The following is a 115,343-nucleotide window of genomic DNA, read 5'->3' as shown; positions in this document are numbered from 1 at the left end:
TGCACGCAACTACCGCGCCAGTGGCATCAACACCCACGACGCTACAAGATGTCTTGCCCAGATCAACTCCAAGGATCACAACAGTCATGGGCTCGTTTCTTCCTTCTTCACACACGACAGCATCCTAACAGACGCTGGGGAAAGGGGCGGGCCATTCCATAAAGACCGCACATGCACTGGAGCAGAAGCAGCCAGACCTAATGAGCAGGCGTGAGGAGTGGTTTGAAAGTCAGCTTGAGCTTGATCCTGAAAGGCCGGTTTTCATTAACGAAACAGGAGTGCGTACGAAGATGGCGCATTGCTGAATTGCCAAGGAGAGGCTCATCATGTTCGAAGATCAGAAAATTGGGGTTGCTTGCCCTAAATGCGGACACAAGGCCGAGAAGACCATCGCTTGGCTTAAAACTCACGACAAGCTCAGCTGCGCCGGATGCGGGTCTGATGTCGTCATCGACAGTGAACAGCTTTTCGCTGGAATTAAGGAAGTTAAGAAGGCGGTCACCAAATTCACGAAATTTATTCGCGGCCTCGGTAAGCGGCGATAGCATTACAGACAGGCTATCTCCATTCAGGGAGATTCTCAGGTCACAAGTTGCCATTATTCTCCCCAAACAGAAAACCCCCACTAAGCGGGGCTGGATGGTACGATTTAATAACCGAAATTAAGATGGACTCGCACTGAAAAAGACACCCAAAACAATAACTTGATACCCGATTTGATGCCATTTTCGTCCAGTGGACCCGCGACACCACCTCAAGCCATTAAAATAACGGTGCTTTAGCCGTTTTTAGCACGTTTCTAGCACGTTTTAAGCACCATCTGCATACACAGCGGCCTACCACTATACGGATAAACTGCGTCGCCCTCTTGGGATCGAACCAAGACACACGCATTCAAAGTGCGTTGCCCTAACGTTAGGCTAAGGGCGAATGCTGCTGGTATTTTTGAAGAGACTTTTACTAAGTCTTCCGAACCAATACACCTTCAAGAAAAAGAAGACAAAAGATTGCCGTAATTTAGGAAAAAACTAAAACTGTTCTAAACCGGAGAAGTCTAATGGCCCGCTCCTCTTACACACCTATCCAAAAGTTTCTTCACTGGTCAGTTTTCTTACTAGTAATTTTTGCCTATCTCGTAACGTTCGGGGAAGACTTTTTTCCTCGGGGGTCTACTGAGCGCAGCAATGTGTGGTGGCTGCATATTTCAATCGGGCTACTGTTGTTGGCGTTCGTAATCTGGCGAATAATTGTTAGAGTTTTCTCTAGCACGCCAGTAATGCCCGATACGATGTCACCACTTGAAAAGAAGGCAGCAAAATTTGCACATCACTTGCTTTATACTCTTCTGGTCTTGATCCCTGTACTCGGCATTTGGCTTGCCCCGCTCAGAGGTAACGAGCTTTCTTTCTTTGGAATATTCTCCATTCCTCAATTCATAACTCCAAACAGAGATTTGTCAGGAACAGTGAAAGAAATTCACGGTTTCCTCGCAAATCTCATTCTTATCGTTGTGGCAATACATTCTCTTGCCGCACTTTGGCATCAGTTTTACAAAAAGGATAATATCTTGAAAAGGATGCTTCCTTAGATCAAAAACTTTGGGAGGATTTGCACCTCCCGGCAATCAGGTGGACATTTGGATGCTAACTAGTGAAATCGAAGATCACTGCTCCACCCAAATAATGGTCGATGGATCAACACCAAGTGCCTTAGCAACTTTCGAAGCCTCAGATTTTAGTGCGCTCGTCAACTTTGGCTGACGAGACAGTACCCAAAAATATTTCTTAGGATTATCCCCCGCAACAATCGACCATTGATAATTACGGTCAAGAGCCACGATATTATAAGCGCCGTAAAACGGGCCAAAGAAGGAAACTTTCAACGCACCAACGTTTGATGCCTCAGCAAACTTTGCCTTGCCGGTGGAGCTTCTGAATTTGCCTTTTGCCGGATCGTAACCAGCATTAACGACTTTTATCGAACCGTCCTCGTTTAGCGAGTATTGGGCCGTGGTTTGGTTCATTCCTTTTTCAAAGCGGTTTTCAATACGACCGAGTTCATACCATTTCCCTAAATATCGATCTGAATCAAAATTTTGAACTGGAGCCAAAGCCAAATCGTGCCGTGTGGTTTTGCAAGCGGTCAAGATCGCAAGACCAGCCAATGCAGTTATAACACCCCAATGTTTCAACTTCATCTCACCACCTCATTTGCTTCTAGCAGTGTAGATATAACGCCAAGGGTATGTTTCAAGCGCTTTTAATTTTATATGTGTGGCGCACCGTATTGGCCCATAAAAGGGGTGTAATTTGCACGAGAATTTTCATTCTTTTCGCCCACCCGTTATGCTTCGGCTCTAACCTACAAATAAAAACCGCCCAGATTTCTCCGAGCGGTTTAGTTAAACTGGAGGTCAACAGTTATTAGAATTTGTATGCCACGCCGAGACGGACTTCATTGGTCTTAAACTTGTTGCGGGTGTCTACACCGTCAACGTCAAAGTTCTTGTGACCGTAATCGGTATAACGATATTCGAGACGAAGGATTACGTTGTCGGTTGCAGCGTAATCAACACCAGCACCTGCTGTCCAGCCGGTGTGGGTCTTGCTGGAAGAGAAATTGTCTTCAAAGCCGTCAACGATTGAGGTTGCAGAGTTCTTGACCTGACCGAAAGCTACACCACCAGCGATGTAAGGCAGGAAGCGGTCAACTGCGTAACCTGCACGTGCACGTACAGCACCCGACCAACGCAATTTGCTTTCTAAGCTAGCGAAATCACCGTCAATATCTGTTTCTGAGAAACGCTTCTTGAGGTTATTGTAGGTTACGTCACCGTCAATACCAAGTACAACGCTGTTGCCGAGGTCAAAGTTGTAACCTGCATATAGACCACCGAGGAAGCCATCTGGCTTGAGGCGACCGCCTTCTCCATCGGCATCGCTAAACGTTGACTTGCCCCAGCCGTAGCCAATCTGGCCACCAAGATATGCACCGTTCCATGTGAACGATGGCGCAGCAACTACTGGAGCTGGCTCTTCATAAACAATGGCGTCAGCTGCGTTTGCTGCCGAGATGCCTGCAAAAATAGCTGCCGAAGCAAACAAGATCGCTTTGATTTTCATCTAAATCTCTCCAAGCCCTTTAAAAAACTCTAGAAATTAAAATAAGGCATCCTGTTCAAAAGTCTGTAGTAAATAAGACACACCTAACTCAATAGGGACTTTTAACAGAGTAGCGTTTTATTATAATTAATAAATAATAAACAAAAAAACGTCGCAGAGCTAATAACATCTAATCATCTCCACTCTAATTTAGGCAAACACAATGTCGCATATCATCAAAGATGAAATTGAACACATCAAAGCCAAGATCGAAGAAATCAAGGCTAAACTCCATGCGCGTTCCGGACAATCTGACCATGAACGAGAAGAAGAAGATGCTGAATTACGCATCCAGCTAAATGATATGATTACCCAAATTAATGCGATACTTCCGCATTAATGACAAATAAGACGCGTCCCGAGAACCGCTCGTATTCTTGCTCATCTGCTATGCAGCGGATTTGGCAGCGGGCGCCTTACAAGCCGCCTCCTCGAACGACATCGCATAGGCCGTTCTGTTAGGAACTGAAATAAACTGACTACGTTATCGCTGCATCAATAATGGGAGCGGTACAATGGAGCAGTTTCAATCAGCCCTTCATCAAGCTTTAAGTGCTGACAATTTCAATGTTTGGCCGCACATTATTACCTTGGCAGCAGCTTATATATTAGCTCTGCCTATCGGGTGGCACCGTGAGATCGAAGAACGTAGTGCAGGACTGAGAACTTTCCCGCTGGTTGCCGTTGCTAGCTGCGGCTTCGTTAAGGCGACAGAAGGATTGACCGCAGATAACCCCGAAGCGTTAGCCCGTATTATCGAAGGCGTCATCACCGGCATGGGCTTTATTGGTGGTGGTGCTATTCTTCGCCTGAGTTCGTCTGTTAAAGGAACGGCTACAGCTGCGAGCCTTTGGGCTACAGGTGCAATCGGAATAGCCTGCGCACTTAACGCCTTCGACGTAGCAATCATCATTATGGTATTCGCATTGATAACGCTTGCGCTATTCTCTCATGGTAAAGACGACATCAAAACACTAGCCAAGCCTGTCAATGAACCCAAGTCAGGCGACGCAGACCCAGCGGGATAGATTTATTAAATCCCTCAGATGTTTTCATTATTTGAAGATACGGCATCGGCCTTCCCACATTGTCTTCATCCAACATGCCGACCTTTGATAATAGTCACACCTGCAATAAGCACGGTAATGGCGAAATACGCGAACTTGTTTAAGGTCGGCATTTTGATCGTTGCACCGTCATAAAAAAGGAAGGCAGATAACAATGGTCAAGGCTCTCAGGAAATGCCGAAACCCCACTTTGCTGCATTGGTATTAAAACAGCGGCCCGAAGACCGCTTGCAAATCACGGGGCGCACAACTGAACTAAGTCCGAATCACGCCAACCCATGTGCACATGTCAAGTATATGAGAAAGCGCCCCATAGAGCGCTCTGTTATGCTGCTTCGATGTATCTAAGCGCCGAACGCAAAGCATTCGCAGCCGTGCAATCAATCACACTGCCTTCTTCCAAGGTCAAACGAATAAGGCACAGGCTCTAAGTTGATGGCAATCAACCGCAATATTTCAGCGAGAATTGATGCTCGGAAGCTTGGTGTAGCTTCACCATTGCTTTCCAAAGACGCTTCCACCACGCAGCGCCTCCAACTAAAACGGAGACTACACTGCCCTTTGCGTTCGGAGATTTTTTCTCCAGAACAACTATGCCCCCGTTATCGAGATACATTTCAGCCTTGTCTGGGTCGAAAAGGCGAGCTTTTGTCAGTCCCATTTCAGCGCAAACATTATCAGGCGCGCGGCACCCGAAAACCGAAAGACGGTTCCAAAACCATACAGATAAGCCCTTGACCCCGTCATAGCCAGCCATTTTCAGGATTTGGCCCGCTGTCTTGCCTGCCGCATGATGATCGGCTGCCCTGGCTGAACGGTGGAAGAGATCAGCGTGATGACCTTTTCCATTTCTGTAACGTTATGGGCCAGCATACGGGATATACCATCTGTGCGACGAATGTATTCTGCAATCTTTGGTAGCAGGTCGGCTTACGAGACTGACTTTCCTTCCATCCGCTCACTAACAACCTGAATGCACCACATATGGAAAGCCGGAAACAGGTATTTTGCGTACGCTAGCGCGACCTGCCAATGAGCTACTGTCTCGTCGCAGGCCGAACCGCCTTTCTTTACTGTCACAAGCCCGAAGCGGGATTTCCGCGTTTCGGAAATACCCATTGTCTCCGCTAGGAAATGCAGGAAGCGATTTTCTCCTTATTGGCTCAACCATTCCGAAGGGGAACGGCTGGGATCAGAGCCGTCTGCCTTCCACATATAAGTAAGTGAGAGAGTTTCGGATCCAACCGTGTTTGCATGTCCTTTATAGACACGTGGCGTAGGATTCTGGATAATATGCATATTCATCGCGGTTCCTCATTAACCGTTATTGATAGACGCACCGCCCGCCAAGGCAGTGTTGTTGCTTAAAGCGACGGGAGCTAAGTTTCTAAGGCCCTCTCCCGTCGCAACGTTCATCCGTTCATTAAGGATGAAAAATATTTCAGCAGTCATTGACCGCATATTTTTCTAGTCCTATCTCGTATCCATTCTTTTGTCTGTGTTGGAATACGCAGGCGGAAATGCTCATCTATCCTAGCCATGATCTCCTCTCATGCCGCATCCTGCGTCATATGTGCGTCATGGCTAAAGATGACCTACTTTTTCGGTTGAGAATCCCCGAAGAGATTAAACAGCAAATTGAAGTAGCTGCGGCTGAAAACTGCCGTTCAATCAATGCTGAAATCATCCATCGACTTCAGACAACGCTGGAGTTTGATGAAGATGTCGGATCAGAAAACACTCATGCTGACGAGCGTTCCTCTGACCGGAATGCTGATAGTCGAATAGGATTGGACACCAACGGCATTCCTTTGAGTGTTCAGAAAGCCCTGTTGCACCTGAATAATCTGGTCCATAAATCCAACCTCGAAGACATCTCGATTGAAATGGATATCGGGATGCTGAAAAATTCACGCACTCCCGAGCAACGCGAAGACGACTTTCGCCGTATTCTCAGCACATATCAAGCCATGCGAGAGGTTGAAGACGAATGACCCTGATCCGCAACGAACAAAACCTCTCCAAGATATGACCATGCGGTTCGCGGAAAAATATAAGCGTTTAAAAAATGGGTTCGCCTTTGGTCAGATGGGGAATTCAAGGTTAAGAATAGTGAGGACGTAATTCCTTTTTAACGCGAACGTTCATCTTGGGCGAGCCGTATCGAAAACGCATTTCACTGGCTGGACAAAAATATTTGGAATGTTATTTTTCTCATCATTGGCATTATCGGACTTCGGCTCGCCTTGTAGTCCTCAACTTCCGGTCGCATCTCAACTTGATTGTTCTCCTGTGCCGGGTGACGCTGAGGGGGATTCATGAATTATGTAACGGCTCTTTTAATTGGTGCTGCGCTCGGCATTATCCAATTTGCTATATCGCGGCTGAAAAAGCCAATCTTCGGCGGACATCCAATCCAAGCTATGGTGTTTATGATATTTGTGGGCGGCCTAGTTTATGGAACTGTTATCTGGCTGGTAGCGAAGCTGTTCTGATTGCTTTCGGCAGCAGGACGGACTAAGCTGCTCACCCTCTTATTTTTGCGTTTGAATACCCCCACCGGACAGCCAGAACTTTTACGCAACCTCGCAGTCTATCGGTGGCGTGGTCTCGGCGTCTACGTTCTTTGCTTTCTTTGCCTGCTATGTCTTCAATAGTCATTCCCATACCTGCTGTACGGACTACCAGCTCGGATCTGAGCCGCGCTTAGATGACCACGTGCAGCCATGCTGGAAATTGCGATTTCCTTCGCATTCAAAGCAGCCTAATCTTTTTCGGGTTGTCCGTGCTTACCATGTGCGCCCGGCTATACAATGGATTATCGATGTCGATAAATACGATTTCCTCTTTCGGCTGCCACTGCTTGGCTTTTGCCTAAGCGTCTTCCAGCAACTTCAACTTCCGACACTCTGTTTTGGTCTTCGCCGCCATAGTATTTCCTCATCGCCTGAGGTAATGCTGCTGGTGTTTTTGTTAGTGGGAACGAGGGTGCCGGGCTGATCCTCTTGGAGTTTTGATCAAGCCAACCGAACCTTTGCGAGGATGGGGCGAAGTACCAGCCAAGGGGGACATTTTCCCTCCCACATAGAACAATTATCTCCGTCATGTTCTTGAGTGCAGTTTCAATTGATTGCCAGTCCATCGCCCTCTCCTATGCCGCTTTCCAAATTGCGATTGCTTCGTTTGCGGAAATGCCCGCAGCGAAGCACTTGCGAACCAAGGCACGTTCGCATGAAAGTTTCGGCTGAACTAAAGGCAACGCTAGATAGCGTAAAGCGTGGCAATGCTGTGACCATTCTAACAACAGCGCAAGGCAAGCCGTGGGCACAGGCTTTAAGTCATCATGGCAAAAGCTGTCGCAGCAGCAGGGATAAAGGGGAAAACATTCCACGACGTGAGAGGAACATCTATCACGCTTGCTTATCGGAATGGGGCGTCGATTAAACACATCGCGGAAGTGTCAGGGCATTCGGAAAAGGATGCTGAAACGATCATCAGGAAGCACTATTTGGTATCAAGTGCGGCTGTGGAAAAGATCGAAAGCAGAACGACTGCTGTAAACCAATCTAAAATCTGTAAACCAAATAAGTGACTTATGAGGGCTAAGCCATTGATTTAATGGTCGGAGCGGCGGGATTCGAACCCACGACCCCTTGACCCCCAGTCAAGTGCGCTACCGGGCTGCGCTACGCTCCGGACCATGAAAAAACCCCTAAGATATAAAGACTTAAACCGCAAGCCCTAAACATCTTAAATTGGAACAAAATGAACACAGATGAGCAGATCGCCACGGAAACCAGAGCGAACATTTGTTCTGAAAATCGGCAATTTCTTGTGGTTGCTGACATCCTCTTTTTTTGACCTGATTGGGGTCTGCGTGGGAAAACTCCGCGCCATGGGCTGTCGTTCGCATAATATCAAATATTAAAATCGTCGAGCACTTGAAAAATATGTCACATCACAAAGCGAAAATACTGGTTTGAATCCTTTAAAGCGTCTAGCGATTTCAAAAGATTGCAGATAATCCCTTCTCGATAAACATCTCAAGAGGGGGCTATGTCTTATTTCCCGAAATGGCGTCTAGCCAACGACAGCACCGTATTGCCCGACGAGCGTCTTCCAACCGCGGCAGCGGTTCCGATGGGCATTCAGCATTTGCTGGCTATGTCCGGTTCCACAATCGTTGCACCGCTGCTCATGGGTTTTGACCCAAATGTAGCAGTCTTCTTTTCCGGCATCGGAACACTATTATTCTTCGTGATGACCGGCGGGCGTGTTCCAAGCTATCTCGGTTCTTCCTTTGCATTCATCGCTGTGGTTATTACAGTCACCGGCTATGCTGGCAGTGGCCCGAATCCAAATATCGCACTGGCACTTGGCGGCATCATCGCCTGCGGAGCGCTTTACGCGGTGATTGGTCTGATCGTTATGGCTGTTGGCACAGGCTGGGTGGAAAAACTCATGCCTCCGGCGGTTACTGGCGCGATTGGCGTTGCCATTGGTCTGAACCTCGCACCTGTGGCTGTTGGCCAACTTAAAGGTTCAGGCGCACATATGACAATTGCGTTGCTGACCGTGCTTTGCATGGCGATGATTTCCGCCTATGGATCGCTCGCAACCAAGCGCATCGCCGTATTGCTGGCGCTGTTGTTTGGCTATTGCCTTGTGCTGATTTTTGGTAACGGGTTTGGCTTTGTTCCGGGCATTGATTTCTCGGCTGTTGCCACTGCACCCTGGTTTGGCCTCCCAGCTTTTACGGCACCTGTTTTTACATGGCCTGCAGTCACGCTGATCGCGCCTATTGCCATCGTTCTTGTTGCTGAAAATCTCGGCCATATCAAAGCACTTGGCTCAATTACCGGCCAAAACATGGATCGTTATATCGGTCGCGGTTTTCTCGGTGATGGTATTGCCACCATGATTTCAGGTTCCGGCGGCGGCACAGGCGTGACCACCTATGCGGAAAACATTGGCGTCATGGCAATGACGAAAGTCTATTCGACACTGATCTTTGTGATCGCCGCGATTGTGGCCATTGCACTTGGGATGTCACCAAAGTTTGGCGCAATCCTGCAAACCATTCCCGCGCCTGTTCTTGCCGGTCTTGCCGTATCGGTATTTGGTCTTATTGCTTCGGCAATGGCCCGTATCTGGGTGGTCAACAAGGTCAATTTTGCTGATCCACGCAATCTTTTTACCGTTGGCGTTGCGCTAATTTTTGGCGCAGGTGACTTCACAGTTAACATCGGAAGCTTTGCACTTGGTGGTATTGGTACATCAACCTTTGCCGCTCTTATTATGTATCAGTTGCTGAGCATTGGGCGTAAAAGCGACGACGTACAATAAAAAATGTCGCGCAAAACCACGAAGGTTTTGCGCGACACGCCCCCACCCGCACCCAGCCGCCTTACTTTTTCTTAAGCGCGGCGGGTCCCAGATGATACGATATCGAGATATACGGCCAGCACCAAAATGCTGCCCTTGATAATCTGCTGCCAGAATGTATCGACGCCCAGCATCGACATGCCATTGTCGAGGCTCGACATGATGAGCGCGCCGACCAGTGCACCGATCACCGAGCCGACACCGCCACGCATCGACGTTCCACCAATAAAGCAAGACGCGATAGCATCAAGTTCGCCACCAAAACCCGCTGACGGCGTACCCGCTGCAAGACGCGCTGTGGTGGTAAGGCCAGCCACAGCCGCCATCAGCCCCATCAGCGCAAACACAGCCATCTTGACGAAGTTAACATTGACGCCCGAAAACCGCGTTGCTTCCAGATTGGAGCCGACCGCATAAATGTGGCGCCCAAAGACTGTCTGCCGTGAGATAATGGTGAAAACACCAAGGATAACAAGCAACACGAGAACCGGAAATGGAACGCCCTGATAGCTGTTCAGGACGAGAATAAAGCCGAGAATGAGTATGCCCGTTCCAACCAAACGCGCAATTTCCATAGCTGGCGAAAGCATTTGCAGATTGTGCTTGCGCTTGCTGGCGCGCGTGCGCAGCGTGATCAATATGAGCACAGCGAACAAGGCCATAGCGCAGACATTGCCAAACCATTCTGGTAAATAGCCCTGCCCCAGATATTTAAAGTCTGACGATATTGGCGCGATGGTAACGCCGCCCATAATGCCAAGCACGATCCCGCGGAAAACCAGCTGTCCGCCCAGTGTGACGATAAAGGATGGAATGCCAAGATAGGCCGTCAGCCAACCGTTAAAGCCACCCAAAATCACGCCTAGAACAAGCACAGTGCTGATTGTCGCCCATAAAGGCCAGCCATAGATGACATCGAGCACCGCCGCGACGCCTCCCAGAAGGCCGAGCAAAGCCCCGACAGACAAGTCGATTTCACCCGCCACGATGACGAACACCATGGCTGAGGCCAACATGCCGGTAATCGCCATCTGACGCAGAAGATTTGAGAAGTTACGCGCCGTCAAAAACTGCGACCGACCCATTTCTGGATCATAAGTCATGACCGCAAAGAATGCCCAGATCAAAGCGACGACAATGAGCAGCGCCACGATCTTATATTCTGATAAAAATTTTCTGAGGCTTTTGCCTGTCAACGTCATGTCATGCACCGGTTAGATTAGTTGCGGTTCAATGTTCAAAAAACTAGGCCGCATTGGTTGCAGGCTTGCCAATTGCTGCGGCAAGAACCCTCTCTTGGGTGAGATTTTCATTTGGGAAATCACCCCGCAATTTGCCCTCGCCAATGACGAGAACACGATCACTAATGCCAAGCACCTCTGGCATTTCCGACGACACCATCAAAATTGCCACGCCTTGCTTTGCGAGTGCGAATATCAGCTTGTAGATTTCATACTTTGCACCGACATCGACGCCGCGTGTCGGCTCATCAAGAATAAGCACCTTCGGATCAGGCAGCATCATTTTAGAGAGAACTGCCTTTTGCTGATTGCCGCCCGATAGAGACGCAATTGCCAGCATCGGATCGGCGGTCTTCACTTTCAGACGCAGAATTTCGCGCTGAATCGTTGCAAGTTCCGCTTCCTTGTCGATGAGACCACGCAGTGAGAAGCGATCAAGCACGGAAATCGTCATATTATGACCGACCGGCATGATCGGCAAAATGCCGTCGCGTTTGCGGTCTTCCGGCACCATACAAATGCCCTGCTGCACCGCGTCACGCGGCGTGCGGATTTTGATTTCTTTGCCTTCCAGAAAAATCTGCCCCTGATGCACACCGGGCCAGACGCCAAATAGACTCGAGACAAGTTCCGTACGCCCTGCGCCCACAAGACCTGCGATGCCAAGAATTTCACCGCGCCTTAATTCGAAAGAAACATCATCGACCACTTTGCGATCGGGGTTTGTAACACCCCAGCAGCTTACATTGCGCGCTTCAAAAACCACTTCGCCAATGTCATGCGGCTCACGCGGGAAAAGGTTTTTCATTTCACGACCGACCATCATCGTGATGATATCCGGTGTCTTGAGTTCTGCCATCGGGCGCGTCGCAATATGTGCGCCATCGCGAATAACAGTCACCGTGTCAGAAATTTCGGCCACTTCATCAAGCTTGTGCGAGATGTAGACACAAGCCATGCCTTGCGCTTTAAAATCCTTGATCAGATCAAGCAGAATGCGCGTTTCGGATGAAGTCAGCGCCGAAGTCGGCTCATCCAGAATGAGAAGCTTGGCATTTTTATTGATTGCTTTTGCAATTTCGATCAGCTGCTGCTTACCACCCGTATAGTGATAAACTGGCAGCGCGACATTGATGTCGAAGATCTTGAGGCGTGCGAGCAACTCAGTCGCCCGTGCATTCATCTGGTCATAATCAATGAAGCCGCCCGTTGTCGGCTCAGAACCCAAGAAGATGTTTTCTGCGACCGACAAATGTGGCACCATCATCAATTCCTGATGGATAATGACGATGCCAGCTTCTTCCGTATCGCGAATGCCGTTGGCTTTTAGTTCCTTGCCTTCCCAGAAAATCTCGCCCGTCCAGGTCCCATAGGGATAAACACCCGAAAGCACTTTCATAAGTGTCGATTTGCCCGCGCCGTTTTCACCGCAGAGCCCGACACATTCTCCCGTACGAACTTTCAGGTAAATTCCATCCAACGCCTTCACGCCGTTGAAATCCTTACTGATGTTTCGCATTTCCAAAAGATATTCGGACATAAATTAACGACCTTGCAGTATTTCGGGGCAGTATTTCGGACAGCAGTTTCACAACGCGAATTGACCATAGACAACGCTGTCATAGACTGGCCAACCAAGATTTGCTGAAGATCAGACGCCAAAAAGAAAAATGCCCAGCGTCTGATCTATCAACTTATTCCAAGTTCAACGAAAAGAAGCTTACTTCCCTTCGATCTGTTCCTTCGTGTAGAAGCCGTCTTTGACATAAATGTCGACATTGTCCTTCGTCACAGCAGTCGGCGTGAGAAGCAATGTATCAACTTCCTTCGAACCATTGTCGATCTTGCCGTTGAATTCGGGCTTTTCGTCCCGAACCAGCTGAACCGTCAACTTTGCAGCTTCTTCAGCAATCAGCTTGAGCGGCTTGTAAACAGTCACTGTCTGCGTGCCATCAACCAGACGTTTTACAGCGGCGAGATCGCTATCCTGGCCGGAAACTGCTGTTTTGCCCGCAAGACCCTGAGCAGCCAAAGCCTGAATTGCACCACCAGCTGTACCGTCGTTGGAAGCAACAACAGCGTCAATCTTGTTCTGGTTTGCAGTCAGTGCATTTTCCATGATCGAAAGCGCTTCAGTCGGGCTCCATTCCTTGACCCACTGCGAGCCAACAATCTTGACCTTGCCGGAATCAACCGCTTCTTTCAGCGCCTTTTCCTGACCAGCACGAAGCAACTTCGCATTGTTGTCGGTTGGAGAACCGCCCAGCAGGTAATAATTGCCTTCTGGCTTTTCCTTCAGCACGGCTTCCGCCTGCATGAAACCAACGCGTTCATTATCGAATGAAATATAAGCATCAATGTCTGCATTGAGGATCAGGCGGTCATAGGACAAAACCTTGATGCCAGAAGCCTTCGCATCGGCCACAACAGCGTCAAAAACCTTGGAATTCATAGGTACGATCACGATGGCATCAACGCCCTGCGAGATCAGATTTTCAACCTGCTTGACCTGCTTTTCTTCGTTGCCGTCAGCCGACTGAACGTTGACCTTGGCGCCCAGCTTTTCCGCTGCTGCGATGAAATAATCGCGGTCACGCGCCCAACGCTCTACTCGAAGATCATCAATAGAAAAGCCGATAACCGGATTTTCCGGCGATGCGAATGCTGGTGCAGCCCCCATTGCACCAATGCCCAAAGCTGCGGCAACCAACGCACCTGTCAAAAAATTACGACGTTTCATGCACGTTCCTCCAAACACCACCGACGCCATGTCGGCTGATACAAGACCTCGCCCCGAACGAAACCGCCCCCGGAGTTTGGTACGACAAAGCAGCCTCTATCGAGACAACTTATTTCCTATATCCGGCTGATCCTCCCAGTGGCGCTAAACGCCCAGATCACTCCAGTCGAGCCTTGCGCATCGCGCACGGCCTCTATCCTCGGCAGCAATTGATACGCAAACAAAAATGAATAGCAAGCATTTTTCTGATTTACGTACCTCATTTTTACTCCTATGTTCCGCAGCGAGGAGCGAGCATGAAACCTACCGTCCACGATATAGCCAGAACTGCGGGTGTTAGCCTCGCCACGGTTGACCGTGTGCTCAATGATCGCCCCGGTGTAAGGGACAAGACTCGCGAACGCGTTACAGAAGCGATGAATGCACTTGGCTATGTACGAGATGTAAGTGCTGCTAATCTCGCACGCGGAAGGTTGTATCAGTTCGATTTCATTTTGCCGGATAATGAAAACACCTTCATGCTAAGCCTTCGGGCAGAAATTGAGGCTGCAAAAGAACGCGGTCCGTCCGAGCGTGTCTTAATCAACCTGATTCCTGTTCCAGCATTTGACGAGGCTGCACTTGTAAAGGCCCTCAATGAAAGCGCTATCCGTAAACCTGATGGGGTCGCATTTGTAGCGGTAAACACCAATCCGGTTCGTAGCGCTTGCGCGAAATTAACAGAACTTGGCATTCATGTGGTGACGCTCGTTTCTGATCTGGGTGACTCGTCACGCGCGCATTATGTCGGCATAGATAACGGCGCTGCGGGGCGCACTGCGGCGCGTCTGCTTGGGCTTTTTGCCAGCGGAACCGATGGCGCTATTGCCGTCATTGCAGGTTCGCTGAAAGTGCGTGACCATCAGGAGCGCTTTGAAGGTTTCAAACACTCTATGGAAACTGACTTTCCGGGTCGGGAAATTTTACCCGTTCTTGAAGGCTTTGACGAAAGCGCACGCGTCGAAAAACTGGTCCGTGAGCTGCTCAATAAGCGCAGTGACATTGCCGGTATTTATAGCCTCGGCGCGGGTAATAATGGCCTGGTACAGGCACTCGATGCCCATCGCGGCCCTCGCCCTCTCGTTGTTGCCCATGAGCGGGACGACGTGACATCACAGGCGCTGGAAGAAGGCCTTATCCATGCCGTTCTGGCACAAGATGCAGGGCATGAAATTCGCAGTGCCATCCGTGTTCTCAAAGCGACAGCGGACCGCCTTTCCATCGTGCCGGGACAGGAACACATTCGCATCGAAATCTTTCTTAAAGACAACCTGCCCCAGCCCTATTGAGGCTTGGGGCATAGCGCAATTCGACTGGAGCAAACATGTATCTCGGGCTTGATCTTGGAACATCAGGCGTCAAAGCGCTGCTGATTGATGACAATCAGGCCGTCATAGGCTCTGCCCATGGCGAACTTGACGTCTCTCGCCCACATCCTGGGTGGAGCGAACAGGATCCCGCACAATGGATCAAGGCTTGCGAAACAGCCATTGATGGTCTTCGGGCTGCACATCCAAAAGAGTTTGCAGCCGTAGCAGGGATTGGTCTTTCAGGCCAGATGCATGGCGCAACTTTGCTCGATGAAAAGGATCAGGTGCTACGCCCATGTATTCTTTGGAACGATACGCGTAGCTATAAAGAAGCCGCCGAACTCGACGCTGATCCAGCGTTCCGTGCAATCACCGGTAACATCGTTTTCCCCGGCTTTACGGCGCCTAAACTCGTTTGGGTCGCGCGCAATGAACCGGATATTTTCGCACGCACGCGCAAAGTGCTTTTGCCAAAGGATTATCTGCGTCTCTGGCTTACCGGCGAATATGTATCCGATATGTCGGATTCGGCTGGCACGAGCTGGCTCGACACCGGTGCACGTAAATGGTCGCAGGAACTGCTCGCCAAGACTGGCCTCGCTGAAAGTCACATGCCAGCGCTTGCGGAAGGCAGCGACGCAACCGGAAATTTGCGTGCTGAACTGACGGCTCATTGGGGGCTCTCAACCGCTCCGGTTGTTGCAGGCGGAGCGGGGGACAATGCTGCATCCGCTTGCGGCATGGGAACAGTGCAGCCCGGTCATGCCTTCGTGTCGCTGGGCACATCGGGCGTCTTGTTTGCTGCCAATGGTGCTTATCAGCCAAAGCCTGAAAGTGCCGTCCACGCCTTCTGCCATGCACTTCCCGATACATGGCATCAGATGGGTGTGATCCTGTCGGCTGCGAGTGCGCTCGATTGGTTCTCGCGTATCACTGGCACCAGCGCACATCAACTGGATGCAGAACTTGGCAGCACACTCAATGCCCCGGGAAGCACGACCTTCCTGCCTTATCTTTCCGGCGAGCGCACACCTTATAATGACGCTAAAATTCGTGGTGTCTTCAGCGGTCTCGACCATGAGACCGATCGCAAAGCAATGACGCAGGCAGTCCTTGAAGGTGTGGCTTTTGCCATCCGCGATAATCTTGTGGCACTGCAATCAGCTGGAACTGAGATCAAATCGCTGATCGCGGTCGGTGGCGGTTCAAGGTCTGCCTATTGGCTCAAATCCATAGCAACAGCATTGAATGTCCCAATTTCACTGCCTGAAGAAGGAGACTTTGGCGCAGCTTTTGGGGCCGCACGTCTCGGGCTGATTGCTGCAAGCGGTGCTGATCCTTTTGCGATCTGCACCCCCCCGCGCACGGCCCTCACCATCGAACCTGAACAGGCGCTGCTTTCATCTTATGACGAAGCTTATCAGCGCTATCACGCACTTTATCCCGCGTTGCGCCCTCTCGCATAAGAGCGCGCGCATTTTATCCATCATCTTAATCGGAGGAATATGATGAGCACCGGATTTTTCGGAGACATCCAGAAAATACGTTACGAAGGCCCAGACAGCGATAATCCACTGGCGTTCCGCCACTATAACCCAGACGAAATCGTCATGGGCAAGCGTCTGGAAGATCATCTGCGTTTCGCTGTCGCCTATTGGCACAGCTTTGCATGGGAAGGCGGAGACCCGTTCGGCGGACGCACTTTCGACCGCCCTTGGTACAAGGATGGTCTTGAAGCTGCAAAGCTAAAAGCCGATGTTGCGTTTGAATTTTTCTCGCTGCTCGGCGCGCCATTTTATTGCTTCCATGATGCCGATGTTCGTCCGGAGGGCGACAACTTCGCTGAGAACACAAAGAACCTCGAAGCCATCGTCGACATTTTCGAGCGGAAGCAGGCTGAAACCGGCATCAAGCTTTTGTGGGGCACGGCGAACCTCTTCTCACATCGCCGTTATATGTCCGGTGCTGCGACCAATCCTGATCCGGAAGTCTTTGCTTTTGCAGCCGCCACCGTCAAAACCTGTCTTGACGCTACGAAACGTCTTGGTGGCGACAATTACGTGCTTTGGGGCGGCCGTGAAGGTTATGAAACTCTTCTCAACACCGACCTGACACGCGAACTCGACAATATGGGACGCTTCCTCAACCTCGTGGTCGAATACAAGCACAAGATCGGCTTCAAGGGAACAATCCTGATCGAACCAAAACCCCAGGAGCCAACAAAGCATCAATACGATTATGATGTTGCCACGGTTTATGGCTTCCTCAAGCGCTATGGTCTTGAGAATGAGGTGAAGGTCAATATCGAACAGGGCCACGCAATTCTCGCCGGTCATTCGTTCGAGCATGAACTGGCACTGGCCCGCAGCCTCGGCATTCTTGGCTCCATCGACATGAACCGCAATGATTATCAATCTGGCTGGGACACAGACCAATTCCCGAACAATGTACCAGAAATGGCGCTTGCCTATTATCAGGTTCTGCTCGACGGTGGCTTCAAAAATGGCGGCACTAATTTTGATGCCAAACTACGTCGTCAGTCACTTGATCCGCAGGATCTGCTGATCGGCCATATTGGCGGTATGGATTGCTGTGCACGTGGCCTCAAGGCTGCTGCTCGCATGATTGAAGACGGCGCGCTGACCAAGCCATTGGATGAACGCTACGCTGGCTGGTCTGGCGATTTCGGCAAAAAGCTCGCCACCAGCCTTTCGTTGGAGCAAATCGCGTCAGAAGTCGAAACAAAAAATATCAACCCGCAGCCAAAATCTGGCCGTCAGGAGTATCTGGAAAACGTCGTTAACCGCTACGTTTGATAAGCCCAGTAAAAAAACCCCGCTCACCGAGCGGGGTTTTTATTTCTAGTTTAATGCAACATCATGCGGCTTTCGGCAGGCTGCAAACCGATCAAGATTCTGATCATAGGCGGATGTTTTAACCGCCATCATGCCAAGTACCGTATGAAATAAATTGTCATGTGAAGACGGCTCAGCAGTTGTTTTGCGCAAGCAATCAAGATTCAACCCCGTATCGGCGGCATAATCCGGCGAAAACCACGTGATAAACGGAATATGGGTCTGCTGCGATGGCGCAATAAAATAGGGTGCCGCGTGAAGATAGAGACCATTTTCACCGAGCGATTCGCCGTGATCAGACATATAAATCATCGAAGATGCAAATTTGTCCTGATGTGCTTTCAGGAGATCGATAACTTCAGACAAAATATGATCCGTGTAAAGAATGGAGTTGTCGTAGGCGTTTACGATTTCCTCATGCGAGCATTTGGCAAAGTCATTTGAGCGACAGTCTGGCTGAAAACCCGCATAGTCCGCCGTGTAACGACGATAATAGGCTGGGCCATGGCTACCCGTCATATGCAAAACAATAGTCGCATTGTCTGTTGTTTCATTCAGTTGTTTCGACAGATTATCGATCAAAATCTGATCAAGACATTCACCGCCCTCGCAATAGCGCTTGTCGTGTGAAGCCTGCAACTCAACCAGCTTGATGCGCTCGGCAACGCCCTTACTGCCAGTATTATTCTCATACCAACTCGTTTGCACGCCCGCATGTTTGAGAACGTCCATCAGGTTTTCTGAGCCGCGGAACTTCGTGTTGGAATAATCCTCACGCGTGAAAGGCGAAAACATGCACGGCACCGAAACGGAGGTTTCGGTGCCACAGCTTGATGTATCTGTAAAAGCAATAACATCGCGCTTCTTCAATTCTGGATTGGTTTCACGCGCATATCCATTCAGGCTGAAATTCTCGGCACGCGCTGTTTCGCCGACCACGACAACGGTCACCAGCTTTTTGCCTGCTGGCAGCTGCGTAAGCGTCTGCTTGGCATCCAAACCCAATGGCTCCATTACGATATCGCGATTTTTATATACGTGTGAAACATACTGAATTGTGCTCGCGATAGGTGTGCTTGGCATTATCTTCTGCATAATATCAGTGCCGTGTTCGCGGAACATGGAGGAATAGGCCGCATAATTCGAACCGATTATCACAACAGATACGATCACACAGCTTAGGATAACGCCGGTATTCACAAGCAACTTGGAGAGTATCGGGCGATGTTTTACCCGTACCCAAGCGATCAGCAGCGAAGGCACAATACCAAATAATGTCATATGCCAGAGATAGCTTGAGGTAAGCAGCGCACCAGATTCTGCCTGCGTCGTCGTAAGCGCCGCCTCGACAACGTATTTGTCAATAATCGTACCAAACGTGTCTGTGAAATAGGAGCCACCCGCTGCAATCATCACAAAAAAGATCAGCATTGGCTTGATGATATATTTTGCTGAAAAAAGAACAAATAATGCAACATAAAGCAAAAGCAGAACGACAGCGATCCCCGCAAGTCTAAACGGGGCATCAGCATAATAAGTGCTGATCGCATACCAAAATGAGGTATTTGTAAAGATAAGAACATAGAGCGCCGTTAAAAGACACAATGGTCCGCTGGCGATTGTGGGACGAAACTTCTGCATGGCACGCTTTCGAAATTTTTGAACACGCACGCCTAAGAAGAGCAACCAGCAACGAGGGTCGGCTTTTTTTCAGGCCCGTTTGCGCCAGACATGAAATCAAGATGGCTTTTCTGCGGCGAAACAATTTGAAAGGTAAGAGGAACTAAACACCCAAACAAAAACGCCGCCGAAGACGGCGACGCTTCTAGTTTAATCTCTCACGGTATCAGAGACTAACCCATCCTCCGTTTTTATTGGACGAACGCACACAAGCATCGATAAATGATACGCCCCTCACCCCGTCATCAACGGTTGGATAAATGACCGCACTATCAACCTTCGCATTGTCACGTCGCGCCTGAATTGCATTCGCAGCTTCCGTATAGATCGTTGCAAAAGCTTCGAGATAACCCTCCGGGTGCCCAGCCGGGATTCGTGTAACACGCGCTGCCGCATCGCCCGCGCCTGCTCCACCGCGAGTGATAAGACGTTTCTGATCACCAAATGGCGTAAACCACAGTCGGTTCGGGTCTTCCTGAGCCCATTCAATCCCGCCCTTGGTGCCATAGACGCGCAAACGCAGTGCGTTTTCATTACCCGGCGCGACTTGACTGCACCAGAGCATACCCTTGGCACCACCAGCGAAACGCAGCATCACATGCGCATTGTCATCAAGACGGCGTCCCGGAACAAAGCTGTCAAGATCAGCTGCTAAGCTTTCAAGTGTGAGGTCAGTCACAAAGGATGCAAGGTTAAAGGCATGGGTGCCAATATCACCCGTTGCTCCGCCAAGACCCGATTGTGCCGGATCAGTACGCCAGACAGCGCCCTTGGCGCCAGTTTCTTCAACCGCTTCCGTAAGCCAGTCTTGCGCATATTCGACCTGCACCACACGCAGATCGCCAAGCTCGCCATTGGCGATCATTTCGCGCGCCTGTCGCACCATCGGATAGCCAGTGTAATTATGGGTGAGCACAAACAATGCGCCACTCTCATCAGCGACTTTCTTAAGCTTCTTCGCATCAGCTAAGGTCGAAGTCAGTGGCTTATCACAGATCACATGAATGCCACGGCGCAGAAACTCCTTCGCGGCATCATAATGCACATGGTTCGGCGTCACGATGGCCACCGCTTCAATGCCACTTTTAAGACGCGCTTCGCGGATCGCCATTTCTTTATAGCTCGAATAAATGCGGTCTTCCGCAAGTCCCAGCTCACGCCCCGAAGCCTGCGCTTTTTCCGCAGAAGACGAAAGCGCACCTGCCACCAGTTCAAAACGGTTGTCGAGCCGCGACGCCATGCGATGGACGCCACCGATGAAAGCGCCCGCTCCGCCACCAACCATACCCAAACGGATACGCGGATTGGCTGTTTCTTTGGTCTTTGCTTCAATGCTCATCGTGGTTCCTCCGAGCGCACTCGATCTAGTTTCCTCAGATCGGCGCTCTCACTTGTTATTTTATCGCGTATCTCGTCCGAAAATCGCTAGGCACGTTTCGGGATACGCCTTACAATCCCAGCATACGTCGATTGGCAGCATCATCTGTGCCGCCGGCAGCGAAATCGTCAAACGCCTTTTCGGTCACACGAATGATATGGTGCTTCACAAACTCGGCACCCTCACGCGCACCGTCTTCGGGGTGTTTCAACGCGCATTCCCATTCGACAACAGCCCAGCCGTCAAAGTCATTGGCTGCCATTTTCGAGAACACAGCACCAAAATCGACCTGACCATCACCAAGTGAGCGGAAGCGACCCGCGCGATTAACCCAGCCTTGATAACCGCCATAAACGCCCTGACGCCCGGTCGGGTTAAACTCGGCATCCTTGACGTGGAACATCTTGATACGGTCTTTGTAGATGTCGATATTGTCGAGGTAATCCAGACATTGCAGCACGTAATGCGATGGATCATAGAGCATGTTTGCGCGCGGATGGTTCTTAACCCGCTCCAGAAACATCTCATACGTCACGCCATCATGCAGGTCCTCGCCCGGATGGATTTCGTAGCAGATATCCACGCCGTGCTCATCCGCATGATCAAGAATTGGTAACCAGCGACGCGCCAGTTCATCAAAAGCCGTTTCAACAAGGCCGGCGGGACGCTGCGGCCACGGATAGATGAACGGCCAAGCCAACGCGCCTGAGAAGGTTGCATGCGCGCCAATGCCAAGATTGCGCGAAGCGCGGATTGCCATTTTGACCTGCTCAACCGCCCATGCCTGACGCGCTCTGGGATTGCCGCGCACTTCTGGCACCGCAAAACCATCAAACGCCTCGTCATAAGCCGGGTGCACGGCGACAAGCTGGCCTTGCAAATGCGTCGAAAGCTCGGTGACTTCAACGCCGTTTTCACGCGCAACACCGGCGAATTCATCACAATAATCTTTAGATTCGGCGGCTTTTTTCAGATCGATCAACTGGCTTGCCCATGTCGGCACCTGCACACCGGCATAGCCCTTCTCTGCAGCCCATTTGGTAATGCCGTCCCATGTATTGAATGGCGCTTCATCGCCTGCAAACTGCCCGAGAAAAATCCCGGGGCCTTTGATCGTTTTCATCAAAAGTCCTCCAATTAAAACTCAAACTCATATCGGGATAATGCAAATACGCGCCCGACAAAGCGGGCGCGTATTCAGATATCAGAACGGAGAATCCGGGAAGTAGAACTGCTCAGCATTGTCCTTTGTGATCAGTGTTGCGTCGAGGATATATTCGCCGCTGACGGGGATCTGATCATAGAAGTGGCCAGCAGCCAGTTCCATCGCAGTTGAAACCATTGCAGGTGGATAAAGCACATCAACCGGCATCAGCTTGTCGCCATCCATGACCTTCTTGATCATGTCCTTTGAACCAGCGCCACCGATAACATACTGAATGTCGTCGCGATTGGCCTGTTTGATGGCTTCGAGAACACCAACAGCCATATCGTCATCCTGACACCAGACGACATCTATCTTCGGATACTTGGTCAGGAAATCCTGCATCACGCGGAAAGCATCATCCCGGTTCCAGTTGCCATACTGGCGATCAAGAACCTTGACGTTTGAGCCTGCGATACCTTTGTCAAAACCATCCTGACGCTGCTGGTCAATGGGAATAGGCATACCGCGAATAACAACGACCTGAGCATCTGGTGTGTTCTTGGCGATGTATTCACCAGCCACCTGACCAAGAGCCGGATTGTTACCAGCAATATAAAGATCGCGGATCGAGTTATCATTGTTGCTTGGAGCGCGATCAACAAGCGCTACAAAAGTACCCTTATCCTTGATCTCCTTGATCGCGTTAACAAGCGGATCAGGATCGGTCGGCAATACGACCAGTCCATCAAGTCCCTGGACGGCCAAATCCTGCAAAGCGTTCGCCTGGCTGGCGGCATCGGGCGATGTCTTGACGATCACATTGAGGCCCGGATGCTCCTGCATCAGAAGCTTCGCAACACGTTCGGCATGATAGACGACGCCGGCTGTCCAGCCATGGTCAGCAGCCGGGATCGATACGCCGATTGTCACCTTTTTATCCTGCGCGCTTGCCGCGCCGGTAAATGCCAAAGCGCCAGCCGCCAAAGCAGCAAAGGCAAACCCTAAGAATTTTCCTCGCATTAATTCCTCCCAAGTGTTCGGGGGCTTTATCCTCACGTGACCGGACCGCCCCATCAATCCCGTCAAACCCGTTATTCCAAGCCGTTAGACACCCCTCTTCATCGTCGTGAGAGTGAGCGCTGTACCAGCATGGCAATGATAATGATGGCACCCTGAATAGCGCCGATCAGATATTCGCTGATGAAGTTGGAAAGCAGCATGATATTGCCAACGATTTCGAGAATGAAGGCACCACATATTGTGCCCCAGACGCGCCCCACGCCGCCGCGCAACGCCGTACCACCAACCACAACCGCCGTAATTGCCTGCAACTCCCACAACATGCCGGTTGTTGCTGAGGTCGAGCCAAGTCGCGGCACATAAAGCAGTACGGCGACAGCCACGCAAAGCCCTTGCACGATATAGGCAATTGTGCGAACGCGCTTGACCGAGATGCCCGAATAACGCGCCACATCTTCGCTGGAGCCAACAGCGATCACATGACGTCCATAACGCGTACGATAGAGTACGAAAGCCGCAATTGCTGCCGTGACAAAAATCGCAATGACCGGAATTGGCACGCCAAACACGTCACCAAAATAGGCAGGGCGATAAAGAGCCTGAATTTCAGGATTGCGCAGCGTAATTGCGCCACCTTGCGACAGCCATGTCGTCAGGCCGCGATAAATACCCATGGTTCCGAGTGTCGCAATAAACGGCTCTATACCACCCATTGTCGTGATCAACCCGTTGGTCAAGCCGCAAAGCGCACCAACGACCACAGCCAGCAACACAGCCGCGATCAACATCATCACCGGATCAGCGATCACGCCACTGTTCATAAACATAATCATGATGCTGCCGACAAAAGCAGCCATCGCGCCAACGGATAGATCAAGCCCACCCGACGAGATCACATAGGTCGCGCCCAGTGCGATAATCGCAATAAAAGCACTGCGTGTCGCAACGTTCAGCAAATTATCGATGCTGATAAAATTTGGATTGGCAATTGTTCCAAGAACAAGCAGCAAAAGCAGCGCAATAAAAGGGGCGATCGCCCTCAGATCCCAGTCTTTAGACGTTTTTGGCGCTTTGCTCTTGTCATTCACTACGTCAGTCATTGACACCCCTATTTATAATTATGCCGCTTCTGTGCTGACGCCCGTTGCTAGAACAACAATGTCATGCTCTGTCATGCGTTCACCTGTCACCTCACCCGCAATACAGCCTTCCCGCATGACAACGATGCGATCACATATCCCGATAAGCTCTGGCATCTCTGACGACACAACAATGATCGATTTTCCTTCATCGGCAAGATTGGCGATGAACTGATAAATCTGTTCTTTGGTACCCACATCAATGCCGCGTGTTGGCTCGTCTATGATGACGATAGACGGATTCAGCAGCATCATTTTTGCCAGCAGGAGCTTTTGCTGATTTCCACCTGAAAGTTGGCCAGCGAGAATATCTTTGCGTCCGGTGCGAATATCAAATTCCTTAATCGCATCATCCAGCGCCACGCGCTCTTTATTCCGGTCGATCTGCAAGCCCCGGACAAATTTGCTGATCGATGCAAGTGTCAGATTGATGCCAAGATCTTTACCAAGCAAAAGACCTTTGCCTTTGCGATCTTCACTGAGATAAGCGATCCCGGCAGACAGGCTTTCATGCGCATTATGGAAATTGACGGATTTACCATTGTGCCGAACCTGTCCCTTGCCGGGACGAAGGCCAACCACACCTTCCATGAGCTCTGTACGGCCCGCACCGACCAAGCCTGCAAATCCCAGGATTTCGCCCTTGCGCAAAGCAAAGCTCGCTGTTTTGACATAGCCAGGAACTGTGAAGTCTTGCACTTCAAGCACTGTCTCATCCGACCGTTCCGATGCGCGATCCGGATAAAGCTTGGCCACGTCACGACCAACCATCAGCCGGGCCATATCATTGGGCTGAAGCTCTGAAGTCATGTGCGCAGCGACAAGTGTTCCATCACGCAAAACTGTGATGCGATCCGAAATTTCTTTTACTTCCGGCAGGCGATGCGAAATATAGAGAACGGCCACGCCCTTGGCGCGGATATCACAAATTACTTTCAAGAGTGCTTCGGTTTCAACCGGTGTTAGCGACGCTGTGGGTTCGTCGAAAATGACAACGCGGTGAGGCACCAGCAGCACGCGGGCAATTTGCACAAGCTGGCGCTGCGCTATTGAAAGGCTGCCCACAATCGCATCGGGATCAATGTCGGCGCCAAGATCGCGAACTGCTTTACGCGCACCTTCACGCATCGACTTATCATCGACAACAAGCCCGTTTGAAAGCTCACGTCCAAGATAAATATTCTGGGCAACAGTCAGATCAGGCGCGAGCAAAATCTCCTGATGCACAAGCACAATGCCTTGCGCTTCAGCCTCAACAGGCCCTGAAAATGCAATTGGCTTGCCATCAATCCGAATCTCACCGCTTGTCGGGCGTTCATTGCCAGCGAGCAGCTTCATCAATGTCGATTTACCGGCACCATTTTCGCCGATAATCGCATGAACTTCGCCGCCATAGATGCTAAGATTGATCCCTTTGAGAACCTGGACGGGACCAAAAGACTTGGACAACGACACAGCTTCAAGAAGCGGAATACGCGTTTCTTTGGAAAGCGAAATCATGCGTTAATACCAAAGACAGCGTTGTCGTAAGACATTACGCAAAAGAATTTCGACGCAAGAATATCAGCGATAATATCTGGATGCACGTGAACTCCTCCCAAAGTCTCGCAACCCAACCTTAGCGTTCGCTTTGAGGTACGTAAAGCAAAATTATTTGCAGGAAGGTGAAATGAGCTCGCTTGCATCCAAAGATTATTAATAATCAGCGTTATAAAATAGTCAGAATTATAACTTGATGATCTTAACAACGCCGTGGTTCGACGGTATTAAAATGATAAGTATTTGTGGCGATAGCATTTGAAAACCTCACCTCCAACCAACAACAAAACGTTGCTCGGCTGCCATCGGATTTTGACCACTCCGCTGACTTGGATATTTGTTACAATCACTTTAACGGTTCTATTTTTAACCTTTCCATTGGTTGCGCCGATCGGCCCAATGTATTGGGACACCTATATTTACCTCGATGCAGCCCAACGGATAAATATCGGGCAAATACCGTCGGTTGACTTCTTCACCCCAGCAGGTCCTCTTGAGTACTATCTGTTCACCTGGGGTTTGAACGTCTTTTCTCACGCTCAGCCAGTGCTGCTAGCACAATGGTCGACGCTCATAATCGCAGCACCATTAATGGCTATCGTCCTTTGTGATGTTGACCGTGAAAGCCGATCCACAGCTTTTGCATTGCTAATCCCATTTTTGATTTTCGCTATCTCTCCGGCAAATGCCCAACTTGAAACATCATATCCGGGTCTCGACGGATTTGGCATTTATAATCGACACGTGTGTTTGTTGCTTTATGTGCTGGTCGCCGGGCTTATTTTCATGCCCAACAGCAGAAAACTGGCGCTGTTTTGTGCCGCGACAATGCTTTGCCTGTTTCTGACGAAGGTCACTGGTTTTCTCGTTGGAGGACTCTTCGGATTTACAGCCCTTCTTGCCGGGCGTATCTCCTTAAGCAATGTTCTGATCGCTATTATCGCAGCCCTCGTGTTGCTCGCCGGATTGGAACTCAATGGCCATATGATATCCGCCTATCTCGCAGATATCAGCCAATTGCTTATGCTAAACCAAGCAGCGTTGCTGCCACGCTTTCTCACAGTCATATCCGGCAAGCTCGATGTTATTTTGCCAGCAAGCGCTCTGGCTGTTGTGTTGTTCTGGCACGAAACACGCCATAATATTACGCCAACCCGCTTTTTCGATCGCAGCTCAGTTTGGCTCGCAATCACCGTTGCCGGCGGGATTTTTGTCGAAACACAAAACACAGGCAGTCAGGAGTTCATTTTTCTGTGGCCGGTTTTGCTGATGATCTGGCAACGCATCAAACCGTTGAACGACAATAAAATCAAGATGACTGTGCTGATCCTTACAGCCTTCGTCGCAGTCCCTACGGTTAGCAAAGTTGGTCATAAGGTGTTGCGCGCAATTGCAGTCGCCCCAACCTATGTTCAGCCGCCCGTTACCGAGCTGAAAAACATGGCTCAGATTTCCACCCGAACCGACATGATGGAACGGGCCAAACTCTTGCCGCAGCACTATGCAGATTATTCAACGCCTTATGAAGCACTGGCACAACAAGGACAATTGCCAAGCTGGCGGCTGTATTCCGAGCTCGACTATCAAATTTACTGGCTTATCTCGGTTGACGAAGCGGTCAAGGCGCTCAAAAAATTCGAGAAAGAAAACAGCATCCAATTAAAGTCGTTGATGACACTCGACTTCACCGATCCGTTTCCGTGGCTACTTGATCGCAATGCCGCCCGTAAAATCCAGATCGGCGCTGATCCATTTCGCACCGTTCCCCCCATGTCGCCTGAAACCAGAGCTGCAGTTCAAGCAACGGATGGCGTGTTGCGCCCGAAATGTCCGATGACGACATCCCGGCTTGCCTTACAGGAAATCTATGCCGATGCACTCAAAGATCGCGATGTGATTGCTCTCGACCCGTGCTGGGATTTGCTGCTACGTCCCGGCATTCTGCAAAAATAAAAGCCGGTTGAAATCACCCGGCTTTTCAGACTGCTGACAAACCCCTGGCGCGAGCTGGGGGGTATGATTCATTGGGCCATGTTGAAGAAACCCGCTCCCGAACAGACGGCTCTCGAGATGGTGACACTAGATAGCCTGGTGCCGAAGGATCACCTGCTTCGCAAGATCGACGCGGTGATCGACTTCTCCTTCATTCATGATCGCGTCGCGAGGCTCTACTGCGCCGACAACGGTCGGCCGCCGCTCGATCCGACGCTGATGTTCAAGGCGCTGTTCATCGGCTACCTGTTCGGTGTGCGCTCGGAGCGTCAGTTGGTGCGCGAGATCGAGGTGAATGTCGCCTATCGGTGGTTCTTGCGCATGAAGCTGACGGACCCGGTCTTCGAGGCCTCGACGCTTTCCCAGAACCGTCGCCGCCGCTTCAACGACACGTCCGTGGCGCAGGACATCTTCGATGCGATCGTGGAGCAGGCGATCCGCCATGGCCTGGTGGATGGCACGGTGCTCTATACGGATTCGACCCATCTGAAGGCCAATGCCAACAAGGGCAAGTACGATCTGGTGATGCTGAAGAAGTCGCGAGCCGACTACTGGGCCGATCTCGACCGGGCGATTGAGGCCGAGCGTGTGGCGCACGGCCAGAAGCCGTTGAAGGACAAGGAACGCGAAGCTGAGGTGAAGGAAACCAAGGTCAGTCGTACCGATCCCGATAGCGGTTACATGGTCCGCGACGGTAAGCCTAAGGGTTTCTTTTATCTCGATCACCGCACGGTCGATGGCCGCCATGCCATAATCACTGATACCTATGTGACGCCAGCCAATGTGCATGACTCCATCGTCTATCTCGAACGATTGGACCGGCAGCGTGAACGCTTCGAATTCACTGTCGGCGCAGTCGGTCTGGATGCCGGCTATGCCACGGCAGGCATTGCCAGGGGTTTGGAGGGGCCAGGGGTCTGGAGGGCAGGCAAATCCTCGGCGTGACCGGCTATCGCAGGCCGACCCCGCCCAAAGAGGGGATGGTCGCCAAATCGAAATTCGTCTACGAGCCCGAGGCGGACGGTTATCGCTGCCCTCAAGGCCAGTTACTCAGCTACGCCACCACCGACCGCAACGGCTACAAGCACTACCGCTCGGACCCGTCAGTGTGCTGCGACTGCCCGCTTCTGGCATCGTGCACCGCAAACGCCAAGGCGGAGCGGACCATTACCCGGCATGTCTGGGCTGATGCCCGAGAGCGCACCGACATGAACCGCAAGACGACGTGGGGCAAGGCGATCTACAAGCGGCGCAAAGAGACGGTCGAACGCTCGTTTGCCGATGCCAAACAGCTACACGGGCACCGCTATGCCCGCTTTCGCGGTCTCAACAAGGTCAGATGGCAATGCCTGCTTGCAGCGAGCGCCCAGAATATCCAAAAGATCGCAATGGCGATGACGAAAACCCCAAAACCAGCCTGGGGATGAGGGCTCTCAAGCCCACTTCAAACTCCGCCCACCCAGCCCCGAAAACACCATCTGAACACGCACTCCCAAAACACCAAAAACCCGCCAAAAAAATCGACGGGTTTGTCAGCAGTCTGAGCCGGAGTAATCTCCGGCTTTTTTCTTTACTTGATCTGCGCTTTTACGAAGTCCTTGACGATACCAACAATGCCGCGTCCAAGAATTTCATCAAGCGCTGTGATGAATTCATCAACATGCGCACGATCACAAATCAGCGGCGGTTCAAGGCGGATCACATTGCGATTATACTCAGTGAAAGCCACCAACACGCCGTGATCACGCAGCAGATGACTACCAATGAAGCCTGGCAACGAGCCTTTCAGCTTGTCATCAAGCATAGCCAATACAGGGCGAAGTACCATTGGCATTGCGTTGGAGAAGTCATGGAACTCCAGCCCCACCATCATACCCTTGCCGCGTACTTCTTTGATGATCTTCGGATAGCGCGCGTGCAATTCTTTAAGACGTTCGAGCAGATAATCGCCGGTTTCCGCCGAATTATCGATAAGATGCTCGTCGTAAAGCACATTGATCGTTTCGATCGAGGTGATGCAGGCTTCACCAATGCCGCCGAACGTTGCCATGGCATGGATCATCGCCGTTTTTGGCGTACCATAGGCTTTCATATAGACATCGCGCTTGGCAATCATCGCGGCCATCGCCGTTTTGCCGCCGCCTAATGACTTGGCTAGTGCTGTGACATCGGGAATGACGCCGTAATGTTCAAAGGCATAGAACTTTCCGGTACGGCCAAAGCCGCACTGCACTTCGTCGGCGACCCAGATCACACCATACTGATCACAGAGCTGGCGCAGCTTCTGCCAGAATGACGCATCGGCCTGAATAATGCCTCCACCGCCCTGAATGGTTTCAAGAACGATGACGCCAATTTCCGGGTCCGCGCGGAACGCGTTTTCAATGGCATCGATATCGCCGAACGGTACGCGCACCGTATTGTCGACCAACTTGAACTCACCACGATAAAGCCCGCCATCGGTGATCGACAGCACACCCTTGGTTTTGCCATGAAAAGAATTTTCGGCATAAACGATCTTCGGCTTCTTCGGCCCTGCAGCACGTTCTGCAACCTTGATGGCAGCTTCCATAGCTTCCGAACCGGACGAGCCTAAGAACACCATATCAAGATCGCCCGGCGAACAGGCAGCAATGTCGTAAGCAAGGGCCGCCGCATATTGCGACATGAAGGCGATAGCGATTTCGTGCCGCATTTCCTCCTGAAACTTGCGGCGCGCTTCAAGAATACGCGGGTGATTATGACCGAGTGCCAGCGAACCGAAACCACCGAAGAAATCGAGGATCTTACGGCCGTTCTGATCGTAATAATACATGCCTTCGGCACGCTCGATTTTCACCTTGTGAAAGCCGAGCAGCTTCATGAAATGCAGCTGTCCCGGATTAAGGTGTCCAGTGAAAAGCTCTGTCATGCGTGGCAGGTCAAGCGCTTTGGCGTCTTCAACCGTCAGAAGCTTCGGCTTGGGCGTGGTATTCGTTATAACTTGATTGGTCATGGCCTGTCCTCACGCTGCCTTCGATGCAAGCTTTTTGTGATATTCGCTATAGGCTGCGATCAGCATGTCTTCATCGCGATATTGCGGCACCCAGCCAAGTTCCCGTTCACCTTTCGACACATCGAGAACGCACATTTCATCAGCAATCAAATATTGCTCCGGGTCCATCAAAGGCTTGTTGAGCCAGTCGAGGAAATCCAGCGTGCGTTTGACCGCCCAGGCTGGTGTCGGCACCAGGATGGACTTCGAGCCTGCGTGCTTGACCAGATCGCCGAGCAACTTACGCACTGGTGGCGGGTTGAGCGAGCCGAGATTATAAACCTCATTCGGCACGCCTGCCTTGAAAGCGGCATAGCAAGCAGAGGCACAGTCGAACACGGAAATGAACTGATAAGGATTTTTGCCAGAGCCGATCATCGGCACCGGCAGGTTGTTATCGATCAGCTTGAACAGCTTTTCCAGAATGCCAAGGCGTCCGGGTCCGATAATCAGGCGCGGACGGAACAGCGAAATATTCATCCCTTTCTTGCGCCACTCAGCGGCCAGTTCCTCGGTCTTTAGCTTCGACAGGCCATATTCGCCCAGCGGATTGCAGGGGTGATCTTCCTTCTGTGGCCAGACATACGTGTGGCCATAAACCATATCGGTGGTGAAATGCACGAGGCGCTTTGCACCAGCCTCGTCCATTGCCTTGATGATGTTTTCCGTACCGTAATAGTTGACTGGAAAGAAGAAATCGTGACGCTTGGCCCGTACTTGAAGCGGCGAAAGCATCTTGGCCGAGAGATTATAGACCATATCGTCGGCGCGAAGCCCAAGCTTGCGGATTGCTTCCGGGTCGGTCACATCGGTATGCACGAAAGTCGCCTGCGCATAATGCGCGAGATCGCTTTTCACGATGTCTGCGACGATCACTTCATGGCCGTCAGCAACAAGCAAGGGAGCCAGATAACGCCCCACAAAGCCGTCGCCACCGAAAATAATATGTCTCATAATCCTGCCCCAACCTTAAATTTATGATGCCGAACGGTCTTGAACCGCCGCGTTCTGTTCGGCATCCGGCGTCTTGCCGCTTTGCGCGATCAGCACTGTTCCAATGCAAATGAAGGCGATGCCCGCAATCTTATAGGCGCCCAGTTCTTCCTTGAACAAAAGCCACGCAAAGACTGCCACGGCGACATAGGCAAGGCTCAAAAAAGGATAGGCAAAAGACAAATCGACTTTTGAGAGCACATACATATGAGATGCCATTGAAATGACGAACATGGTCAGACCAGCGAAAACCCACGGATTAAAGACAATCTGAAAGATCCGGTAAATCAGCGTATCCGCTGTATAGCTGGCATTGCTGAAGGTCATCATGCCATATTTGAGCAGTAGCTGTGCTGCCGCATTGGTCATGACAGTAAAGAGAATGAATGGGATATATTTCATCGTCTGTCCCGTGGTTTAATTTTTTAATGCGGTACGCCGCCAGAAATCGGAGCAGAACCGCGCATCGCGCATGTCTTCAAGCTGCTGCCACTCTGGAAAGCCCGCCTTAAACGTTTCAGCACTCATACGTTGATCCTTGTAAGGATTAACGCGCCCGCCAGCCTCAACGGTCATTTTGTCAAGCTGGTCCAGCAGATCGCGCGTCTTGCGCCCGCGATTGGGAAAATCCATCGTCAGCGTATAACCGGGCTTTGGAAATGACAGCAGCCCCGGAGAATGCAGATCGCCGAAGCGCTTGAGAACTGTCAGGAAAGAGGACTGTCCGGCATCGCGACTTGCTGTCAGCATTGCCGGGATGGTCTTCTCAGCTGCCTCGAAAGGTATCAGGCTCTGATGCTGATATAGCCCGGCCGGGCCGTAAAAGCGGTTCCAATTGCGTAAACCATCCAGCGGATAGAAGAAGCCCGCAAAGCCTGTCAGATGCGGCTCCTGCTTGCGGCGTTTTGCATGAAAATAGAGAGTGTTGAAAGCCGTCAGGCTCAGCTTATTGAGCATCGAAAATGGCAGATCAAAGGGCACACCGAGCCGCGCTTCAGCGCTTTTGACGGTGCGATTGCCGTTGAGAGCATGATTTCCCGTTATCAGCACACCGCGTCCCTCCGCGTGACCACGTGCCAACTGGTCCACCCAAGCCACCGCATATTCATTGTCGCGGTCGGCTTCTTCCGCAATTGCGAAATACTCAGACAGGCATTTAAACGGCGTGATGCGTTCTTCGACATCCAGCGACCCAACCGGCATCAGACGGATGCGCGCATTGAGGATGAGCCCCGTCAGGCCCATACCACCAATCGTTGACGCGAAGAGCTCAGCGTTTTCAGCGCTTGAGCAAAGGTAATGCACTCCGTCAGAACGAAGCAGCTCCAGACTCTCAACATGGCTTCCGAATGTTCCCCGCAAATGGTGGTTCTTGCCGTGCACATCATTGGCGATTGCACCGCCAAGCGTCACGGAACGCGTCCCGGGCGTCACCGGCAGAAAATAGCCATATCTGACAACTGCCTGAATAATTTCGCTCAACAGCGCGCCGGATTCCGCTTCAAGAATTCCCGTGTGAGGGTCAAAACTCACAATGCGGTTATGCGATCGCATCGGCACAAGCAAACCCGTATCATTATGACAGCTGTCGCCATAAGAGCGTCCATTGCCGAAAGCCAGCAGCGTTTCCGGGCCTTCCAGTTTGGAAAACACATCATCGAACGCAATCGCGTTGCGCTTGTGGCGATCAATACGTCCAAAACTGTCGAAAGACTTATTCATCAGGGCTTTCCGGCGATAAACAGCAGAACCGCGCCTATCGCGATGACCACCTGACTACGCCAGTCAGTGGCGAGAAAGACGACGGGATCGTCGTCCATTTCCTTGCGATGGGCCAGAATCCACACGCGGATAATGATGTAGAGGACAATTGGAACAAGCGGCCAGATCAACCATGGATAAGTATAGAGCTGCTGGACTGCGGCACTGTTGATATAAAGTGCCAAAACCACGACGGCTGTAAAGCCGGAGGCCACGCCACTTTGCCCCACAATATCAATGTCCTCCGGTCGATATCCACGCCCGGCAATGCGGTCTTTTTCTGTCACGGTCGAATTCTGCAACTCGACATAACGTTTGACCAGCGCCAGCGACAGGAAGAAGAACATCGCAAATGCCATCAGCCAGAATGACTGCGGAATTTCTGTCGCCGCAGTGCCACCCAAAAGCCGAAGCGTATAAAGTGCTGCAAGACAAATAACATCAACAAGAAGAGCACGTTTCAAAACAAGCGAATAGGCTGTCGTTGCGACAAGGTAAGTGCCGATGACCAGACTGAACGCCAATGGCAGGAAAAAACAGGTCACTGTCGCAATCAAAAGCAGCAGAAATGAAACTTTCAAGCCAAAAGGGATGCTGAGCGCACCACTGGCAAAAGGACGCAGTCGCTTTCTGGCATGTTGTCTATCGAGCGGTAAATCAATGATATCATTGATGATATAGATTGCCGAAGCTGCCGCCGAAAAAGCGATGAAAGCTAAAATGGAAGCAATGAAGTCCTCTGCAAGAAAGATAGTATGTGCCAGAATAGCAGGCACAAAAACCAACAGATTTTTAAGCCATTGATGCACGCGCAGCATCTTGAGATATGGCTTTATGCCAGTCACCGGTTTTTCAAACAGTTGGCTATCATTGACTTTTTGAAACCGCGAGGCCAGACGATCGGGTGCAACGACGACTGCTTCACGCGCTGCTGCAAAAACTGCAAGATCAGCACGGTCATTACCAGCGTAATCAAAGCCCTTTGCTCCATACTGATCGGTCAGCGCCTTCGCTTTACGATGCGAAGACAAATTGGTCGTACCTGAAGTCGCAAAAACCGCTTCAAAAATTCCCAGCTCTTCCGCGACAGCCTCCGCCAAGGGTTCCGCTGCTGCTGTTGCGAGCACCAATCTGCGCCCGCTTGCATGTTGATGCTGAAGATACTCGAGAAAATCCTGCCGATATGGCAGCAAAGTAACATCAAACGAAATACGACTGGCGATCTGCTGTTTCAAATTGGCTTTGCCGGAAAACAACCAGACAGGCAGCAAAAGCAAATATAGCGGATTTCGTTTGAGTAGAACGAAGATGCTTTCCCACAGCAGGTCAGTCGCGATCAGCGTTCCGTCCAGATCAACGGCCAAAGGCACTTCATGGCTTTTGAGCCGTTCATCCATATTAAGTGATCCCCGTAGTGCATGCCAGCAAGGCACATCTCGTCCGCTTTCATTGGCAGTTCATAGGACGAGAAAACAAATGAATTATAAAAATTCCCCATACAATCGATAATTGTTATCGGGTCAGATGTCTCTACCAATCTGATTATTCCCTACCCCATTATAGTTTTGGTTAATAAACCTTCGGCTATATAAACACTGGTTAATTATTATTCTCCATCATATAAGGCATTTTCGGTGTGGCATCTGATACACACTGACTACCGTTTCGCTTTTGTCGAAGAGCCTGATCATGAATATGGAATTCGCATTGACTGATGGTGCCAATGTCTTCGAACTAGCACCAATTTCTCTTTGGCTCGAAGATTACAGCGGATTGCGAAAGCAGTTCGAGCAGTGGCGCAAAATCGGCATTACAGACCTGAGAGCATTTCTGAAAGAGGATACCAACCGCTTGCGCATCTGCACAAGCCACATCCGTGTTCTCAAGGTTAATCGTAAAACGCTGTCGCTTTATGAAGCGGAGAACATCAATCATCTGATTGAAAATCTGGAGCGCGTTTTCCGTGACGACATGCTCGACCCACATATCGAAGAAATGGTTCAGCTCTGGAATGGCGACAACGCGTTTATGAGCGATACCATCAATTATTCGCTCAATGGTAAGCGCCTTGATATTCAGCTTAAAGGCGTAATTCTCCCCGGCCATGAAGAAACGTGGGATCGTGTTCTTTTATCCATTGAAGATGTGACGGCACGGGAAGAAGCGCGGCGCGAGCAAAGCAAACACAAACAGCATGCCGAAGGCCTGTTTGAACATTCACCTGTTTCGCTTTGGGTTGAAGATTTCAGCCGCATCAAGCAGTTGATGGATGACATCCGCGAGCGTGGGATTGAGGATTTCCGCGTCTTTACCGATGTGCATCCAGAATTTGTACGCCAGTGCATGAGCGAAATTCGTGTTCTCGACATCAATCGCGAAACGCTCGATTTATTCGCGGCACCCGACAAAGAGACACTTCTTAAAAATCTGCCACAGGTCTTTAAAGGCGATATGGAGACGAATTTTCGTGAACAACTGATCGATCTCTGGAATGGCGTCTATTTTCAACGTCGTGAAGTCATCAACTATGCACTTGATGGCACGGAGCGACATCTATTGTTGCAGTTCTCAGTACTTCCGGGCCATGAAGCCGATTGGTCACTGGTGCAGGTTGCCCTTGCGGACATTACAGCTCGCAAAAAAGCGGAAGCCTATCTCGAATATCTCGGCAAACACGATGTTCTGACCAAGTTGCACAACCGTGCCTTCTATGTTGATGAGCTCAATCGCCTTGAGCGTAAAAATCATGAACCGGTATCGATCATCATTATCGATCTCAACGGCCTCAAAACTGCCAATGATCAGCTTGGTCATGCCAGCGGCGACGGCTTGCTGCGCCGGGTAGGCGAAGTGCTGAACGAAGCAGTTAAACTACCCGGTCACGCAGCGCGCATCGGCGGCGATGAGTTTGCAGTCGTGCTGCCCTATGTGGACGAGCGCGGCACGGATGCGGTTATGGAAGATATTCGTCGGCTGATCGACATCAACAATCAGTATTACTCCCACCTCAAGATTGAACTTTCGATGGGCGCGGCCACGAGCATGCCGGGCGAAAAATTGGAAACGGTTGCCAAGCGCGCTGATCTTCTAATGTATGCGGATAAGCGCAAACATTATTCAGCGGAAGCATTGCGCAAATCGCAGCTTTCGTGATTACTCATCAAACTCGATGATCGTTTTTCCACGCGTAAGATCAGTAACAAGCTGTGCCAGCTCACTTTGAACAGCGAGCGGCATCGCGCCAGTAATTTCAACGCCCGTTGCTGTGAAATTCTCATGCGCAATCGTCACATGCTCGACGGCCGTAAGCCGCGCTTTCAGAAGTGCATGATCTGAAAAATCACAGGCGAGCGCAAAGCCAATGACGGGGATCACCTCTGTCTTTTCAGCTTGTCGCAAACACATAGCTGCCGTGCCACCATAGGCACGCATCAATCCGCCACTGCCTAGCAGAATACCCCCGAACCAGCGCGTAACAACCACAACAATGTTATCGAGCTGTTGGCCGTCTATCGCCTGCAAAATTGGCTTGCCTGCCGTGCCGCTCGGCTCACCGTCATCGCTGAAGCGATAGTTCTGCCCCATCCGCCATGCCCAGCAATTATGGGTCGCAGCAATATCTGAATATTCAACGAGAAAGTCCTTTGCAGCCTGTTCATTGGCGACAGGAGCGGCAATAGCCAGAAACCGACTTTTCTTTATCTCTTGTGTGATGGTTTCAATGCGACTGATGGTGAACATGACTATCCTGCAAACGGTATTTGGCGGGCCTAGCATTTTACGTTGCGGATGACGACCCCTTTAGGATGCGTTAGCATTGCACACGCGCAAACTTGGGTATAAGGCAATGAAAAATGAGCCAGCGTCCCGCCCGCCGCTCACCCTGCCAAAATATGAAAGGTCCGCCGATGTTCGATTTGATTGTGAGAAACGCCAATCTTCCCGACGGACGTGAAAAGCAGGACATTCTGGTCAAAGACGGCAAAATTGCCGATATTGGGCCATCGAAAGGCGAACATCAGGCAGCGAAAGAAATAGACGCCTCCAATCGTCTGGTCACACCGCCTTTCGTTGATCCGCATTTCCATATGGACGCGACACTGTCGCTCGGCCTGCCCCGCCTCAACCGCTCTGGCACGCTGCTGGAAGGCATTGCGCTCTGGGGCGAACTGAAGCCCATGCTAAGCGTTGAAGCCATGGTTGAGCGCGCTCTACGCTATTGTGATCTCGCCGTCAGTCAGGGCCTCCTTGCCATTCGCAGCCATGTCGATGTGAGTGACCCACGCCTGTTCACTGCTGAGGCGATGATCGAAGTGCGCGAAAAGGTTAAGCCTTATATCGACCTTCAGCTCGTGGCTTTCCCGCAGGACGGCTATTATCGTTCGCCTGGCGCTGTCGAACTTGTCAATCGTTCGCTCGATATGGGCCTCGATGTGGTCGGTGGTATTCCGCATTTTGAGCGCACCATGTCAGACGGTGCTGCCTCGCTGGAAGCACTCTGCCGCATTGCTGCGGAGCGTGGACTGCCGGTCGATATCCACTGCGACGAGACCGACGATCCAATGTCACGCCATGTTGAGACGCTGGCAGCACAAACAATGCGTTTTGGTCTGCAAGGCCGCGTGTCTGGCTCGCATCTCACATCCATGCACTCCATGGACAATTATTATGTGTCCAAGCTGATCCCGCTGATTGCGGAAGCGCAGATGAACGCCATTCCAAACCCGCTCATCAACATCACCCTGCAGGGCCGCGCCGATACCTATCCGAAGCGCCGTGGCATGACCCGTGTGCCGGAACTGATGGCTGCTGGCGTTAACGTTGCCTTCGGCCACGATTGCGTGATGGACCCATGGTACTCGATGGGTTCAGGCGACATGTTGGAAGTCGGCCATATGGCTGTGCATGTGGCACAAATGACATCACTTGAAGGCAAGAAGCAGGTCTTCAACTCACTCACTGTTAATTCCGCTAAGGCACTTGGTCTCGAAGGTTACGGCCTTGAAAAAGGCTGTAATGCAGATTTTGTGGTGCTTCAGGCACGCGATCCGCTGGAAGCGTTGCGTCTCAAGGCCAACCGTTTGACAGTCGTCAAGCGTGGTAAAATTATTGCTGAAACGCCGCAGCGCATCAGCAATTTGAACCTCGCAGGGCGGCCTTCAACCGTTGATGGCGCGGATTACGCGCCACGCGGATAATACCCACAGAAATGCGACGGAAAACTAATGCCTGTTTTTCAATCGTCTGATAAAAGCGCTTGAATTAACGGCAGATTCGTCTGAAATACGTGACATTGCTCATAAGCCTCAACAAAAGAGGCAGAGCAAAAAGTCGCGCATAATTGCACGTCTAACGCGCGTCCCGAAAAGTGTGAAACGGTTTTCGGAACAAGACGCGCGTAAAAACAAATAGATAGAGAATTTCTAATGATACAATCTCATCTGGAAATTCTCTAGAAGTCACCCAAGAGGGGTTCCTATGACCACAACATCCAAATTCACACGCCGCAGCGTTCTCGTCATGTCGGCAGCACTCGGCGTAACTGCCCTGTCCAGCGGCGCGTTTGCAGCAGAAGAAAAGCTGAAAGTTGCAGGTATCCATGCATCGCCTGTCGAAAATGCATGGAACTCGCGCCTTCATGAAGCGCTCAAGCAAGCCAATGACGAAGGCGTCATTGAATATGTCTTCTCGGAAGGCGTTTCGGCCAGCGACTACCCACGCGCCATGCGCGAATATGCCGAACAAGGTATCAAGCTGATCGTTGGTGAATCCTACGCGGTTGAACGCGAAGCGCGTCAGGTCGCAGCCGATTATCCGCAGACGACCTTTATCATGGGATCCTCCGGCAAGGAACAGGGCGACAATTTCGGCGTGTTCGGCACCTGGAATTTTGAGGCGGCTTATCTGGCAGGTATGCTCGCAGGCGGCATGAGCAAGACCGGCACATTCGGCTCAGTCGGTGCTATTCCAATCCCAGAAGTCAACATGCTGATTAATGCGTTTCAGGAAGGCGTGAAAGAAACCCGCCCTGATGCGAAGTTCAATGCGTCCTTTATCGGTACGTTCTTCGATCCGCCAAAGGCACGCGAAGCTGGTCTCGCGCAGATCGACGCTGGTGCCGACATTCTGTTTGGTGAGCGCATCGGCACAGCAGATGCTGCCAAGGAACGCGGTGTAAAGGCAATCGGTTCGCTGATCGATTACACGCCGCGCTACCCTGACACCGTTTTCGCCAATGCAATATGGAACTTCCGTCCGATCCTCAATGCAGCCATTGCTGACGTCAAGGCTGGCAATCCGACTGGCAAGGATTACACCCCTTTCAGCCTGATGAAGGAAGGCGGTAACGACATCGTTTACGTCAAGGGCTCAGCACCGGCAGACGTCGAAGCAAAGATGGAAGCGCGCCGCGCTGAGATTAAGGCTGGTACATTCAAGGTCGAGCCAAACCCGGCAGAGCCTAAGTAAGAAATTTCAGGGCAGCAGACGTGGCACTCGATATGAAGCAACAGGATGCAACAGCACTCGCACATGCGTTTGCGAAAGGCGTTTTGACCGCAAGAGAGGCTATGGATGCCGCAATTGAAGCAGCAGAAAAATGGCGCCCTCTGGGCGCCATTGCATATCTCGACGCAGAACTGGGGCGTAAGAATGCGGAAGCTTTTGATCATAAAGCTCCTTTCGCCGGAGTGCCGTCGCTTTTCAAAGATCTCGGCGGCCCATGCGCTGGACTGCCGATCCGGCTTGGATCGCGCGCTTGCGCAGATGCACCGCGACACCTTGATTCAGAACTCGCTGCACGTTTACGCAAAGCTGGGCTTAACTTTTTCGGCACGACAACTGTTCCTGAATTCGGGATGGCGCTTGCAAGTGAGCCAATAAACGGGCCCCCCGCCCGCCACCCCTTCGATGAAAAGCTTTCACCTGCAGGCTCATCCGGTGGTGCCGCTGCAGCCATTGCAGCAGGCATTGTATCGATAGCGCACGCAACTGATGCAGGCGGCTCGATCCGCGTTCCGGCTGCAACTTGCGGGCTGATCGGCCTAAAGCCAAGCCGTGGTACTATGCCCGCTGGTCCGCATTTCGGTAACTACCTCGCGGGTATTGCAAGCGAATTTGCGCTTTGCCGCTCAATCCGCGATGCAAAAACTCTGTTCCCGCTCGTTGCAGGCAACACTGAGAGCTTTCTGCCTGACGTCTCATTTCGATCAGATATCAAGCCGTCAAAACTGCGTATCGGTGTAGTTGCAGGAGATTTGCCAAGATATCCAGTGACGGACGAGCGCCAACAAGTGATTGACGATGCAGCCCGCTTTCTACAAACGCGGGGCCACACAATCCATACAATCGACGCGGGAACGCTTGCACCTCTCGTTGATGCGAGTGCCACTGCGTTTGATCGGATCATATCGGCAAATCTGGCCTCGGCAGTTGATGCATTTTCCATTGATGAAGCAAAGCTCGAAAGACTGACACAGGCCGTGGCATCACGCGGGCGCAAGATGAGCGCCGTCGAACTCTACGACGCTATGAATGGTGGTGTGATGACTGCCTATCAGCTCTGGCAGATTTTCCACGATCTTGATGTGCTGATTACGCCGATGCTCGCGTGCGGGCCGCAGCCAGTCGGATCATACCCGATGGATCATGACGATGTGGACGCCCACTGGCATAAGATGAATGCCTTTGCGCCTTATGCGGCATTGGCCAATATTTCCGGCTTTCCGGCACTTTCGATGCCTTTTGGCGAGGACACGAATGGCATGCCACTTGCAATTCAGTTGATTGCTCCGATGGGAGGGGACAATCTGCTTTTAGAGCTTGGCGAGCTGATGGAAGAGGACCATCGCTGGCAGCACAAATTTGGCGTTGCGGGGTTGAACGCATGACCACCACAGTTCTTGAACTGCAAAACATCACAAAACGCTTTGGCACACTGACCGCCAATGACGATATTTCGTTGAAGCTTGAGCGCGGCGAAATCCTCGCCTTTTTGGGCGAAAACGGCGCGGGCAAAACCACGCTGATGAATATCCTCTTCGGCCATTATGTGCCCGATGTTGGGCGCGTTTTCGTCAAGGGCACTGAAATCCCGCAGGGCAAGCCACGCGCCGCAATCGATGCAGGCGTTGGCATGGTGCATCAGCATTTTACGCTGGCTCCCAATCTTACGGTTCTGGAAAACATCATCACCGGGACACAAAGCCTGTGGAAGCTGAAGTCAGCCCATGGTGCTGCTCATGCCAAGATCGCCGAAATTGCCAAGCGCTTTGGCCTGCAGGTCGATCCCGATGCACGGCTTGGTGATCTTTCGGTCGGCGAGCAACAGCGCGTGGAAATTCTTAAAGCGCTGTATAATGACGCGGACATCCTCATCCTCGATGAGCCGACTGCCGTTCTGACCACCCAGGAAGCCGAAAGCCTGTTCGCGACATTAAAAGAGATGGCGCGTCAGGGCCTGTCGCTCATTTTCATTTCACACAAACTACACGAAGTCATGTCGGCAGCTGACCGCGTTGTGGTCTTGCGCGGCGGCAAGCTTGTCGCTGAGCGTAAAGCGTCCGAAACATCGAAGGAAGAGCTCGCCGAGCTCATGGTCGGTCGCCGTGTTTCTCGCCCTTCACGTGCAGCTGCGACGCCCGGTGAGACTTTGCTTGAGGCAAAGAACGTGACCGTGATAGAGGAAGGCACAACACGCCTGACAGATCTCGATTTTCATCTGCGTGCAGGCGAGACACTGGGCATCATCGGTGTTTCAGGCAATGGTCAGGCAGCGCTGGGTCGTCTTGTTTCGGGGCTTAGCCAGCCTGCCAATGGTTCACTCGCCCTATTCGGACAAGCGGTGACGAAATTTGATCCGCGTGAGTTTGTGGCCATGGGTGTTGGCCGCATCCCGGAAGATCGCAATGCGGAAGGTGCAATTGGCGATCTAACGCTTTGGGAAAATGCCGTGCTCGAACGCGTGCGTGATCCGCAGTTTTCCAATGGTATTCTGGTCAATCGAACGGCAGCGCGTGAATTTACGGATCGCATTATTAAAGATTTCGATGTCCGCGGTGGAACGCCCGACAGCCGCATTCGCCTGCTCTCGGGCGGCAATATGCAAAAGCTAATTCTTGGCCGCAATCTTGAAACGGCGCCCCGCATTCTGATTGCAGCGCAGCCAACACGCGGCCTCGACGAAGGTGCGGTTGCTGCCATTCACGCCCGCATTTTGGAAGCGCGCTCCAAAGGAGCAGCAGTGCTGCTCATCTCGGAAGATCTTGATGAGATTATCGGTCTAGCTGATCGCGTTCAGGCCATCGTCAAGGGTAAGCTGTCACCGCCAATTGATGCCGATGAAGCCAATGCGCAAAGACTGGGCCTGATGATGGCCGGTGAATGGCAGACACAGACCACAAAGGGGCTGAACTGATGCGTATTGAACGACGCGAAACTCGCCCCATGGTTTTGGTAGCAACGGCTCCAATTATTGCAGTGGTTGCTGCCTTTGTTCTTGCTGGACTGCTGATCGCCGCCGCCGGTGCGCCAGTGTTTGAATCTTTCAAACAGATTGCAATTGGTGCTTTTGGAACCAGGCTTTCAATCACCGAAACGCTGACACGCGCAGCCCCTTTAATGCTGACTGGTCTTGCGGCAGCTGTCGCGTTTCGCTCCAAGCTCTGGAACATTGGCGCAGAAGGTCAATTCTATATGGGCGCGCTTGCAGTTGTCGCCTTCGGTACGCAATTAGCCCTCCCCGCAGCCCTGCTTATTCCACTTCTGCTGATCGTCGGCGCTATTGCCGGGATGATCTTCCTTTTGATCCCGCTTGGCCTGCGTTTGCGCTTTGGTGTTGATGAAGTCGTGACCACATTGCTGCTCAATTTCGTCGCGGTTCTCTTCGTTTCGATGATGATAGAAGGCCCGATGAAAGACCCGCTGGCTTTTGGCTGGCCGCAGTCAGAGCCAATACCGGATGCAGCTGTGCTGCCAAAAATCATGTCGGGCATGCGGCTCCATATTGGCATCGTGATTGCCATCGTCCTCGCCCTCATCATTGCCTACGTGCAAAAGCGTACAGTGTTTGGCCTTGAAACCAAGGCTGCGGGGCTTAATCCGAAAGCCGCACGTTTCGCAGGTGTTCCGCTTGGCAAAACACTGGTGAAAGTTGCGTGCATTTCCGGTGGTCTGGCTGGTCTTGCCGGTGCCATACAAGTCATGGGCGTGAAAGGCTATGTCACGACCGACCTTTCGCCGGGCTTTGGTTATTCCGGCATCATCGTTGCCATGCTCGCCAATCTGAACCCCATCGGCGCTATTTTCTCGGCGCTCTTTGCAGCCGCCATGTTCGTGGGTGCAGACGGCATGAGCCGCGCTATTGGCATTCCAAGCTTCATCGCCGATGTGACTGTGGCGCTCTCACTGCTCACCATGTTGGTTGCACTCTTCTTCACCCAATACAGGATCGCCCGATGAACGAGCTGATGGATATTCTGCTTTCCGCTGGCCTCTGGGTCTCGGTCCTGCGCATCGCAACTCCGCTGATTTTCGGCACGCTCGGCGCGCTTTATTGCGAACGTGCGGGCGTACTCAATCTCGGCATCGAAGGTATCATGACCTTTGGCGCAATGATCGGCTGGTTGACTGTCTTTAACGGCGCTGACCTCTGGGTGGGCGTGCTGGCAGCGGCAGCATCGGGTGCCGTGTTTGGCTTGTTGCATGCAGCACTGACCGTGCCGCTGGGGCTCTCGCAACATGTTGTCGGCCTTGGCATAACGCTCATTGCCTCGAGCCTCAGCTACTTCCTGTTTCGCCTTCTGGTGCCACTATCCTCAACGCCACCATCGATTACGCCGTTCCAGCCAGTTAATCCATCGTGGCTCACCGATATTCCATTTATCGGGCAGGTACTTGGCACTCAGACGGCATTGACATGGCTTGCCATTCCGCTGGCACTTCTGCTGGGTTATGTTCTTTTCCGCACACCGCTTGGCCTCGCCATCCGCATGACCGGCGAAAACCCGCATGCCGCGGAAGCGCAAGGCATCAATCCTATCCGTGTGCGTATTTTCACGATCATGTTCGGCAGTGCGCTGATGGCTGTCGGCGGTTCGTTTCTCACGCTCTCTGCGTTCAACTCGTTCTTCCCGACCATGATGCAGGGACGCGGCTGGGTCTGCATCGCACTTGTCGTATTCGCCTCATGGAAACCTGCACGCGCACTTTTGGGCGCCCTGCTCTTTGCGCTCTTTGATGCTTTCCAGCTGCGCTTGCAGACGGTCTATGGGAAGCTGGTGCCTTATCAACTTTTCCTGATGATCCCTTACATCATGTCAATTGTAGCTCTTGTCGTCATGGCGCGCCGTGCACGCGTACCACAGGCACTGATGCAGCCTTATCGCCGCGGCGAGCGATAAAATAAAACATAATAAAAAACGGCGCCTTACGGCGCCGTTTTTATATCGTCAGAGAAATCAAGCTGCGCTCGACTTGCTCTTTTCAAAGCGCTTGCGCTCATTTGGATCGAGGTAAAGCTTGCGCAGACGGATCGACTTTGGCGTCACTTCGACCAGTTCGTCGTCCTGAATCCACGACAGAGCGCGTTCCAGCGTCATACGGATCGGAGGCGTCAGCTTCACGGCTTCATCCTTACCGGCGGCACGGATGTTGGTGAGCTTCTTGCCCTTCAATACGTTGACTTCCAGATCGTTATCGCGCGAGTGAATACCGATCAGCATGCCCTGATAGACCTTGACGCCAGCATCGATGATCATCGGACCACGATCTTCGAGATTGAACAGCGCATAAGCAACCGCTTCACCCTGATCGTTGGAAATCAGAACGCCATTGTTACGACCCGAAATTTCACCCTTAAATGGCTGATAATCATGGAACAGACGGTTCATGATCGCCGTGCCGCGTGTATCGGTCAGAAGTTCCGACTGATAGCCGATCAGACCGCGGGTCGGTGCATAAAACACCATACGAACGCGGTTGCCGCCCGAAGGACGCAGTTCGACCATTTCGGCCTTACGTTCAGACATTTTCTGAACAACAGTACCCGAATATTCTTCATCGACGTCGATGACCACTTCTTCGATAGGCTCAAGCTTTTCGCCGTTTTCACCGTCTTTCATGACGACGCGTGGACGCGAAACGCCAAGCTCGAAGCCTTCACGGCGCATGTTTTCGATCAGAACTGCAAGTTGCAATTCGCCACGACCCGAAACGAAGAACGAATCTTTTTCGTTTGATTCTTCGATCTTAAGCGCAACGTTGCCTTCTGCTTCCTTGAACAGACGGTCACGAATAACGCGGCTCGTCACCTTATCGCCTTCAGTACCAGCATAAGGGCTGTCATTGACGATAAAGGACATGGTCACAGTTGGCGGATCGATTGGCTGTGCTTCCAACGGAATGCTAACTGAAGGATCGCAGAATGTGTCAGCAACGGTGCCCTTGGAAAGACCGGCAATAGCAACGATGTCGCCTGCCTGTGCTTCCTCAATTGGCTGACGCTCAATGCCGCGGAACGCGAGAATCTTCGAGATACGGCCATTTTCGAGCAGCGAACCATCCTGACCGAGAACCTTGACAGCCTGGTTAGCCTTGATGGAACCGGAGTGAATACGACCTGTGATGATACGTCCAAGGAACGGATCAGCTTCAAGAATCGTACCGATCATGCGGAACGGACCTTCAGCAACCTTTGGCGCTGGAACGTGCTTGAGAACCAGATCGAACAGTGGTGCCAGACCTTCGTCCTGAGGGCCTTCCGGGTTCAGTGCCATCCAGCCGTTACGGCCTGAACCGTAAAGAACTGGAAAGTCGAGCTGTTCGTCGGTCGCATCAAGATTGGCGAAGAGGTCGAAAACTTCATTGATGACTTCTTCATGGCGACCATCTGGACGGTCAATCTTATTGATCGCAACGATCGGACGAAGGCCAACCTTGAGTGCCTTACCAACAACGAACTTCGTCTGTGGCATTGGGCCTTCAGCAGCATCAACGAGCACGATAGCGCCGTCCACCATCGAAAGAATACGCTCAACTTCACCGCCAAAATCGGCGTGACCTGGCGTATCAACGATGTTGATGCGTGTGTTCTTCCAAACAACCGAAGTGGCTTTCGCGAGAATGGTAATCCCACGTTCCTTTTCGATGTCGTTCGAATCCATCATGCGTTCTGCGACGCGCTGATTGTCGCGGAAAGAACCGGACTGCTTCAGCAGTTCGTCAACCAGCGTGGTTTTGCCATGGTCAACGTGTGCGATAATAGCGATATTACGCAATTCCATATAGAGATCACTTCTGTATGAGTTGGGAGCCGCGCCAAGATGGATGCACGGAAAATCAATGGGCCGCTCTTACAGGTTTTTTTATGTTTTAGAAAGGGGCAGCGCGAAACTGCCCCTAAATTAACCCGGAAAGCCCGGATTTAGGTGTTTGTTTACAGGCCGATTGTGACAGTTTTGCCGTGCAACCTACAGCAAAGTGCCTGAAAGAATGACCAGTGCCACACTGAAATAAATGACAAGACCTGTCACATCGACGAGCGTTGCAACAAAAGGTGCCGATGCACTCGCTGGATCGAAGCCCAGTCTGCGAAGGATAAACGGCAGCATTGACCCCGTTACCGAACCAAAAGTTACGATACAGACAAGTGCCATACCCACCGTGGCTGCAACCAGCATCCAATGCTCACCATAATCATAGATGCCGAGATTCTGCCAAATAGCGATGCGAACAATGCCGATGAAGCCAAGGAACGAGCCCAGAGCCAGTCCTGTCGGTATTTCGCGAATTGCCACCCGCCACCAGTCTTTAAGTGTCAGCTCCTGCAATGCCAGTGCACGAATGATGAGCGATGTGGCCTGCGAACCCGAATTACCACCCGAAGACATGATGAGCGGAATGAACAAGGTCAGAACCAGTGCCTTTTCCAGCTCCAGCTCAAAATGCTGCATCGCACTGGCTGTGAGCATTTCGCCGAGAAACAGAATACCCAGCCAGCCACCGCGCTTTTTGAGCATTTCACCGAAACCAATGCGCATGTATGGCTTGTCGAGTGCTTCCATACCACCGAAACGATAGGCGTCTTCGCTCGCATCCTCGGTCATGGCATCCAACACATCATCGACAGTCACAATGCCGATGATGTGACGGCTGTCATCAACGACGGGAACCGCCAGAAGATCGTGCTTGCGGAAAAGGCGCGCAACGTCTTCACGATCTGCGTTTGGTGAAATGGTAATAGGATCATCGTCGCGTGCGAGCGAAAGGATCGGCTCATCCAGCTCGCGGATAATCAGCCGGCGCAAACTAACCACACCCAGCAGAACACGTGTCTGCGGATCGACCACATAGATTGCGTAAACAGTCTCGCGTGTGCGCTCCACCTTTCGGATGTGCTCAAGCGTTTGCCCGACATTCCAGTTTGACGGGACAGTGATGAACTCGATTGTCATGAGGCTACCCGCAGTATTTGTGGGATAGCCCATAAGCTTTTTCAGCGCGGCCTTTGTTTCTGGCGCAAGAATGGGAAATAAGCGTGCCCGATCCGCATCTTCCATCGACTGGAAGACGTCCGTCGCACGGTCAGCGGACATCCCGTCCAGCAATTCACTGGAAATATTGGGCGGAAGAATCGTCAGGATTTCAGTTGCGCGTTCAAGCTCCGGCTGATCAAGCAGACGAATGGCGTCTTCTTGCGAGAGTTGTGCGATAACTGCGACTGCATCATCTGCGTCGAGTTCGTTGACGATCTCAACTGCGTCGCCGGTGCGAATATCGGCGATGCGGCTGGCGATTGCTGCAGCAGGTAGGTCGGCAACATTGAATACTTCGGAGGAGAAGTTGTTGTCGGTCATAGGCTTGCCTTTCTGTCGATCCGCCGTCGAAGACAGACCGTGCAAGCTGACCGCAAACGATCAGATCACGAACTGCCTTGACGGCTGAAACAATCGACTGTGACTGTCGCTTGGCATAAGAGAATAAGACTCCGGTTGAAATGCAGCCAAAGAGTTGGGGCTGCGTGGCTGATTTGCGCCCGGCTGCCTCGAAAGTCAACCCCCGCCTCTCAATCATGAAGGCTTTTTCATAATCCCGTGGCACCCTTGTCTCGCCCGTTGCAAAATCCTAAGTCTGATACATATCGAATTCATTTTATCTGGAGTCTCTGATGTCCGAAAAGCAGCCCTACAATCACGCATTGACCCAATGGAATGGACCGCTTGGTTTGCCGGACTTCACAGCATTTAAGGACGATGATTTCGCCGCCACTTTCGACGTAGCTTTGGCCGAAGATCTCGCGGAAGTTGAAGCGATCATCAATGATGATGCTGAACCAACAATTGAAAATACGCTAAAAGCTTTACAGCTTACCGGCCAATCGCTTGATCGCGTTTCGTCCATTTTCTGGCTTCGCGCTGGTGCTCACACCAACGAGACCATTCAGGCGCTGGAGCGGGAAATCGCGCCCAAGATGTCGCGTCATTATTCGCGCATCATGATGGACCCAAAGCTGTTTGCCCGCATTGATGCGCTTTATGAAAATCGCAGTCACCTTGATCTCGACATTGAGACAAAGCGGGTATTGGAAAAGACATGGAAAGGCTTTGTCCGTTCCGGCGCAAAGCTCGATGAAGCAGGCAAACAGGAGCTCGCTGGCATCAATGAAAAGCTCGCTGGTCTGGGTGCACGCTTCGGCCAGAATGTACTCAAGGATGAAGCAAGCTGGTTCCTATTGATCACCGATGAAGCTGACCTTGCAGGACTGCCCGATTTTCTGAAAAATGCCATGCAAAGTGCCGCTGCAGAACGCGGTCAGCCGGATGCGTGGGCAATTACGCTGTCTCGTTCGATCGTTGAGCCGTTCCTGACATTCTCGAAAAACCGCGAACTGCGCGAACAAGCGTTCAATGCCTGGGGCAAGCGCGGCGAAAACGGTGGCGAGACTGACAATCGCGAGATCGTGCGCGAAACGGTCGAACTGCGCGAACGCAAAGCGCATCTGCTCGGCTACACCAACTTTGCCGCATACAAACTCGACGACACCATGGCCAAGACACCAAAAGCCGTGATGGATCTGTTAGAGCCAGTCTGGGACAAGGCACGCGCCAAAGCGAGCGACGAAGAAGCAGAACTCGAACGGCTGATCGCAGCTGATGGTCATAATCACAAAGTCGCGCCGTGGGACTGGCGTTTTTATGCCGAGAAGCTTCGTGCCGAGCGATTTGCGTTCGATGAAGCAGAGCTGAAGCCATATCTGCAGCTCGAAAAAATCATCGAAGCGAGCTTCGATGTAGCCACCCGTCTTTTCGGCATTCGCTTCGAAGAGAAAAAAGGCATCCCGACATGGCACCCTGATGTGCGCGTGTTTCAAGTTCTCAATGCAGATGGCAGCGAGCGTGGCTTATTCCTTGGCGACTACTTTGCCCGCACATCAAAGCGCTCAGGCGCGTGGATGAGTTCACTGCAATCAAGTCATAAACTCGATGCAGGGCAAAAGCCGTTCATCTACAATGTTATGAATTTCGCGAAGCCCAAGGCTGGCGAACCTGCCCTGCTCTCGCTTGATGATGCCCGCACGTTGTTCCACGAGTTTGGCCATGCGCTGCATGGGCTTCTTTCGGATGTGGCGTGGCCTGCCATTTCCGGCACTGCTGTTTCGCGAGACTTCGTTGAACTGCCGTCCCAGCTTTATGAGCATTGGCTAACGGTGCCTGAAGTGCTTGAAAAATATGCCGTTCACTATCGCACCGGTGAGGCCATGCCAAAGGCGCTTCTCGACAAGGTGCTTGCTGCGCGTTCATTTAATGCAGGCTTCAACACGGTCGAGTTCACCTCGTCCGCACTTGTCGATATGGCATTCCATACAGGCACGGAAAAAATCACTGACCCATTGGCTTTTGAAGCAGAAACGCTGAAAAAACTTTCAATGCCTGACGCAATCATCATGCGTCACCGCACGCCGCACTTCACCCATGTATTCTCCGGCGACGGCTATTCGGCGGGCTACTATTCCTACATGTGGTCTGAGGTGCTGGATGCCGATGCATTCTCGGCCTTTGAAGAAACAGGCGATGCTTTCAATCCGGAACTGGCAGCAAAGCTGAAGCAATATATCTATGCAGCTGGTGGCAGCCGCGACCCGGAAGAGCTTTACAAAGCCTTCCGTGGTAAGATGCCAACGCCGGATGCAATGATTGAAAAGCGTGGATTGAATTAACAGCATGTCTCCCAAAAGTGGGAACCGGTTTTGGGACAAAGACATGCGCAGAAAAAGTAAAGGCCGGGAACCCGGCCTTTTTGTTGTCTTCTCAATATTCGCCGAGCTTGATATCAGGCGTATATTCGACACCCTCAACTTCCTTGATAACCGGCTGACCGCAATGCAACACGCCTGTTGCTGCATTGAACGCATAGGTTGGCGAACCATGCAGCTGCCAGCCCTTGTTCAAAGCTGCAGTGACACGGTGACAGAATGCGGAATCATCTGGGCCAGTGATGAAACGATAGAGCTTCATAGTTTTTCTTCCTTTAAGTTTTTACGAGATTGATTTAGCCAGCAGGCGCTCGGCCATTTTCAGGTGCAGGCGTTCGACCATCTGGCCGTTCAGCGATACGACGCCTTTGTCAGCATTTTCTGGCTGCGCAAATGCAGCGACCACCGCACGGGCATTTGCCACATCTTCGTCTGAAGGGGAGAAGGCGCGATTGGCTACCTCAATCTGCGAGGGATGAATGAGGGTTTTGCCATCAAAGCCCATCAGAGCGCCCTGCATGCATTCCGCTTCAAAGCCTGCAGTGTCGCGAAAATCGTTATAGACGCCGTCCAACACATCGATGCCACCAGCACGCGCGGCCAGTAATATCTGCATCAGCCATGGGACGAGATAAGGCCGCCCAGATTGCGGACGCACACCGGTTGCCAGCGCAATATCATTCGGCCCGACGACAAAACAGCTAAGCCGTGCGGCAGAGCGATGGCCCAGTACGGCAATCTCATCCGCATTGAGAATTCCGCGAGGGGTTTCGATCATCGCCCAGACGCACATTTGAGGATCCGCATCCTGACGATCAAGCAGGCTCGCCGCATCAATCACGTCCTGCGGACGCTCAACCTTCGGCAACAAAACCGCGTCCGCGCCAATCTCTGCCGCGGCATTAAGATCAGCCTTATTCCATTGCGTATCGGCGGCGTTCACGCGCACAACGCGCTCAAAGCCGACGTTTGGATGCTCAGAAAAATAAGAAATCAATGCATCGCGCGCTGCAAGTTTTGCTTCCGGCGCAACAGAGTCTTCCAAATCATAAATGACGCAATCGGCTCCAAGCGTCAGCGATTTTTCAACCGCACGGCTATTGGAAGCTGGTACAAACAAAACGGAACGGCGCGGACGAGCAATTGTTTTCATACGCAATTTGTGCACCGAACAGCGTTCATTCGCAAGCACTTAACCCGCATATTCTAAGACACTTGAAATCTGCATTGTGACTGCTTAATTTGCATCCACGGTTGGAATGCACCTGCCGCTCGCAGCCTCAAGGCCATGGTAAAGCATTCTGAATTCACGTTCCTGTTCCGGTGACGGCAGAAACGGCAATGCGGGTGCCCGTTCACGAAAATGCTGCTCACATTCAGGAGCGATATTATGACCACAGCAATCCTTGCTGGGAACACGACAACCGACTTCAAACATCAGGCTCGCCGTTTAAGGCAGGCTTTAGGCGAAGAAGGCATTAACATTAGCCACGGAAAAGCGCTTGATCTCGTTGCACGCCAATCTGGCACACGCGACTGGAATACGCTTGCAGCCAACAGCACGAATATTGAAACTCCAAAGGTTGAAGAAGATAAAGCACCTTACCGCGTCAGTCAGCGCGTTTCGGGCATGTTCCATTCAACAGCATTTGAAGCCCGCATCATCGGCGTGGAAGAAACGATCAAGCCTGATCTCTGGCGGATCACTCTGCAATTTGATCCCGCAATTAATGTCGCAGTTTCACCCAACCTGTCGATGCTGCGCAGGCGATTCACGTTCGTTGTTGGTGCAGACGGTAAGTCACGCCGATTGACCGGCAGTGAGAGTGGCGGAATTACATTAAACATACAATAATTTCGCCAATAAGAGCACCAGCGCATGATTCTGAGTTTGTTAGCAAAACCTCAGAAATATTCATGCGCAAAGCTTAAAGAGTCCCTTCCAGCGTACCTTTGCATATGCCGGAAGGGCAATTTTTGTCTTGAGGGTTGCGACCTATTGGGCACTTGCGGCCAGAAAGATTGACTCTCTGCCATGCTGATGTAAAGCAGACTGCAAATTTAAAATACCCAACCGACAGGTCAGGAACATGGATAAGTTCACCAAGCTCACGGGCGTTGCAGCCCCCCTGCCGATCGTCAATATCGATACGGACATGATCATCCCGAAGGATTATCTGAAGACGATCAAGCGCACGGGTCTGAGCAAGGGGCTTTTTGCCGAAATGCGCTTTAACGAAGATGGAACCGAAAATCCAGATTTCGTGCTCAACAAGCCGGGCTATCGCAACGCGCAGATTCTGGTTGCCGGCGACAATTTTGGTTGCGGTTCTTCGCGTGAGCATGCGCCTTGGGCACTGCTTGATTTTGGTATTCGCTGTGTGATCTCGACTTCGTTCGCCGACATCTTCTACAACAACTGCTTCAAGAACGGCATTCTGCCAATCAGAGTCAGCCAGGAAGATCTCGATAAGCTGATGGACGATGCATCACGCGGTGCCAATGCAACGCTGACTGTTGATCTTGAAGCCAAAGAGATCCACGGTCCTGATGGCGGTTCGATTGCCTTTGACCTTGACGACTTCAAGCGTCATTGTCTGCTCAATGGTCTTGATGATATCGGTCTGACCATGGAAAAGGTAAGTAACATTGATACGTTCGAGGCGAAAAACGCTCAACAGCGTCCCTGGGCATAATGGTAGCTTCGTTATGCGCCTTTGGTCGATGTGCGGTGGCCTGAATCATTGAATAGGACACGGTTGGCTGAAATGGCCAGAGAAGATCAAAGCGGTGACTGGGCGGGACGTCTCTCGCCCTCGCTAGACGAAATTGAATCTATTGCGATTGAAGCGCTTGCGCATCTTCCGCAGGAATTTCGTGCGCTTTGTGGTGACATCATCATCCAGATTGCAGACTTCCCTGAAGAACAGATCGTTGAAGATATGGGCTTAGAGACGCCCTTTGATCTTCTTGGTCTGTTTGAAGGCATGGGGATAGGCGAACGTTTCAGCCTTCAAACCGGCGACACGCCCAACCGCATCACGCTCTTTCGCCGCGCAATTCTCGACTATTGGTCAGAGAATGAAGAGACACTTGGCGATATTATTACCCATGTTCTCATTCATGAAATTGGCCATCATTTTGGCCTTACCGATGATGATATGGAAGCTCTGGAAGCACATGCTGACTAAAGCAACACATTATCGCGGTGCTTTAGTAGGCTATCAGTTCTAACCAAAATTGAGACAATTTTGGCCGTTTTTAATACAATCCAATCAAGATATCGGACGCAGAGAATGCTATAAATCTGCTCAGTTCAATCTGAGTGATGATCATGAGCCTTTCGCCCGCCGCCTATCAGCTTCTCCTTGTTTACACGACCTATGTTATTGCTGCCGGAAGCCCCGGCCCAAGCAATATGCGCATCATGGGCGTTTCCATGCATCAAGGCCGCAAAGCCGGACTGATGTTTGCATCAGGTGTTGTGACCGGCTCTATATTCTGGGGCCTGATGGCGGCAACAGGGGTATCTGCAATCCTTACACGGTTTGCCGAAGCGCTGATTATTCTCAAGATTTTCGGTGGTCTTTATCTGCTCTACCTCGCGTTCAAAGCAGCACGTGCTGCTATGACATCAGATGAGCAAATCGCAGCACGCAACATAAATGGTGATGCATTCCTTTCAGGCGGCGAACTATATCGTCGTGGCCTGCTTTTGCACCTTTCCAATCCAAAATCGATACTATCATGGATAGCACTCGTCACGCTTGGCCTTGGCACAAATTCGTCTTGGCAACAGATGGCGGCATTCCTCGGTGGCTGCATTACGCTTAGCATTACGATCTTCTGCGGCTATGCGATTGTGTTCTCTACTGCACCCATGGTGCGGTTATATCGTGGGGCACGGCGCTGGATCGAAGGGGTTCTGTCCACGGTGTTTGCCCTCGCTGGCATTCGCCTCCTTCTGTCACGCTAGAACCATTTGAGAAATGAGTCTCGTAATGAAGATGTTCCATGGTCTATCCGCCTTTCCGCTCACGCCGATGGATACCGAAGGCAATTTGATAGAGGACGCGCTAGAGGCTTTTCTTACGCGCATCCATGACGCAGGAGCAGATTCGATTGGCCTATTAGGAAGCACAGGTGGATATGCTTTTCTCACACGTGAACAACGTCAGCATACAGTGAAAACTGCCGTCAAACACATTGGCGGTAAAATACCACTGATTGTTGGCGTTGGAGCGTTGCGTACTGATGAAGCGCAGGCACTTGCAAGAGATGCCGCAGACACTGGCGCTGATGCTTTATTACTTGCGCCCGTTTCCTACACGCCGCTGACCCAAGAAGAAGTCTATCAGCATTTCAAGGCTGTCGCGCGGGCCACTGATTTGCCGCTTTGCATTTATAACAACCCTGGGACCACGCGATTTGTTTTCAGTGATGAACTGATTGCTCGACTTGCAAATATCGATAATATCTGCGCGATCAAGATGCCCCTGCCCGCCGACGAAAACTATGCGGCAGAAATTGGGAAGTTGCGTGCTTCAACACCCGATGACTTCGCCATCGGTTATAGTGGCGATTGGGGCGCAAAAGATGCACTTCTTGCGGGGGCCGACACTTTCTACAGTGTCGCTGCGGGTCTTCTACCAAAACAATTTTCAGCACTTGTACGCGCGTCGCAAAGCGGCCACCAGACTGAGGCGGAACGCATCAATGCAGCATTTGAGCCGCTCTGGAGCCTGTTCAAAACCCATGGCAGCTTCCGCGTAATGTATGTCATCGCCGATCTACTGGGTCTTGCGAAAATAGAACCGCCTCGGCCCATATTGCCGTTAACGACAGAGGTCCGTGAGCAGATTGAGGATGCTTTGCAGGTTTTGGAAGAACTATCCTCATAAACAAAAAAGGCGCTCAACCGAGCGCCTTTTGCTTGTCTAATTTATGCTACGCTTAGGCGGACATCGATATTGCCACGTGTTGCATGGGAATAAGGACAGACGATGTGCGCAGCATTGACCAGCTCCTGCGCTTTGGCTTTTTCAACTCCAGGCAAAGCGACTTCCAGAGCCACATCCAGTCCAAAACCAGTGCCATCTTCACGCGGACCAATACCAACAGTGGCTGTGACCGTGCTATCAGCAGAAATAGAAACCTTTTCTTTCGCTGCGACGAATTTCAATGCGCCGAGGAAACAAGCTGCATAACCGGATGCAAACAACTGCTCAGGATTAGTGCCTTCGCCACCCGAACCGCCAAGTTCCTTTGGCGTATCAAGAACAACACTAAGGCGACCGTCTGCCGTCTTGGCGCTGCCTGTGCGGCCGCCGGTTGCGGTGGATTGGGTGGTGTAAAGAATAGTCATTTAAATGTCTCCGTTGGTATCGTTGAATTATCTCCACAACCAAACTGGCAGATTTTTATATTGTACACAATCTAATTTTGCAAAATTTATTTACACAAATATGTGATGCGCAATTCAATTGCGCCTCATGTATAATCCTGTCATGGAGCCTGGGCTATGAAAGACGACAACCAAGAATCTCATCTCAATCTGTCGGATATGGTTTGTTTCGCGATCTATTCCACTGCGAATGCGTTAACGCGCGCATACCAGCCAATTTTGAGTAAACTGGAACTTACTTATCCTCAGTTTCTGGTGATGGTTATTTTATGGGAACAGGATAATTGCACGGTTTCGGAAATTGGTGCGAAACTCAATCTCGATTCTGGCACCCTCACCCCGCTTTTAAAACGGCTTGAAGCAGCCGGTCATCTCGCGCGCCGCAGAGATCCAGAAGATGAGCGGCAGGTCCGCATTACGCTGACCGATGAAGGGCGTGCTTTGCGGATAAAAGCTGCCGATATTCCTGAGAAGGTCTTCTGCGCGCTTGGTGAGCCTCTGAATGACTTGCAGGATTTGCGTGAAAGATTGCTTAAAGTCCGCAATAATCTCAAAGACAGCATTTCAAGGTAATAAAAAAAGCGCCGGTTGCCCGGCGCTTTTGTTTTGTAATCTGTAAGATCGATTAAGCAGCAAGTGCCTTTGGCGTAATCAGGCCACGCGCAACAAGCAGTTCTGCGATCTGGATTGTATTAAGAGCAGCGCCCTTACGCAGATTGTCGGAAACAACCCACATCGACAGGCCGTTTTCAACCGTGATGTCTTCACGGATACGGCTGATGTAAGTTGCGTCTTCACCTGCCGATTCATATGGCGTGATATAACCGCCATTTTCGTGCTTATCGACAACCTGACAGCCTGGTGCTTCACGCAGAATTTCACGTGCTTCGCCAGCCGAAATCGGGTTTTCGAACTCAATGTTAACGGCTTCAGAGTGGCCAATGAAGACAGGAACGCGCACAGCCGTTGCGGTGAGCTTGATCTTCGGATCAAGCATCTTCTTGGTTTCAGCCATCACCTTCCATTCTTCCTTGGTGTAGCCGTCTTCCATAAACTGATCTATGTGCGGGATCACATTGAACGCAATACGCTTCGTAAATTTCTGCGCCGTGACAGGGTCGGCAACAAAAACCGCACGCGACTGCTGAAACAGCTCGTCCATGCCTTCCTTGCCAGCGCCCGAAACGGACTGGTAGGTGGCGACAACAACCCGCTTGATCTTGGCTGCGTCGTGAAGCGGCTTCAGAGCGACAACAAGCTGCGCAGTCGAGCAATTCGGATTGGCAATGATATTGCGCTTGCGGAAGTCTTCAATCGCGTCTGGGTTCACTTCCGGAACGATCAGCGGCACATTGGCATCATAGCGCCATGCGGATGAATTATCGATGACAACACAACCCTGCGCACCGATCTTTGGCGACCATTCTTTGGAAATATTGCCACCAGCAGACATAAGGCAAATGTCAGTATCCGAAAAATCGTACTGGTCGAGCGCCTTAACCTTCAGCGTCTTATCGCCATAAGATACTTCCGTACCCTGACTGCGACGCGAAGCGAGTGCTACGACTTCATCAGCCGGAAAACCGCGTTCTTCGAGGATATTGAGCATTTCGCGACCGACATTCCCGGTAGCGCCGACGACTGCAACTTTAAAACCCATTTACCTGTCTCCTGTCCTCTCCGCTTCCATAAAAACCCGCGACCAGCGGGCCTTTTCCCTGGGCCGGACCCGGGGAGAGAGGGCGAGCAGGCCAAGGGGTCAGACCGTTTTGGTGGTCGTTTTAATGCAAGTGGCCGTGGTAGTTTTGGAAACGGACGCCATAGCGGCACCGATGGCGTTGAGGCCATTCAGTCCGTACAAGCTATGTGATGCGCAGGAAGCGTTCACGGGATTTCTCCTTTTCCGATTGCGCTTTTAAGCCCTTTGAGAAAAGAGTCAATGTGTTTGCAAAGACAAGCGCAACAAAACTGCTCGAATATGCAGGAACAATGCCGCTTATTACCCTGACAGGCGCAATGAAAAAGCCCGCGCAGCGAATGCGGCGCGGACCTTACTCAAAATTGCGACGAATTAATACAGCAAGCGCGTGCGGATGGTGCCCGGAATTTCGCGCATCGCCTGAAGTACGTCCTCAGCGTGTTCCTCCATCGCGTCGCCTTCAATCACCACATAGCCAACTTCACCATCGGTCTGCAAAAACTGGCTGATGATGTTGATATTGTGTGACGAGAAAATATTGACGAGACTGTTAAGGATGCCCGGACGGTTTTCGTGCACATGCATGAAACGCGTGCCGTTCGGACGTGCTGGCAACTGCACCTGAGGGAAGTTGACAGCACCCAGCGTCGAGCCAACATCGGAATATTCAACAAGCTTGCGGGTGACTTCCATGCCGATGCGCTCTTGCGCTTCTGCGGTCGAACCACCGATATGTGGGGTCAGAATGACGTTTTCCAGTCCCTGCAATGACGAAGTAAATGGATCTTTGTTCGAAGCCGGCTCAACTGGGAATACGTCAATTGCGGCACCTGCGAGATGCCCTTCTTTAAGCACTGTAGCCAGCGCTTCCAAATCAACCACATTTCCGCGCGCATTGTTGATGAGGAAGGCACCCTTCTTCATCTTACGCAGCTTGGCTTCGGTGATCATCTTGGCCGTCGACTTGTTTGACGGTACATGCAAGCTGATTACGTCGGAAATTTCGAGCAGTTCGTCGAGCGTCTCGGTCGGGATAACATTGCCATATTGCAACTTGTCGGTCATGTCGAAATAGCGAACCGTCATGCCGAGGCTTTCAGCAAGGTTGCCGACCTGCGAACCAATGTTGCCGTAGCCAACAATACCCAGCGTTTTGCCACGCACTTCACGGCTACCCGTCGCGCTTTTGTCCCAGCCGCCCGCATGCGCAGAGTTTGAACGCGGGAAAATGCGGCGCATCAGCATGATGATTTCGCCAATCACCAGCTCGGCCACTGAACGTGTATTGGAGAACGGTGCGTTGAAAACAGGGATACCGCGTTTGCGGGCCGCCTTCAAATCAACCTGATTGGTGCCGACCGAAAAACAACCGACTGCGATCAGACGCTGCGCAGCTTCAAACACTTCATCGGTCAGCTGGGTGCGCGAACGGATGCCTATAATATGCGCCGACGCAATCGCCTCGATCAGCTCAGCTTTGTCCAATGCCTTTGGCAGATGGACAACATTTGTATAGCCAGACGATTTGAAATAATCGACAGCGGACTGATTGATGCCTTCGAGAAGAAGAACATTGATACGCTCACGCGCAAATGAAAGACGTGCGGTCATTTTTGGGGCTTTCAGGCTCTGGGCTCGGTACTCGCTCGGCGACATAAATCAATCTGCAAATGTCGTCACTGCGATATTTTGGGGCATGCGGATGAATTGAACTCTGAGGATTTGTCGGCATTTATCGCGAGAGCGACTTAGCACTCCATGACCGAGAAAAAAACCAAATTCGACGGAAAATGGCCAACGACAGTCGTATTTGGATAATCATTTCAACTTCACAACACATACGCGCCTGAGATTGCATGAATCATAGGCCTTCATGCGCCCAAAAAAGATGAATGGCGCCGGATTACCGCTCTGTTACGCAACTTTAGAATTCACTCATCATCGCGAGTCGTCTCGGTGCGATCGCGCTCATAGTGACTGCTCAGCGGAAATTCTGGCAACCACGCTTCGCGACGGATAGTCCAGAGCTCGTAAGTTGGCTTGAGTTGATCAGGCGCATCCAGCGATCCGAGGTTGATTTCAACTTCATCGCCTGACTTTGAAAATACGGACGATCCGCAGTTAAGGCAAAAAAACCGGCCCGCATAGCTGTTCGTTTCTCCTTCAATGATTACAGCATTCTCCGGGAAAATTGCAGATGCATGAAACAATGCACCATGATGCTTGCGGCAATCGAGGCAATGGCAGACACCGACCCTGTAAGGATTTCCAGAAGCTTCCAGTCTGACGCGACCACACAAGCAACCACCTGTAAACTGTTTCATCTCTGCCTTTCGTCCGCGAACCGGTTATCGGCTTTTATCATACTAAAAGATAATAACCGTTTGAAACGATTCAGTTCATCATGACCAGGTGGAGACGTGTGCGGAAGTTGGAGGAGAACATCCGCACATATCAGCAAAAATGCTGTTGGGAGGAACCCTATGTCAGTGCAATCGAGCGCCAAGGCAGGCGCGCCTAAAATGACGCGTGAAGAAAAGAAGGTTATTTTCGCCTCTTCACTCGGCACCGTATTTGAATGGTATGATTTTTATCTATACGGAACACTTGCTGCCTTTATTGGCGCCGCGTTCTTCAATGAATATCCAGAAACAACCCGTAATATTTTCGTTCTGCTCGCGTTTGCGGCAGGCTTTCTTGTGCGCCCGTTTGGAGCGCTCGTGTTCGGACGCATCGGCGATCTCGTCGGGCGTAAATATACATTCCTTGTCACGATCGTCATCATGGGTGCCTCGACCTTTCTGGTCGGCATTCTGCCGGGATCGGCAACAATTGGCATCATAGCGCCTACAATCCTGATCATCCTGCGCATGTTGCAGGGTCTGGCCCTGGGCGGCGAATATGGTGGTGCTGCAACCTATGTGGCTGAGCACGCGCCAAACGGTCGTCGCGGTTTCTACACATCGTGGATTCAGACAACCGCAACGCTTGGACTGTTCCTTTCTCTGATGGTCATTTTGAGCATTCAGAACGTCATGACCACAGAATCCTTCGCCTCGTGGGGCTGGCGTATTCCTTTCCTTGTTTCGATTGTTCTTTTGGGCATTTCCGTCTGGATTCGCTTGCAGATGAGTGAATCGCCTGCCTTCAAGAAGATGAAAGAAGAAGGTAAGACATCAAAGGCACCACTTTCCGAAGCTTTCGGCCAGTGGAAAAATGCGAAGATTGCCCTGATCGCTCTGTTCGGCCTCACAATGGGTCAGGCTGTCGTCTGGTATAGTGGCCAGTTCTACGCTCTGTTCTTCCTGCAGAACGTACTGAAAGTCGAAAATCAGTCCGCCAATATTATGGTTGCATCGGCGCTGGTTATCGGCACCGGATTCTTTGTTGTGTTTGGCTGGTTATCAGACAAGATTGGCCGCAAGCCGATCATCATGGCTGGATTGCTTTTGGCAGCAGTCACCTATTTCCCGCTGTTTAAAGCGCTCACGCAAGCTGCAAATCCGGCGCTTGCTCATGCAGAACAGACCATCCGTGCAACCGTTACCGCTGCGCCGGGTGACTGTAACTTCCAGTTCAACGCTACAGGAACGTCGAAATTCACCAGTTCCTGCGATATTGCCACGAGCTTCCTGTCGCGTAGCGCCGTGCCTTACGATGTGGTAACAGGTCCTGCCGGACAGCCTGCAACCGTCAAAATCGGCGATGCGACCATCACGTCCTTTGATGCAAACGCAGCGGGTGCGGATGCAAAAGCCAAACAGGCGACACTGACACACGACATCAACCTTGCTCTGCAAAAGGCTGGCTGGCCACTGGTACGCAGCCCTGCAAAGGTTGCCGATTCAAAGCTTGATGCCTTTGTTGCGGCAAACCCAGAGCTTGCTCTGAATGCAGAGGCCGTGCGCGCAGGTGAGAGCACCACAATGACCAATGCGGAATTGGTCAAAGCAAACATCGTCACGCAGATCGAAGCAGATGCGGCAGGTGAACCAAGTCAGGCTGTTTACACCATCCCGAACGCAGGCGCGTTCAAGATGGTTGCAGATCCGGCACAGATCAACTGGACAATGACAATCGCAATCCTAACCGTTCTGGTCATCTACGTAACCATGGTTTACGGCCCGATTGCCGCTATCCTCGTTGAGATGTTCCCAACACGCATCCGTTATACTGGTATGTCACTACCATACCACATCGGTAACGGCTGGTTCGGTGGTCTTCTTCCAGCAACCGTGTTTGCAATGAGTGCTGCCAAGGGCGATATTTATTATGGTCTTTGGTATCCGATCATCATCGCGACGATTACGCTCGTCATCGGCATCCTGTTCGTCAAGGAAACCAAAGACGTCGATCTCAACAAGGTCGAATAATAGTCACCACCAATGAAATAAAAACGCCGCCTCTTTGGGCGGCGTTTTCATTTGTTGACCTATCTCAGCGATATTGTGCTTCAATCTCAATCAGCTTTTGTTTACGCCAAAGCCCGCCGCCATAACCAGTCAGAGAACCGTCAGCACCAATTACCCGATGGCACGGAATGAGGATGGCAATCTGATTGGGTCCATTGGCACGTGCAACAGCGCGAACCGCCAGCGGCTTGTCGACCGCTCTTGCTATCTCGCTATAGCTGCGCGTCTGCCCCGCACGTATATTTTGCAATTCGCGCCAGACATCGCGTGTAAATTCACTTCCATGCAACACAAGCGGCATATCAAACCTTGCAGAGCAACCGGCAAAGAAAGCGTTAAGCTGTAGTTCCAGCACATCATGTGACGGATACCGACCGATACCAATCAAACCGTGACACGCCTTATAAAGCTTCTTCAACTCCTGTGGCAAAGCTTTGCGATCCGCAAACTCCAGCAAATGCAGCGCCGACCGGTCACAGACAGCAATCATCGTGCCGAGCGGTGTTTTGATCCAGTCAGCGCGCAACAAGCCATCCTTCCGCAATTGTGCCGGTGGCATTCCAAGAAAACGTGCAAAAGCAGTGCGAAATGCGTCAGGTGATTCAAAACCCGCATCGACTTGCGCATCGATAACACGCTCTCCCTGCGCAAGAGTTTGAAATCCTTGTCGTAGGCGTTCCTGCCGCGCCATTTCAAGAAACGTAATTCCAAAGTGTCGTCTGAAGCTACGCCTCACCGTTGACGGATCGAAGCCCATGCCGGCAACATCATCTTCACTCCAACGACGCTGCGGCTCAGCTTCAAGTGCTTTCAACAAACGCTCAACCGAGGCATCCGCATCAGCTGCAGGCTGTAACGGGTGGCATCGTTTGCAAGCGCGAAATCCATCCGCAATACATTCTGGGATAGACGCAAAAAAGCGGCAGTTCTCTTTGAGAGGCTTTCTTGCCGGACAGGTCAGCCGACAGAAAATGCCCGTCGACAGCACGCCGACATAGGCCCTGCCTTCATAGGCCACATCACGAGCAAGCAGCGCATCATACAAGGTATTTAAATCTGGGAGTGTGTTCAACATGGCGACAACTGTTAGTGCATCAGAGCGAAACTGCAGCCGGAAATCGGGCGTATATTTTTCGGCGCGACATATTGCTATGCGAATTTATTACTTTGACACTGTGTGAAAACACGACATATCTATAGAATAAATATTCAACAGCAACTCTTTGCAAACATCAATACGGGTGAACATTGCCTTCTGGAGTTGACACCGCGATCAGTGCTGCTGATGCTTTCTCGCACATGCGTATCATTAATGGCATGGGCATCAGTCTTTGCCTCTCACGATTGCTTATCTTTGCATCCAGATTTGTGCAGCATCCTAACAAGCATAAAATCTCCTATATGCATATCGGCTGGGTAATTGTTGTTTTTCTCTGGATAATTCAGTTCTGGTGGGACTATCTTTTTGAAAGCAGCACAAAGGCCTACAACGTCTATACCTATGTTTTAGATTTACTTTATGTATTCGGTCTTTTTTTCATGTGCGTCACTCTAACTCCAGACGATATCAAAGAGTATGGAGATTATGAAAAATATTTCCTTTCACGAAAAATATGGCTGTTATCGCTTTTGATATTGCTCAATCTTATTGAGCTATTGCGCAGTGCTGGCCCCAGTATTTCAATCAATAACGAGGAATCTCCGCTAGGTGATTTCATTTTCTTTGCAATCGAAACAGCGGTGATACTGCTAGCTATGAAGATCAAGAAAAGAGGCTTTCAGTATTTCTTTATTGCACTGCTTATAGTAGCGGTGTTTGCAGACTTCACAATTCAACTCGACTGAAACTAAAAAAGCCGCTGTGCGATCTTCACACAGCGACTTTCAACGCATATTCGATCAGTGATTAAGCTGACAGCGCCTTGAACTTGGCAAGGATAGCATCGCCCATTTCTGTCGTTCCGACCTTATTCGTGCCTTCCGACCAGATATCGGCAGTGCGCAGACCGTCATCCAGAACGCCAGCAATCGCAGCTTCCAGACGATCAGCTTCATCGATCAGGTTGAACGAATAACGCAAACACATGGCAAGCGACGCGATCATTGCGATCGGATTGGCAACGCCCTGACCAGCAATATCCGGCGCCGAACCGTGTACGGGCTCATAAAGCGCCTTGCGCTTGCCAGTCACGCCATCGGCCGCACCGAGCGAAGCAGACGGAAGCATACCGAGCGAACCGGTCAGCATCGCAGCAACGTCGGAAAGCATGTCACCAAAAAGATTGTCAGTGACGATCACGTCGAACTGCTTCGGCCATCGAACGAGCTGCATACCACCCGCATCAGCCAGCATATGCTCAAGTTCAACGTCCGAATGCTTTTCTTTGTGACGTGCTGTGACGACTTGATTCCACAGAACGCCCGACTTCATCACATTGCGCTTTTCCATCGACGTCACTTTGTTGCGACGGGTGCGTGCAAGCTCAAAAGCGACATCAGCAATGCGTTCGATTTCGTAAGTGTCATAAACCTGCGTATCGATACCGCGCTTCTGACCATTACCCAGATCGATAATTTCCTTCGGTTCACCGAAGTAGACGCCACCGGTCAGTTCGCGCAGAATCAGAATGTCGAGACCTTCAATCACTTCCGGCTTGAGCGACGATGAATGTGCGAGTGCTGGATAGCAGATTGCCGGGCGCAGATTAGCATAAAGGGCCAAATCTTTACGCAGGCGCAGAAGACCTGCTTCTGGACGCACTTCGTAAGGTACGCTGTCCCACTTAGGACCGCCAACAGCACCGAAAAGTACGGCATCGGCTGCAAGCGCTTTTTCCATATCCGCATCGGAAATCGCCTGACCGCACGCATCATATGCAGAACCACCAACAAGACCTTCATCGGTCTCAAAACCGAGATTGAGGCCTGTGTTCAGGTAATCAATAATCTTGCGGACCTCAGCCATTGCTTCGGGACCGATGCCGTCGCCGGGCAGGAGAAGAAGTTTTCTGGATGCCATAATGCCAAGCCTCTGTTTTTTATCGCACAATAGGAGCAGGAAAATTTTATCCCACTATCGCGCTTTCAAGTTCCGCGAGGGTTATAGAACCCCGCCGCGCGGCAGGCAACAACCGGCGGCGTGAAATTTATGAAAAAGAACAGAGGATATACAGAAATTATATAACAGTCGTATCAAGTCAACCTGTGTTACGCTCATGTGAGCCGCAGAAGCCAGAAAAACTAGTCAGTTGGACGTGCTTCCGAGGGCAGCATAATCGGAATACCACCTCGAATTGGATAAGCAAGTTTGGCTTTTTCCGAAATCAGCTCGCTATTCTGTGCATCATAACGAAGCAGGCCTTTGGTCAGCGGGCACACAAGCAACTCAAGCAGTTTTACGTCGAGCTGGCTGTCATTTTCATTTGTCATCATTAAACTCTTCCCGGCACCTACTGCAAACGCGAACCATAATCATCCCTGGCTTTCGCCAACACCATTTCCGTGATCGCAATCAAAGTTGCGGCACGCGTTTTCAAATCTGCTGCTTCCAACAATGCTTGCTTTTCTGCAGGACCAAAAGGCGACATAATTGAGAGCGCATTGACGAGCGTATCATTGGCTGCCCGCGAAATACTATCCCAATCAGCTTCCAAATTATGCACTTCCAGATAGTCTTTAAAAGCGCGCAACAAAGCTTCGCGGTCGATGTCTCCAACATCATTCGCAGCTTCGAGATCAGTCAAAAATGGCGCTATCTTGCATTGGCGATAAGGCTTGCGAGAATGCACCTCCTCGAGAACTCGGAACCGGCAAATGCCTTGCAATGTGATCAACACACGACCGTCGCCGGTTTCTGAATAGGTGGTGATGCGTCCAAGACAGCCAACCTGGCTCAATTCAGGTTTCTGTGTCTCGTCGAAATCATCACTATCATCTTCTTCCTCGACATCATGAATGCGAGGCTGGATCATTGCAATGATCCGCTTACCCGACAGTGCGTCTTCGACCATCTCAAGATAGCGAGGCTCGAATATGTTTAACGGCAGCTGACCACCCGGCAGCAAAAGTGCGCCTTTAAGGGGAAACACCGGAACAAGCTCCGGTATATCCGAAGCTATCCGATAACGGGCATTGCCCACTTGCATAACTATCTCCTTTAAGAAAACAGAAGCGACGAAAGCTTGCGGCGCGCACCTAAAGTTGCCGGGTCTGCATTGCCCCACGCTTCAAAGAATTGCAGAAGCTGCTTACGTGCACCGTCATCGTTCCAACTGCGGTCCGCCTTCATGATTGCCAGCAATTCATCAGCGGCTTCCACGCGCCTTCCCTGCGCATTGCGTACCTGCGCGAGATCAAACCGGGCCTGATAATCACTCGGGTCCGTCTGAACGCGGCGCTCCAGCTCTACTGGATCACCGATAAGTTTCACCTGATCGGCAAGGGCAAGCTTCGCTTCAAGCGCACGAACAGGGGCGGCATCCTGCTTATCGGCAGGCAAGCTTGCCAGCATTTCCCGTGCTTTGTCAGCATCGCCAGATTCCAGCAAACACGTGGCCAAGCCGACAATTGCATCCACATTATCAGGTGCTACTTGCAGAATTGATGAGAAAATCTGTGCCGCCTGCACAAAATCACCCGCGTCAACCAACTCTTTTGCTGCTGTCGCGGCTTCAGCAATTGCTGCTTCCTGATCACTTGGACCGCTGATCTTCGCGATAAATTCCTTCACCTTGGATTCAGGCAAAGCCCCCATAAAGCCATCGGCAGGCTGACCATTGACAAAGGCAATGACAGCCGGGATCGACTGGATACCAAGCTGACCAGCGATTGATGGATGATCGTCAATGTTCATCTTAACAAGCTTAACCGCACCGCCTGCTTCACGAACTGCCTTTTCGATAATGGGCGTGAGTTGTTTGCAAGGCCCGCACCACGGCGCCCAAAAATCAACGAGAACAGGCTGCTTACGCGATTCCGCAATGACATCAGTCTGAAAAGTGGCTGTCGTCGTATCCCTGATCAGATCGTTGCTACCTGTTGCTGGCGCAACCCCAAACGAAACGTTCCCAGTCATTTGTCCAGTGGCTGTTGAATAAGGATTGTTCTGGCTCGTCATTGGATATTCCTTATATCTTCCAGCTTGCATATAGGGCGGAAGCAGGCCGGTTTCGATAGATCAATTTGTATTGGCAGCCTCTAATTTCAAGTTCTACACGCTAGCAAAATGCTTAGACCTGTTGTGTAGCCTTGGTATCATCCGAAACTGCAAGAATGCGTGGCTCATGTCCTGTTGCTGCCAAAAAGCGTAACAGATCGTCACGTCGGATCGATGTCGTTGCTTCATTGGTTAGAGGATGACCATTGACGATGTCATTTTTCATCAGATTTGCATCGAGGATAATCTGAACATTGTGTTCAGTATCATTGACCGCACCAAATACCGTCACGCCGCCCGGAACAACCCCCAGATATTCCATCAGCTTTTCTGGCTTGCCAAACGAAACCCGGCTGGCGGCGCCAATGATCTGATGAATTGTCTTGAGATCAACGACAGCATCCTCGTCTACTGTCACCAAAAAGAAATTGTCTTTCTTGTCTTTCAGGAAAAGGTTCTTGGTATGGCCTCCAGCGATTTCACCACGAAGACTTTGCGAGTCCGCTACCGTAAACAAAGGTGGATGTTCCACCGTCTTAACCTCAATGCCAAGGTTTTTCAGATAGTCGTGAAGTTCGGCTGGCGTAAGAGGCATAAAATTGGGTTCCCTAAATGCATGATCTTGTCGCAAGACCATTATACGAAGCGCAGAGGTACACTTACTCAACCCATCTGCAGACGCAATACCAGTCACTCCACGTCTGCAAAACCTTTCCGCTCAGCCCTTCTGGAAAAGCCAATGTAAATCATAATAAATCAGCTGATTCACATCGATTCCATACGATTAGAAGCGTCACTCCGTAAAACCAGCACCATATCCACAGCCAACCCAAAAATATTTATATAATTAAATCAATTGCTTAATTGTATAAATCAGTTTATTTTCAGGAAAATCTCTTTTCTCTGTTGCAATATTAAAAGCTGTGAGCGATATAGCGCTTGCCTAACGGAAACGACTTCTCTCTCAGAGAAGACTGGCGCGAGCGGGTGTAGCTCAGGGGTAGAGCACAACCTTGCCAAGGTTGGGGTCGAGGGTTCGAATCCCTTCGCCCGCTCCAGTTTTTCCGAGGCTTTCATGAGCATGATAGAAATAAATATATGCTCTCAGATAACTCATTCCATTTAAAAATTTGCATTCAGGCATGACTGATGATTCGTAGTGTTCTTTTGTTAATCGTCGGCGTCGGCGCATTTTTTCAAGGGCTTATGCGAATCGGTCAACCTGCTCAGGACGTCGAGAAATCTGGCTGGCTATATCAGCAGTTTGGCGACCAAGGCATTGCTTACGGAATGATGGCGCTTGGATTGGTTGCTCTCGTGATAGGTGCGTTCATGTTCAACAACACCTGGATTAAAGCCATTCGCATGCGCAGGCAGAAATGAACCACATTGTTCATTTAGCATTCTCTCACATAACAGATATGCTTTATTATTCATTGTATGAGCGCCACTTAGGCAGCATATACACGTCCAACGTCAAAGGACGATAAACTCCATGAAGCCTGAAACTGTTTTTAACGCTGTTATAGCGTTATGCCTAATATTTTTAACTTGGGCTGTCGGTTTGCGCATCTTCAATGAGTTCGAACGCAGCAATCAAAATATGCAAAGAAAACAGGTGCCTACACTTTCCCTGCCTCGCCGAACAGATGAGAGCGGAAATAATTTTTAGGTATTAAAAGACGGCATCCTGATTTTCATCAACAAGGCCGTCTCGCATTAAATTTGTCACCAAACCAGCATGATAGCGCTATTTATTTTTGAAGTGTTTCGTCCATGTGCTTCAATACCAGTTCAGAAACCTCGTCGTGAATATCTGAACGGCTTTTTGATGTTTCATTACATATGGGATCAATTTCCCCAATTGATTTTAGAAAATCTGCAGCGCCTGAATGGCAGACTGGCAAAAAGCTGAAATGATCCGCTCCGCTCACCGTTTCATAATTGGCGCCTGAAACCTGACTAGACACTTTATCGGCAATCACGGCAAACGGGATTTCATTACCCGCACCAAAATTGATAAATGAGCTTGGAACACTGATGTCTTTCAGGCTCTGCGAAACATAAGCATGAACCAATCCCGGATCGATAAGCACTGCTGATTTGATGCGCGCATCAAGGTTGGATTGCTCAAACAGCTTCTTATCGATGGTGCGCAAATTGACCTTTTCGACCTTAACAGCCTCGCCATCGGCATACCCCACGCCACCTTGATACCACGCACAGTCCCATTTATCGTATTGATCACAGTAAGTTGCAAAAGCTTCAAGATTTGCGCGGGCACCAATCAGTTCAAGTGCAGTCGCACCACCCAATGAAAATCCCACAACACCCATTTGATCGGCCTTAAGATGTGGCGACCATTCCGCATCGCTCGTCAAGTAACTTGCCACATCAGAGATATCGTGCGTTCTTTGCCATAGCTTTGGGGTTTCCGCAGGCAACGAATTGCCGGACGTTGTTCCAGGGTGATTAGGGCCAGCAACCACAAACCCTGCTTCGGCCAATTTCGCCGCCAGCCAGCCAGCCGTTTCCACCCGCCCACCTGAACCGTGAGAAAGCAAAATCACAGGAAACTTTCCGGCAGCCAAAGGCGCATTCAAATAAGCCTCCGTGCCTTTGAACACTTTGTTCTCACCGAACGAAATCGCCTCGCCTCCTTTTTGTGCTGGATACCAAATCGCAACAGAAAGATCGGTTTTCCTTTCCGCAGAAGGCACCTTTATTTCACGCACCCCAACCTCATAGGCATAAGCGTTCGGCGCTATGATCATCAGCTTAACAGTGATAAAAGCGGCAAGCAAAAAAGGTCGTTTCATTCAAGTCTCCAGAGTTTGAGTTATGTCTGGAGAATTGCGGTGAACCTTTCTCATTTTCGTCCTAAATCGCGATTCAGGTCGTACACAATCGCGATTTAGGCCAAACAGTGAGCGTGCTTCCCTCAAATAGAGTCTCAGCGTGATCTTTGTTCCCTTGCCCTTTGTCGTCGCTCTGCTTTTGACAATCCTGTTTTTTACGATGTGGCGGAATAGAACTTCCGAGCAGCATAATTGGCCATTTCAACTCCTCGTCGCACTTTGCATTGCGCAATCTGTGGCCGTGGGTTTGCGATGGGGATATGACCTTACTGAAGTTCGCTATGTGCTTCCAATAATTGCCAGCGCGCTACCGCCATTGCTTTATGCAAGCTTTCGGACCTTGATCGGCTCTGAAACGGGGCGAAATACCGACAACCTCTGGCTTACAGCAATTTTTCCGATCACGATTATGGGCCTGCTATTTGTCGCGCCAATTCTGATTGATGGCGCTCTGATCCTGCTTTTTATGGGTTATGCAATCGCCTTGCTATATCTTGGTCGGCGCGGTCCGGATTCTTTAAGTGATGCTCGGTTTGAGACAGCAATTTCAGCGCATCGCGCACTTCTTATCGCAGCAGCGTCTCTTTTCATGTCGGCATTTTTTGATATCGCAATCCTTTTTGATTTCGAGTGGACCAACGGTAACAATGCGGCTCTGATGGTAAGCAATGCCAATCTGCTTGGGCTGTTCTTTCTTGGCCTCACGGCAATCGTAGCGGGCAAAGCGCAACCATCAGTGCCTAGCCATGAAGACAGAAACCAAAGCATTTCAGATAGAGAACAACATCAAGCAGTATTGGCGCATGTCGAAGAGTTTCTGTCAGCAAAGAAGCTGTATCTCGACGAGAATTTAACGCTGGTTCGTCTTGGAAAAAAAGTCGGTCTACCCGCACGTCAAATTTCAAATGCTGTGAACCATTTGACTGCAAAAAATGTTTCGCAATTCATCAATGATTATCGAATAGCTGAAGCTTGCAAGTTACTAATCGAGACAGATACATCCGTGACCGTGATCATGCTCGATTCAGGCTTCACAACGAAGTCAAACTTCAACCGAGAATTCCGCCGCGTGACGGGATTAAGCCCGCTGGAATGGCGCAAACAGAAAAACACTCAAACCAGAGTTTAAGCGGATGAACGTAAAATCAGCTGGCTTGCGAGATGACTGATTTCCGCAGCAACCGCAGTACCGCTTTTCTGCGCGTTTATGCGTGAAAACAACATATCGAGCCCAAGCTGAGCAATTGTGCGATAATCCTGCGCAACTGTTGTCAGTGGCGGACACGTAAATCGACTAAGCGGATGATCGTCATGGCCTGCCACGCGAAAATCGCATCCCTCTTCTCGCCCAACGTGACGTCGCCTCTCATAAGCCGCTGAAATCACGCCAAAAGCAATACGGTCATTGGCACACAAGACAGTGCGCGTCGGAAAACCGCCCCGATCAAGAATGCGCCCTGCTTCCTCATAACCAAGCTCTTCGAAGTTCCACTTCTTCGGTGTCAACGGCAAGACAATCGGCTCAATGCGCAGACGTTCCATTGCAGAGATATAAGCAGCCCGGCGCTCAATAGCATTCTGATTAACGGCGGGCATTTCCATGAAACAAGGGTGTTCACCCGTGCGGCAGAGATATTCGACAATATTGCCAATGCTCTGGCGATTATCTGTCCCAACAAAAGGCTGATCATCACTAATACGGCTATCCAGAAAAACGACTGGCATAGAGGCCGACAAGCTTGAAAGGAGCTTGGCATCAGTTTCAAAACCAAGCGGCGCCATTAGCACACCCGATATGTTGAGCGACATGAGCGTGCGCATAGCGCGCGCTTCAAGCTTGCGATCACCATGAGAAGACAGAACAATCGTCCAATAGCCCTCAGCCAGACAACGCATTTCAATCTGGCGAATGATTTCGGCGTAAAATGGATCTGAAATATGTGGAACAATCACGCCAATATTCTTGGGCTTTTTGCGGTTCATGCTCACAGCAAAAATATTGGGCTGATAATTATGGTCTTTCAGCGCCTTCTCAATGCGTGCACGCGTCGATGGTTTAACACTCTCAGGATTGTCGAAATATTTCGAAACAGTCGGACGCGATAAACCGCTTGCGACAGCGAATTCTTCCATTGTCCTGATTTTGTTGTCGGCCATTGCCGCTCCTCCCATCCCGTGTTGCGAGCATCTCTAGACGGGTCAATTATTTTCTATGCGTAAAATTATTTCTTATCAGAAGCAACTCTAATTTGCGCTGATATGCAACGTATCCTTGATTTACAATGTAAAATAGACCTCAACCTGCGTTAAAACCCCGACTTTAAATCGTTATAATTTTTACACGTGATAAATTTTATATTGACTCATCGAGCGGGCTCCATCATGTCTAATAAAGGCTCTAAGGCGGGCTTAGGAAGGAACCTGCCCTTCCGGGAGGTTAAGGTCAGCAACGGCCTTTAACCCAGCAGGAAATGTTTATGTGTCCCTAATCAGAAGGACGACCCGGCAGATGCCGGTTCTAGTCGGAGGAAATTATGTTTCGTAAATCGCTTGGTCGTATTCTTTTTTCTGGCGTAGCTCTTGCCATGATGACAGGCATTGCTTCCGCTGAAGGCATTGGTGCATCGCTTCTCACACAGCAGCATCCTTTCTATATCTCGCTCGCAGAAGCGATGAAAAAGGAAGCGCAGGCCGAAAACGTGCCGCTCGAAGTGTCCATTGCCAATCAGGATCTCAGCAAACAGCTCGCTGACGTTGAAGATTTCATCACCAAGGGCGTTGATGTCATCATCATTTCACCTGTTGATAGCAAGGGCGTTCGCTCGGCTATAACCAAAGCTCAGAAAGCGGGCATCAAGGTCATCACCGTTGACGTTCCAGCCAATAATATCGACGTGACTTCCTTTGTTGGCACAGACAACTTTGCCGGCGGCGAAAAGGCTGGCGAGCTGATGGCAAAGTCCATTGGCGACAAGGGTAATGTTGCGGTCATCGAATACCCGACGGTTCAGTCCGTTGTTGATCGCGTCGAAGGCTTCAAGAAGGCCATCGCAAACCATCCTGACATCAAGATTGTTTCTATCCAGCCAGGCATCACGCGTTCAGAAGCGCTTGCTGCTGCTCAGAACATCATTCAGGCCAATCCTGACATCGTCGGCATCTTCGGCTTTGGTGATGACGCAGCGCTGGCTGCAGCTTCGGCTGTAAAAGCTGCAAAGCTCGAAAATCAGGTCAAGGTTATCGGCTTTGATGGCATGGAAGAAGCCCGTAACGCAGTTAAGAACGACCCGATCATGGTCGGCGTGATTGCGCAGTATCCCGACCAAATGGGAAAAACTGCCGTTGAAACCGCAGTGAAAGTGATCAAGGGCGAAGAGGTTCCTGCAAAGCAGCCAATCGTACCTGGTGTTGTCACCAAGGACGGCGAAACCAAGTAAAACCGCGTGAAACGACGGCAACTCCTCCCAACCGTCGTTTCTCTTTAGTGCGCGGCGGCACGACGATCACCACGCGTCAGTGCCGCCGCAGCACATTATCGATACAAGGTTGTAGTTAGCGCATTTTCAGGCGTGTTAAATACAGACCTCTTATGGAGAGCGGAGACTCCCAATGACCGCTATCAATTCTGCGACCAATACCACTCAGGATATTGTGCTTGAGATCAGCAATGTGGCCAAAACATTTGGGTCTGTTGTTGCACTCAAACGCATGAACCTGACTGTTCGCGGTGGGCGTGTGCATACATTGCTCGGCGAAAACGGTGCTGGCAAATCCACACTAATGAAAATCCTTGCCGGGGTCTTCAAACCCACATCAGGCACGATAGTGCTCAAGGGCGCCCCTTATGCTCCCAAGAACCCGCGCGACGCACGCAGCAGCGGCATTTCAATCGTATTTCAAGAGCTTAGCCTGTCTCGAAACCTATCGGTTGCCGAGAACATTCTGGCGAACAATGAACCGAGCCGCTTTGGTTTTATCCGCGAACGGGAGCTCATCGCTGAAGCCAGCAAGCTCATTGCAGAACTTGGCCTGCCGGTTGATGCACGCGCCAAAGTCGGCGACTTATCGATCGCGCAGCGCCAGTTGGTTGAGATCGCCAAGGGGCTTAGCCAACCGGCTGATGTTGTGATCCTGGACGAGCCAACATCATCGCTGTCTGACAGTGAAGCCGAGATTCTGTTCTCAATTATTGAACGTCTCAAAGCGCGCGGTACGGCCGTCATCTACATTTCGCACCGGATGGAAGAAATCATGCGCCTGTCCGACGACATTACGGTCGTGCGCGACGGCGAATATGTCACAACGACTGAAAAAAACCAGACCAGCATTGAAGAGCTAATCGCCTTGATGGTCGGCCGTGAGATGAACGACATCTACCCCCCGCGTGAGGCCCCTCGCCCATCAGCAACGGTTCCCGCTATTTTAGAAACAAAGAACCTTTCGGTTCCGGGCAAATTCAACGATGTATCCATTGATGTAAAACCCGGCGAAGTGCTTGGTTTGTTTGGCCTCGTCGGCTCCGGTCGTTCGGATGTGATGAAAGCGCTCTTTGGCATGCTGCATCCAACCGGCGACATAAAACTCGACGGACAATCCATTACTCTCGCCTCGCCAACACAGGCGATTGCTCACGGCATCGCTTTTGTGACTGAGAACCGCAAGGAAGAAGGTCTCGTTCTGCCGCAGAGCGTCGAGCGCAACATCAATATGGTTGCTCTCGGACAACTTGCCGGACCTTTTGGCATGATGCGCTCATCCGCTGAACGTGCCAGCGCAAAAGCTGAAGTGCTGCGACTGGCAATCAAGACCGCATCGCTTGACACGATTGCCGGCTCTCTCAGCGGCGGTAATCAGCAGAAAATCGTTTTAGCAAAGTGGCTTCAGATGAAGCCAAAAGTGCTCATCCTCGATGAGCCAACCCGCGGCGTCGATGTGGGCGCAAAATTTGAAATCTATCGCATCATCCGTGAACTTGCCGCCCATGGCGCGGCAATCCTGATGGTTTCGTCCGAGTTGCCAGAAGTTCTGGGGCTGAGTGATCGCGTTGTCGTCATGCATTCCAAGCATGTCGCCGCAACACTCGACGCAGATGGCCTCACCCCAGAAACCGTCATGAGCTACGCAGCAGGAATGCATCAATGAGCAACGCACAAGACATTGAGAAAAAAGCCGCAAACGCAGAAGTTCGTCGTTCGCTTTTCTCTTCTCCGATGATCCGTCAATATGGCGGCATTGTCATATCGCTGGCCGTTCTCTGCATTGTTTTTGCAGTGCTGAACCCGCGCTTCCTTGCATTCAACAACTTCATGAACATCATGCAGCAGGTGGCCGTGATTGCGGTTGCGGCCTACGGCATGACCTACGTGATCCTGCTGGGTGAAATTGATCTTTCCATCGGTTCAATCATTGCAGTTGCTGGCATGGTGGCGGCGCAAGCGTTTTCCATGGGCTTCGGCTTTGCGCCGACCGTCATCTTCACACTGGCTGCCGGTGCGATTATGGGCGGGCTGAATGGTGTGCTCTCAGCGAAACTTATGCTTCCGTCCTTCATTGTGACAGTTGCCACAATGGGCATTTATCGCGGCATGGTCAGCCTGCCGACCAATGGCGCGCCCGAAATTATCGAGAATGAAACCTGGCTGGCAATCGGTTCAGAAAGCTGGCTCGGCTTACCAATCATCATCTGGATCGTCGGTGTTCTGTTTCTCGTCAATTATGTTCTGTTGTCCAAAACAGTTTTTGGCCGCCGCATTTATCTCGCAGGTGGCAACAAGGAGGCGGCCGTTTATTCCGGTATTCGTGTCGATCGTATTAAGATCATCGTCTTCATGCTTTCAGGCGTTATGGCTGCAATCAGTGGCATTTTGCTCTCATCGCGCCTGTCCTCGGCACAAACCAATGCAGGCATGGGGTACGAACTCGACGCCATTGCAGCCGTTGTTCTGGGTGGCACATCGCTCGCCGGTGGTGTCGGCACGATGGTCGGTACAATCCTTGGCGCGTTGATTATCGGCGTCATCAACAACGGCATGAACATGCTGTCGGTGCCGTATTTCTATCAGCTCATCGTCAAGGGCGTCGTCATTCTCGTCGCCGTTTGGCTCGATGTCCGCTCGAAATCAGTCAGGACATAACTTGGTGCATCGCATGAAAAAGATCATCACAATCGGCGAAATCGTCGTTGAGATCATGGCTATTGAAACAGGCAATGGTTTTAAAAGCGCCATTCCGCTGATTGGCCCTTTTGCTTCCGGCGCACCGGCAATCTTCATTGATCAGGCAGCCAAGATGGGCCAGCCTTGCGGTATGGTCAGTGCGGTAGGCAATGACGACTTTGGCACTCTCAACATCGAACGTTTGCAAAAAGACGGCGTGGATGTGTCAGCAATCAGTGTGCATCCAACAGCCGCCACAGGCAGCGCGTTCGTGCGTTATCGTCCAGATGGTAATCGCGATTTCATCTTCAACATCAAGCACAGTGCATGCAGCGCAATTGGGCTGACACCTGAGGCGGAAAAGCTAATCGAGACTGCCGACCATCTGCATATTATGGGTTCAGCACTCTTTTCTGATGGAATTGTTGACGCTATCCACGAAGCAACGCTGCGCATCAAAGCTAAAGGCGGCACGGTCTCATTTGATCCGAATATCCGCAAGGAAATGCTTGATCTGCCGGGTATGCGCGAGGCACTCGTCCATGCGCTTGAACATACCGATTTGTTCATGCCAAGTGGGCCTGAAATCTTCCTATTCACCAAGGCGACGGAAGAAAAAGCCGCCATTGAAGAATTGCTCGCTCGTGGCATCAAGGCAATTGTGATTAAGCGTGGCGCTGAAGGTGCAAGCTACTTCGACCAGTCTGGCGAAGTCACAGCCCCCGCATTCAAAGTCAATGAGATCGATCCAACAGGCGCAGGTGACAGCTTTGGCGCGGCCTTCGTCACCTGCTGGTTGCGCGGCCTCGCACCAAAAGAAGCATTGACCATAGCCAACGCGACAGGCGCGCGCGCCGTTGGCGTCAAAGGCCCAATGGAAGGCACATCAACGATGGATGAAATCAACGCATTCATCGCCAAAAACGGAGTCCCGTCATGAGCAGCACTCAGACCTTGAGCAAACTTCCCACGCGTTATGCAAGCGGTGCGCGGGGAGGCATCACCTCGATCTGCTCGGCTCATCCTCTGGTTATCGAAGCAGCCCTTCTTGAAGGCATTGCAACCAAGACCGACGTTCTGATCGAGGCCACCTGCAATCAGGTCAATCAGGATGGTGGCTATACCGGCATGACACCGGCTGATTTCCGCCGTTTTGTCGAAGACATCGCAGCGCGTCTCGGCTTTGATACCAAGCACCTTATTCTGGGTGGTGATCACCTCGGCCCCAATCCGTGGAAGCATTTGTCAGCTGAAGAAGCCATGGCCAAATCCGAAGTGATGATGGATGGCTTTGTGCGTGCAGGCTTTACCAAAATCCACCTCGACACCTCCATGGGTTGCGCTGGTGAACCTGTTGCACTGCCTGATGCTGTGACTGCTGAACGTGCAGCGCGTCTTGCAAAAGTTGCAGAAAAAGCAGCCGCTGAGTCCGGCTTTGATCTGCCTGTCTATATTGTCGGCACGGAAGTTCCGATCCCGGGCGGCGCGATGGAAGAGATCGAAGATCTGGAGCTGACCAAACCAGATGCGGCGCTTGAAACCATCGCCATTCACCGCAAGGCTTTTGCAGCCCTTGGCCTTGAAGATGCCTTCTCGCGCGCCATCGGCGTTGTGGTGCAACCGGGCGTGGAATTCGGCAATGAAAATGTTGTCTATTACGATAGCGAAAAAGCGACCGCTCTCAGCGGCGTTCTCAATGAGGTCCCGCAGTTTGTCTTTGAAGCCCATTCAACCGACTATCAGCCGGTTGAGGCGCTGTCGGCTCTGGTTCATGATGGCTTTGCCATTCTGAAAGTTGGACCGGGTCTGACGTTTGCGCTGCGTGAAGCACTCTATGGTCTTGATCAGATTGCAGCTTTCCTCGACAAACTGCCTGAAGAAGAGACCGTTCGTGGCAAGCTTGAGAAGCTGCTTCTCAACGAACCCAAGAACTGGGAGAAATATTATCATGGCGATGCGGAAGAACTGCGTCTTCAGCGCCATTTCTCCTATAGCGACCGCATTCGTTATTACTGGCCACATCCGGAAGCCACAGCTGCCGTCAATGACCTACTCAAGCGCCTTGAAGGTCGCAAAATTCCTGAAACGCTGATCAGCCAGTATCTTGGCACGCTTTATCCGGCTGTTGCAGCCGGCAAGGTTGAAGCCACACCGCATGCCCTGATGGTCGAAGCCGTCAGAAATGTCATCCGGGTTTACGGCAAAGCAGTCGGTACGCATTAATAAACTAACAAAAAAGGGCGGAATTTCCGCCCTTTTTTATTATCGTCAAATGGAGCTCGAAGTTTAATTCGAGAAGTCGCCCTGTCTTGTAAAGGCAATGCCATTCTGATCGAACAAATGGCATGATTGTGCATCAAAACTTGCCTTGATCGAAGCATCACCAGAGATCGGTGCTGTGCCCGGCGTAATGATGCAGAACGTCTCGCTCATGCCTTCCGGAGTGCTGTAAACGATTGTCTGCTGACCAAGGCGCTCAACAACAGATGGCTGCACCGTGATTGCAACTTCACCGTCACCGATTTCGACATGCTCAGGACGAATGCCCAGTGTAAGCGTCTGGCCGACGTCTGGACGCGCGGCTTCTTCGCAAAGAACCGGCAGAACCAATTCGTTGTTTCCGAGCTTAACACGCGCATAGCCGTTGCTCTCAAAACCAGCAAAGGTGACCGGCAGCATATTCATACGCGGGTTACCGATAAAGCCTGCAACGAAGCTGTTACGCGGCTTGTTGTAAAGTTCGAGCGGCGTACCAACCTGCGAGATGTTGCCACCTTCAAGCACCACGATGCGATCAGCCATGGTCATGGCTTCAACCTGATCATGCGTCACATAAATCATGGTTGCGCCAAGCTGCTTGTGCAGCTTGGTCAGCTCGATACGCATGTCGGCACGAAGCGCTGCATCGAGGTTGGAAAGCGGTTCATCGAACAGGAAAATCTTCGGCTCACGAACAATCGCACGGCCAATCGCCACGCGCTGACGCTGGCCACCGGACAACATGCCGGGCTTTTGTTCAAGGCGCTGATCGAGATGCAGGATTGAGGCCGCATGTTCTACTTTGCGCTTGATGGTCGCGTTATCAGCACCTTCGACGCGCAGCGGGAATGCGATATTTTCGTAAACGCTCATATGCGGATAGAGCGCATAGCTCTGGAACACCATCGCGATGCCGCGCTTGACCGGAGGCAGGTCATTGACGCGCTTCTCATCGATGACAATATCGCCAGACGTCGTATCCTCAAGGCCTGCGATCATGCGCAGAAGCGTGGACTTGCCGCAGCCCGATGGTCCGACAAAGACCATGAACTCGCCTTCGTTCACTTCAAGGGATACGTTCTTGACGACGTCAAACTGGCCGAAGCTCTTGACAATATTCTTGAGGGATAATTTTCCCACGCTGCTCTCCTGCGGCCGAAAACTCGTTGTCGTACCGCCCTGCTGAATGATCCGGCAGGGCGGTTCTATCTCAGTTTTATTTAAGGTTCTTCAGCTCTTGATCGGCCTTCTTTAGCGCGTCTTCAGGCTTTGCATCGCCTGTGACAACGGACTGAACCATAGCGATCATGACATTCTGGAAACCGCGCCAATCAGTGAAAAGCGGCTCTGCACCACCATACTGAATGCCTTCGATTAGCGGACGCCAGTAAGGAATATCAACCATGACCTTATCAACCGCTGGTGACGGACGCATTGGCGTCAGGCCTTCATCGGTTGCCAGTTCATACTCTTCCTGAATTGCAGGTGACGTGATGTATTTGGCAAACTCGGCTGCCTTTTCTTCAACGCCGGAATCCTTGAACACGGCAAGACTGTCAGTGATGACGAGCGTGCCCGGACCTTTTGAATCAGGACCAACGGGGAGTGTTGCAATGCCCCAATTGAACTTGGAATCCTGCAAACGAACAGCAGCACCCGAACCGCCCTGAATCATACCAACTTTGCCGTCGAGGAAGATCGCGCGCACTTCGTTCTGTTCGTAGGCGGTTGGACCTTCCTGCGAATAGGACTTGATGTCGTTATAGGCATTGAGTGCTGCAAGAACCTGCGGGTTGTCGATGACGACTTCGCCCTTATCGTTCACGATCTTGCCGTCATTGGTGTAAACCCAATGCAGGAACTGGTGAACGGTGTTGTCGAAGGTCTTAGCAGACAGGCCATAGCCCGGAATGCCGGTCTTTTCTTTGATGACCTTGGCGAATTCGATTTCTTCAGCCCATGTGCGTGGTGGCTGTTCTGGATCAAGACCAGCCTGCTTGAACAGGTCCTTGTTCCAGTAAAGAACCTTGGTCGAAAGCGCGATTGGTACGCCCCACTGGGTGCCGTCATAGGTAACGGTTTCAACCACATGTGGGAAATAAGCGCTTTTTTCTTCGTCCGTCATCGGAACAGACACGATCATGTCGTTGTCAGCAAATTCCTTGAGCGTGCGCGAGCCGACGTAAGCGATTGCTGGCGGCGTACCTGCGGCTGCAAGCGTCGTTGCCTTGTCCTGGCACTGTGCCCAGCCGACAACTTCAACAGCGATCTTCCAATCCGGGTTCTTTTCTTCCCAGGCCTTGATGTATTTGTCGTGTGTCTTGTCGAGCTTGTCGCCGCAATAGATCCACGAGATCTCCTGCTGTGCTGCCGATGCACCGAGCGTGCCAAGCATCGTGCTGCCTGCGAGAACGAGCGCCGCAGCTCCCATTTTAAATATCGTCGTCACCTCTGAAAACTCCCTTATGATGATAGATCTTTAGACGGATTGTTATTGCTTCACAGCACCTGCGGTCAGTCCTCCGACCAGATAGCGCTGTAGTAAGAAGATGATGATCATCGCTGGTGCGATGCCCACAAAAGACGCCGCCATCAGCTCATTCCAGACGACTTCCTGCTTGCCGAAGAAGGCAAAGAGGCCTACCGGCAGCGGCATGTATTCCGCCTTGGAATTGAACGTCAGCGCGAAGATAAACTGCTGCGCATAGGCCCCGATGAAGGTGGTGATCGCCACAACGATGATACCCGGCATGGCGATCGGCAGGATAACCCGGCGCAATGTGTAGAAGTGACTTGCGCCATCCATATAGGCAGCTTCATTCAACTCACGCGGAATACGCATCATATAAGTGCGCAGCAGCCAGATCGCCGCCGGAATAAGGAAGGCAACGCCCGGCACGATCATCGCGGCATAGGTGTTGAGAAGCTGAAAACTGCGCATCAGGCGGAACAGCGGGATCAGCAGAACCGCGCCTGAAAACATATTGATTGCCAGAAAACCGCCAAGGATCAGCCCTGCCCCACGAAACTCAAAACGTGAGAAGGCGTAAGCCGCAGGCACCACCAGAAGCAGCACAATGATTGTGACCACTGACGAGATAAAGAACGAGTTGAAGATGTAGCGTCCGAATTGCGGAACGCTCTTCCACATCGAAAAATAGGCATCAAAACTGCCATTTTCCGGCCAGAACCGATAGGGCGAAGAGAACAGCTGGTTTAATGGCTTCAATGAAACCAGAAACCCTTCAAAGAATGGTGCGAGCAGGAAGATCATAAAGATCGCAATGCCTACATAAGCACCAATTTTTTCAATCCACGTATAGCGGTCGATAAGCGGTGTATTTTGCGGTTGGCTCATTATGTTTCCCCTTACGCAAGTTTTTCGGGGTTGATGCGCCGCGTGACACGGAAATAGGCAAGGCAGAACAGCGACAGGAATATGCAGATGGTGACGGCACGCGCCGCACCTTCGCCATAACGCTTCGAGCCAATAGCCGTCTGATAGGTGTCGATAATCATCGTGGTGGTCGAACCGTTCGGGCCGCCCTGCGTCAAAATCCAGATGATGTCGAACGAGTTGAATGTCGCAATGGTCGAGAGCATCGACATGGTGATGATGGCTGGCAGCATCAGCGGCAGCGTCACCCGGCGGAAGCGATACATGCGACCTGCGCCATCAGTCCAAGCGGCTTCATAGAGATCTTTCGGGATCGCCTGAAGGGCCGCCAAGAAATAGAGCGTCACCATCGGCACACCGATCCAGACGTCCGTGACAATCGTTGCCCAGAAAGCCGTGTTGCCATAAGCGAGGAATGCAACCGGTCCATCGACCAGCCCAAAGCGCTGAAGCATGCCCGAAATCATGCCGAACTGGCCATTATACATCCAGCTCCACATGAAAATGCCGATAGCCATTGGCACGATCCACGGTGGCATAATCATCAGGCGGAACAATGCACGCCCCGGCAAAGCCATATTGAGAAGCACCGCTCCAAACATGCCAATCGTGATCTTCATCAACACCGAAAAGAACGTCCAGACGAATGTCCGGCCAATAACAGCCATAAACTGCGCATTGGCGATCTTGTCGTAGTTAGCCCAGCCGACCCAATTGGTCGTGCGACGCAGCGATGCGTCGGTGAAGGACAGGATGAAAGTGTCGATCAGCGGATAGGCGACGATTGCCAGCACATAGATAAGTGCCGGTGCAAGCATGACCCAAGCAAAGATGACTTTGGAGCGTTGCATTCCCATGTATCAGGTCAAACTTTCTGAAGTGCTGTGTCGAAGCGATCCCAGACGGGACGCAGATCGATGACCGTGCGCTTTTCACGCGCTTCATCCATTGCCATGGCAAGAATGCCCGCTTCCATCGCATCAAGCGGCGAAACAGGCAGTGGTCCGCCATGCATGACATGGGCGATCACTTCTTCCGCCATTTTCTCATCCGCACCGTAATGCTGCGAAAGCTCGGTGCGTGTCGCATATTCCTTGTGAATAGTGCGCTTTTCGTTCAGCACTTCATGCACATCGAAATAACCGCGAATGAAGTCGCCCTCAGCCTGACCGCGCGTTCCGAAAATCGCAAAACGGCGGAACTGGTCCGGCGCATTCAGATTGGTGTGGAAGTTCATGCCGACACCATTGGCATATTCAATGATCGCAACCTGATGATCGATGATGTCACCATCGGAATCAAAAACCTTGTCCGAACCTTCCCAGCCGGTCGGCTTGCGATGGAACAGTGACATGTCGTTGATGCCTTCACGGCGTGGATCATTTTCCGGAATGAAGGTCTTGCGGCCACCAAAGCTTGCAACACGCTCAGGGCGCGAGCCGATCACGCTGTTGTAGAGATCGAGATCGTGACAGCACTTCTCAAGAAGGAAGCTGCCCGACCACTTTGAATAGCGGCGCCAGTCGCGCATGAAGAATGCGCCGTGATATGGATAGATGTGCTCTGCGGCTTCAACCGAAACGATATTGCCCAGCAAACCGTCGGTCTTGGCCTGCATCAAATCGCGATACATCGGCGCATAGCGCAGCACGAGACCGACCAGCAAACGCTCCTGACCGTGTTTGGCAAGAAGCTCAGCCAGCGCATAAGTCTGCTCAATAGACGACACAATCGGCTTTTCGGTGAAAACGGTAAGACCTGCTTCAAGACCCACACGAATATGATCAAGATGCATATGGTTTGGAGAGCCGATCATCAGAAGATCGAACGTTTCATTAGCGATCAGCTCTTCCGGCGTCGCATATTGCTTGCCAGCCGAAATGCCATGCTCATCCAGCTCTGCCATGCCCGCAGGCGCAGGGTCTACATAGCCGACAATCTCGAACTCGGGATCAAGTGCATTGAAGACAAAACCCAAATAACCCAGACGATAGCCCAGTCCTACAATGCCGACTTTCACGATAAACTCCCAATCGATTTTTTAGTAAGATGAAAATTATCACCACAAAATGTCAAGAAAAAACACAAGGAATTTAGCAAAACCAAAACTTTTCACACAGACTTGATGAGGTCCAGAAATAGCATTCCGGCCATCTGCCTTAAAAGAAATCAAATTGCTCGAAATCTGTTCAATATGTACAAATTGCAATCATTCCGCATTAAGATTGCAATTTTAATAAATAAAAACAGGAATTTAATGGATTTACGATTTCGCAATAAGCAGATCGGACTGACAAGAAATGATGTACTTTTGTTATAAATTCTGGCTGCACGAAGCGCATGACGTCATGCAGAATTCGCAACAAAGGAATTTAATAACCATTAAATTACAAACGGCTAAATTTTAGGATGGACAAAATCCATTGAAGACGATGATATAGTTGCTAACAAGGCCAAGGCCTCTATCCCGCATGATTTGTGGCCAAGCCGACGAAGACTCAGCGGGATCTCACTTATCTAAAACGCGCTCACCGAAAACAGGTTTATCTTTCGGAATGCGCACAAATCTGCTGGTGGAGAATTGCATGCCTAGCCTATTCCGACTTGAAAATTCGTGGAACGCAAATCCCGCACCAGCCGGAACCATGACAATCGAAGTGTTTAACCTGTCGGATGAAACACTGACCAATTTCTCACTTTGCTACACCAGCATCACCCGCATTGTTGGAGAGCCACAGATCACGAACGGACATTTTGTCCTGCATGATGGCAGCTTCAACGAAATAGCTGCGCCCAAAGGCTTCACATTGAAGCCGGGCGAAACATGGACGGTGAGCGTCGCACCACTTAATCGCTCACCATTTCATGTTAATGACGGAGCGAAGACGGCTTATCTCAAATGTGCCGATGGCCGTTTAATCCACATTGAGACCGGCGAACTTGCACTTTCGGGTCAGAACCTCCCTCTGCCCGGCCCGCGTCTGCCAGAAGGCCGTCTTACGCTTCCGTTTGCCCTACTACCATGGCCCGTGAAGTTCGAGGCTGAGGCAGGCAGCACACCAATTGCTCTGCATCCCGCAGAGGGCACCGACCTTTCAGGTCTGCGTGCGCTTTCGCTGGTTGAGGAGCTTCATGCACGACTGTTCCCGCAGGCACGTCAGGTCTTTTCGCTGAAAGCAGTTGAAGGCGGCCGCGCTGTTGCGATCAGAACCGACACGGGCATCAAGAAAAGCGGCTTCAGCATCGATTTCACGGCTGAGCTAATCACGGTTACTGCCTCTGATGCCGATGGCACGCGCCATGGTCTTATCGCTCTGGCACAAATTCTTGATGGTGCAAAGCAGGAGGCAGAACGCTTCAAATTTCCCGTTTCTGGCCGCATTGAAGATGCGCCACGCCATGATTGGCGCGGCTGCCTTCTGGACGTTTCGCGTCACTTCTGGACTCATGATGAAGTTAAGCGCTTCCTCGACATCATGGCCTGGTATCGCCTCAACACCTTCCATTGGCATCTGACCGACGATGAAGCATGGCGCATTGAAATTCCGGAACTGCCGGAACTGACAAGGATTGGCGCAACCCGCGCTCCGAACAGTGCGATGTTGCCGCAGCTTGGCGATACGACTGAACCGTCGCACGGCTTTTATACCCAGGAACAAATCCGCTTAGTGGTTGCACATGCGCAATCACTTGGCATCGAAGTGGTACCGGAAGTCGACATGCCCGGCCATTGCAAGGCAGTACTAACCGCTCTGCCGTATCTTCAGGATCGCAATGAAGCCAATGAGTCTTACAAAACCGTTCAGGGCTTCACGAATAATGCGCTCAACCCAGCCATGCCAGCGACATGGGAATTTGTGAAGACAATCCTTGACAATATCGTCGCTCTCTTCCCGGGGCGCTATATCCATATCGGCGGCGACGAAGTGGCCGACAATTCGTGGATTGGCTCACCGCTTGCATGCGAATTGATGGAACGCGAAGGGCTTGAAGGCACCTTTGAACTGCAATCATGGTTCATGCGCAAGCTCAAGATCATGCTGGAACAGCGCGGTCGTGTTCTCGCTGGCTGGAACGAAGTCGCGCATGGCGGCGGCGTACAGCCGGAAGGCACTTTGCTGATGGCATGGCAGGCACCAGAAATCGGCATTGAGCTAGCAAAGCAGGGTTATGACGTCGTCATGACGCCGGGTCAGGCCTATTATCTTGATATGGCGCAGTCGCATAACTGGTGGGAACCGGGCGCTGGCTGGGCGGGCGCTTCCACGCCAGAAGAAAGCTATGCCTACGAAGCTGCTGGTGATTTCCCGCCGGAACTGGCGCAGCATCTCAAAGGCGTTCAGGCATGTATCTGGTGTGAACATTTCACCACGCATGCCTATTTCAATGACCTCACCTTCCCGCGCCTTTTGGCGGTCGCGGAAGCTGCATGGACCCCAGCATCGGAAAAGGATTGGCTGCGCTTTGCTGTGCAGGCACGCCGTCATCCGCTATTCTGATCCTCATGTCCTGCACGGTTATAGCCGTGCAGGACAAGGCCTATTGTGAAAATAGTGGCGCACTGAATGTCGACCTCGAGCCTCGATCTTGTCCGGCAATATCCGATCGTGCGAGCCAGCACGATCGCGATCCTGTTTTTTGGCTTCGCAGGGGCGGCCACAACACCATATCAGCCGATCGTGGGCATCCGCGTCATCGGCTTAAGCGACTTTACCTATTCGGTTGTGGCCTTCTGCGCCGTTGTCGCCAATCTCGCGGCAAGCATTGCCATCGGACTGGTTTCTGACCGCATCGGGCGTTATCGCGCGCCGATGGTGATTGTGACGGCCCTTGGCATTGCGGGTTTCGGCCTGATCTGGCTGTTCCCATCGCCATGGATCTTTGCGCTCGCAACCATCGGACCAATCGCGCTTTTTAACGTCGTCAGCACACTACTTTTTGCCAATATCCGCAATCACTCGGCTGGAATGACGCCGATTGAACTCGGTGATTCTATAACAATCGTTCGCATGGCGATTTCTATTGCTTGGATTCTTGTGCCCGGACTTGTCGGTGCTGTGCTGGCCGGAACCGGCTCGCCTCTGACCGCCTATTCCTTTGCAACGCTGCTTTCACTGGGTTGCTTTCTGTCGATCATGACGCTGATGCCCCATGATCATAAGCCGGACACAAACGCGCAAAGCACAAAGCCATCAAGCCTTGCCGATCTTCAGCGCCTGATTTCACCCGGCATTTTCATCCGGTTGATCGGAACCGCGCTTATAACCTCGGTTCTGCATGTGAATGCCATTGCACTTCCGCTCATCATTACAGGGCGCGGTGGTGGATCAGTCGAAGATGTTGGCATGGTCATGGGCTTCGTGGCAGGGCTTGAAGCAATTCTCATGCTGGTCTGGGCGCGCATTGGCCGTCGCAAAAGCCAGATCAGCATCTTCTTTGTCGCATCATTGCTTTACGCAATCTATTTGATCTGGCTTGCATTCCTCACCACACGATGGGAGATTTACGCCGCATCGGCGATTGGGGGGATTGGTGCAGCAGCAATCGTGAGCCAGCCAATAAGCTATCTGCTTGGCATCATTCACGATCGGCCCGGCCTGTCGGCCTCCCTGATCGCAATCAACATGTTTGTCGGCGGTGGCATCGGCACAGCGCTTTTTGCGATTGGCACAAGCTTTGCTGGCTATGGAACTGTCACCATCATGGGGGCTATCGCAGGACTGGCCGGTGTCGCGATACTGGCAAAGATAGAATACAAGAAAAACTGAGGGGATTGCTTTGAGCCGGATATTACTGGAAGTCTGCGTCGATGATGCAGAAGGGCTGGACGCCGCAATCAAAGGCGGTGCAGATCGAATTGAGCTTTGCGCAGCACTCGCAATTGGCGGGCTGACGCCTTCCATCGGTCTCATGCAGCTTTCAGCCAAAGCGCCAATTCCTATCATGGTGATGATACGGCCACGCGCTGGCAGCTTTGTCTGGACCGAAGATGAATTGCAGATCATGGAAGCCGAAATTGCAGCAACACGCACCCTTGGCCTCGCAGGTGTTGTGATTGGCGCCAATCTGCCCGATGGAAGGCTTGATAGACCTGCATTGGAGCGACTGGTCAATGCAGCCGATGGTCTTGAGATCGCACTGCATCGCTCAATCGATCTTACCCCTGACGCGGCAGAAGCCGTACAAATAGCTATCGAGCTTGGCATCAACCGGATTTTGAGTTCAGGCGGTGCCTTGAAAGCCGTATCCGGCCTCGAACGCCTTGCGGAAATGCAGAGTGCTGCCAAAAACAAAATCACCATCATGCCAGGTTCGGGCGTGAATATGGGAACACTTGCCGAGATCGCTGCAGCATTGCCTGATCTCACTGAAATTCATGCATCCTGCAGTGCGCCAATCGATGCGGATGAGATTTTGCTGAATTTCGGCTTCGCCGTGCCGGGTGCAACAAGAACTACGGCAGCCAAAGTTGCCGAACTGCGTGAAGCCCTCAAGGCAATTGCCGATGGCAGGCAGCCGCCTTCCTGATTTAAACAGCCATCCGTGCTCAGGAATGGCTGACATGCAAACGGAGCAAAACAAAATTTGTGTTAAAATAAACAACTGACATTAGAAATTTGTGTTGAAGTAAAATTCTCTTTTCAATAGAAAATTACAACACAAGGAAAGGGCCGGAGTTGCAACCGACAGAAGACCTCTATCAGACTGTGCAAGCAGCAGTGCCGGAGCTCACTCCGAAGCTGCGTGGCATATGCCTGTTGATCGAAAACGATCCGGTAGGCTTCATTCGCTCAACAGCACGCGAATTGTGCAACCAGCTTGGTACTTCAGAACCAACGCTCATCCGCTTCTGCCAGCGCTTTGGCTATGCAGGTCTTGCCGATTTCCGCATCGATCTTGCTTTGTCGCTTGCCCAGCGCCCCGGCCTCGTCCCCACTGGCGTGGAAGCCAATCCGGTTGATCGTCGCGCCGTCAATTATGACGCCAAGGATGCAATCGGACGCAAGGCGGTCAGTCTCCTGGAAGGCGATACAGCTGTGCTGTTCGATAACGGCTCCAGCATAGAGCGCTTCGCAGCGCATCTGGGCAATCTTGCACCGCTTATCGTGATGACCCGCAGTCTCGACGTTGCCCAGACCGTGCTTCGCCATAAACAGCATCAGGTGATGCTGACCGGCGGCAGCATTCGCCGTGAAACCATGTCCGTCTCCGGACGACTGGTCGATACGGCTCTTTCCCAGATGCGTTTCGATACTTTCGTGATGGGGGCAGACAGCATTGAGCCAGAAACGGGCGTCAGCACTTTTCTGGAAGACGAGGCCCACGAAAACCGCGCGATGATCGAGGCTTCTGGCCGTGTCATCGTTCTGGCCGACAAGACCAAATTCAGCAAACCACGGCTGCATCGTATCTGCGCAATGGATCGGATTACGGCGATCATAACCGATCTTGAACCCAATCACGAAATAGCCAACCGCATCCGCGAACGCGGTGTGCGTGTCATCAGTACTCAAGAGGACGGCGTTAATGACTAAACTGGAAACGAGTCACACCTGGCAGGAAATTCATGCACAGCCGGGCATCTGGCAGGCATGGGCAGCACCTCTTGCCACCCAGTCGGCTGAAATCCGTGAATGGATAGCCGCCAAGGGTATCAAGCATATCGTTTTCAGCGGCGCAGGGACCTCGGCTTTCATCGGTCAAGCTCTTGCATCGGTCAAGGCTGGCGCAATTTCGCTTAACGCCATTCCGACCACCGACATTGTTTCCAATCCGTCTGAAACGCTGTCTGATGATGGCGAACTGCTCGTCGTGCAATTTGGCCGCAGCGGCAACAGCTCGGAAACCGTCGCAACGCTCGACCTGTTGGATGAGCATTTCCCGAAGGCACACCGCCTCAACATCACCTGCAATGGCGAAAGTACACTGGCCGTTCGGGCAGCGAAAGGCCCTGGCGAACAGCGCGTGATCGTTCTGCCAGCAGCAACGCACGATCAGGCTTTTGCAATGACGTCGAGCTACACGACAATGCTTTTGTCGGCGCTCGCCTGCATTGATAGCAATGTTGATGTCGCCGACAAACTTAACAAGCTCTCGGCTGCGGGTACTAAGGCACTTGCACAGCTCGACGCAACGCCTGCGCCCCATCCAGACCGCGCAATCTTTCTGGGCTCCGGCGCACTGACCGGCGTTTCGCGCGAAAGCGCACTCAAGGTTCTGGAGCTGACCGCGGGTCAAGTCATGACAAATTGGGATAGCACGCTCGGCTTCCGTCATGGCCCAAAAGCTTCGGTTGTCGGCAACACCCGCGTTGTGGTCTTCATTCACCCGGATCAGCATACCGCGCGTTATGATCACGACATCGCAGTTGAAATTGCTCAGCAGTTCCCGACAGCGACTGTTACGACCGTTGGTGGCGAAGGCTGTGATCTTACGCTTGATCTTACCGGCGACAGCCGCTGGGATGCCGTACTTTACGTGCTTCTGGCGCAAATCTGGTCCGCCCGCTGGTCGGCAGAACTCAATCTCAACATCGACAATCCATTTATTGATCAGGGCAACCTGACACGCGTTGTTTCCGGGGTTAAGATTTACCCCTTTGCAGCATGAAACACGAGGTCAGCATGATCTGCGGCGCCATTGATCTGGGCGGCACCAAAATTGAGGGCCGCCTGTTCGACGCAAATATGGAAACAGTTCTGACACGGCGTATTCCAACGCCCGTCAGCGACTTTGAGGCCTTTATCGATGGGCTTTCGGCGCAGATTGAATGGCTGACCGAGACGGCGGGCAATCCAAATCTGCCCGTCGGCATCAGCCTACCGGGCTGGATTGATCCAGCCACCGGCCACGGCTTTGCATCCAATATTCCTATCACCGGTCGTGATGTAGGTACAGCGCTGACCACACGTTTCGGGCGCAGCTTTCCGCTGATGAATGACTGTATGGCTTTTGCTTATTCGGAAGCGCATGGCGGTGCAGCCGAAGGCAGCGAAGCAATGATTGGCCTGATCGTCGGCACCGGCATGGGCGCTGGTGTGGTCATCAATGGCGAAATTCCACCGCGCTATAATGGTCTTGCACTGGAAATCGGTCACACGGGTATGCCTGCACGCGTTCTGAGCGAGCAGAACCTGCCATTGATTCCTTGCGGCTGCGGCAAGACAGGTTGCATGGAACGCTATGTTTCCGGCACGGGCCTTGCCGATATTTCCAAGATCAAGCTCAATGAGACCATCTCCAATCAGGAACTGACATTGCGCGCGTCCAATGGCGATGCGAACGCAGAAAAGATTCTCGATGACTGGGCTGATCTGATGGCGGAATCGCTTCTGACCATGCAGCTTGTCGTCGATCCGGATTGTTTCGTTCTTGGCGGCGGTCTTTCCAATATGGATGGTGTAGCTGAACGCGTCTCAAAGGCATTTGAAAAGCGCAAGCTCGGACCCACACGCATACCCGCCATCAGAACGGCACGTTTTGGTGATAGTTCGGGTGCACGCGGCGTTGCGCTCTACGCGCTTAATCATTCTGGAGAAAGCCAATGACCCGTCTTGTTGCCCCCGATTATGTGTTTCTAAATGGGCGACTTCAGACTGGTCTCGTGGCCGAGATCGGCCAGCATGGCATCATCCGTCTTCGCCCGCGAAAGTCGGATGAAACGCCGGACCTCACGCCGCATGTGCTGATGCCAGCCTGCATCGACCTGCAGGTCAATGGTGCGGGCGGCGTCATGCTCAATTCGGAAACCAGTGCAAAGGGCATCGCGCACATCATCTCGACATTGCGCAAACTCGGCACTGCCTGGGTTCTGCCAACGCTAATTACCTGCGAGCCGGAGCGCATCATTCAGGCAGCCCATGCAGCCGTTGAATGCAAGGGCATGGATGGCTTCTTCGGCCTGCACATAGAAGGCCCGCATCTTAACCCTGCCCGCAAGGGCACGCATCGCGTTGAATTCATCCGCCCGATGGATGCATCCACGCTTGAAGCGCTGAAAATTCTGCGCAAGGCGGATGTGCCTGTCATGCTGACGCTGGCACCTGAAATGGTGCCGGGCGACACGATCCGCGAGATCGCAGATATGGGAGTCGTGGTTTCCGCCGGTCACACCAACGGCACGACGGAACAGGCCCGTGCCGGGCTTGAAGCCGGGATCCGCTGCTTCACCCATCTTTACAACGCCATGCCGCCAATGACATCGCGTGAGCCGGGTGTGGTCGGCACTGCGATTGGCAGCGATGCGTTTGTTGGCATCATTGTTGATGGGCATCATGTGACATGGGAAATGGTCGGCATCGCATGGCGTGCACGCCCTAAACGCGACCGCATGTTCCTCGTGTCAGATGCCATGTCCACCATTGGCGGGCCAGACCATTTCGAACTGTATGGCGAACGCATTGAAGTGCGCGATGGCGCACTCGTTAATGCAGCCGGTTCGCTTGCAGGCGCCCATATCGATATGGTCGGCTGTCTTGCCAATCTGGTTCAGCACGTCGGCGTGCCGCTTGAAGAAGCCATTCGCGCGGCCTGTGTTGTGCCTGCCGATGTGATGGGCGTAACTAGCCCGAACCTTGGTGCCGGAACGCCACTGCCAGAAGTTCTTGCTATGGATAACAATCTTCAGCGCATTTCTCTCTGAAATTTACATTATATATGGAGTCCCATCATGAGCAGCACTCAGCGCTTACGCCACCTTCCCGCCCGTTATACTGGCGGCGAACGCGGAGGCATCACCTCGATCTGCTCGGCTCATCCTCTGGTTATCGAAGCAGCCCTTCTTGAAGGCATTGCAACCAAGACTGACGTTCTGATCGAAGCCACCTGCAATCAGGTCAATCAGGATGGTGGCTATACCGGCATGACACCGGCTGATTTCCGCCGTTTTGTCGAAGATATTGCAGCGCGTCTCGGCTTTGATACCAAGCACCTTATTCTGGGTGGTGATCACCTCGGCCCAAATCCCTGGAAGCATTTGTCGGCTGAAGAAGCCATGGCCAAATCCGAAGTGATGATGGATGGATTTGTGCGTGCAGGCTTTACCAAAATCCACCTCGACACGTCGATGGGTTGCGCTGGCGAACCTGTTGCACTGCCTGATGCTGTGACTGCTGAACGTGCAGCGCGTCTTGCAAAAGTTGCAGAAAAAGCAGCCGCTGAATCCGGCTTTGATCTGCCTGTCTATATTGTCGGCACGGAAGTTCCGATCCCGGGCGGCGCGATGGAAGAGATCGAAGATCTGGAGCTGACCAAGCCAGATGCAGCGCTTGAAACCATCGCCATTCACCGCAAGGCTTTTGCAGCCCTTGGCTTAGAGGATGCATTCTCGCGCGCCATCGGCGTTGTGGTTCAGCCGGGCGTGGAATTCGGCAATGAAAACGTTGTCTATTACGACAGCAACAAGGCGAATGCTTTAAGCGGCGTTCTCAACGAGGTCCCGCAGTTTGTCTTTGAAGCCCATTCGACCGACTATCAGCCGGTTGAGGCGCTGTCGGCGCTGGTTCATGATGGTTTTGCCATTCTGAAAGTCGGGCCCGGCCTGACGTTTGCGCTGCGTGAAGCACTCTATGGTCTTGATCAGATTGCAGCTTTCCTTGACAAACTGCCAGAAGAAGACACTGTTCGCGGCAAGCTTGAGAAGCTGCTTCTCAATGAACCAAAGAACTGGGAGAAATATTATCATGGCGATGCAGAAGAACTGCATCTTCAGCGCCATTTCTCCTATAGCGACCGCATTCGCTATTACTGGCCGCATCCGGAAGCCACCGCTGCCGTCAATGACCTACTCAAGCGTCTTGATGGCCGCAAAATTCCGGAAACGCTGATCAGCCAGTATCTGAGCACACTTTATCCGGCTGTTGCCGCAGGCAAGGTCGAAGCCACGCCGCATGCCCTGATGGTCGAAGCCGTCAGAAATGTCATCCGGGTTTATGGCAAAGCGGTCGGCACACATTAATAAACTAAATAGAAAGGGCGGAATTTCCGCCCTTTTGTTGCTGAATAATAAGCTAACGACGGGTTAAGATCGGTGCGCGTGACACAATGACATTTGCAATCTCGAACCCGGACCGCGGATCTGAGGCAAAGCCCTGCGATACGCTCATATAGCCCTCCCGCTATAAATCTCTCATCTACCCGCGTTTCGGCTATTCTGATGATATGAAGCTCGCATAACCCTCGCCCAGCGTCTTGCTGATAAAGCGGGAGTAGTGGTCATAGGCTGCATGTTCTCGTGTCACGCGCCCAAAGACTGGCGTTTCAAAAACCTTCATCGGTATAAGCGCCAAAGGCACTGATACAGGTGTCAGTTGCGCGCCCTGCCCTGCCCGCAATGTCGTGAGAATGCCGTACATTTCACCTGCGATGCTTGGGCGCGACAGAACCGCCATCCGATATTGGCCAGACGTATTGGTTACAAGATAAACATGGCCTGAGAGGTGCGGAACAGAAACACGTCCATGCTGCGAAAACGACGTATCGGTGCGCTCGCGCTCTTCAAACTTCAGATGGGTATTTTCGGCATCCCAGCTGATATCTGTACAATAAGCGAAAATATCGGATTGATTGCCAAAGGACGGGCGAAGCGTGAGAAAGGTTCCTTCAAGCCAGGAGACACCGGCACGCGAATAGGCCCCCAGTTCTTCTGCAGCATGTCCATGAGCCGCAGCTGGCTTTGGCTTCTCCGTTTCCAGCTGATCACGCAGTTCAAACCCCATGGCCTGTTCAAGCCGGATGATGGTGGCAAGCGTGAAAGGCCTGTGTCCCGACAGTGCTTTCTCAAGCGTTGAGAGGCTGATACGCGCCTCATCCGCCAGATGCTGACGGGAAATTCTGCGCCGCGCGATCTCCTCACGCACACGTTCAGAGACACGGCTATTCATCTGATCGGGTAACACCGCATCTTGCTGAGACATGAGAACTTCCTGAATCCGTACTTTTCTTCACAATTCCACACATAAGCGCAACCGGCAAGGTGGCTTGCGGCAAAGTCCGGATAAAACTTGGGAAAGCTTACGCTGGCACTAAAACACCGCTTTGGCAAAAATTGTCTCCAGTTATCCGATAGTTACAGGAGCGCATCATGTCGCCTGCCATCAGACACTCTCATCGCAGCGGAAGGGCAATCAGCCTCTCGCAGTTCTGCAAACTCATCTGGTTTGTGAACGTGCTGATATTGCCAATCCTTGCCGTTGTTCTTTCGCTTCTCAACGTGGCTTCGGCCCGTGCTGAGACGCCGGCCTATCTGACGCCGAATGCAGTACAAAGCGGAAGCCTTCTGCTGCAAGGCAGCAAAGAAGGTCGGTATGTCGAGGCTCCACGCATCAGCACTGATTACAATATCGATGCCAGCGGCCCAACCGCCCGCGCCCGCCTCAGCCAGATTTTTGAAAATCCGACGAATGGCTGGGTTGAAGGGCTCTATGTTTTCCCGCTACCGGAAGACAGCGCGGTCTATTCCCTGAAAATGATCGTGGGCGACCGGATTATCGTTGCCGACATCAAGGAAAAGCAGGCTGCACGCGAAATCTACGAGAAAGCCAAAAGCGAAGGCAAGAAGGCTGCGCTTATCGAGCAGCAGCGGCCAAACATCTTCACCAATGCGGTTGCCAATCTGGGTCCGCACGAGAAAGTCGTCATCCAGATCGAATATCAGCAGGCTGTGCGTCTCAGCGACAATCGCTTTTCACTGCGCCTGCCGCTTGTTGTGGCGCCGCGCTATAATCCTGAAAATAGCGATCCGATCGAACAAACCGTCGATCTTTCCGGTGGTTGGGGACAGCCTAAAACGCGACCAGCGCCCGGCCCGGACAACAGCGCAATTGAAACACCGCTCATCATACCCGATGAGGAGCCGAGTGTAGAGCGCATCAATCCGGTAACGATCACGGTCGATCTCAAACCCGGTTTCCCCGCAACCGATATCAAGAGCCTTTATCATCCAGTGCGCATTGATCGACAGAACGAGCAGACAGCCAGAATCATTCTCGATCGAAAAGCCACAGCGGATCGTGACTTCGTCCTCGAATGGCAAGCAGCCCAAACGGATATGCCGAATGTCGGGCTGTTTCGTGAACGGCTCGGCGATCAGGACTATCTGCTTGCATATGTGACCCCTCCGCTTGCCAAAACGAATGCAGCGCAATCGCGTGAGATCGTCTTCGTCATCGATAATTCAGGTTCGATGGGTGGCACATCGATGACACAAGCCAAAGCCAGTCTCGATTATGGCCTCTCGCATCTCAATCCCGGCGACCGTTTCAATGTCATTCGGTTCGACGACACACTGACCAAATTCTTTGAGGATTCCGTCGATGCCACACAGCAGAATATCAATGATGCCCGCCAGTATGTTGCCAGCCTCGAAGCTGTCGGCGGAACAGAAATGCTGCCCGCACTCAACGCGGCTCTTGATGACAGCCACCAGAAAGATGGTTTGCGCCAGATCGTGTTCCTGACTGATGGCGAAATCAGCAACGAACAGCAGATGTTCGATGTCATCGCATCGCGCCGTGACCGCTCGCGCCTCTTCATGGTCGGCATCGGCTCAGCACCCAATACTTACCTGATGAGCAAGGCATCGGAACTTGGTCGCGGCACCTTCACACATATCGGTTCTTCTGAAGAGCTGGAACAGCGTATGCGTGAGCTCTTTGATAAGCTGCAGAATCCAGCTGTCACCGATCTAAAGGTCAATTTCTCACAGGAAGGCGCCAATCTGACACCCGGTATTCTACCGGATATCTATCATGGCGAACCGTTGGTGATTGCTGCCCGTACAAAAAATGCAGCTGGTACCATTACAGTTCAAGGTACAGTTGGAAGCCGTCCCTGGACGATCACCCTGTCACTTGATGCAGTAAGCCCCGCGAAAGGCATTTCGAAAATTTGGGCTCGTCGCAAAATCGATGATGCGGAAGTGGACATGAAGCTCGGCAAGATTTCAGTCTTGGCAGCCGACACGCGTATCCTCAATCTGGCATTGGAACATCATCTGGTGACACGTCTCACAAGTCTTGTCGCTGTCGATCAGACGCCAGCACGTCCTGCAAACACACCCCTCACCCGTGCTGATATTCCTTTGGAACTTCCTGCCGGATGGGATTTCGAGACTTTGTTTGGCAGTCGTGCAGAACGCAGCGTGCTTGATCATGCGGATGCCGGGCAGGACCAGATTAAGGTTCGCACTCAAGAACGTGCCAGCATTCCAAGCCTTCCATCGCCCGCAACGCCTCTGCCGCAAACCGCAACACCAGCAACACTTAATATGCTGCAGGGGCTGGGCGTCGTTTTCATCGGTTTCCTGATCTTCTGGTTCTCACGCCGCAGGGGGAATGCATAATGAGTATTGTTATTACCCAGAATAAGAAGTCAAAGGAGCGCGCTTGGTCGCGCTCCCCCCTCCCCATTCTGTCTGTTGCCGTTATGGTTTGTGGTCTTGTGCTTTTTGGCCAGGGCCTTTGGATTCACGCAAAAGCCTATGCAGCACAAATCCTTCTTGAGCGGGCTTTCACGCGAAGCATCGCCTCAGGTGACAAGGTCAAACCGTGGAGCTGGGCCGATACCTGGCCGGTAGCCCGTATCGAAGCGCCACGACTGGCTGCATCAGCCATTGCTCTGAATGGCGTAAGCGGACAGGCTCTCGCGTTTGGTCCCGGACATCTACAAAACACACCCAAGGCCGGTGAAGCGGGAACGGCCGTCTATGCTGCACATCGCGATACGCATTTTGCGTTCTTAAAGAATGTCGAAAAAGGCGATCTCATTCGCATCACCCGGGATGACGGTAAGATATTCACATATCGCGCCACTCAGATGACCGTCACCCGCTGGGATGAAGCCCAGATCGATATTCACGCTTCCGGCTCATATCTGGTTCTAGCGACCTGTTATCCCTTTGAAGCGGTTACACAAGGCCCACTTCGTTATCTCGTCTATGCCGAGTTGGAAGAATAATCAGTTTGAATATTATATCGCACTGTCGACCGTCGAGTATTTAAGCGCCAAAAACGGACCAGTTCATCTCCCTGCAAAGCTTTTCCAGCGCGTAAGTCCCCAACAGAGAATTTCCATGCTGATTAAGACCCGGAGACCAAACAGCGATTGATGCGACACCAGGCACTATAGCTAATATGCCGCCACCGACACCACTTTTTGCCGGAATCCCAACACGAAAAGCAAAATCACCTGACCCATCATAGTGCCCACACGTCATCATAAGAGCATTAATACGTAACGCACGCTCAATACTGACAATGCGATGATCGCTCACCGGGTTTCGACCGGAGGCGGAAAGGAAAAGCCCCGCCTTCGCAAGCTGTTCACAAGACATCGCAAGCGCACATTGATGATGATACACACCAAGCACGTGTGAGGGAATGTTATCCAGATTTTGGTTTGCCTTTAACAGGTTAGCGAGAGCTGCATTGTTGAAGCCGGTTTGATCTTCAGCCTCGGCAACAAAGCGATCAATATAAATATCATCATCGTCAGACACAGACTGAACAAACCGCACTATCTCGGCGATAGTCTCTCGTGGCTTATGCGAACCTAACAACACATCGGAGATAACAATCGCCCCTGCATTTATGAACGGATTCCGAGGAATACCTTTTTCAAGCTCCAGCAATACGCTTGAATTAAAGGGATCTCCGGATGGCTCCCGGTTCACACGTCGCCAAATGCTGTCACCTCTTTTGCCCAAAGCAAGCGTCAGAGCAAAGACCTTTGAAATGCTCTGGATAGAAAATTTTTCTTTTGAGTCTCCCGCAGAAATCAAAGTGCCATCATGTAACATGATGGCAATGCCAAATTTTGAGGGATCGATGTTCGCCAGTGGAGGAATATAATCAGCGACTTTACCACGTACTTCGGTGTTTTGAAGTTCGGCTTCGATGGCATCAATAACGGCACGCAAACGCTGCTTCAAGTCCACACCTTTGAAAAGTCGCTGTCATTTTAACAGAACCAACCAACGTCATAATGAGCCATTCAAGGTCTCTGGTTATGACAAACGGAAGCAGAATGGCTAAACAAAGTCAGCCATTCTGTCCATTCTCAAATGGAAAATCTTATCGCTTCACGTCAAAATTGCGGGTCTCAGGCATCATAAACATCGCTACAAGCGAGATGATGCTCGTCGCAACCACATAATATGCAGGTGCAACTGCACCAAAAATTCCAATAAGCCAAGTTATGATGAATTGTGTTGTACCGCCAAAAAGCGTCGCCCCAATGGCGTAGATCAAAGAAACACCAGTCGCACGCAAAGCGATCGGCATCATCTCAGGTATGGCAACCAGACTGGCCGCACCACTCATAGAGGTAAGCAAAGTGACTGCTGCGGTTACGACGAGTAGCACTGTTGCATCTTTGGATTCTGAGAGCCAGAAGAACAACGGGATGATGGCCAACATCAAGACAATCCGAGGCCAGATCATTACGCTTTTACGCCCATATTTGTCAGCAAGATAACCTGCGACCAGCGCAAATAAAAAGGTCATTGTCCCGCCGAGAACCGTTCCTGCCTGCGCAAGAGTAGCTGGTAATTTCAGTGTTTGAATCGCATAAGTTGTCATATAGTTGCCCACCTGCGTGGACACGGTGGTCGAAATAATAACGAGAATTCCCAGAATGAGATAACGTGAATGGTCGGAAAAAACCGAAGATACAATTTGGGCACCGCTTTTCTCGCTCGGTTTTTCCAACGTCTCCGGCAACGCACGGCGAATATAGACCGCTAGTGGAATAAGCGCGAGCGACACCAAGAACGGAATGCGCCAGCCCCATGAAACGAGTTCTTCATGAGTAAGATACCAAGACACCAGAACACCCATCAGGCCACCGGCTACAACTGCAATCCCCTGACTGGCAATTTGCCAGCTTGCATAAAGACCACGTTTATCACGTGGAGCAGCCTCAACAAGCATTGCAGAAGCGGGGCCGACTTCACCACCAAGAGCCAAACCTTGCAATAATCGACACATCAAAACGATGATCGGTGCCGCAATACCAATTGTTTCATAGCCCGGCGTCGCGGCCAAACCCAACGTTCCCACTGTAATCAGCGTTACAGTGAGAATCATCGCTGCACGGCGACCTGCCTTGTCTGCAAATGCTCCAATCAAAACACCGCCAAGTGGACGGGTAAAAAAGCCAACACCGAATACAGCCACTGATGCCAGCAAACTCGCAGTTTCACTGCCAAGCGGGAAAAACGTTTGTCCAATGTAAACCGCAAAAAACGAATAGACGATGAAATCGTAAAATTCGAGCGCATTCCCTGCAACAGCCGCCGCTATCGCTTTAACCGGTGGTTTATCTGATCGTTCATGGTCATCGATTGATCCAGCGGATTGCGCGTGCATCATAGAAGTATTCATGGTTGTCCTCCGATAGTGTAGTAATCCGTCAAATCTGGGGGGTATCTGTTGCAGCTAGGAACGCTTCTGTGAGGGCAACCCAATAGGCCGCGCCATCGACAATGATCGCGTCATTGAAATCAAACCCCGGATTATGCAGCGCGCAGCTTTGCGAACCTGGCTGGTCGCCATTTCCTAAGAAAATATAAGAGCCTGGTCGCTCTTCGAGCATGAAAGAGAAGTCTTCACTGCCTGTCATCGGAGTCGTTTGAGCGACGAAGTTACTCGCGGCAGCAAAGCTCTCTCCAACTTGACGTGCGAATTTGGTCGCTGCGGGAGAGTTTTGTAGCGCTGGGTAACCGCGACAATAATCGATTTGAGCTATGACCCCGAAACTTTGAGCCTGAGCAAGTACAAGTTCACGAATTCTTTGCTCAAGGAGATCCCGCACTTCCGGTTTAAAACACCGAACAGTCAATTCAAGCTTCGCAGTTTCAGGAATGACATTATTTGCAACCCCAGCCTGCATTACACCCACAGTCACCACCGCTGTATCAAGCGGGTTGATATTGCGCGCCACGACCGTTTGAAGCGCCATCACGATGGAAGCAGTTGCGGTAATGGGATCAGCTGTCGTGTGTGGTTGCGCGCCGTGTCCCCCACGGCCTTCAATGGTGATAAAAACGGTGTCCGAAGACGCCATCATCGCACCATCGTAAAACTGCAATTGCCCCTGCGGAACACCCGGCATATTGTGAATTGCAAACACTGCATCGCACGGAAACTTCTTGAATAATCCGTCAGCAACCATCCGCGCGGCACCGCTGTCTGGTCGGCCATATTCCTCTGCCGGCTGGAAAATTAGGTTCACCGTACCATGAAAATTTTTGCGTTCTGCTATCGCCTTTGCCGCAGCAAGCAGCATCGTTGTATGACCATCATGCCCGCAAGCATGCATTACACCCGGATTGACACTTGCATATGAAAGTCCTGTTTCCTCCGAAATTGGGAGCGCATCCATATCTGCTCTAATGCCAATTGCATTTGCACTGTTACCATGGCGAAGCTGGCCGACAATTCCTGTCGTTCCAACATTTCTTGCGACAGCGTAACCCCACTTTTCCAACAATGAGGCAACAAGCTCGCCCGTTCGAACTTCCATAAAGGCTAGTTCCGGATGTTGGTGCAGATCGTGCCTGATCGACACAAATTCCTCAATGTCTCGCTCGATCAGCTGCCGGATATCGTTCATAAAACCACTCGCAATGCTCAATTATTTATCATGCTAGCTACGAGGTGCTTTTTTATTTGTCCAATGCATAGTAAATTTGATTACCATGCATAATAGGCATAATGATTTAGGAAAATTACGTGAATATTCAGCAATTGAAACACTTTGTTGCGCTTGCGGAGAAAGGTTCTTTCACACGCGCTGCTGAACATACCCATCTCACGCAGCCTGCGCTCTCACGAAGCATTGCTCAGCTTGAAGCGGAATTAGGCATGAAGCTGGTGGATAGGATTGGCAAACGTTGCGAAGTAACTGCTTTCGGTAATGTTGTTCTGAATCATGCAAGGCGCGTTCTGTTTGAAACAGAAGAGCTATATCGCGTCGTAAAACAACAACATGAGGGCAGCGCCGGACGAATAAGAATTGGACTGGGTTCAACGCCAAGCGCTCTTCTCACCGCCCCTTTACTCAGCAGATTTTCAACGACGAACCCGTCGCTGCACATATTGCTGATGCGAGGGGCAATTCCTTTGCAAGTGCAAGCATTACGAGACAGAACACTTGATATGCTTGTCGTAGAAATACGTGGCGTTCCAGTCACAGCCGATCTTCAGATTGAAATGCTTCCCCCATTGCGAACTGGCTTTCTCGTCAAGAACAATCATCCATTGTCTAAACGTCAAGAGCTCAGTTTTTCAGATCTTCGCCCCTGGCCGTTGGCTACAACAATTCTTGCACCCGAACAAATAAGGAATATGATCACCACCTATGGCCCCGCAGCTCACCCGGATGAGAGTGTTACCTTTCACTCCGATGCAATAGATGGCCTTCTTCAAACAGCATTAGATAGTGAAACTGTCTATTATGGTGTTCTCGCACCCGCTCACGAGCTTATTGAGAGTTGCCAACTCGTCGAACTACCTGTCCATCCTGCATCGAATGCATCTGAGTTCGCCATTATCAGGCTTTCGGGGCGTTCCCAACCACCCATGTTTCCAATAATAAGAGAGCTGTTTCGTGATAAAATGGAAGAGTGGAAGACAATTTGAGCCGTTCCACGGCAGATAAAGCCAGACCAATTTATATCGCCGTTTTTTCGATCTTTCTTTTCAAAATTTCACTTACTGTATAACGCAGCACAATTTTCATGCCTCGGCAAAGCGGCGGGATTGCACGACGTATCGCCGGAATAACAGCGTATTAGCCGACTATCCGCCGGTCCTTGCCGAAAAATATCGCGATTATTGTTACTTCATCAGATTCTGAAGGAGTAATGGAATGCGCGGCGCGGATATTTTGGTGCAAATGTTGATTGGTTATGGTGTCGAGACAATATTCGGAGTGCCAGGCGATACGAATGTGCCTTTTTATGAAGCATTGCAGCAGCGCGAGGGCGAAATCCGCCATATTATGGCTCGGGACGAGCGCTCTGCTGGTTATATGGCCGATGCTTATGGCCGCTTTTCCAATAAGCCGGGTGTTTTTGAGTGCCCGTCGGGCGCAGGCGCGATGTATTCATTGCCGCCTGTCGCTGAGTCAAATGGCTCCTCCGTTCCCGTCATCCTTCTGACGATTGATATTCCGTTGCCAGGTGAAGGTCGTGGTGTTCTTACTGAGCTTGATTGCGCCAAACTGTTCGAGCCGGTGACAAAGCTCTCAGTGCAGGTGAAATCGGCTGATAAATTGCCGGAAATTATTCGCCGTGCGTTCCGTGTTGCCTGTTCAGGAAAACCGGGTGCCGTGCATCTGCAAATTCCAGAGGATATGTTGTTGGCCGAAGTCGATCCAGCACGTATATCGCTGCATGTCGAAGAAGAGTGCAAAACCTTTCCTGCCCTCCCGACACTCCCACCGAAGCAAAAACTCGTTGAGCTTTTAGAACTCATCGCAAAAGCTGAGCGGCCTTTGATCGTCGCGGGTGGTGGTGTCAATCGTGCCCATGCCGGAGGGCTAATTACCAAACTCGCCGAGCGTTTCGATATTCCTATGTGCACGACGATGACGGGACAAGGCGCAATTGACGACGACCATCGTCTTGCCATCGGTGTGATCGGTGACAATGGCTATCATCCTCATGCAAACTGGGCGTTGGAGCATTCCGATTTCACATTGTTTGTTGGATCGCGGATTGGTTCTGTGGTGACGATTGGCTGGACTTTCCCGAAGGTTACACTGAACCGGCGCCTTGCTCAGATTGATATCTCGCCCGAAATCATGGCGAATAATTATGAGAACCTGCTCTCGATTCAGGGCGATGCATTGCTGGTTCTGGATGAGTTATTGCAGATCGAACAACCAGTTGAACTTAAGAGACATGATAGCTGGATTGAAGAGTTGAATGCGCATCGCCGCACATTCTGGGAGCATGCCGAAGAAGCCCTGAGCGATGAACGGGTGCCTTTGCGCCCCGAACGCGTTGTTCGGTCGTTTAATGAGGCGCTTAGTCAGTCCGGGCAGCCCGCATTGATCTATTCCGATGCTGGTACGCCAACGCCCTACATGACGCGCTTCCTGAAGATCAATGATCGTGAAACGCGCTTCGCTATTCCGCGTGCTTTTGGTGGTTTGGGTTCGGCTTTGCCAGCAACGGTTGGTGCGTGGCGTGCGGATCCCGATAAGCGTCCAATCGGAATGTTTGGCGATGGTTCCTTTGGGATGACAGTGGGTGAACTTGAAACGCTGGTGCGATTGCAGGTGCCCGCACTTCTGATCTTGTTTAACAACGGAACGTTCGGCTGGATCAAAGGTCTTCATCGCCTGAAGGGACATAACCAATGTTTTGGCGTCGATTTTCTGGCACCAAAAGGACAGGCAATTGCCGAAGCATATGGCTTAAAAGCATGGACCGCCAAAACGGCAGATCAGTTGGATATTGTAATGTCGGAGGCTTTTGCCTGGAAAGATGGTCCGTGCTTTATCGATATTCATGTTGAATCGATCGCTGACCGGGTGCCGCCCGTTTATTCGTGGCTTTTAAAACGCGGAGAAGACCCGCTCAACTTCAAGCCCGTTGAACGCTCCTATATTTGAGTACCCGACGCCACAGGCACTTGATGTCTGTGGCGTTTTGCTTCTGCGATGAACCAGTCGCGAAACAGACGGACGTTTTTTGATCCCTGACGCGCTTGTGCAGAGCACAGAAAGTAGCTCTCTCCAGATGTCTGAACACGATCAAGTGCCAGCTTGAGCTTTCCAGAGCGCAATTCGTCCTGCACGAAAATTTTGGGCGCTATCGCAAGCCCCATCCCCGCAACAGCGCATTCGATGATAATATCATGCGTTGGCAAGCGCGGCCCAAAGATGCGCTTATTATAATGAATACCCGCGCCACGCAGCCAGTGCAGCCATAGGCTTGGCCGGTTTGAATTCTGGATCAGTGGAAAATCGAGCAGTTCTACGTCTCCCTTCAGCCCATTCTCGGGCACCACGTCGGGCGAGCCAATCACGACCAGCTCTTCATCGAAAAGCAAGTGGCTGCGTACATTCGCCCAGTTGCCGATGCCGCGCAGCACTGCAAGATCGAGATCAGATTTGCTCCAGTCTAGGTCGTGTGAGCACGGAAACACTTCAAACCATATTTGCGGATGCGATCTCGCAAAGGTGCTGATAATGCCCGGAGCCCATTTGCGCATCAGTGTTGGCGGCAGGCCAACTTTGAGCAGACTTTGCGTTTTATAGCCGCGCACCGCATCCATCGATACTTCTTCAAGCTTGGCAAGGATGCGCGAGACTTCTTCGTAATAGCTTTGCCCTTCTTCCGTTAAAACCAGTCGCGGCCCCGCACGTTCAAATAGTTTAAGGCCAAGAAAAGATTCAAGATTTTGAATCTGACGGCTAACGCCGCTTTGCGTCATGCCTAAGTTTTCAGAAGCACGCGTAAAACTGAGATATCGCACGGAGGCATCAAAAGCGTGCAGTGCTGAGAGTGAGGGAAGAAAACGTCGCATTGGGTTTCCTCAAGATTTCATCATGATTTTAAGTCATGACTAATCCAATTTTCAATGCTTTTATTTGATGAGAAAGAGCCGCATTCTTACTAAAAATAAAGATAAGGGAACACGATGGACTACGGTGATAGCATCGACCGAAATCTGGTCAGTATCCTGGAAGAGAATGCACGGCTTCCTGCAAGTGAACTGGCCCGGCGCGTGGGTCTTGCCCGATCAAGCGTTCAAGAGCGCATTGGCCGTCTGGAACGACGCGGCGTCATATTGGGCTATCGCGCCATCGTTCGTCGGGCGACGGACGATAACAGCATTTCTGCCTATTTGTTTATCACGGCCGCACAGCGTATCGCGCAACGTCTGTTTGCGACATTGCGTGCTTATCCGGAAATTCTGACTGCGGATGCGATCAGTGGACCGGCCAATATTATGTGCCGCGTGCATGTCGGCTTTCTCGAAGACCTGGAGGCTTTGATTGAAGAGCTGGCACAGATAGAAGAGATCGAGAACGTTAGTTACTCGGTGGTACTTTCCAATAAATTTAATAGAGAAAGCAGTCTGGCGCATTCAAGCGCCCAATAATGTTCGACGGAATGCTCGGTCAAAAAAGAGGGAAACAACAATGAACAGACGTAAGTTTATCCAGACAACGCTTTTGGGTGGCACAGCAGTGATGCTGGCACCTAGTCTTTCATGGGCCGTTGAAGAAGGCGCGACGCTTAAAGCTATTAAGGATCGAGGTGCTCTACGCATCGGCGTTTTTAACGGCACCCCGCCTTATTATCAGAAAAATCTCGCGACCGGCGAATGGGACGGTTTCTGCGTTTCTATGGGCAGGGATTTGGCTGAAAATATTGGAGTCCCGCTGGAAATGGTCGAAACCACCTGGGGCAATTCCGTTATGGATCTTCAGAGTGGCAAAATCGACATCATGTTTGCGCTGAGCAATAATCCTGAACGCGCGAAGACCGTCGATTTCACTGAAGCCATGATGGACAATGTCTTCACTGTCATCACCAACAAAGACCGCGATGTTAAAACCTGGGAAGAACTGAATAAGCCGGAAATCCGCGTCACGGTTGATCTTGGTTCCACGCAGGATCTTTTCGCACGTAAAACATTGCCGAATTGTACGCTCGTCGCGCTCAAAGGTGCAGATGAAACCGTTATCGCCCTGCAATCGGGTCGGGCCGATGCAATCATACAGGTCGCACTGATGTCAGTGGTGACAGCACATAAGCTGGGCGACAAATTTAAAGTCTTTGTACCAGAGCCATTGGATAGCCAGCCGACGACGATTGGTGTGCGCAAAGACGCGAAGGGCGAATTCCGCGATTACGTTGACGTTTGGCTTAAGAAGCGTCGGGAGGACGGTAAGGTCAATGAGTGGATCGTCAGCAGCCTTTCGCTGGTCGGTGTGCAGCCATCTGATCTACCACCAACGCTAAAATTCTGACGCGTCAACCAAAATGCAGCTCGAGCAGAAATCACTCGGTGTCATCATGCTTGATACCGACTTTCCAAGGCCGCCCGGAGACGTCGGAAATCCGGCGTCATGGAATATGCCTGTGCGGTTCAGAAAGGTCGTTGGCGCATCAGCGGACAAGATAATTCGTCAGCGGGGCGCTGGATTGATCGAAGACTTCGTTCAGGCTGGCAATGCTTTGATCGCTGAAGGGTGCAGTGCGCTAGTCACGTCTTGCGGTTTCATGGCGCGGCATCAAAGTGTTTTAAGTGAGAGACTATCGGTGCCGATTGCAACGTCCAGCTTGCTGCAATTGCCGATGGTGAAAGCATTGATTGGTCAGACACGCAAAGTCGGTGTGATCACTTATGATGAAGCCAGCCTTGATGATGCAATCTTCTTAGCTTGCGGTGCCGACATCAACACACCACGGATCGGCATGCCAGACGGCGGCGCATTTCTTGAATTAATCGAAGGCAGTGGGATTTATGACCGCTCTGCCCTTGAAGCTGAAATCATCCATGCGGCGGAGCGATTGCAGTCCCGAGAACATGATCTTGGTGCCATAGTTCTCGAGTGTACGAACATGCCGCCCTTCGCACGAGCGGTTGCTAAAGCCAGCGGTGTGCCAGTGTTCGACATCCTTTCGCTTGGGCACTGGCTGTTCAGCTCAACGTCCTCCCGTGCCTTTGCCGGGGTGTCAGAAAGAGTGAATTAATGGACTATCAATGGGACTTTTCCGGCCTGTGGCAATATCGAGGATTATTTGTCCAAGGGCTGGCCTACACTGTCGGCTTCACGATTATAACGGTAATCTCCGGCATCTTGGTCGGTACGGTTTTCGCTCTTGGCAGGCTTTCCGGCAATAAGATTATCACCGTGCCTATCATGACGGTCGTAGAAATATTTCGTTGTACGCCAGTGCTGGTGCAGCTTGTCTGGTGCTATTATGCGCTCCCGATGCTAATCGGCCTTGAAATCTCGCCAGCCATGGCAGCTTTCCTTACGCTGACTTTCTATGGCGCTGCATTTTATGCGGAAATCATTCGAGGCGGCATTGTTTCCATCGATGCAGGGCAGTGGGACGCCGGACGCGCAATCGGTATGCGCCGCGGTCAATTGATGGGCAAGATTATTCTGCCGCAAGCACTCCGCCGCATGGTGCCACCTTTGGTCAACCAATCCGTGCTTCAGCTGAAAAACACATCGCTTTTGTCCGTCCTTGCAGTGCCAGATCTCCTATATCAGGGCCAGCTGGTAACATCGGCGACGTACCGTCCGCTTGAAACCTACACCTTGATTGCAGTGCTTTATCTCGCAGTTCTCTTCCCTCTCACACGCCTCGCTCATGGGCTGGAAGGCAAGCTGAAATGACGAGCCTTATGAAGTCCGCCGTTCATGTGGAGATAAGCCATGAATACTGAACCGATGATCGAAGTACGTGGGCTTAAGAAGTCTTTTGGAGACATCGAAGTGCTGCGCAATATCAGCCTCACCGTCGAACGCGGACAAGTTGTTGCGCTGATCGGACCGAGCGGCTCGGGAAAGTCGACACTGCTGCGCAGCCTTAATCTGCTCTCACTACCCGATGCAGGCTATGTCGCAATCGGCGATCAGAAGATTGATTTTTCGTCCGGTAACGTCGCCCTGAAAGACAAGTATCTCGCTGCGTTCCGCGCCAATACGGGCATGGTGTTTCAGAACTTCAATCTGTTTCCACATATGAGCGTGATCGATAACGTCATGGTCGGGCCAGTCACTGTGCTAAAGCAGGATAAAAAAGCTGCACGCCAGTTGGCGATGGAGTTGCTCGAAAAGGTCGGACTTGCAGCGCGTGCAGATGCTAGGCCGGAGCAGCTTTCAGGCGGTCAGAAACAACGTGTGGCGATTGCAAGAGCGCTCGCGATGCGTCCTGATGTGATGCTGTTTGATGAGGCGACATCGGCGCTTGATCCGGCGCTGGTCGGTGAAGTTCTCGCCGTTATCCGACAACTGGCCGAGCAGGGCATGACGATGATCCTCGTAACCCATGAAATGGCCTTTGCACGCGACGTCGCCGACAAAGTCATCTTTATGCAGGACGGCTACGTTGTCGAAACCGGCGATGCTCGTCAGATGATCAATGAGCCACGCGAAGCTGCAACCCGCGAGTTCTTAAGCCATTTCCATGGCGGCCTCGCTTAAGCGCACACGCAGAACGGATGGATGTCATGACAGGCAGTGTTATTGTCGTCGGAGCTGGCATTATCGGCTCCACAATCGCTTTGCGACTTGCTGAAGCTGGCCTGAAGGTAACGCTGTGCGACGGCTCGGAACCGGGCGGCGAGCAAAGTGCAAGCTATGGCAATGGAGGGTGGATCAGTCCCGCTTCTATTATTCCCATGAGTATGCCGGGTCTCTGGCGGCAGGTGCCGGGTTTTCTGCTGGATCGCAATGGTCCGCTTACGCTCGACTGGAAATCGGTCCCCAGATTGATGCCATGGCTTACGCGTTTCCTCTTCGCCGGCGCCACAAAATCACGCGTGACGAAGACTGCTGCTAAACTGAACTGGTTGCTCAATGATGGACCGAAACGGCATATCGATTTGGCGCGCAAAACTGGACAGGGCCATCTCATTGTGCAGAAGGGCTTGCTTTACGCTTATCCCGACCGCACAGCATTTGAAGCCGAAGCGCTGAGCTGGCAGTTGCGTCGCGATAACGGGATTCTGTTCGACGAATGGCAGGAGGTGGAATTGCGCGAGCGCATTCCAGCGCTTGGAAATAACTATCGCTTTGCCATTCATGTAACAGAAGGAGCGCATTGTCTCGATACCGGCAAATATGTTGCCGGGATTGCTGCACAGGCTGAAAAATCCGGCGTTGACTTTATACGCAAGAATGTCGTGCGTGTGCTTACAGGTGTGTCCCCGCGCGTAGTGTTGGAAAACAATGAAAGCCTTGCTGCTGATCATATCGTTCTTGCCGCAGGCATTCACTCCGGCCGGATGATGAATGATCTTGGCATGCATGTGCCAATGCAAAGTGAGCGCGGCTATCACGTGACTTTGCCGATGAAGGAGCTTCCTTTTGATATTCCGATCATGCCGAGCACGGGACGGATGGGGAATACCCCAACCAATATGGGACTGCGCCTGTCTGGTCAGGTCGAGCTGGCAACGGTCGAAAAAGCACCGGACTGGAGGCGTTCTGAAGTGCTGTTTAAGCACGCTTTGGCAAGTTATCCCAATCTCAGAAAGCAAGACTTAAAACATCTCAAGCTCTGGATGGGACATCGCCCCTCGCCCTCTGATGGCATTCCGGTAATCGGAAAACTCACCCGCCATCCCGGAATTATTGCAGCCTTTGGTCATGGTCATATCGGGATCGCCTCAGCCCCCAAAACGGCGGAAATGGTTCTCGACGCAATCAATAACGTCGCTTCTGAACGGGCCCGCGACTTTTCGCCTGCACGTTTCGGCCACTAATTTTCTGATTACAAAGGAATGAAACAATGATGCTCAAAGGTGGCTTTACCAATTATGGTCAGCAGATTGGCGTACTGATGCTGGATACGATTTTCCCGCGTCCGGCAGGCGATATTGGTAACGCACTGTCCTATCATTTTCCTGTTCGCTACAAGACGGTGAAAGGTGCGCATGCCACGCGCATCATGGGCAACAACCCGGATCCAAAACTCATCGAACCCTTTATCGACGCGGCGCGGGAACTTGAAGCAGAAGGCGTGCGCGCCATTACCACGAGCTGCGGCTTTCTGGGTCCATTCCAAAAAGATATTGCTGCTGCGGTGAATATTCCTGTCTTCACATCAGCCTTGATGCAAGCACCGATTATCCATGCCATGCTAGCTCCCGGCAAAGTCATTGGTGTGTTTACCGAGCGCGCGCACCACATGAATGACGCACATTTTAAGGGCGTTGGCTGGTCATCAGAGGTGATCCCAGTTCAGGTGCAGGGTATGAAGGAAAACGCTGAGTTTCCGCAAACCTACATTGAAGGCCGCGATTATCTTGATACGGACGTGTTAAAAGAAGAAATGCTGGACATGACGCGAGCGTTTATGGCGAGTTGTGAAAATCCCGGTGCAATCCTGTTTGAATGCACGAATATGTGCCCATTTTCATCTTTTGTTGCGGAAGAATCTGGCTTGCCGGTTTTTGATATCAACACTCTGATCAACACATTCTATCTGGCAGCCAATCCCCGCCGCTATTTATAAGTCCAACTCAAGGAACTGTGACGGAAGAATTAAGCAGATAGATTGCCAAAGCGCCCCAATTCCGGCAAATAAGTTTATGAGTAGAATACCAAATAGCCAGAAGCGGGATAAAAGGTGATACGTATCAAGTCTGTTTTCTTTTGCCTAATGATGGCACTTGCTTCCTCAGCCAATGCTTTTGAGGCCAGCCCACCCCCAGTTCTTGAACCATCGCCGCAACAGGCAGAGGCTGCCAATCTCACGGCAGAGTTTCTTCAGCGCTTTCATTACAAACCGGTTGCATTGGACGATAAACTATCGGTCAAAATCATGGACCGGTTTATTGATGCTCTCGATCCTGAAAGGCTAATTTTCTTACAGGCTGATATTGATAGCTTCAAAACCCAGAACACGAAACTAGATGATGCTATTCAAGGGCAAGATCTGAGTATTCCTTTTGCGATCTATAATATTTACGGACAGCGCATTAATGATCGCATGACATACGCACAAAAACTTCTCTCAGAGAAATTCGACTTCAACGATCAAGAGAGTTATTCTACCAAAAGAGACAAAGGACCATGGCCAAAATCAGAAGACGAGCGTGATGACCTTTGGCGCAAACGTGTCAAAAACGATTGGTTGCGTTTAAAACTTGCCGGAAAAGACGACGCTTCAATCCGTGAAACTTTGACGAAACGCTATGAAAACGTGTTATCGCGTGCGAATAAAGCAAAGGCAGACGACGTTTTTCAACTCTTCATGGCCGCATACACGACCTCAGTAGATCCACACACGGATTACTTCGGTGCAAATGCTTCAGCGGAATTTGATATCTCGATGAAGCTCTCACTCGTTGGTATTGGCGCTGTTCTTCAGGAGCGCGACGATTTTACGACGATAAGAGAATTAACCGCCGGTGGCCCAGCGCAGCTTTCAGGAAAGCTTGCCGTTGGTGATCGAATTGTCGGTGTTGGACAAAATAAAGAAGGGCCCATCAAAGAAGTCGTAGGCATGCGGCTTGATGAAGTTGTAAAACTCATCAGAGGTGACAAAGGCTCTGTCGTTCGTTTGGAAATATTGCCTGCCGATGCTGGGCCAGACGCCCCCCACCGGATTATCAGTCTGGTACGGGACAAGATCAGCCTCGATAAACAAGCTGCGCAGAAAAAGACGCTTTCTGTTAAAGATGGCGATGTGACCCGCAAAATCGGTGTCATTACCCTTCCGGCCTTCTACGAAGACATCGAGGCGCGAAGAAAAGGCGATAAAAATTATCGAAGCGCCAGCCGAGACGTTGCCAAGCTTCTTAAAGAACTTTCTGATGAGAAAGTTGATGGTATTTTGTTTGACTTGCGGAATAATGGCGGCGGCTCATTAACTGAAGCCATTGATTTGACAGGTCTTTTCATCGGAAAAGGCCCTGTAGTTCAACAGCGTAACGCACAGGGTGATATTAGAGTAGAGAGCGATACTCTTACAACTCCTGCTTGGAATGGCCCTTTAGGCGTGCTGATTAATCGTGGCTCAGCGTCAGCATCCGAGATTTTTGCTGCGGCTATACAAGATTACGATCGCGGCATCGTCATAGGTGAACCTAGCTTTGGCAAAGGCACAGTGCAGACTGTAGTGAACCTCGATGAAGTTGCAAACAATCCCGAACCAAAACTGGGCGCATTGAAGTTGACAATAGCTCAATTTTTTCGGGTTAATGGCGGCACAACTCAGTTGCGCGGCGTAACACCTGATATAACATTACCGGGTCTTTTTGATTTAAGTACCGTTGGTGAATCAAGCTTTGATAACGCATTACCGTGGACGGAAATAAAGCCTGCGAAATACAAATCATTCCATAAGACCAAAGCTATAGTTCCGCAATTGCAAGCACTGCATGATAACCGTGTCAAAGATGACAGCGGATTCCGGCAGTTTGTTGATGATCTGGCAACATTGAAAGCACAACGCGAGAAATCAACTGTCTCCCTCAATGAAGCAGTCCGCAAAACTGAGATGGAAGAACAGGCCAAAAGGTCAAAATCTCACGGAGAAGATACCGACGATGTCAATTCTCGTAGTGATGATGGACTCCAATCAAATGAACGAAGTCTGACTGCAGATATTGCCCGCGAAAATGCTCGGAAGAATGCCAAAGATGTGTTGCAAAATGAAGCAGCGGCCATTGTGTCTGACCTTGCTGCTCTACAAAAAAGCTCAAAATAAAATAACTGAATACAACTCATAGAGAAGTCAGCTTAAATAGATCGACAAAAAAATATGGCCTAGCCGGAAATCCAACTAGGCCATTTTTTACTCATAAGCATGTCACCGCAGTTCTAAATCTTAGCTGCAAGCTGATTATAGGGTTGCAGCTTCTTCGGTTTAAAAGGCACAAAAACTATTATTATTACAAGTAATAGTTCAGGCCAATTTTCACTGAATGAAAGTGCATCCAATTTGAGGCCTTGCGGCCATGAACATTCTTAGAGTTTCCTTCGACAGCGACCGGGTAAAATCCTTCAGCCGTATGAGGGCAGCCTATAGCCAGTCATTGAGGACCATACTCAAACGCTGGCCGTGGTTACGGCATATCTTCGCTGATAGTGGATAGGCAGGTCCCAGGTTCAAAGGCAGACTGGCTAAAGATTTCGAGAAAACCGTCGCCTCCGCTAAAGCGTGGATCGACATCGCAAACATCCGCATGCTCACCCGGCGCATCACAAGAGCATGATATCTTTGTATCATAATGATTCAGGCTCTTAACATGCCAATAAAATAGGGTAGAAAACCTACAATCGCACCTTATGATACAAAAAATGAAAAACACAATGAATAAAGAGCCTCATGACCCGGGTGGCAAAGTTCGCCTGAAAGTCAAAGCTGATATTCGCAGTGACGCCCTTTTCTCAAATTGTGGTCGTTACAGACGCTTATTGACTCGGGAATGGGATGGCGCCGAAAATCCTGGATATGTTTTATGGATTGGTATGAATCCCAGCACAGCTGACCTTGATGTCGACGATCCCACAGTTTTTAAGGAACAGAAGTTCACGCGTCGCTGGGGATATAGCCGTTACGTAAAATGCAATGTGATGGATTATCGCGCCACCGATCCCAAAACACTGTTGGAGCCAGGCGTGATCCCTTGCACCGAAGAAAATCTAAAAACGATTGTTGATCAAGCCCGCAATGCAGCGATTGTCGTCATGGCATATGGCTCACTACACAAGCGCCTCGCACACCATGGTCAGACGGTCACAGATGCCTTGCGTGCGCAAGGAATAGAGTTGCATGCGCTTAAAATCACCAATAACGGCTCACCGGGGCACCCCTTGTATCTCAAAGACACGAGTGAACTGATTGAGTATTAAATAAATTTTGTAAACGTGATCACAAGTCAGAAGTTGTTCTGTAACGACGCCTAAAGACCCCACGGGAATGAAAAAAGTGACAAAAGCGCTTCTCCGCAATCAAGCTGGGTTTGCAACACGAGCAATCCATACTGGCCAATCTCCCGACCCATTGACCGGTGCAGTGATACCCCCAATTTATCACGCAACAACATTCGTTCAGGATGGAATAGGCCAAAGTAAGGGCTTCGATTACAGCCGCAGCGGTAATCCAACGCGTAATTCGCTTGAAGTTTGCCTTGCAGACCTTGAAGGTGCGGAAGCAGCTTTCGCCTTCCCTTCGGGATTGGCTGCTGCAGCTACACTGCTCGAAGTTCTGCCAGCAGGTGCATCTATCCTCGCACATAATGATCTTTATGGTGGCGTTTACCGACTTTTGGCCGATGTACGTCCTATATCGGCAGGCCATAAAGTTCATTTTGTTGACTTTTCAGATGAAACAGCACTTCGGAAAGCCATATCTCAACAGAAGCCGAAATTGTTATGGTTTGAAACGCCTTCCAATCCAACTTTGCGCATTGTTGATCTGTCACTGGTTGCGCAGCTTGGCAAAGAGGCAGGAGCGATTACAGTTTGCGACAGCACATTTTCCTCGCCCGCTGGGCAGCGTCCCATTGAATATGGGATTGACGTCGTGGTTCATTCCGCCACGAAGATGTTGAACGGACACT

At 51.4% G+C, this 115,343-nt stretch carries 101 protein-coding genes, 3 tRNA genes and 4 pseudogenes (2 of these 108 only partly in view); 60 read left to right on the top strand and 48 right to left on the bottom strand.

Annotated features, from left to right (window positions below):
• Nucleotides 1-88, bottom strand: a pseudogene (locus RI570_RS15015) (IS110 family transposase) (its annotated part extends 146 nt beyond the left edge of the window); the annotation flags it as partial.
• A gap of 76 nt (nt 89-164) precedes the next feature.
• Here RI570_RS15015 and RI570_RS15010 point away from each other — a divergent pair.
• Nucleotides 165-296: pseudogene (locus RI570_RS15010) on the top strand (IS630 family transposase); the annotation flags it as partial.
• 563 nt (nt 297-859) lie between these two features.
• On the opposite strand, the gene RI570_RS15005 reads toward RI570_RS15010, so the two are convergent.
• Nucleotides 860-930 (bottom strand) — tRNA-Gln (locus RI570_RS15005).
• 127 nt (nt 931-1,057) lie between these two features.
• Between RI570_RS15005 and RI570_RS15000 the strand changes: the two genes are divergently transcribed.
• Nucleotides 1,058-1,588, top strand: a complete 531-nt coding sequence (locus RI570_RS15000) for a cytochrome b (RefSeq protein ID WP_313829362.1) — start codon at nt 1,058-1,060, stop codon at nt 1,586-1,588.
• Between the two features lie 75 nt (nt 1,589-1,663).
• On the opposite strand, the gene RI570_RS14995 is transcribed toward RI570_RS15000, so the two are convergent.
• Complete coding sequence (locus RI570_RS14995; protein WP_313829361.1) at nt 1,664-2,197, bottom strand: lipocalin family protein; 534 nt, start codon at nt 2,195-2,197, stop codon at nt 1,664-1,666.
• A 226-nt stretch (nt 2,198-2,423) separates the two neighbouring features.
• Nucleotides 2,424-3,122 carry a porin family protein gene (locus tag RI570_RS14990; protein WP_313829360.1) on the bottom strand — a complete coding sequence of 233 codons (699 nt, stop codon included), beginning with the start codon at nt 3,120-3,122 and terminating at the stop codon, nt 2,424-2,426.
• Between the two features lie 202 nt (nt 3,123-3,324).
• Between RI570_RS14990 and RI570_RS14985 the strand changes: the two genes are divergently transcribed.
• Complete coding sequence (locus tag RI570_RS14985) at nt 3,325-3,501, top strand: hypothetical protein (RefSeq protein ID WP_313829359.1); 177 nt, start codon at nt 3,325-3,327, stop codon at nt 3,499-3,501.
• Between the two features lie 175 nt (nt 3,502-3,676).
• Nucleotides 3,677-4,189: an MgtC/SapB family protein gene (locus RI570_RS14980; protein WP_313829358.1), complete on the top strand. Its 513-nt coding sequence runs from the start codon at nt 3,677-3,679 to the stop codon at nt 4,187-4,189.
• Nucleotides 4,190-4,670: 481 nt separating this feature from the next.
• On the opposite strand, the gene RI570_RS14975 is transcribed toward RI570_RS14980, so the two are convergent.
• On the bottom strand, nt 4,671-4,985 hold the full coding sequence (locus RI570_RS14975; protein ID WP_313829357.1) for a hypothetical protein: 315 nt from the start codon (nt 4,983-4,985) through the stop codon (nt 4,671-4,673).
• A gap of 763 nt (nt 4,986-5,748) precedes the next feature.
• On the opposite strand from RI570_RS14975, the gene RI570_RS14970 reads away from it, so the two are divergent.
• Nucleotides 5,749-6,222 (top strand): Arc family DNA-binding protein, encoded by a 474-nt coding sequence (locus RI570_RS14970; protein ID WP_313829356.1) that lies wholly within the window; start codon nt 5,749-5,751, stop codon nt 6,220-6,222.
• Nucleotides 6,223-6,546: 324 nt separating this feature from the next.
• On the top strand, nt 6,547-6,723 hold the full coding sequence (locus tag RI570_RS14965) for a hypothetical protein (protein ID WP_313829355.1): 177 nt from the start codon (nt 6,547-6,549) through the stop codon (nt 6,721-6,723).
• Between the two features lie 323 nt (nt 6,724-7,046).
• Here the strand turns inward: RI570_RS14965 and RI570_RS14960 are convergent, their stop codons facing one another.
• Nucleotides 7,047-7,370 carry a hypothetical protein gene (locus tag RI570_RS14960; RefSeq protein ID WP_313829354.1) on the bottom strand — a complete coding sequence of 108 codons (324 nt, stop codon included), beginning with the start codon at nt 7,368-7,370 and terminating at the stop codon, nt 7,047-7,049.
• A gap of 201 nt (nt 7,371-7,571) precedes the next feature.
• Between RI570_RS14960 and RI570_RS14955 the strand changes: the two genes are divergently transcribed.
• Nucleotides 7,572-7,820: a hypothetical protein gene (locus RI570_RS14955; protein WP_313829353.1), complete on the top strand. Its 249-nt coding sequence runs from the start codon at nt 7,572-7,574 to the stop codon at nt 7,818-7,820.
• A 27-nt stretch (nt 7,821-7,847) separates the two neighbouring features.
• Here the strand turns inward: RI570_RS14955 and RI570_RS14950 are convergent.
• Nucleotides 7,848-7,924, bottom strand: a tRNA-Pro gene (locus RI570_RS14950).
• A gap of 360 nt (nt 7,925-8,284) precedes the next feature.
• On the opposite strand from RI570_RS14950, the gene RI570_RS14945 reads away from it, so the two are divergent.
• On the top strand, nt 8,285-9,574 hold the full coding sequence (locus tag RI570_RS14945; RefSeq protein ID WP_313829352.1) for a solute carrier family 23 protein: 1,290 nt from the start codon (nt 8,285-8,287) through the stop codon (nt 9,572-9,574).
• A gap of 71 nt (nt 9,575-9,645) precedes the next feature.
• Here the strand turns inward: RI570_RS14945 and RI570_RS14940 are convergent, their stop codons facing one another.
• The 3 genes from RI570_RS14940 to xylF all read right to left on the bottom strand — a co-directional run bounded on the left by RI570_RS14940 (nt 9,646) and on the right by xylF (nt 13,594).
• Nucleotides 9,646-10,815 carry a sugar ABC transporter permease gene (locus tag RI570_RS14940; protein WP_313829351.1) on the bottom strand — a complete coding sequence of 390 codons (1,170 nt, stop codon included), beginning with the start codon at nt 10,813-10,815 and terminating at the stop codon, nt 9,646-9,648.
• Nucleotides 10,816-10,858: 43 nt separating this feature from the next.
• Nucleotides 10,859-12,394, bottom strand: a complete 1,536-nt coding sequence (locus RI570_RS14935; protein WP_313829349.1) for a xylose ABC transporter ATP-binding protein — start codon at nt 12,392-12,394, stop codon at nt 10,859-10,861.
• 180 nt (nt 12,395-12,574) lie between these two features.
• Nucleotides 12,575-13,594 carry a D-xylose ABC transporter substrate-binding protein gene (gene xylF / locus RI570_RS14930; protein ID WP_313829347.1) on the bottom strand — a complete coding sequence of 340 codons (1,020 nt, stop codon included), beginning with the start codon at nt 13,592-13,594 and terminating at the stop codon, nt 12,575-12,577.
• Between the two features lie 296 nt (nt 13,595-13,890).
• Here xylF and RI570_RS14925 point away from each other — a divergent pair, with 296 nt between their 5' ends.
• The 3 genes from RI570_RS14925 to xylA are packed head-to-tail and all read left to right on the top strand — an operon-like array spanning nt 13,891 to nt 17,759.
• Complete coding sequence (locus RI570_RS14925; protein ID WP_313829346.1) at nt 13,891-14,922, top strand: substrate-binding domain-containing protein; 1,032 nt, start codon at nt 13,891-13,893, stop codon at nt 14,920-14,922.
• 35 nt (nt 14,923-14,957) lie between these two features.
• Nucleotides 14,958-16,409 (top strand): xylulokinase, encoded by a 1,452-nt coding sequence (xylB, locus tag RI570_RS14920; RefSeq protein WP_313829344.1) that lies wholly within the window; start codon nt 14,958-14,960, stop codon nt 16,407-16,409.
• Between the two features lie 42 nt (nt 16,410-16,451).
• Nucleotides 16,452-17,759, top strand: coding sequence for a xylose isomerase (gene xylA, locus RI570_RS14915; RefSeq protein ID WP_313829343.1), 1,308 nt, complete (start codon nt 16,452-16,454; stop codon nt 17,757-17,759).
• Nucleotides 17,760-17,804: 45 nt separating this feature from the next.
• Here xylA and RI570_RS14910 read toward each other — a convergent pair whose 3' ends face one another.
• The 6 genes from RI570_RS14910 to RI570_RS14885 all read right to left on the bottom strand — a co-directional run bounded on the left by RI570_RS14910 (nt 17,805) and on the right by RI570_RS14885 (nt 25,662).
• Nucleotides 17,805-19,439, bottom strand: a complete 1,635-nt coding sequence (locus RI570_RS14910; RefSeq protein WP_313829342.1) for a phosphoethanolamine--lipid A transferase — start codon at nt 19,437-19,439, stop codon at nt 17,805-17,807.
• Between the two features lie 205 nt (nt 19,440-19,644).
• A complete protein-coding gene (locus RI570_RS14905) occupies nt 19,645-20,817 on the bottom strand; it encodes a Gfo/Idh/MocA family oxidoreductase (protein WP_313829341.1) in 1,173 nt (390 codons plus the stop codon).
• A gap of 109 nt (nt 20,818-20,926) precedes the next feature.
• The gene (locus RI570_RS14900; protein WP_313829340.1) at nt 20,927-21,979 is read right to left on the bottom strand and encodes a sugar phosphate isomerase/epimerase; all 1,053 of its coding nucleotides are present in this window, start codon (nt 21,977-21,979) and stop codon (nt 20,927-20,929) included.
• Between the two features lie 81 nt (nt 21,980-22,060).
• Complete coding sequence (locus RI570_RS14895; RefSeq protein WP_313829339.1) at nt 22,061-23,023, bottom strand: substrate-binding domain-containing protein; 963 nt, start codon at nt 23,021-23,023, stop codon at nt 22,061-22,063.
• 98 nt (nt 23,024-23,121) lie between these two features.
• Nucleotides 23,122-24,123, bottom strand: coding sequence for an ABC transporter permease (locus RI570_RS14890; protein WP_313829338.1), 1,002 nt, complete (start codon nt 24,121-24,123; stop codon nt 23,122-23,124).
• Between the two features lie 18 nt (nt 24,124-24,141).
• A complete protein-coding gene (locus tag RI570_RS14885; RefSeq protein ID WP_313829337.1) occupies nt 24,142-25,662 on the bottom strand; it encodes a sugar ABC transporter ATP-binding protein in 1,521 nt (506 codons plus the stop codon).
• A 630-nt stretch (nt 25,663-26,292) separates the two neighbouring features.
• On the opposite strand from RI570_RS14885, the gene RI570_RS14880 reads away from it, so the two are divergent.
• Nucleotides 26,293-27,654, top strand: a complete 1,362-nt coding sequence (locus RI570_RS14880) for a hypothetical protein (protein ID WP_409558678.1) — start codon at nt 26,293-26,295, stop codon at nt 27,652-27,654.
• A gap of 78 nt (nt 27,655-27,732) precedes the next feature.
• Nucleotides 27,733-29,120: pseudogene (locus RI570_RS14875) on the top strand (IS1182 family transposase).
• A gap of 143 nt (nt 29,121-29,263) precedes the next feature.
• Here the strand turns inward: RI570_RS14875 and RI570_RS14870 are convergent.
• The 5 genes from RI570_RS14870 to RI570_RS14850 are packed head-to-tail and all read right to left on the bottom strand — an operon-like array spanning nt 29,264 to nt 34,878.
• Nucleotides 29,264-30,688 carry an aspartate aminotransferase family protein gene (locus RI570_RS14870; protein WP_313829336.1) on the bottom strand — a complete coding sequence of 475 codons (1,425 nt, stop codon included), beginning with the start codon at nt 30,686-30,688 and terminating at the stop codon, nt 29,264-29,266.
• Nucleotides 30,689-30,697: 9 nt separating this feature from the next.
• Nucleotides 30,698-31,681, bottom strand: a complete 984-nt coding sequence (locus RI570_RS14865) for an NAD(P)-dependent oxidoreductase (RefSeq protein ID WP_313829334.1) — start codon at nt 31,679-31,681, stop codon at nt 30,698-30,700.
• A 21-nt stretch (nt 31,682-31,702) separates the two neighbouring features.
• Nucleotides 31,703-32,122: an EamA family transporter gene (locus RI570_RS14860; RefSeq protein ID WP_313829333.1), complete on the bottom strand. Its 420-nt coding sequence runs from the start codon at nt 32,120-32,122 to the stop codon at nt 31,703-31,705.
• A gap of 15 nt (nt 32,123-32,137) precedes the next feature.
• The gene (locus RI570_RS14855) at nt 32,138-33,442 is read right to left on the bottom strand and encodes an FAD-binding oxidoreductase (RefSeq protein ID WP_313829332.1); all 1,305 of its coding nucleotides are present in this window, start codon (nt 33,440-33,442) and stop codon (nt 32,138-32,140) included.
• Nucleotides 33,442-34,878: a UbiA family prenyltransferase gene (locus tag RI570_RS14850; RefSeq protein WP_313829330.1), complete on the bottom strand. Its 1,437-nt coding sequence runs from the start codon at nt 34,876-34,878 to the stop codon at nt 33,442-33,444. Before RI570_RS14850 ends, RI570_RS14855 begins: the two co-directional genes overlap by 1 nt.
• 292 nt (nt 34,879-35,170) lie before the next feature.
• On the opposite strand from RI570_RS14850, the gene RI570_RS14845 reads away from it, so the two are divergent.
• Entirely contained in the window at nt 35,171-36,634 is a 1,464-nt protein-coding gene (locus tag RI570_RS14845; RefSeq protein WP_313829329.1) for a GGDEF domain-containing protein, read from the top strand.
• Here RI570_RS14845 and RI570_RS14840 read toward each other — a convergent pair whose 3' ends face one another.
• Nucleotides 36,635-37,222, bottom strand: coding sequence for a YigZ family protein (locus tag RI570_RS14840; protein WP_313829328.1), 588 nt, complete (start codon nt 37,220-37,222; stop codon nt 36,635-36,637). It abuts the gene before it with no gap.
• Between the two features lie 167 nt (nt 37,223-37,389).
• Between RI570_RS14840 and RI570_RS14835 the strand changes: the two genes are divergently transcribed.
• The 6 genes from RI570_RS14835 to RI570_RS14810 all read left to right on the top strand — a co-directional run bounded on the left by RI570_RS14835 (nt 37,390) and on the right by RI570_RS14810 (nt 44,880).
• Nucleotides 37,390-38,679 (top strand): amidohydrolase family protein, encoded by a 1,290-nt coding sequence (locus tag RI570_RS14835; protein WP_313830060.1) that lies wholly within the window; start codon nt 37,390-37,392, stop codon nt 38,677-38,679.
• Between the two features lie 280 nt (nt 38,680-38,959).
• Nucleotides 38,960-39,949, top strand: a complete 990-nt coding sequence (locus RI570_RS14830; RefSeq protein ID WP_313829327.1) for a BMP family protein — start codon at nt 38,960-38,962, stop codon at nt 39,947-39,949.
• A 32-nt stretch (nt 39,950-39,981) separates the two neighbouring features.
• Nucleotides 39,982-41,370 carry an amidase gene (locus RI570_RS14825; protein WP_313830059.1) on the top strand — a complete coding sequence of 463 codons (1,389 nt, stop codon included), beginning with the start codon at nt 39,982-39,984 and terminating at the stop codon, nt 41,368-41,370.
• Nucleotides 41,367-42,896 (top strand): ABC transporter ATP-binding protein, encoded by a 1,530-nt coding sequence (locus tag RI570_RS14820; RefSeq protein WP_313829326.1) that lies wholly within the window; start codon nt 41,367-41,369, stop codon nt 42,894-42,896. Before RI570_RS14825 ends, RI570_RS14820 begins: the two co-directional genes overlap by 4 nt.
• Nucleotides 42,896-43,939, top strand: a complete 1,044-nt coding sequence (locus tag RI570_RS14815; protein WP_313830058.1) for an ABC transporter permease — start codon at nt 42,896-42,898, stop codon at nt 43,937-43,939. The genes RI570_RS14820 and RI570_RS14815 overlap by 1 nt, the downstream gene beginning before the upstream one ends.
• Nucleotides 43,936-44,880, top strand: coding sequence for an ABC transporter permease (locus RI570_RS14810; protein ID WP_313829325.1), 945 nt, complete (start codon nt 43,936-43,938; stop codon nt 44,878-44,880). Before RI570_RS14815 ends, RI570_RS14810 begins: the two co-directional genes overlap by 4 nt.
• A 57-nt stretch (nt 44,881-44,937) precedes the next feature.
• On the opposite strand, the gene typA is transcribed toward RI570_RS14810, so the two are convergent.
• Together typA and mgtE are read right to left on the bottom strand one after the other, a co-directional pair.
• The gene (gene typA / locus RI570_RS14805; RefSeq protein ID WP_313829324.1) at nt 44,938-46,761 is read right to left on the bottom strand and encodes a translational GTPase TypA; all 1,824 of its coding nucleotides are present in this window, start codon (nt 46,759-46,761) and stop codon (nt 44,938-44,940) included.
• A 186-nt stretch (nt 46,762-46,947) separates the two neighbouring features.
• Nucleotides 46,948-48,333, bottom strand: coding sequence for a magnesium transporter (mgtE, locus tag RI570_RS14800; protein WP_313829322.1), 1,386 nt, complete (start codon nt 48,331-48,333; stop codon nt 46,948-46,950).
• A 311-nt stretch (nt 48,334-48,644) separates the two neighbouring features.
• On the opposite strand from mgtE, the gene RI570_RS14795 reads away from it, so the two are divergent.
• The gene (locus RI570_RS14795) at nt 48,645-50,693 is read left to right on the top strand and encodes a M3 family metallopeptidase (protein WP_313829321.1); all 2,049 of its coding nucleotides are present in this window, start codon (nt 48,645-48,647) and stop codon (nt 50,691-50,693) included.
• Between the two features lie 91 nt (nt 50,694-50,784).
• Here the strand turns inward: RI570_RS14795 and RI570_RS14790 are convergent, their stop codons facing one another.
• Nucleotides 50,785-50,991: a DUF1737 domain-containing protein gene (locus RI570_RS14790; protein WP_250043456.1), complete on the bottom strand. Its 207-nt coding sequence runs from the start codon at nt 50,989-50,991 to the stop codon at nt 50,785-50,787.
• Nucleotides 50,992-51,012: 21 nt separating this feature from the next.
• Complete coding sequence (locus tag RI570_RS14785; RefSeq protein WP_313829320.1) at nt 51,013-51,882, bottom strand: CoA ester lyase; 870 nt, start codon at nt 51,880-51,882, stop codon at nt 51,013-51,015.
• Nucleotides 51,883-52,119: 237 nt separating this feature from the next.
• Here RI570_RS14785 and RI570_RS14780 point away from each other — a divergent pair, with 237 nt between their 5' ends.
• From RI570_RS14780 to RI570_RS14760, 5 genes are all read left to right on the top strand, one after another.
• Complete coding sequence (locus tag RI570_RS14780) at nt 52,120-52,584, top strand: glyoxalase superfamily protein (RefSeq protein ID WP_313829319.1); 465 nt, start codon at nt 52,120-52,122, stop codon at nt 52,582-52,584.
• A 235-nt stretch (nt 52,585-52,819) separates the two neighbouring features.
• Nucleotides 52,820-53,425 carry a 3-isopropylmalate dehydratase small subunit gene (gene leuD, locus RI570_RS14775; protein ID WP_313829318.1) on the top strand — a complete coding sequence of 202 codons (606 nt, stop codon included), beginning with the start codon at nt 52,820-52,822 and terminating at the stop codon, nt 53,423-53,425.
• 72 nt (nt 53,426-53,497) lie between these two features.
• Nucleotides 53,498-53,920 carry a metallopeptidase family protein gene (locus RI570_RS14770; protein ID WP_313829317.1) on the top strand — a complete coding sequence of 141 codons (423 nt, stop codon included), beginning with the start codon at nt 53,498-53,500 and terminating at the stop codon, nt 53,918-53,920.
• Nucleotides 53,921-54,063: 143 nt separating this feature from the next.
• On the top strand, nt 54,064-54,705 hold the full coding sequence (locus tag RI570_RS14765; protein WP_313829316.1) for a LysE family translocator: 642 nt from the start codon (nt 54,064-54,066) through the stop codon (nt 54,703-54,705).
• 25 nt (nt 54,706-54,730) lie between these two features.
• Nucleotides 54,731-55,630, top strand: coding sequence for a dihydrodipicolinate synthase family protein (locus RI570_RS14760; protein ID WP_313829314.1), 900 nt, complete (start codon nt 54,731-54,733; stop codon nt 55,628-55,630).
• Between the two features lie 41 nt (nt 55,631-55,671).
• Here the strand turns inward: RI570_RS14760 and RI570_RS14755 are convergent, their stop codons facing one another.
• Nucleotides 55,672-56,094 carry an organic hydroperoxide resistance protein gene (locus tag RI570_RS14755; protein WP_313829313.1) on the bottom strand — a complete coding sequence of 141 codons (423 nt, stop codon included), beginning with the start codon at nt 56,092-56,094 and terminating at the stop codon, nt 55,672-55,674.
• A 156-nt stretch (nt 56,095-56,250) separates the two neighbouring features.
• Here RI570_RS14755 and RI570_RS14750 point away from each other — a divergent pair, with 156 nt between their 5' ends.
• Complete coding sequence (locus tag RI570_RS14750) at nt 56,251-56,706, top strand: MarR family transcriptional regulator (protein ID WP_313829312.1); 456 nt, start codon at nt 56,251-56,253, stop codon at nt 56,704-56,706.
• A 52-nt stretch (nt 56,707-56,758) separates the two neighbouring features.
• Here the strand turns inward: RI570_RS14750 and RI570_RS14745 are convergent, their stop codons facing one another.
• From RI570_RS14745 to RI570_RS14735, 3 genes are all read right to left on the bottom strand, one after another.
• On the bottom strand, nt 56,759-57,793 hold the full coding sequence (locus RI570_RS14745) for an aspartate-semialdehyde dehydrogenase (RefSeq protein WP_313829311.1): 1,035 nt from the start codon (nt 57,791-57,793) through the stop codon (nt 56,759-56,761).
• Nucleotides 57,794-58,204: 411 nt separating this feature from the next.
• Nucleotides 58,205-59,443, bottom strand: a complete 1,239-nt coding sequence (serA, locus tag RI570_RS14740; RefSeq protein ID WP_313829310.1) for a phosphoglycerate dehydrogenase — start codon at nt 59,441-59,443, stop codon at nt 58,205-58,207.
• 320 nt (nt 59,444-59,763) lie between these two features.
• A complete protein-coding gene (locus RI570_RS14735; RefSeq protein WP_313829309.1) occupies nt 59,764-60,156 on the bottom strand; it encodes a GFA family protein in 393 nt (130 codons plus the stop codon).
• Nucleotides 60,157-60,315: 159 nt separating this feature from the next.
• Between RI570_RS14735 and RI570_RS14730 the strand changes: the two genes are divergently transcribed.
• Nucleotides 60,316-62,205: an MFS transporter gene (locus RI570_RS14730; protein WP_313829308.1), complete on the top strand. Its 1,890-nt coding sequence runs from the start codon at nt 60,316-60,318 to the stop codon at nt 62,203-62,205.
• A gap of 64 nt (nt 62,206-62,269) precedes the next feature.
• On the opposite strand, the gene RI570_RS14725 is transcribed toward RI570_RS14730, so the two are convergent.
• Complete coding sequence (locus RI570_RS14725) at nt 62,270-63,319, bottom strand: trifunctional transcriptional activator/DNA repair protein Ada/methylated-DNA--[protein]-cysteine S-methyltransferase (RefSeq protein ID WP_313829307.1); 1,050 nt, start codon at nt 63,317-63,319, stop codon at nt 62,270-62,272.
• Nucleotides 63,320-63,492: 173 nt separating this feature from the next.
• Between RI570_RS14725 and RI570_RS14720 the strand changes: the two genes are divergently transcribed.
• Nucleotides 63,493-64,089 (top strand): hypothetical protein, encoded by a 597-nt coding sequence (locus tag RI570_RS14720; protein ID WP_313829306.1) that lies wholly within the window; start codon nt 63,493-63,495, stop codon nt 64,087-64,089.
• 61 nt (nt 64,090-64,150) lie between these two features.
• On the opposite strand, the gene leuB is transcribed toward RI570_RS14720, so the two are convergent.
• The 5 genes from leuB to RI570_RS14695 form a co-directional block, all read right to left on the bottom strand.
• Nucleotides 64,151-65,263: a 3-isopropylmalate dehydrogenase gene (gene leuB, locus RI570_RS14715; protein ID WP_313829304.1), complete on the bottom strand. Its 1,113-nt coding sequence runs from the start codon at nt 65,261-65,263 to the stop codon at nt 64,151-64,153.
• A 221-nt stretch (nt 65,264-65,484) separates the two neighbouring features.
• The gene (locus RI570_RS14710; RefSeq protein WP_313829303.1) at nt 65,485-65,676 is read right to left on the bottom strand and encodes a Trm112 family protein; all 192 of its coding nucleotides are present in this window, start codon (nt 65,674-65,676) and stop codon (nt 65,485-65,487) included.
• A gap of 17 nt (nt 65,677-65,693) precedes the next feature.
• On the bottom strand, nt 65,694-66,389 hold the full coding sequence (locus RI570_RS14705; RefSeq protein WP_313829302.1) for an LON peptidase substrate-binding domain-containing protein: 696 nt from the start codon (nt 66,387-66,389) through the stop codon (nt 65,694-65,696).
• An 11-nt stretch (nt 66,390-66,400) separates the two neighbouring features.
• Nucleotides 66,401-67,360 carry a thioredoxin gene (gene trxA, locus RI570_RS14700; protein ID WP_313829301.1) on the bottom strand — a complete coding sequence of 320 codons (960 nt, stop codon included), beginning with the start codon at nt 67,358-67,360 and terminating at the stop codon, nt 66,401-66,403.
• Nucleotides 67,361-67,472: 112 nt separating this feature from the next.
• Complete coding sequence (locus tag RI570_RS14695; RefSeq protein ID WP_313829300.1) at nt 67,473-67,994, bottom strand: prolyl-tRNA synthetase associated domain-containing protein; 522 nt, start codon at nt 67,992-67,994, stop codon at nt 67,473-67,475.
• A 388-nt stretch (nt 67,995-68,382) separates the two neighbouring features.
• On the opposite strand from RI570_RS14695, the gene RI570_RS14690 reads away from it, so the two are divergent.
• Both RI570_RS14690 and RI570_RS14685 read left to right on the top strand, forming a co-directional pair.
• Nucleotides 68,383-68,457, top strand: a tRNA-Gly gene (locus RI570_RS14690).
• Between the two features lie 91 nt (nt 68,458-68,548).
• Nucleotides 68,549-68,782 (top strand): hypothetical protein, encoded by a 234-nt coding sequence (locus RI570_RS14685; RefSeq protein ID WP_313829298.1) that lies wholly within the window; start codon nt 68,549-68,551, stop codon nt 68,780-68,782.
• A gap of 371 nt (nt 68,783-69,153) precedes the next feature.
• On the opposite strand, the gene RI570_RS14680 is transcribed toward RI570_RS14685, so the two are convergent.
• Nucleotides 69,154-70,203: an alpha/beta hydrolase family protein gene (locus RI570_RS14680; protein WP_313829297.1), complete on the bottom strand. Its 1,050-nt coding sequence runs from the start codon at nt 70,201-70,203 to the stop codon at nt 69,154-69,156.
• 520 nt (nt 70,204-70,723) lie between these two features.
• Here RI570_RS14680 and RI570_RS14675 point away from each other — a divergent pair.
• A complete protein-coding gene (locus RI570_RS14675; protein ID WP_313829296.1) occupies nt 70,724-71,386 on the top strand; it encodes a helix-turn-helix domain-containing protein in 663 nt (220 codons plus the stop codon).
• On the opposite strand, the gene RI570_RS14670 is transcribed toward RI570_RS14675, so the two are convergent.
• Nucleotides 71,383-72,414: a LacI family DNA-binding transcriptional regulator gene (locus tag RI570_RS14670; RefSeq protein ID WP_313829295.1), complete on the bottom strand. Its 1,032-nt coding sequence runs from the start codon at nt 72,412-72,414 to the stop codon at nt 71,383-71,385. The genes RI570_RS14675 and RI570_RS14670 overlap by 4 nt on opposite strands.
• Nucleotides 72,415-72,842: 428 nt before the next feature.
• On the opposite strand from RI570_RS14670, the gene RI570_RS14665 reads away from it, so the two are divergent.
• The 5 genes from RI570_RS14665 (at nt 72,843) to RI570_RS14645 (ending at nt 78,635) form a co-directional block, all read left to right on the top strand.
• Nucleotides 72,843-73,694, top strand: a complete 852-nt coding sequence (locus RI570_RS14665; RefSeq protein ID WP_409558696.1) for a substrate-binding domain-containing protein — start codon at nt 72,843-72,845, stop codon at nt 73,692-73,694.
• Nucleotides 73,695-73,866: 172 nt separating this feature from the next.
• Nucleotides 73,867-75,399: a sugar ABC transporter ATP-binding protein gene (locus RI570_RS14660; RefSeq protein WP_313829292.1), complete on the top strand. Its 1,533-nt coding sequence runs from the start codon at nt 73,867-73,869 to the stop codon at nt 75,397-75,399.
• On the top strand, nt 75,396-76,391 hold the full coding sequence (locus RI570_RS14655) for an ABC transporter permease (protein WP_409558677.1): 996 nt from the start codon (nt 75,396-75,398) through the stop codon (nt 76,389-76,391). Before RI570_RS14660 ends, RI570_RS14655 begins: the two co-directional genes overlap by 4 nt.
• A gap of 13 nt (nt 76,392-76,404) precedes the next feature.
• Nucleotides 76,405-77,352 carry a sugar kinase gene (locus tag RI570_RS14650; protein WP_313829291.1) on the top strand — a complete coding sequence of 316 codons (948 nt, stop codon included), beginning with the start codon at nt 76,405-76,407 and terminating at the stop codon, nt 77,350-77,352.
• Entirely contained in the window at nt 77,349-78,635 is a 1,287-nt protein-coding gene (locus RI570_RS14645) for a D-tagatose-bisphosphate aldolase, class II, non-catalytic subunit (protein ID WP_313829290.1), read from the top strand. The genes RI570_RS14650 and RI570_RS14645 overlap by 4 nt, the downstream gene beginning before the upstream one ends.
• Before the next feature lie 63 nt (nt 78,636-78,698).
• Here RI570_RS14645 and RI570_RS14640 read toward each other — a convergent pair whose 3' ends face one another.
• The 5 genes from RI570_RS14640 to RI570_RS14620 all read right to left on the bottom strand — a co-directional run bounded on the left by RI570_RS14640 (nt 78,699) and on the right by RI570_RS14620 (nt 84,088).
• The gene (locus tag RI570_RS14640; RefSeq protein ID WP_313829289.1) at nt 78,699-79,811 is read right to left on the bottom strand and encodes a sn-glycerol-3-phosphate ABC transporter ATP-binding protein UgpC; all 1,113 of its coding nucleotides are present in this window, start codon (nt 79,809-79,811) and stop codon (nt 78,699-78,701) included.
• Nucleotides 79,812-79,887: 76 nt separating this feature from the next.
• On the bottom strand, nt 79,888-81,102 hold the full coding sequence (locus RI570_RS14635) for an ABC transporter substrate-binding protein (protein ID WP_313830056.1): 1,215 nt from the start codon (nt 81,100-81,102) through the stop codon (nt 79,888-79,890).
• Nucleotides 81,103-81,162: 60 nt separating this feature from the next.
• Nucleotides 81,163-82,029, bottom strand: a complete 867-nt coding sequence (locus RI570_RS14630) for a carbohydrate ABC transporter permease (protein ID WP_313829288.1) — start codon at nt 82,027-82,029, stop codon at nt 81,163-81,165.
• An 11-nt stretch (nt 82,030-82,040) separates the two neighbouring features.
• Nucleotides 82,041-82,925 (bottom strand): sugar ABC transporter permease, encoded by an 885-nt coding sequence (locus tag RI570_RS14625; protein ID WP_313829287.1) that lies wholly within the window; start codon nt 82,923-82,925, stop codon nt 82,041-82,043.
• Nucleotides 82,926-82,933: 8 nt separating this feature from the next.
• The gene (locus RI570_RS14620) at nt 82,934-84,088 is read right to left on the bottom strand and encodes a Gfo/Idh/MocA family oxidoreductase (protein WP_313829286.1); all 1,155 of its coding nucleotides are present in this window, start codon (nt 84,086-84,088) and stop codon (nt 82,934-82,936) included.
• Nucleotides 84,089-84,653: 565 nt separating this feature from the next.
• Here RI570_RS14620 and RI570_RS14615 point away from each other — a divergent pair.
• The 8 genes from RI570_RS14615 (at nt 84,654) to RI570_RS14580 (ending at nt 94,024) form a co-directional block, all read left to right on the top strand.
• Nucleotides 84,654-86,567, top strand: a complete 1,914-nt coding sequence (locus RI570_RS14615; RefSeq protein WP_313829285.1) for a family 20 glycosylhydrolase — start codon at nt 84,654-84,656, stop codon at nt 86,565-86,567.
• A gap of 66 nt (nt 86,568-86,633) precedes the next feature.
• Entirely contained in the window at nt 86,634-87,836 is a 1,203-nt protein-coding gene (locus RI570_RS14610; protein WP_313829284.1) for an MFS transporter, read from the top strand.
• Between the two features lie 10 nt (nt 87,837-87,846).
• Nucleotides 87,847-88,596, top strand: a complete 750-nt coding sequence (locus RI570_RS14605) for a copper homeostasis protein CutC (RefSeq protein WP_313829283.1) — start codon at nt 87,847-87,849, stop codon at nt 88,594-88,596.
• Nucleotides 88,597-88,745: 149 nt separating this feature from the next.
• Nucleotides 88,746-89,603: a transcriptional regulator gene (locus RI570_RS14600; RefSeq protein ID WP_313829282.1), complete on the top strand. Its 858-nt coding sequence runs from the start codon at nt 88,746-88,748 to the stop codon at nt 89,601-89,603.
• Entirely contained in the window at nt 89,596-90,678 is a 1,083-nt protein-coding gene (locus RI570_RS14595) for an SIS domain-containing protein (RefSeq protein WP_313829281.1), read from the top strand. Before RI570_RS14600 ends, RI570_RS14595 begins: the two co-directional genes overlap by 8 nt.
• Before the next feature lie 14 nt (nt 90,679-90,692).
• Complete coding sequence (locus RI570_RS14590) at nt 90,693-91,616, top strand: ROK family protein (RefSeq protein WP_313829280.1); 924 nt, start codon at nt 90,693-90,695, stop codon at nt 91,614-91,616.
• Nucleotides 91,613-92,710, top strand: coding sequence for an N-acetylglucosamine-6-phosphate deacetylase (gene nagA / locus RI570_RS14585; RefSeq protein WP_313829279.1), 1,098 nt, complete (start codon nt 91,613-91,615; stop codon nt 92,708-92,710). Before RI570_RS14590 ends, nagA begins: the two co-directional genes overlap by 4 nt.
• A 27-nt stretch (nt 92,711-92,737) precedes the next feature.
• Complete coding sequence (locus RI570_RS14580; protein WP_313829278.1) at nt 92,738-94,024, top strand: D-tagatose-bisphosphate aldolase, class II, non-catalytic subunit; 1,287 nt, start codon at nt 92,738-92,740, stop codon at nt 94,022-94,024.
• Between the two features lie 190 nt (nt 94,025-94,214).
• Here RI570_RS14580 and RI570_RS14575 read toward each other — a convergent pair whose 3' ends face one another.
• Nucleotides 94,215-94,982, bottom strand: coding sequence for a helix-turn-helix transcriptional regulator (locus RI570_RS14575; protein ID WP_313829277.1), 768 nt, complete (start codon nt 94,980-94,982; stop codon nt 94,215-94,217).
• A 167-nt stretch (nt 94,983-95,149) separates the two neighbouring features.
• Between RI570_RS14575 and RI570_RS14570 the strand changes: the two genes are divergently transcribed.
• Together RI570_RS14570 and RI570_RS14565 are read left to right on the top strand one after the other, a co-directional pair.
• Entirely contained in the window at nt 95,150-97,408 is a 2,259-nt protein-coding gene (locus tag RI570_RS14570; protein WP_313829276.1) for a marine proteobacterial sortase target protein, read from the top strand.
• Nucleotides 97,408-98,022 carry a class GN sortase gene (locus tag RI570_RS14565; RefSeq protein ID WP_313829275.1) on the top strand — a complete coding sequence of 205 codons (615 nt, stop codon included), beginning with the start codon at nt 97,408-97,410 and terminating at the stop codon, nt 98,020-98,022. The genes RI570_RS14570 and RI570_RS14565 overlap by 1 nt, the downstream gene beginning before the upstream one ends.
• 40 nt (nt 98,023-98,062) lie before the next feature.
• On the opposite strand, the gene RI570_RS14560 is transcribed toward RI570_RS14565, so the two are convergent.
• From RI570_RS14560 to RI570_RS14550, 3 genes are all read right to left on the bottom strand, one after another.
• Nucleotides 98,063-99,001, bottom strand: coding sequence for a glutaminase (locus tag RI570_RS14560; RefSeq protein ID WP_409558676.1), 939 nt, complete (start codon nt 98,999-99,001; stop codon nt 98,063-98,065).
• A gap of 136 nt (nt 99,002-99,137) precedes the next feature.
• Nucleotides 99,138-100,448 carry an MFS transporter gene (locus RI570_RS14555; protein WP_313829273.1) on the bottom strand — a complete coding sequence of 437 codons (1,311 nt, stop codon included), beginning with the start codon at nt 100,446-100,448 and terminating at the stop codon, nt 99,138-99,140.
• Nucleotides 100,449-100,476: 28 nt separating this feature from the next.
• Complete coding sequence (locus tag RI570_RS14550; RefSeq protein WP_313829272.1) at nt 100,477-101,679, bottom strand: M20 aminoacylase family protein; 1,203 nt, start codon at nt 101,677-101,679, stop codon at nt 100,477-100,479.
• 119 nt (nt 101,680-101,798) lie between these two features.
• Here RI570_RS14550 and RI570_RS14545 point away from each other — a divergent pair, with 119 nt between their 5' ends.
• Together RI570_RS14545 and RI570_RS14540 are read left to right on the top strand one after the other, a co-directional pair.
• Nucleotides 101,799-102,707, top strand: a complete 909-nt coding sequence (locus tag RI570_RS14545; RefSeq protein ID WP_313829270.1) for a LysR family transcriptional regulator — start codon at nt 101,799-101,801, stop codon at nt 102,705-102,707.
• Nucleotides 102,708-102,936: 229 nt separating this feature from the next.
• Nucleotides 102,937-104,688, top strand: a complete 1,752-nt coding sequence (locus tag RI570_RS14540) for a thiamine pyrophosphate-binding protein (RefSeq protein WP_313829269.1) — start codon at nt 102,937-102,939, stop codon at nt 104,686-104,688.
• Here the strand turns inward: RI570_RS14540 and RI570_RS14535 are convergent.
• Nucleotides 104,679-105,605, bottom strand: coding sequence for a LysR substrate-binding domain-containing protein (locus RI570_RS14535; protein ID WP_313829268.1), 927 nt, complete (start codon nt 105,603-105,605; stop codon nt 104,679-104,681). The genes RI570_RS14540 and RI570_RS14535 overlap by 10 nt on opposite strands.
• 114 nt (nt 105,606-105,719) lie before the next feature.
• Between RI570_RS14535 and RI570_RS14530 the strand changes: the two genes are divergently transcribed.
• The 11 genes and pseudogenes from RI570_RS14530 to RI570_RS14480 form a co-directional block, all read left to right on the top strand.
• Nucleotides 105,720-106,184 carry an Lrp/AsnC family transcriptional regulator gene (locus RI570_RS14530; protein WP_094507580.1) on the top strand — a complete coding sequence of 155 codons (465 nt, stop codon included), beginning with the start codon at nt 105,720-105,722 and terminating at the stop codon, nt 106,182-106,184.
• A gap of 40 nt (nt 106,185-106,224) precedes the next feature.
• Nucleotides 106,225-107,058, top strand: a complete 834-nt coding sequence (locus RI570_RS14525) for a transporter substrate-binding domain-containing protein (protein WP_313829267.1) — start codon at nt 106,225-106,227, stop codon at nt 107,056-107,058.
• A 13-nt stretch (nt 107,059-107,071) separates the two neighbouring features.
• Nucleotides 107,072-107,785 carry an aspartate/glutamate racemase family protein gene (locus RI570_RS14520; protein WP_313829265.1) on the top strand — a complete coding sequence of 238 codons (714 nt, stop codon included), beginning with the start codon at nt 107,072-107,074 and terminating at the stop codon, nt 107,783-107,785.
• On the top strand, nt 107,785-108,441 hold the full coding sequence (locus tag RI570_RS14515; RefSeq protein ID WP_313829263.1) for an amino acid ABC transporter permease: 657 nt from the start codon (nt 107,785-107,787) through the stop codon (nt 108,439-108,441). Before RI570_RS14520 ends, RI570_RS14515 begins: the two co-directional genes overlap by 1 nt.
• A 39-nt stretch (nt 108,442-108,480) precedes the next feature.
• Entirely contained in the window at nt 108,481-109,251 is a 771-nt protein-coding gene (locus tag RI570_RS14510; RefSeq protein ID WP_313829262.1) for an amino acid ABC transporter ATP-binding protein, read from the top strand.
• 26 nt (nt 109,252-109,277) lie between these two features.
• Entirely contained in the window at nt 109,278-110,534 is a 1,257-nt protein-coding gene (locus RI570_RS14505; RefSeq protein ID WP_313829261.1) for an FAD-binding oxidoreductase, read from the top strand.
• A 26-nt stretch (nt 110,535-110,560) separates the two neighbouring features.
• The gene (locus RI570_RS14500; protein WP_313829260.1) at nt 110,561-111,286 is read left to right on the top strand and encodes an aspartate/glutamate racemase family protein; all 726 of its coding nucleotides are present in this window, start codon (nt 110,561-110,563) and stop codon (nt 111,284-111,286) included.
• Nucleotides 111,287-111,433: 147 nt separating this feature from the next.
• Nucleotides 111,434-113,485 carry a carboxy terminal-processing peptidase gene (locus RI570_RS14495; RefSeq protein WP_313830054.1) on the top strand — a complete coding sequence of 684 codons (2,052 nt, stop codon included), beginning with the start codon at nt 111,434-111,436 and terminating at the stop codon, nt 113,483-113,485.
• 328 nt (nt 113,486-113,813) lie between these two features.
• Nucleotides 113,814-113,993: pseudogene (locus tag RI570_RS14490) on the top strand (IS5/IS1182 family transposase); the annotation flags it as partial.
• Between the two features lie 85 nt (nt 113,994-114,078).
• Nucleotides 114,079-114,633 (top strand): DUF1643 domain-containing protein, encoded by a 555-nt coding sequence (locus RI570_RS14485; protein WP_313829259.1) that lies wholly within the window; start codon nt 114,079-114,081, stop codon nt 114,631-114,633.
• A 67-nt stretch (nt 114,634-114,700) separates the two neighbouring features.
• Nucleotides 114,701-115,343: the 5' portion of a PLP-dependent aspartate aminotransferase family protein gene (locus RI570_RS14480; RefSeq protein ID WP_313829257.1), read on the top strand. Its footprint extends 563 nt past the window's final position; 643 of the gene's 1,206 nt are visible here — the first part of the coding sequence; it begins with the start codon at nt 114,701-114,703; its stop codon lies beyond the right edge, outside the window.

This window comes from Brucella pseudogrignonensis, from assembly GCF_032190615.1.
Taxonomy (GTDB): Bacteria; Pseudomonadota; Alphaproteobacteria; order Rhizobiales; family Rhizobiaceae; genus Brucella; species Brucella pseudogrignonensis_B.
This window is presented reverse-complemented; position numbering and strand designations above follow the sequence as displayed.

Coding starts and splice junctions, on each gene's coding strand:
- RI570_RS15000 (WP_313829362.1), top strand. CDS start 1,058: ATGGCCCGCTCCTCTTACACACCTATCCAAAAGTTTCTTCACTGGTCA.
- RI570_RS14995 (WP_313829361.1), bottom strand. CDS start 2,197: ATGAAGTTGAAACATTGGGGTGTTATAACTGCATTGGCTGGTCTTGCG.
- RI570_RS14990 (WP_313829360.1), bottom strand. CDS start 3,122: ATGAAAATCAAAGCGATCTTGTTTGCTTCGGCAGCTATTTTTGCAGGC.
- RI570_RS14985 (WP_313829359.1), top strand. CDS start 3,325: ATGTCGCATATCATCAAAGATGAAATTGAACACATCAAAGCCAAGATC.
- RI570_RS14980 (WP_313829358.1), top strand. CDS start 3,677: ATGGAGCAGTTTCAATCAGCCCTTCATCAAGCTTTAAGTGCTGACAAT.
- RI570_RS14975 (WP_313829357.1), bottom strand. CDS start 4,985: ATGGCTGGCTATGACGGGGTCAAGGGCTTATCTGTATGGTTTTGGAAC.
- RI570_RS14970 (WP_313829356.1), top strand. CDS start 5,749: ATGCTCATCTATCCTAGCCATGATCTCCTCTCATGCCGCATCCTGCGT.
- RI570_RS14965 (WP_313829355.1), top strand. CDS start 6,547: ATGAATTATGTAACGGCTCTTTTAATTGGTGCTGCGCTCGGCATTATC.
- RI570_RS14960 (WP_313829354.1), bottom strand. CDS start 7,370: ATGGACTGGCAATCAATTGAAACTGCACTCAAGAACATGACGGAGATA.
- RI570_RS14955 (WP_313829353.1), top strand. CDS start 7,572: ATGGCAAAAGCTGTCGCAGCAGCAGGGATAAAGGGGAAAACATTCCAC.
- RI570_RS14945 (WP_313829352.1), top strand. CDS start 8,285: ATGTCTTATTTCCCGAAATGGCGTCTAGCCAACGACAGCACCGTATTG.
- RI570_RS14940 (WP_313829351.1), bottom strand. CDS start 10,815: ATGACGTTGACAGGCAAAAGCCTCAGAAAATTTTTATCAGAATATAAG.
- RI570_RS14935 (WP_313829349.1), bottom strand. CDS start 12,394: ATGTCCGAATATCTTTTGGAAATGCGAAACATCAGTAAGGATTTCAAC.
- xylF (WP_313829347.1), bottom strand. CDS start 13,594: ATGAAACGTCGTAATTTTTTGACAGGTGCGTTGGTTGCCGCAGCTTTG.
- RI570_RS14925 (WP_313829346.1), top strand. CDS start 13,891: ATGAAACCTACCGTCCACGATATAGCCAGAACTGCGGGTGTTAGCCTC.
- xylB (WP_313829344.1), top strand. CDS start 14,958: ATGTATCTCGGGCTTGATCTTGGAACATCAGGCGTCAAAGCGCTGCTG.
- xylA (WP_313829343.1), top strand. CDS start 16,452: ATGAGCACCGGATTTTTCGGAGACATCCAGAAAATACGTTACGAAGGC.
- RI570_RS14910 (WP_313829342.1), bottom strand. CDS start 19,439: ATGCAGAAGTTTCGTCCCACAATCGCCAGCGGACCATTGTGTCTTTTA.
- RI570_RS14905 (WP_313829341.1), bottom strand. CDS start 20,817: ATGAGCATTGAAGCAAAGACCAAAGAAACAGCCAATCCGCGTATCCGT.
- RI570_RS14900 (WP_313829340.1), bottom strand. CDS start 21,979: ATGAAAACGATCAAAGGCCCCGGGATTTTTCTCGGGCAGTTTGCAGGC.
- RI570_RS14895 (WP_313829339.1), bottom strand. CDS start 23,023: ATGCGAGGAAAATTCTTAGGGTTTGCCTTTGCTGCTTTGGCGGCTGGC.
- RI570_RS14890 (WP_313829338.1), bottom strand. CDS start 24,123: ATGACTGACGTAGTGAATGACAAGAGCAAAGCGCCAAAAACGTCTAAA.
- RI570_RS14885 (WP_313829337.1), bottom strand. CDS start 25,662: ATGATTTCGCTTTCCAAAGAAACGCGTATTCCGCTTCTTGAAGCTGTG.
- RI570_RS14880 (WP_409558678.1), top strand. CDS start 26,293: ATGGCTATCGTCCTTTGTGATGTTGACCGTGAAAGCCGATCCACAGCT.
- RI570_RS14870 (WP_313829336.1), bottom strand. CDS start 30,688: ATGACCAATCAAGTTATAACGAATACCACGCCCAAGCCGAAGCTTCTG.
- RI570_RS14865 (WP_313829334.1), bottom strand. CDS start 31,681: ATGAGACATATTATTTTCGGTGGCGACGGCTTTGTGGGGCGTTATCTG.
- RI570_RS14860 (WP_313829333.1), bottom strand. CDS start 32,122: ATGAAATATATCCCATTCATTCTCTTTACTGTCATGACCAATGCGGCA.
- RI570_RS14855 (WP_313829332.1), bottom strand. CDS start 33,442: ATGAATAAGTCTTTCGACAGTTTTGGACGTATTGATCGCCACAAGCGC.
- RI570_RS14850 (WP_313829330.1), bottom strand. CDS start 34,878: ATGGATGAACGGCTCAAAAGCCATGAAGTGCCTTTGGCCGTTGATCTG.
- RI570_RS14845 (WP_313829329.1), top strand. CDS start 35,171: ATGAATATGGAATTCGCATTGACTGATGGTGCCAATGTCTTCGAACTA.
- RI570_RS14840 (WP_313829328.1), bottom strand. CDS start 37,222: ATGTTCACCATCAGTCGCATTGAAACCATCACACAAGAGATAAAGAAA.
- RI570_RS14835 (WP_313830060.1), top strand. CDS start 37,390: ATGTTCGATTTGATTGTGAGAAACGCCAATCTTCCCGACGGACGTGAA.
- RI570_RS14830 (WP_313829327.1), top strand. CDS start 38,960: ATGACCACAACATCCAAATTCACACGCCGCAGCGTTCTCGTCATGTCG.
- RI570_RS14825 (WP_313830059.1), top strand. CDS start 39,982: ATGAAGCAACAGGATGCAACAGCACTCGCACATGCGTTTGCGAAAGGC.
- RI570_RS14820 (WP_313829326.1), top strand. CDS start 41,367: ATGACCACCACAGTTCTTGAACTGCAAAACATCACAAAACGCTTTGGC.
- RI570_RS14815 (WP_313830058.1), top strand. CDS start 42,896: ATGCGTATTGAACGACGCGAAACTCGCCCCATGGTTTTGGTAGCAACG.
- RI570_RS14810 (WP_313829325.1), top strand. CDS start 43,936: ATGAACGAGCTGATGGATATTCTGCTTTCCGCTGGCCTCTGGGTCTCG.
- typA (WP_313829324.1), bottom strand. CDS start 46,761: ATGGAATTGCGTAATATCGCTATTATCGCACACGTTGACCATGGCAAA.
- mgtE (WP_313829322.1), bottom strand. CDS start 48,333: ATGACCGACAACAACTTCTCCTCCGAAGTATTCAATGTTGCCGACCTA.
- RI570_RS14795 (WP_313829321.1), top strand. CDS start 48,645: ATGTCCGAAAAGCAGCCCTACAATCACGCATTGACCCAATGGAATGGA.
- RI570_RS14790 (WP_250043456.1), bottom strand. CDS start 50,991: ATGAAGCTCTATCGTTTCATCACTGGCCCAGATGATTCCGCATTCTGT.
- RI570_RS14785 (WP_313829320.1), bottom strand. CDS start 51,882: ATGAAAACAATTGCTCGTCCGCGCCGTTCCGTTTTGTTTGTACCAGCT.
- RI570_RS14780 (WP_313829319.1), top strand. CDS start 52,120: ATGACCACAGCAATCCTTGCTGGGAACACGACAACCGACTTCAAACAT.
- leuD (WP_313829318.1), top strand. CDS start 52,820: ATGGATAAGTTCACCAAGCTCACGGGCGTTGCAGCCCCCCTGCCGATC.
- RI570_RS14770 (WP_313829317.1), top strand. CDS start 53,498: ATGGCCAGAGAAGATCAAAGCGGTGACTGGGCGGGACGTCTCTCGCCC.
- RI570_RS14765 (WP_313829316.1), top strand. CDS start 54,064: ATGAGCCTTTCGCCCGCCGCCTATCAGCTTCTCCTTGTTTACACGACC.
- RI570_RS14760 (WP_313829314.1), top strand. CDS start 54,731: ATGAAGATGTTCCATGGTCTATCCGCCTTTCCGCTCACGCCGATGGAT.
- RI570_RS14755 (WP_313829313.1), bottom strand. CDS start 56,094: ATGACTATTCTTTACACCACCCAATCCACCGCAACCGGCGGCCGCACA.
- RI570_RS14750 (WP_313829312.1), top strand. CDS start 56,251: ATGAAAGACGACAACCAAGAATCTCATCTCAATCTGTCGGATATGGTT.
- RI570_RS14745 (WP_313829311.1), bottom strand. CDS start 57,793: ATGGGTTTTAAAGTTGCAGTCGTCGGCGCTACCGGGAATGTCGGTCGC.
- serA (WP_313829310.1), bottom strand. CDS start 59,443: ATGACCGCACGTCTTTCATTTGCGCGTGAGCGTATCAATGTTCTTCTT.
- RI570_RS14735 (WP_313829309.1), bottom strand. CDS start 60,156: ATGAAACAGTTTACAGGTGGTTGCTTGTGTGGTCGCGTCAGACTGGAA.
- RI570_RS14730 (WP_313829308.1), top strand. CDS start 60,316: ATGTCAGTGCAATCGAGCGCCAAGGCAGGCGCGCCTAAAATGACGCGT.
- RI570_RS14725 (WP_313829307.1), bottom strand. CDS start 63,319: ATGTTGAACACACTCCCAGATTTAAATACCTTGTATGATGCGCTGCTT.
- leuB (WP_313829304.1), bottom strand. CDS start 65,263: ATGGCATCCAGAAAACTTCTTCTCCTGCCCGGCGACGGCATCGGTCCC.
- RI570_RS14710 (WP_313829303.1), bottom strand. CDS start 65,676: ATGATGACAAATGAAAATGACAGCCAGCTCGACGTAAAACTGCTTGAG.
- RI570_RS14705 (WP_313829302.1), bottom strand. CDS start 66,389: ATGCAAGTGGGCAATGCCCGTTATCGGATAGCTTCGGATATACCGGAG.
- trxA (WP_313829301.1), bottom strand. CDS start 67,360: ATGACGAGCCAGAACAATCCTTATTCAACAGCCACTGGACAAATGACT.
- RI570_RS14695 (WP_313829300.1), bottom strand. CDS start 67,994: ATGCCTCTTACGCCAGCCGAACTTCACGACTATCTGAAAAACCTTGGC.
- RI570_RS14685 (WP_313829298.1), top strand. CDS start 68,549: ATGATTCGTAGTGTTCTTTTGTTAATCGTCGGCGTCGGCGCATTTTTT.
- RI570_RS14675 (WP_313829296.1), top strand. CDS start 70,724: ATGGGTTATGCAATCGCCTTGCTATATCTTGGTCGGCGCGGTCCGGAT.
- RI570_RS14670 (WP_313829295.1), bottom strand. CDS start 72,414: ATGGCCGACAACAAAATCAGGACAATGGAAGAATTCGCTGTCGCAAGC.
- RI570_RS14665 (WP_409558696.1), top strand. CDS start 72,843: ATGATGACAGGCATTGCTTCCGCTGAAGGCATTGGTGCATCGCTTCTC.
- RI570_RS14660 (WP_313829292.1), top strand. CDS start 73,867: ATGACCGCTATCAATTCTGCGACCAATACCACTCAGGATATTGTGCTT.
- RI570_RS14655 (WP_409558677.1), top strand. CDS start 75,396: ATGAGCAACGCACAAGACATTGAGAAAAAAGCCGCAAACGCAGAAGTT.
- RI570_RS14650 (WP_313829291.1), top strand. CDS start 76,405: ATGAAAAAGATCATCACAATCGGCGAAATCGTCGTTGAGATCATGGCT.
- RI570_RS14645 (WP_313829290.1), top strand. CDS start 77,349: ATGAGCAGCACTCAGACCTTGAGCAAACTTCCCACGCGTTATGCAAGC.
- RI570_RS14635 (WP_313830056.1), bottom strand. CDS start 81,102: ATGGGAGCTGCGGCGCTCGTTCTCGCAGGCAGCACGATGCTTGGCACG.
- RI570_RS14630 (WP_313829288.1), bottom strand. CDS start 82,029: ATGAGCCAACCGCAAAATACACCGCTTATCGACCGCTATACGTGGATT.
- RI570_RS14625 (WP_313829287.1), bottom strand. CDS start 82,925: ATGGGAATGCAACGCTCCAAAGTCATCTTTGCTTGGGTCATGCTTGCA.
- RI570_RS14615 (WP_313829285.1), top strand. CDS start 84,654: ATGCCTAGCCTATTCCGACTTGAAAATTCGTGGAACGCAAATCCCGCA.
- RI570_RS14610 (WP_313829284.1), top strand. CDS start 86,634: ATGTCGACCTCGAGCCTCGATCTTGTCCGGCAATATCCGATCGTGCGA.
- RI570_RS14595 (WP_313829281.1), top strand. CDS start 89,596: ATGACTAAACTGGAAACGAGTCACACCTGGCAGGAAATTCATGCACAG.
- RI570_RS14590 (WP_313829280.1), top strand. CDS start 90,693: ATGATCTGCGGCGCCATTGATCTGGGCGGCACCAAAATTGAGGGCCGC.
- nagA (WP_313829279.1), top strand. CDS start 91,613: ATGACCCGTCTTGTTGCCCCCGATTATGTGTTTCTAAATGGGCGACTT.
- RI570_RS14580 (WP_313829278.1), top strand. CDS start 92,738: ATGAGCAGCACTCAGCGCTTACGCCACCTTCCCGCCCGTTATACTGGC.
- RI570_RS14575 (WP_313829277.1), bottom strand. CDS start 94,982: ATGTCTCAGCAAGATGCGGTGTTACCCGATCAGATGAATAGCCGTGTC.
- RI570_RS14570 (WP_313829276.1), top strand. CDS start 95,150: ATGTCGCCTGCCATCAGACACTCTCATCGCAGCGGAAGGGCAATCAGC.
- RI570_RS14565 (WP_313829275.1), top strand. CDS start 97,408: ATGAGTATTGTTATTACCCAGAATAAGAAGTCAAAGGAGCGCGCTTGG.
- RI570_RS14555 (WP_313829273.1), bottom strand. CDS start 100,448: ATGAATACTTCTATGATGCACGCGCAATCCGCTGGATCAATCGATGAC.
- RI570_RS14550 (WP_313829272.1), bottom strand. CDS start 101,679: ATGAACGATATCCGGCAGCTGATCGAGCGAGACATTGAGGAATTTGTG.
- RI570_RS14540 (WP_313829269.1), top strand. CDS start 102,937: ATGCGCGGCGCGGATATTTTGGTGCAAATGTTGATTGGTTATGGTGTC.
- RI570_RS14535 (WP_313829268.1), bottom strand. CDS start 105,605: ATGCGACGTTTTCTTCCCTCACTCTCAGCACTGCACGCTTTTGATGCC.
- RI570_RS14530 (WP_094507580.1), top strand. CDS start 105,720: ATGGACTACGGTGATAGCATCGACCGAAATCTGGTCAGTATCCTGGAA.
- RI570_RS14525 (WP_313829267.1), top strand. CDS start 106,225: ATGAACAGACGTAAGTTTATCCAGACAACGCTTTTGGGTGGCACAGCA.
- RI570_RS14520 (WP_313829265.1), top strand. CDS start 107,072: ATGCAGCTCGAGCAGAAATCACTCGGTGTCATCATGCTTGATACCGAC.
- RI570_RS14515 (WP_313829263.1), top strand. CDS start 107,785: ATGGACTATCAATGGGACTTTTCCGGCCTGTGGCAATATCGAGGATTA.
- RI570_RS14510 (WP_313829262.1), top strand. CDS start 108,481: ATGAATACTGAACCGATGATCGAAGTACGTGGGCTTAAGAAGTCTTTT.
- RI570_RS14505 (WP_313829261.1), top strand. CDS start 109,278: ATGACAGGCAGTGTTATTGTCGTCGGAGCTGGCATTATCGGCTCCACA.
- RI570_RS14500 (WP_313829260.1), top strand. CDS start 110,561: ATGATGCTCAAAGGTGGCTTTACCAATTATGGTCAGCAGATTGGCGTA.
- RI570_RS14495 (WP_313830054.1), top strand. CDS start 111,434: ATGATGGCACTTGCTTCCTCAGCCAATGCTTTTGAGGCCAGCCCACCC.
- RI570_RS14485 (WP_313829259.1), top strand. CDS start 114,079: ATGAAAAACACAATGAATAAAGAGCCTCATGACCCGGGTGGCAAAGTT.